This window comes from Streptomyces sp. NPDC012935 (genome assembly GCF_042900345.1).
In the GTDB taxonomy this organism is placed as follows: Bacteria; Actinomycetota; Actinomycetes; order Streptomycetales; family Streptomycetaceae; genus Streptomyces.
In genome coordinates, this window is the sequence record NZ_JBIBBC010000006.1 from 54592 (window position 1) to 166916 (window position 112325).

A 112325-nucleotide genomic window follows, 5' to 3' on the forward strand; every position below is an offset into this window, starting at 1 on the left:
TCCGAGGGCTGACCCCCCAAAAAAGCGAGTGCACGCGTTCGAGCCGGTGGGATACGTTCCTGCCTGTTCGAAGGGGGAACTCGTGGCGAAGCTGAATCAGATCATCGCTGTCGAAAAGGGTGTCAAGAGCAAGGCGCTCCAGGACATCACCGCGGCGCATCACAAGGTACAGAAGCCCGCGCTGCTGGCCGGTATCTCGCGTACGTACCAGCCGAAGGACGAGGAGGGCGAGCAGCTGCCGCCGGAGTCCGCGCGGGTGCAGGTGCAGGCGGAGGACGTGCTGCGGGAGATGTCCGCGTCGCTGACCCGGCTGTTCGACGTGACCGCCACGAAGGACTGGGCCAACTGCTCGGCACGCGCCGACGTCACGGTCGACGGGCGGACGGTCGTCGCCGACGTTCCGGTCAGCTACCTCCTCTTCCTGGAGAAGCAGCTCACCGACCTGCACACCTTCGTGAAGAAGCTTCCCACGCTCGACGCCGCCGAGTCCTGGTCCCCCGACCCGTCCACGGACTGGTGGAAGACGGACCCGGTCCGCACGATCCGTACGAAGAAGGTTCCGCGCAACCACGTGAAGGCGGAGGCGACGGAGAAGCACCCGGCGCAGGTCGAGGTGTACTACGAGGACGTGCCCATCGGGTACTGGACGACCGTGAAGTTCTCCGGGGCCCTTCCGGCGCGGCGGGTCAACGAACTGGTGGAGCGGGTCGAGAAGCTCCAGCAGGCCGTGAAGTTCGCCCGCGAGGAGGCCAACGGTGCCGAGGTCACCGATCAGCGGGTCGGCGACGCGGTGTTCGGCTACCTGTTCGGCTGACGCCGGTCACGGGTAGCCTCCATGATCGCCCCCGCGTGCGAGCGCGGGGGTGCGCAACAGGCGCGGGTCGGGATTGAGGCCCGGTTCGCGTGATGAGCGCAAGCTGACACTGAAGTTCAGCCTGAAAGACGCGGTGACAGTGAAGGTTCGAGTCCTTCCCCCGGCACTACGACACCCATCCGGGCCGGGGTAGCCCAACATGGCAGAGGCAGCCGCGATCAATCTCAGACTCTCGCTCCAGTCTCAGTATTGCCGCCGATCGCCGGATCGACCGGGGCCGGACGAACGCCGTCGGATGCGAGTTCGAATCTCGCCTGCACCTCTTGCGTGGTGCGGTAGTTCAAAGGAAGAACACGACGGCATGATGACTGATCCGACCTCTTAAACGCCGCCGGCGTGCGCAATTGGGTGGCATCCCCAGGGGCCCGGGAGCTGGATACGACTCCCGGGCTCCGCCACGTTCCGGCCTGCCGAATTCCCGTTGGGATGGTCGAGCAATGACTCTAGCGTTCGCGTCTACTCAATGAGGAGTAAGCGCCGAAATCGGGAACCGGCTCCCAGTTGGAGGAAACATCGACTCCATGACGGTTTTCCGCGGATTCGCCACCCTCGTCCTCGATCGAGCGCTGGATGACGCCGCCAGTGGTGAATTCGTACGTCTCAGTGCGGTCCGCGTCTGCGTACCCGCCTCGCTCCTGAGAATCGTCATAACTGTACGAGGTCGCTGTCTCCAGAAAGAAGGAGCCGTCGATGAGCGTGAATGTGTAGTCCAGTGTGTCGCGGCCGTATTCGTCCATGAAGATGACCGAGGCGTATCCGGTCTCCAGTCGCATTTCCACCCGCAGGGCCGGTGCGGACTGTCCGGCGGAGGCGGCGACTGCGGTGTACAACTCGCCCTTTTCGTGCCGGGCTTGAGCCTGCTCGGGCGTCAAGGGATTCATGGGCATTTCGGCGAGGTTGTTCCACTGCTCGCAGTAGGTCCAGATCATGACTGGTTCAACCCGTCCCCTTCGGTAGCCGGTAGACGAAACCCTGTACGTCTCGGATTATCACGCCGTGGTTCGCTGCTTCCCTCAGTGCCCATTCTGGCACAGGCTGCGACTGGACGGGGACTTCCAGATAGTACTTACCCTTCAGGGGTTTCCCGATCAACTGCGGATATTCTGCACGCGCTTTTGGCGTGTCCGGTATTTTCGTTCCTGCCTTGTACTTCTGGTTGATCTCTCGCAGATAGTCCTTGAACGAATCTGGCTTGATTTTCGCTATCTGCGTCTGTTTGCGGGAAACGATCTCTTTCCCGGGGCGATACGAGTCGAGGTATTTTCCGTTTTCTAGGTAGACCTCGTTGGCCGGGTAACGTGGCCAGTTCTGCCTGTTGAATTCCCGCCCCGCTTTCCACTTGTCACGCAGCCACTGCGGGACGCCGTCGCTCTTGCCGCCGCCCGGATCACTCGCACCCGTTCCCCCGGCACCGACCGCCATCAGGACGACGCCGGCCGTACCAAGCACCCCAGCACTGAGCGCCGCCTCCGCCGTAAGCGCGCCGGCCACCCCGCCTCCGGCCAGCGCGAGGCCTCCCGGTGGGAACAGGGCCAGCAGCGAGAGCAGGAGGAGGGCGAAGCCGAGGTAGACCAGGAAGGTGTTCAGGGCGTCGAGGAGGTGGAGCGTGCGGATGGTTCTGCCGTCGGGGCCCGCGTCGCCGAGGCCGCGCGACAGGAGGAGGACGCCGGTCGTGGCCGCCCCGAGTGCCGTTCCGAGGCGGAAGCGGTGGGCCGCCAGCACTTCCCCCACGGGCTGTGCCGACGCCAGTCGCCAGGTGCGTAGGAGGGTGACCAGCTGGTAGGCGATCCAGGCCAGGGCGGCAATGCCGAAGCCCATGAGGATCTTCGGCCCCGCACCGGTACTGAAGTACTCCTGGAGGCCGGCGGTGGAGGTGAACGAGCCGACGCCCAGGAACAGCAGCGCCGGGAGCATGAGCACGCACGGAACCAGCAGCAGCCACCGCTTCCGGGTACGCCGGGCGGCTCGGGTCGCCTTCAGCCAGGCGCGGATGTTCAGTGACTGCCAGGCACGCGCGTTGTCGGACCCGTCCATCCGGGCCGTGATCCCGGCGACCACCCGACGTAGGTCCCTCGTTTCGCCGGGCGGCGTCGACTCGGCGGCTGCGTACAGCAAGGAGCGCCGCAGCCTGACGTAACGAAGAACGATCAGCAGGCTCCACGGCAGACGCCAGGCCGCATACCGCAGCAGAGCCCCCAGGCTGTCGCCGTCGGCACATTCGGACGCGAGGAGTACGTCGGGCATGGTGCCCTTGGCGCGGTGGAGCAGGCGCAGGTCCGCGGCCATGGCGACGGCCAGGCACCCGAGTGGCGCGGCCCATGCCAGCCCGTTCAGGGACTCCAGCCATTCCCTGGTCCCGGCGGAGTGTTCCTGCACCGCGTAGTTGTTCACCGTGTGGTGAGCGGCGGCAGCGGCGATCGGGACGATCGAGAGCAGGCGTATCCAGCCGTGCGCACGCCACAGCAGCCCGACCCCGAAGCCGGCCATGGCCGTGAACACCAGGTGCGTGAACGTTTCCGTGACCGGAGGGCCGCCCAGGTCCAGTTGGCTGAACGGGGCCGGGAGCCACGACGTGAGCACCTGTCCCAAGCCTGGCACATACGGCGGGGACAGGCTGTCGGGGACGATCCAGCCCTCACCGCGGGTGATCGCCCGGTCGGCGTCCAAGCCGAACCGGAGAACCGCCTCCAGCAGTCCGAAACCCGCCCCCAGAGCCGCGCCCAGCACGGTGAAGTCGGTCAGCCCCCACTGGCGGCGGACCCGCATGCTCAGCCCCGCCAGCAGCAGCGGGGAAACCTTGAGTAACTCCTCCACCCAGGGAGCGACCGTGTAGCTGGTGGTGTTCACCACCGTCACCAGCGACCGGCCCGACTGCTCCGCGTAGACACGGGTGTAGGCGAACTCCACCAACGCCGTCGCCACGCCGCACCCGTACACGGCAACCGCCAGCACCAGCAGCACGGTCGACAGGCGCACCGAACGCGTCGGTGACGAAATCGCGAAAAGTTGCAGTACGCCCCAGACGGCCGCCACCGCCATCACCAACGTCACGCCAGGCCCCCGATGCACCGGAACAACATTCGATTCGCGATAGTGAACGCGATGCTAGGCAGTTGACTGCCGGTGCGGCAAGGGAGTTGTGAGACGGCAGTCGCGTGAGTCGGCCGGGACGGTCGGCACGCGCGGCCGGGTGGCGCGGCCGGGCGGCGCGCGCACTTCCCATGAGCGGTACCTTCATCATCACGCCGATGAGGAGAGTCAACGTGAGCAAGTTCGTGCGGCCCGCGGCCGAGGGCGCCGACCCGTTCGGTACGGCCCGTCTGCGTCGCGGCGTGCTGGATGCCTGGGCGACCAGTCCGGCCCGTTTCCGGGAGGACGCCAACGCCGAGGAGGACCTCGTCCTCGGCGGGTACCGGGACCGGCTCGTCGTCGAGCTCGCTCAGAACGCCGCCGACGCAGCCGCGAGGGCGGGTGTGCCCGGAAAGCTACGGCTCACCCTCCGCGAGGGTGTTCTCGTCGCCGCCAACACCGGTGCTCCGCTGGACGCGGGCGGCGTCGAGTCGCTGGCCACCCTGCGCGCCTCCGCCAAGCGGGACTCGGCCTCCGTCGGCCGGTTCGGTGTCGGCTTCGCGTCCGTGATCGCCGTCACCGACGAACCCGCCGTCGTCGGGCGGCACGGCGGTGTCCGGTGGTCCCTCGTCGAGGCCCGCGAACTGGCCCGGGAGACCGCGGCACACAGCCCGGGACTGGGTGACGAGATCCGACGGCGGGACGGACATGTGCCGCTGCTGAGGCTGCCGTTCGCCGCCGAGGGCACCGCCCCGGACCCCTATGACACGGTCGTCATCCTCCCCCTGCGCGACACCGCGGCCGCCGACCTCGCCGAGCGGCTGCTGCACTCCGTCGACGACGCCCTGCTCCTCGCCCTGCCCGGGCTGGAGGAAGTGGTGATCGAGGCGGGCGACGCCGCGCCGCGCACCCTGCGTCGCAGCACCGACGGCCCCTTCACCGTCGTGGAGGACTCCGCCAACGGCGTCACCCACTGGCGTACGGCCGCCGCCCACGGCCCGCTCACGCCCGAACTGCTGGCCGACCGCCCGGTCGAGGAGCGGCTGCGCCCCCACTGGTCGCTCACCTGGGCCGTCCCGGTCAACGCCGCCGACAGCACGCCCGCCCGGCCCCGCACCGCCCCCGTCGTCCACGCGCCCACGCCCAGCGACGAGGCCCTCGGCGTTCCGGCCCTGCTCATCGCCTCCTTCCCCCTCGACACCACCCGCCGGCACGCCGCCCCCGGCCCGCTCACCGACTTCCTCGTGCAGCGGGCGGCGGACGCGTACGCCGAACTGCTCGCCGACTGGCGCCCGGTGAGCGACGGCATCATCGGCCTCGTGCCCGGCCCGCTCGGCAAGGGCGAACTCGACGGCGCCCTGCGCCAGGCCGTCCTGGAGCGCCTGCCCCGCACGTCCTTCCTGCCGCCCGCCGTCCAGCCGCAGGAGCAGGACTCCGAGCTGCCCGAGTCCCTGCGGCCCCGGGACGCCGAGGTGGTCGAAGGCGCCGGCGCCGACACCGTGCAAGTCCTCGCCGAGGTACTGCCCACCCTCCTCCCCGCCGGGCTCGAACGACGCGTGGAGCTGCGGACGTTGGGTGTCGCCCGGGTCCCGCTGACCGACGCGATCGACCGCCTCGCCGGGCTGGAGAAGGCGCCGGGCTGGTGGCGGCGGCTGTACGACAGCCTCGCCGGGGTGGACCCGGACCGGCTGTCCGGCCTCCCCGTGCCGCTGGCCGACGGGCGCACCACCATCGGGCCCCGGCAGATCCTGCTCCCCACCTCCGAGGGCGCCCCCGTCGCCCCGGAGATCCTGGCCCGCCTCGGCCTCAAGGTCGCCCACCCGGACGCCGCCCACCCGCTCCTGGAGAAGCTCGGCGCCCTGCCTGCCACGCCCCGCGCGGTCCTCACCACGCCCCAGGTGCGCGCCGCGGTCGCCGCCTCCCTGGACGAGGACGGCGCGCTGAGCTGGGAGGAGGACACTCCCGACGCGGAGGAGCTGGCCGACACCGTCCTCGCTCTCGTGCGGGAAGCGGGCCTGGAGCCCGGTGACGAGCCGTGGCTCGGTGCTCTCGCGCTGCCGGACGAGGACGGCGAGCCCGCGCCCGCCGGTGAACTCGTCCTCCCCGGCAGCCCCTTCCACCAGGTCATGCGGGACGGTGAACTCGCCACCGTGGACGCCGAACTGGCCGAGAAGTGGGGCGAGCAGCCGCTCGCGGCATGTGGTGTCCTCGCGAACTTCGCGCTCGTGCGCGCCACGGACGTCGTCCTCGACCCGGACGAACTGGAGCCGCGCGAGGGCGACTTCGCCGAGCCCGACGACGCGGGTCTGCTGGACGCCGTGGACGTCTGGAGCGAGGACATCCTCGACCGCTTCCCGGACACACCGGTACCGCCGGTCGCCACCGAGCTGATCGCCGTACGCGACCTGGACCTGGTGGACGACGGCAAGTGGCCCCAGGCCCTCGCCCTGCTCGCCCAGCCGCCCCTGCGGGACGCGCTGACCCAGCAGGTGCGGATCCTGCTGCCCGACGGCACGCACGAGGTCGTACGGCCGTACACCGCCTGGTGGCTGCGCGGTCACCCGGTGCTGGACGGCCGCCGCCCGGCCGGGCTCCTCGCCTCCGGCGGTGACCCGCTGCTGCGCGGCCTGTACGACGAGGCCGACGCGACCGGCTTCGCGGACGAACAGGTGCTTCGGGCGCTCGGGGTGCGCACCTCCGTCGCCGCGCTGCTCGACGAGCCGGGCGGCGCCGCCGAGCTGCTCGACCGCCTCGCCGACCCGGACCGCCGCGTCACTTCCTCCCAACTGCACGCCCTGTACAGCGCCCTGGCCGACCTCGACCCCGACCAGGTGACCCTGCCGGACGAACTGCGGGCCGTGATCGACGGGCGGGTCGAGGTGGTGGACGCGGCGGACGCGGTGGTCGTGGACTCGCCCGACCTGCTGCCGTTCACGGAGGGCGTGCCGCTGCTTCCGGTACGCCCTTCGCGGGCCGCGGAGCTCGCCGAGCTGTTCCAGGTGCGGCGGCTGAGCGAGTCCGTCACCGGCGACGTGGACTCCGAGGGCACCGAGCACGACGTACCGGAGTCGGTACGGGTGCTGCTGGGGGCGCGGACGCCGCGGTCGTACGTCGAGCACGAGGAACTCGTCGTCGACGGCGTGGAGATCGACTGGCGCCACACGAACGACGGCACCCTGCACGCCTCGACCCTGGAGGGCGTCGCCGCGGGCCTGGCATGGGCGGCGGGCCAGTGGCCGCGCCGGTTCGAGGTGGCGGCGCTGCTGGAGGATCCGTCCCGGACGGAGGAGCTGGCCCGGGACCGGTGGTTCGACTGACCCGCAGGGACGAAGAGGCCGCCCCACCGGTGAGATTCCGGTGGGGCGGCCCTTTCCGTCTATCCCCAGATGTGCGCGTACATCGCTTCGTACCGCTTGTACATCAGTCCCAGTTCTCGCGGCTTGTTCCGCACGTCCAGGAATTCGAGGACGAGTGAGAACAGGTGGTCCACGGCCGCTCGGTGCTGCTCCGGCGTCAGATGGTCCTCGTTCTTCCAGCCCTCGAAGCCGATGTCGGGGAACAGATCGAGGAGGACGAGCTTGTGCCAGTAGAAGCTGCTGCACTCGCCCCTGCGGACGACCAGCCACTCGGTGAAGCCGCGCAGCACTCCACCTGACCTGCCGAAGTCGATCCCCACAAATCTCTCACGAGTCGTACAACCTTTCGTAAGCCTCGCGAATCTGATCACCGGGGTCAACAGACTCCTAGATCACTTGGGCCCCGTACCCACCCGCGAGCCGCTGGGTGTGACCGGGCGGGGCCCCTTTGCAACGTGGGGAAACAACACATGCGCATGCGTGCCACCCTCGGCGTCGTCACCGGCGCCCTGGCCCTTTCCGCTCTTGCCGTGCCGGCCGCCCAGGCCGACGAGGTCGAGGGCGACACGGCGATCTCGAACGTCGTGGTGAACGGTGGCAAGGCGGCGGTCGTCGGGGCGACCGCGAAGAAGACCATCACCGTGTCCTTCACCGTCAAGGACAACTCGGGCGTCGACTGGGCCCAGGCGATCCTGTACCACGGCGCGAACATCGACAGCTCCGACTCCGGTGCCGTGGCCAACAGCAGCGACGGCCGTGCCACCTGCACGGTGGTCAACTCCACGACGTCGAACTGCAAGTCGACCTTCGACCTCGAGCCGGGCTACAACCTGATCAACAAGGTGGTCGGCGGCTGGAAGGTCTGGGCGATCGCGGCGGGCAACGACGCCGACTACGTCCAGAAGGACAACGCCAAGAGCTTCCAGGTCCAGCGCGCCTCCAAGCTGACGGTCAACGCCTCGCCCGAGCCGGTGACGAAGGGCAAGACCATCACGGTCACCGGCAAGCTGACCCGCGCCAACTGGGAATCCGGCACCTACTCGGGCTACGCCACGCAGTCCGTGAAGCTGCAGTTCCGCAAGAAGAGCAGCAGCACCTACAGCACCGTCAAGACCATCAAGACCAACTCGAGGGGCGACCTGAAGACCACGGTCACCGCGTCGCAGGACGGCTACTTCCGTTACAGCTTCGCGGGCACGAGCACGACCCCGGCGGTCAACGCCACGGGCGACTTCGTCGACGTGCGGTGAGTGCGGGCAACTGCCCCTCGTTCACTCAGCGTCAGTAACGCTTACGCAACATCCGCATCAGCGACACAACCCTCCACTTGTGCCGCATATCTGATCTTGTGAGCCAACAGGCTCCAACGATCACTCGGCCCCGGTGTGATCGCGAGACACGGTCTCGGCGATCCACCGGGGCCCTTCTCCACGTGGAGAAACGCATGCGCATACGAGCCACTGTGGCCGCCGTCTCCGGCGCCCTGGCCCTCTCCGCCCTCGCCGTGCCGGCCGCGCAGGCCGATGACACCGTGAGCCGCGCGGACGTCGCGAAGATCCGTGAGGCCGCGCACGCCGCGTCCGGCAAGAGCGCGTTCGGCACCCGCGCCCCCGGGGAGGACCAGCCGTACGCCCTGAACGTCACCTTCTCCGACTTCAAGATCGCCAAGGCGGTCAAGGTGGGGACGACCAACCACGTCTCCACCAAGGTGACGTACAAGATGACCCACGGTGCGGACCTCGACATCAGCGCCGTGGACTTCTCCACCGACCCCTACATCTACAAGGGCGCCTTCGACGCGCCGGACAACATGCTGTTCGGCAACAACTACGGCAAGTGCACGCCGACTTCGTCGACCACGGCCAGCTGCTCCGGCACGATCGACGTGTACCCGGCCGACGGCGAGCTGTGGAACGCGGACGCGGGCAGCTGGAAGGCCGGCGCGATGGCCATCGCGCTCAACGGTCAGGACCCCTCGGCCGAGACCTTCGACATCACCAAGGTCGGGTACGCAGACAAGGGCGGCCTCGCCACCACGCTGATCCAGCGCAACTCCCAGCTGACCGTCAACGCCTCGCCGGAGCCCGTGACGAAGGGCAAGACCATCACGGTCACCGGCAAGCTCTCCCGGGCGAACTGGGAGGACAACAAGTACCACGGCTACACGAACCAGTCGGTGAAGCTGCAGTTCCGCAAGAAGGGCAGCAACACCTACAGCACGGTGAAGACGATCAAGTCGAACTCGACGGGCAACCTGAAGACCACGGTCACCGCGGCGCAGGACGGCTACTTCCGCTACAGCTTCGCGGGCACGAGCACGACCCCGGCGGTCAACGCCACGGGTGACTTCGTCGACGTCCGGTAGTACGACCCCCGAGGGGCGCGGGGAACCGCGCGACCAGCCACAACGGTCGCGCGGTGCCCGACGGTGCCATCCCCCCCGCTGTCGCCAAGCGCAACGGCTATGCCGGGAAACGGCGGTCGACCCACTTCCACGCGACCTCCAGGGCGACCGCCGCCACCGCCGAGACACCCACCGCGATCCACGGCATCGTCATGCCCACCAGCCGCAGCGCGAAGAACTCCTGCAGCCACGGCACCACCAGCACCACCAGGAATCCGAGCCCCATCGCCGCCACCAGGGCGACCCGCCACCACGTGTACGGCCTGGCGATGATGATCAGCACCCACATCGCGATCAGGAACAGCGTCAGCGTGGCCACGCTGGTCTCCGCGTCCAGCGCGCCCTCACCGGTGTAGTAGTGACGGGAAATCAGATACGTCACGAACGTCGCCACCGCGGCCACCACACCGCCCGGGATCGAGTACCGCATGACCCGCCGTACGAAGTGGGGTTTCGCGCGCTCCTTGTTGGGCGCGAGGGCCAGGAAGAAGGCCGGGACGCCGATGGTGAGGGTGGACAGCAGCGTCAGATGGCGCGGCAGGAACGGGTACTCCACCTGCCAGCACACCACCATCAGCGCCAGCAGCACCGAGTAGACGGTCTTGACCAGGAACAGCGTCGCCACGCGCGTGATGTTGCCGATGACCCGACGCCCCTCGGCGACCACCGACGGCAGCGTCGCGAAGCTGTTGTTGAGCAGCACGATCTGCGCGACCGCGCGCGTGGCCTCCGACCCCGAGCCCATGGCCACACCGATGTCGGCGTCCTTCAGGGCGAGGACGTCGTTCACGCCGTCGCCGGTCATGGCGACGGTGTGCCCGTGGGACTGCAGCGCGCCCACCATGTCCCGCTTCTGCTGCGGGGTGACCCGCCCGAACACCGTGCCCTCGTCGAGGGCCGTCGCCATCCCGTCCCGGTCCTGCGGGAGCCGGCGCGCGTCGACCGTCGTACCGGTCAGCCCGAGCTTGGTCGCCACCGCGCCCACCGACACCGCGTTGTCCCCGGAGATCACCTTGGCGCGGACGTTCTGCTCGGCGAAGTAGTGCAGGGTGTCGGCGGCGTCGGGCCGCAGCCGCTGCTCCAGTACGACCAGGGCGGCGGGCTTGGCCTCCTCGGCGACCTCGGGATCGTCGAGGTCACGGCCGACCCGGGCGAGCAGCAGGACCCGTAGTCCCTGTTCGTTCAGCCGATCGGTTTCGGCCAGGGCGGGATCGTCGCCGTCGAGCAGGACATCGGGCGCGCCCAGCAGCCACGAACTGGCCTCGCCGTTGCCCTCGCTGAAGGTGGCGCCGCTGTACTTGCGGGCGGAGGAGAAGGGGAGGGACTCGGTGCAGCGCCAGTCATCTGCGTCGGGGTAGGCGTCGATGATGGCCTGGAGGGAGGCGTTCGGGCGGGGGTCGGACTCGCCGAGGGCGCCCAGCACCTTGCGTACGTACTCCTCGTCGTTGCCGCCGAGGGGCCGCAGCTCGGTGACGTCCATGCCGCCCTCGGTGAGCGTGCCGGTCTTGTCGAGGCAGACGGTGTCGACGCGGGCGAGGCCCTCGATGGCGGGCAGTTCCTGCACGAGGCACTGTTTGCGGCCGAGCCGGATGACGCCGATGGCGAAGGCGACGGAGGTGAGGAGGACCAGCCCCTCGGGGACCATGGGCACGATGCCGCCGACGGTCCGGGCGATCGAGTCGTCGAGCTCGTTGTCCTTGGCTACGAGCTGGGTGATGATCAGGCCGGTCGCGGCCGGGATCATCATCCAGGTCACGTACTTGAGGATGGTGGAGATGCCGGAGCGCAGCTCGGACTGGACCAGCGTGAAGCGGGACGCCTCCTCGGCGAGCTGCGCGGCGTAGGCCTCGCGGCCGACCTTGGTGGCCTGGAAGGCGCCGCCTCCGGCGACGACGAAGCTGCCGGACAGCACCTGGTCCCCGGGCTGCTTGACGACCGGGTCGGCCTCGCCGGTGAGCAGCGACTCGTCGATCTCCAGCCCGTCGGCCTCGACGCACACCCCGTCCACGACGGCCTTGTCGCCCGGCCCGATCTCTATCAGGTCGTCGAGCACGATCTCCGAGGTGCTGACTTCGCCGGCGACCCCGTCGCGCCGCACGGTGGGCCGGGCCTCGCCGATCACGGCGAGCGAGTCGAGGGTCTTCTTCGCCCGCCACTCCTGGACGATCCCGATGCCGGTGTTGGCGAGGATCACGAAGCCGAACAGGCTGTCCTGGATGGGCGCGACGAACAGCATGATCACCCAGAGCACGCCGATGATCGCGTTGAACCGGGTGAAGACGTTGGCGCGGACGATGTCGGTCATCGACCGGCTGCTGCGCACCGGAACGTCGTTGATCTCCCCCCGGGCGACCCGCTCGGCCACCTCGGCGGCGGTCAGCCCACCCGTCGCCACCGGGGCGCGCACGGGGTGCACAGGGTTGTCCACATCGGCGCCCATGTCGGTATGCGTCATGCCTTCGACGGTACGTGCGGATCTACGCCTTCACCCGCTGAGTGCACGGAAGTTCCGACCTGGGTAGGACCGGCGTCGTGCCGTGGTCGTACGGCGCGGCACCTCAGGACGAGTGGGGTTCGCCCGTGGTTTCCCGGCGCTCTCCCGAGGCCGCCCCACGCTTGAGGGCGGCGTCGCGCCTGCGGACGTACCAGATGCCGATGAGCCCCAGGCCGCCGCCGGCCAGACAGGTCCACACCCACCAGGCCTGTCCGCGGTCGTCGAACCAGCCGTAGAAGGGGAGCTGGACGACGAAGAGGACGAACCAGAGGATTGTGCCGCCGGTGATGGTGGCGACCACGGGGCCCTCAAGGGGCTCCGGCGCCTCGTGCTTCGGGGATCCCGAGAAAAGACCGGCCATGGGGGACAGCTTACGAGGCGATCGGATCCCGGCACGAAGCGATCGCTCCACGCGGAGCCACGCGCACATCTACGCGCGGAGATAGCAGATCCAGCCTTTATATGTTCATACTGAAACGGTTTGTGTCTGACCACTTCTCTTCGTAGGAACAACCAAAAGCATGCCCACCTCGGCTCCTGCCAAGGCCCCCACCCCTGAACAGCCGGGAGCCGGGCCCACTTACGGCGCACTCGACCGCTACTTCAAGATCTCCGAACGTGGCAGCACGCTGCCCCGTGAAATCCGCGGCGGCCTCGCCACCTTCTTCGCGATGGCCTACATCATCGTGCTGAACCCGATCATCCTCGGCAGCGCGAAGGACATGTACGGGCATCAGCTCGACAACGGACAGCTCGTCACCGCGACGGCCCTGACGGCGGCCTTCACCACCCTCCTCATGGGCGTCATCGGCAACGTGCCGATCGCGCTCGCCGCCGGTCTCGGCGTGAACTCGGTGGTCGCGCTGCAGCTGGCGCCCCGGATGTCCTGGCCGGACGCCATGGGCATGGTGGTCCTGGCCGGCTTCGTGGTCATGCTGCTCGTCGCAACCGGCCTGCGCGAGCGCGTCATGAACGCCGTGCCCTACGGCCTGCGCAAGGCCATCTCCATCGGCATCGGCCTGTTCATCATGCTGATCGGCCTCGTCGACGCCGGCTTCGTCTCCCGCATCCCGGACGCCGCCCAGACCACGGTCCCGCTCCAGCTCGGCGGCGACGGTCACCTGAACGGCTGGCCGGTCCTCGTCTTCGTCCTCGGCGCGCTGCTCACGCTCGCGCTGATCGTGCGCAAGGTCTCCGGCGCGATCCTCATCTCGATCGTCACCATGACCGTGCTCGCCGTCGTCATCGAGGCGGTCGCGAACGTGCCGTCGTGGGGACTTACGACCCCGAAGTGGCCCGGAAATCCTGTCGCCAGCCCCGACTTCGGCCTGATCGGCGAGGTCAGCCTCTTCGGCGGCTTCGACAAGGTGGGCGCGCTGACCGGCATCCTCTTCGTCTTCACCGTCCTGCTGTCCTGCTTCTTCGACGCCATGGGCACGATCATGGGCGTCAGCGACGAGGCGAAGCTGACCGACGCCCAGGGGCAGATGCCCGGCATCAACAAGGTCCTGTTCGTCGACGGCCTCGCCGTCGCCGCGGGCGGTGCCAGCTCCTCCTCGGCCACCACCGCCTTCGTGGAGTCCACGGCCGGCGTCGGCGAGGGCGCCCGCACCGGATTCGCGAACGTCGTCACCGGCGCCCTGTTCGGTGTGGCGCTGTTCCTGACGCCCGTCGCCACCATGGTCCCGTCCCAGGCGGCCACCCCGGCCCTGCTCGCGGTCGGTTTCCTGATCCTCGCGAACTCCGTCAAGGAGATCGACTGGGCCGACTACACGATCGCGATCCCGGCCTTCGTGACGATGGTGATGATGCCCTTCACCTACTCGATCACCAACGGCATCGGCATGGGCTTCATCACCTTCGCGGTGCTGCGCCTGGCCGCCGGGCGGGGCCGGGAGGTGCCGGTCGCGATGTACGTCGTGGCAGCGGTGTTCGGCTTCTACTACCTGATGCCGGCGCTGGGCCTCACGTAAGCCCGTCTCACACGAGGGCCCGTCGCTCACGTGCGCCCGTAGAACTTCTCTGTCTCTTCCACGGCGGCCTGGAACCGTTCGTCGAAGTCATCGCGGATGAGCGTTCGGACGACATAGTCCTGGACGCTCATTCCTCGTTTCGCGGCATGCTGTCGGAGCCGTTCGAGCAGCTCATGGTCTATTCGCAGGCTGAGCACGCTGGTCCCCATGACCACGAGGGTCGCGGCACTCTTCGGTGCGGTGTGTCACGTTCCGCTGCCGGATCACCCATATGAGTGATGTCACGCTTCAGTGGCCGGGCTCACGGGCATCCATGCGTGTCCCTGTTGGTCTTTAGGGAGGGTAATGAGTTACGCTAAAGAACATGTCGGACCTTACCCATGGCGACAACGCTGCCGCCGTGAACTCCCTGCGCTCCGCCGTCATGCGACTGTCGCGCCGGCTCAAGCACCAGCGGGTCGACGAGTCGCTGAGCCCCACCGAGATGTCGGTGCTGGGCACCCTCTCCCTCTGCGGCAAGGCCACCCCCGGTGAGCTCGCCCGCAAGGAGCACGTCCAGCCGCCGTCGATGACCCGTATCGTCGCCCTGCTGGAGGCCAAGGGACTGGTCCGGCTGGAGCCGCACCCGGAGGACCGGCGCCAGAAGGTCGTCACGAAGACCGAGCAGGCCGAGGCGATGCTCGAGGAGAGCCGCCGAAAGCGCAACGCCTTCCTGGCCACCCTGGTCGAGGGTCTCGACGAGGACGAGTGGGCGAAACTGCGCGCCGCCGCCCCCGTGCTGGAGAAGCTCGCACACCTGTAAGCAGCCAAGAGGAGGCGAACCCTTTTGAGTACGGGATCCGGAGCAGACTCCGCCCCCGCACCGACCACCCACGACTCCCCGCCGGACCCCAAGCCCCGCAAGTCCTCGATGTTCAGTTCGCTGAAGGTCAGGAACTACCGCCTCTTCTTCCTCGGCCAGGTCGTCTCCAACACCGGCACCTGGATGCAGCGCATCGCGCAGGACTGGCTGGTGCTCAGCCTCACCGGCTCCGCCACCGCCGTCGGCATCACGACGGCCCTGCAGTTCCTGCCGATGCTGCTGTTCGGCCTCTACGGCGGCGTCCTCGTCGACCGCCTGCCCAAGCGCCGCACGCTGCTCGTCACCCAGACGTCGATGGCCGTCACCGGCATCGCACTCGCCGTCCTCACCCTCTCCGGGCACGTCCAGGTCTGGCACGTCTACCTGGCCGCCTTCGTCGTCGGTCTGGCGACCGTCATCGACAACCCGGCCCGGCAGTCGTTCGTCTCCGAGATGGTCGGCCCGGACCAGCTGCAGAACGCGGTCAGCCTGAACTCGGCGAACTTCCAGTCGGCCCGCCTCATCGGCCCCGCCGTGGCCGGCCTGATGATCACCGGCGTGGGCACCGGGTGGGCGTTCCTCGCCAACGGCCTGTCCTTCGTCGCGCCGCTCGCGGGCCTGCTGCTGATGCGGGACCGCGAGCTGTACGCCGTCGAGCGGGCGCCGCGCGGCAAGGGGCAGATGCGGGAGGGGCTGCGGTATGTCGCCGGGCGGCCGGAGCTGATCTGGACCATCGTCCTCGCCGGGTTCGTCAGCACCTTCGGCTTCAACTTCCCCGTCTATCTGTCGGCCTTCGCCGACGACGTCTTCCACGCGGGCGCCGGCTCCTACAGCCTCTTCAACACCCTGATGGCGGTCGGCTCCCTGGCCGGCGCGCTGCTCGCGGCCCGGCGCGGCACGGCCCGGATGCGGGTGCTGGTCGCGGGGGCGGTGGCCTTCGGCACCATGGAGATCGTGGCCGCCTTCGCCCCGTCCCTGTGGCTGTTCGCCCTGCTCATGGCCCCGATAGGAATGTTCGGCATGACGGTCAACGTCACCGCCAACAGCAGCATCCAGATGGCCACCGACCCGAGCATGCGGGGCCGGGTCATGGCCCTCTACATGATGGTCTTCATGGGCGGCGCACCCCTCGGCGCACCGATCGCCGGCTGGGTCACGGACGCGTACGGCGTCCGGGCGGGCCTGGCGGTGGGCGGCGCGATCACGACCGTCGCCGCCGTGACGATCGCCCTGGTCCTGGCACGGGTCGGCGGCCTGCGGCTGTCGGTGGGCTGGAACCGCGGGCATCCGCACGTGCGGTTCGTGCCGCGGGAGCGGGAGCAGTTGGCGACGGCTGCCTGAGGGCGGCCTGACGGCGACCTGCGGGCCGGGTGCCTGCGGGCGCCGGCAACGGGCGGGGCCCGCAGGTGACCCCGGGCCCAGCCCCCGTAGGGGTCAGACCCGGCGGGCCAGCACCTGCCCCGGCCAGTCGTCCGTCCCCCGGTAGGTCTCGGTGCGGACGAAGCCGTGGCTCTCGTAGTAGCGGACGAGCCTGCCGTCGTCGCCCGCGTAGCAGTCCACCCGCAGCAGCGAGACACCCGCCTGTCGGGTCACCTCGGCGGCGTGGGCGAGCAGGGCGCCGCCGGCGCCGTGTCCCTTGAAGCGGCGGTCGGAGGCGAGCCAGTGGATGTACCGCTCGGGCTCGCCGGGCGGCGGGAGATGGGCCAGGGAGGGCCCGGGCGAGTCGGCCAGGGTGAGGGTGGCGGCCGGCGCGCCGCCGACCTCGGCGATGAAGACCTGGCCACCTGCCGTGCTTCGCGTGACCGACTCCACGGTCCTCGCGCTCTTCGACAGCGGCTTCGTCCCCCACTGCCCCGGGCGCCCCTGTGAGACCAGCCACTCCACACAGCTGTCGAGCATGCCGAGTATCACGGGGATGTCCTCGGGTCCGCCTTCTCTGATGGTGATCGTCATCCGGTCATGGTGCCAGGCTGGACCCATGAGACTTTTCGCCGCCGTGCTGCCACCCGAGGACGTGGCCCGCGAACTGGCCACCGAGGTGGCCGAGTTGAAGAAGCTGCCCGGCGCGGACGCGCTGCGCTGGACCGGCCGCCCCGGCCGGCCCCGCGGCGGAGCCGCTGATTGGCATTTCACCCTGGCCTTCTACGGCGAGGTCGACGACGACCTCGTACCGGACCTGTCGGCCCGCCTGGAGCGCGTCGCGCACCGCACGGCCCCCTTCCGGCTGGCGCTGCGCGGCGGCGGCCAGTTCGGGCACGGGCGGGCACTGTGGGCGGGCGCGGAGGGGGACCTGGCGACCCTGCGGCTGCTGGCGGACCGGAGCGAGGCGGCGGCCCGGAAGGCCGGGGTGCCCATGGGGGAGCACCGGCGCTACAAGCCTCACCTGACGGTCGCCAGGAGCCGGTCGGCGGTGGACGTACGGCCGTACGTCGCCGCCCTCGACGAATTCACGAGCCGCACGTGGACGGTGGACGAGCTGGTGCTGATGCGCAGCCACCTGCCCACGTCCGGGGTGGCGGGCGAGCAGCCCCGCTACGAGGCGGTCGCCCGCCGGCCGCTCGCAGGCGCCGGTTAGGCTCGGACACGTGGACCCGAAAACCCGAAACCGGATCATGGCCGGTGTGCTTGTGCTGATGTTCGTCGTGGTGGCCCTGGCGGCGGCGCTCGGTAGGTAGACGACATGCGTGTACGGCCGAGCGCCGCCGGGCCCCGGTGACGGCTACCAGGCGAAGGCCTCCGGAGACGGCCCCGGACCCGGGAAGATCTCGTCCAGCCCCGCCAGCAGCTCCTCGCTCAGCTCCAGCTCGGACGCCCGCAGCGCGGACTCCAGCTGCTCGGCGGTACGCGGGCCGACGATCGGGCCGGTCACGCCCGGCCGGGTGAGCAGCCAGGCGAGGGCGGCCTCGCCGGGCTCCAGGCCGTGCTTGTCGAGCAGGTCCTCGTACGCCTGGATCTTCGCGCGCACCGCCGGGTCGTTGAGGACTTCGGCGGCCCGGCCGGAGCTGCGCCGCCCGCCCGCGACCTCCTTCTTGATGACGCCGCCGAGCAGGCCGCCGTGCAGCGGCGACCACGGGATGACGCCGAGACCGTAGTCCTGCGCTGCCGGGATGACCTCCATCTCGGCGCGGCGCTCGAAGAGGTTGTAGATGCACTGCTCGCTGACGAGGCCGATGGTGCCGTTGCGCCTCGCCGCGATCTCGTTGGCCTGGGCGATCTTGTAGCCCGGGAAGTTGCTGGAGCCGACGTACAGGATCTTGCCCTGCTGGACGAGGACGTCGATCGCCTGCCAGATCTCCTCGAAGCCAGTGGCGCGGTCGATGTGGTGGAACTGGTAGACGTCGATGTAGTCGGTCTGCAGCCGCTTGAGCGAGGCGTCCACTGCGCGCCGGATGTTGAGGGCGGACAGCTTGTCGTGGTTGGGCCACGGCTCGCCTTCCGTGCCCATGTTGCCGTACATCTTGGTGGCGAGGACGACCTTGTCGCGCCGCTCGCCCTTCGCGAACCAGGTGCCGATGATGCTTTCGGTACGGCCCTTGTTCTCGCCCCAGCCGTACACGTTCGCCGTGTCGAAGAAGTTGATGCCGGCGTCCAGCGCCGCGTCCATGATCGCGTGGCTGTCCGCCTCGTCCGTCTGCGGACCGAAGTTCATGGTGCCGAGGACGAGCCGGCTGACCTTGAGTCCCGTGCGTCCGAGCTGCGTGTACTCCATGAAGTTCACGCTAGCCGCGTGGAGTGCGCTCTAGGCAAGGTCCCGAGGGGTCGTGCGCAGGGCGGCGAACACGGCCCGGCCCCGGGTGCCGTCCGGCAGCTGCCAGGCGCCGGTGATGTGGCCGTCCGCGTCCTGAGGTGCCTCCGCGGCGGGGCGCAGGACCCGGTGGAGGCGGAGCACGCCCGTGCCGTCGGAGGTGCGCAGCTCGGTGCCGTCCTGGTCGTCCGTCGCCGTGGCGGTGCGGGCGGCTGGGGACAAGGAGCCCTCACCCGTGTGGACGCTGGTGACCTCGCGGTCGGGCGCGTCACTGACGCTCTGGGCCTGCGCCTGGGCCCGGCCCTCGATCAGGGCCAGCAACTGGTCGACCAGCACGGGGTCGTGGCAGCCGTCGTAGGCCCAGCGCTGCCCCAGCACACCGTGCTCCATGGTGCCGACGAGGGCGTGGTCGGCGCCGTCGAGGGGGGCGCCGCGGTAGCTGAGCGGCACGAGGTAGTGGACCGGTTGGGCGCCGGAGGCATCCGTGACGACCATGAACTCGATTCCGACCTCGCCCGCGGGGTCGTCCAGCCGGAAACCGCCGGCCTTGGTCAACTCCGGTGCGCCGGCACCGGCGTACCAGGGGCGGGTGGGCAGCCAGGAGGCGAGCAGTTCGAGCTTGGTCGGCTTGAGGGTGGTGTGGTGGATGACGGCCATGGCCCAAAGCTTTTCATCGGTCGCGGGGGAAGTCCTCGGTCTTGAGGACGAGGTCGACCACCGTGCCGGTCAGGTCGATGTCGGTGCCGAAGTCGACCCGGGTCTCGGTGGCGTAGGTGCCGTCCTTGGGGACGGTGTAGACGTGGCAGCGTCCCTGGTACGGGTCGGCGATCACGTAGACAGGGACCTCGGCCTCCGCGTACGCGAGTTTCTTTCGGCCGTAGTCGTTTGCGGCCGTCGCCTCGGAAATCACCTCGGCGACGAATTCGACGTCCTCGTATCGCCAGCGGCCGTCGTCGTCCTTCTTTGCCGAGTCGCTGAGCTTCGCGACGTCCGGGCAGAAGCCGTTTTCGTGCCCGGGAAAGTCGATGCGGACGTCCGAGAGCACTCTGTCCATCCCGAATTTGGCCGCGATGGCCCCCGCGATCCGGAAAATAATCGCCCAGTGTGTGTCCCGCTGCGGCGTCATGTGAACGTTGCCCCCGACGATCTCGACCCTGAATCCTTCGGGGACGGGCATCCGCTCAAGGCGCTCGAACCACTGGTCCAGGCGCTCGGTGTTCGCGTCGGCCATCTTGATCCTGTCTTCAAGGACGGTCATCGTGGCGCTCTCCCCGGCTGCCCCACGGACAGATGCAGCCGCGCAGTACAACGATACGCACAGTGACCGTGACACGGAGATGAAGCTCACATGCAGGCCCCAGAGGCCCCCCTCCTTCCCTTGCTCCACCACACCCTCGGCAGCAGCCTCATCGGCATCTACCTCCACGGCTCCGCCACCCTCGGCGGCCTGCGCCCGCACAGTGACATCGACGTCCTGGTCGTCGTGAGCGAACCGACCACCCACGCACAACGCCGTGTCCTCGTCGAGGAGTTGCTGAACGTGTCCGGCGGAGCCGCCCGCCCCGTCGAGCTCATCCTCGTGGTACAGGACGACGTACGGCCGTGGCGGTATCCGCCCACCTGCGAGTTCCTGTACGGGGAGTGGCTGCGGGACGAGTACGAGCGGGGGTTCGTCCCCGGGCCCGAACCCATGCCGGACCTCGCGCCCCTGCTCACCATGGTCCTGCTGGCGGACGCCCCACTCCACGGCCCCTCGCCCGCCGACCTCCTCGCCCCCGTCCCACCCGCAGACCTCAGACGGGCGATCACCGCCGGAGTACCCGACCTGCTCGCGGAGTTGGACACCGACACCCGCAACGTCCTGCTGACCCTCGCCCGGATCTGGACCACCCTCGCCACCGGGGCGATCAGCTCGAAGGACGCCGCCGCCGACTGGGCCCTCGCCCGGCTCCCCGCCGAACACCGACCCGCACTCGCACACGCCCGCGCCGTCTACCTGGGCGACGAGGAGGAGCGCTGGGGTGACGACGTCCTCCCCTGCGTGCGCCCCTGCGCCGACCACCTCGTCCGGGCGATCGAGCGTCAGACCTCGTAGGGCTCGCCCAGGTCCCACGCCTGGTACATCGCCTCCGCGAACGCCTCCGCGATCTTGTGCTCGCCGCTCGCGTTCGGGTGGGTGCCGTCGTACGTGTCGAGATTGATGTCGTACGACGGGGGAGGGGACGCCAGGAGCAGCGGCGAGCGCGGCTCGTCCAGGTCGGCGACCGCCTTCGCCAGCAGCTCGTTGAAGCGGCTGACCTCGGCGGCGAAGACCTCCTCCGACTCGGCGCGGACGTTCGGGATCACCGGCAGCACGACGATCCGTACCCGCGGGTTCGCGGACCGCGCCTCGGCCACGAAGTTCCGGGCGTTCTCCGCCGTCTGCTCGGCGTTCGTGTAGAAGCCGAGGTCGATCAGGCCCAGCGACACCAGCAGCACATCAGCCCGGCAGGACCGCACCGCCTCGCCGATCAGCGGCGCCATGTGCAGCCAGCCCTCGCCCCAGCCGGCGAGGTGCCCACGGGGGAAGTCGGGGTCGGCGTACTCGTACGAGGTGGGGGAGTCCGTCGCCTTGTCGTGCAGCGTCTCGCGCGGGCCGACGAGGGCGAAGGGGCCGCCGTACGTCTCACGCAGGTGCTGCCACATGCGGTAGCGCCACGTGTGTTCGCCGGCGCTGCCGATGGTCTGGGAGTCGCCGACGGGCATGAACCTGAGCATCCGCTCATGATGGACGATCGCTACCCGTCGGCATGGCCGGGCGGGGTGTGAAGCCCGACACGCCCCGCACCCTCGCGGCCGCCCCCGCCGACCCGACCACCGAACCGCCCGGCCGAATGGCAGGCTTGGGGCATGCGTCGACCGCTCGCCATCCTCGCCGGGGTCCTCCTCACCGGTGCGCTCACCCTGCCCGCCTCAGCCGCCGACGGCGACGAGGACTTCACGATCAAGGACCCGCGCATCACGGAGTCCAGCGGCCTCGCCGCCTCGCGTCAGCACCCCGGCATCTACTGGACGCACAACGACCAGGACACGGGCGCCTACCTCTACGCGGTGGACAGCAGGACCGGCGAGACGGTCGCGACGATCACCATGACCGGGGTGGGCACCCCGCGGGACGTGGAGGCGATCTCCATGGGCCCGGACAACCAGCTCTACGTCGGCGACATCGGCGACAACGACGGTGTGCAGTGGCCCTATGTGTGGGTCTACCGCCTCCCCGAGCCCAAGACGCTGAAGGACCGGACGATCCGTGCCACGCAGTACGTGGTGAAGTACTCCGACGGCACCCGTGACGCCGAGTCGCTCGTCGTGCACCCCAAGACCGGCCGCGTCTACATCATCGACAAGCAGGAGGACGGCGGGCACCTGTACCAGGGCCCGGCCGAGCTCTCCGCCTCCGGCACGAACGTCTTCAAGCCCACCGTCCCCGTCGACATGTGGGCCACCGACGCGGCCTTCTCCCCGGACGGCAGGACCCTCGCCGTACGTGGCTACTTCGGCGGCGTCGCCTACGACTGGAACGGTGGCAAGCTCAAGCGGCTGGAACGCATCAGCGTGCCCCTCGGGCAGGGCGAGTCCGCCAGCTACTCGACCGACGGCAGCAAACTCATGCTCGGCAGCGAGGGCGCCGGAAGTTCCGTCGTCGCCAACGACGCCCCCGGGGGTGCCGGACCCTCCGACTCCTCCTCCGGCGGCGGCAGTTCGGCCTCGTCGGACGACGGCGGGGACAGCGGCAGAACCGGCGACCTCAAGGTCGGCGCCATCGCCGTGGTCGTCGCGTGTGTGGTCGTGTTCGGGCTGCGGCGGCTCCTGCGGAGGGGTTGAGGGGAGAGCGCGCACGACCGGTGAACGGGCAGACGGGCCCTGATAGCGTCACCCGGTCCCAGCCGCCGATCTTGCTCCAAGGACCCTCTCGCTCCGCATGGACAGTCCACCCGTGGCCCCCGACATCGCCCAGGTGCTCAAGCACAACCGCACGCTGCTCCGCCGGCACATAGCCGCGCGCCTCGCGCTCGCTGCCGGGCTGTTCGCGGTGCCGTTCGTGGCGCACTGGGCCGGGTACGACGCCGCCCTGCCCGCGTTCGGCATCCCGGCCGGGATGTTCGTGCTGATCTTCCTGTCGCTCCGGCTGGGCCGTGGGTCGCGGCTCAAGGTGTGCGAGAAGGTGCTGCGCACCTACCCCCTGGAGTACCGCACGCGGGTGGCCAAGAAGGGCTCCGAGTGGAAGTACATGGGCGATGTGCACACCGTCCGGCTCACGGTGCGCGGGCAGCACGGTGCCCCGTCGCTGCGTGCGGTCAATGCCTCCACGGTGCGCCGCTGGCCGAAGGGGGCCGAGGAGGGCGGCGCCTGGTTCGGCGGTGATGCGGCCTTCGGCGGCGTCATGATCGTGCCGGCGGGCAACGCCATGCTCTTCGTGCAGCCCGCGCCCTGGGCGAAGTACGAGCAGGAGCGCGCACAGGCTGATCCGCAGCGCACGGCTCTTGCCGAACAGGCGGGAATCTCGCGGCTGCTGGAGCTCAAGGAGCCGCGCGGGATGGTGCTCGGATGAAACGCGTCCTCGGCTGGGTGTGCGGCGTCCTCGTCGCCCTCGTCACCGGCTTCTGGTTCGTGACCGCGACCGCCGACATGGCTCTGTCCGCCGGTATCTACGGCACCTCGGGCACGTACAAGGTGGAGCGCTGCTACGACACCGACTACAGCCGTAAGCGCTCCGAATACGACTGCCTCGGGGACTTCACGCCCGGTGGCGGCACCGCCGACGACGCCGACTACGTGCGGCTGGAGGACACCGGGCACGACTACCCGGACGGCACCGAGTTCGACGCCCGCCAGGGCTTCGAGCCGGACACGGTCCAGCGGGTCGGGTTCTGGGGTGTCGTGGGTGAGCTCTGGCAGGTCTCGATCTGTGTGGTCGTCCTCGCGGTCCTCGCATACCAGGCGATCAAGCCGCGGGGGGCGGACCGGCGCGGCGAGGAGCACCGCCGGGAGCCCTCGCGGCGGCAGAGGGTGGCCGACCGGGTGGGGTACGCCGTCCTGGTCGCGGTCCCCGTGGGCCTCCTGAGCTTCATCGCCATGCTCGCGGAGCCGTCGCCCTAGCCCCGCCCTGGGGGCTGCCGGCGGGACGCGCGTGGGTGAGCTCGTGCGAAACGGGCCTTGAGCAACGGACCGGAGCAGATGGCGAGCTGCGTCGTGATTCGGGATCTCTGCAACGCGCACCGCCTCACCGCCCACCGGGGGCATCAGGTCTTCGTAGAGGCGGAAGACCACACTCGCGTCAGGCTCGGCCTCGCCGGACACGAAGCCCTGCCGGCCCTGCCGGAGTCGTCGGGGGCGCGTCCCTAGGGCTGTTGCTTCACCGCGCCGTCGGCACCGCCGGCCGTTCCCGCGCGCCGGGCGACAAAGACCTCGAGTCCGTCCAGGATGCGTTGGAGGCCGAACTCGAAGTGGTCGAACTCGTTGCCCCAGGTGTTCTCGTCGAGTGAGGCGAGCAGGGGGTAGCGGCCGGAGGCCATGATCTTCTCCAGCATCGGGGTCTGGGCCTGCCAGAACTCCGCGTCGGTCAGGCCCGTGCGGCGCTCCGCCTCCTGCGCGTACAGCTGGGTGCGCGCGGCGCCGACGACGTAGCCGTCGATCATGATGATCGCGGAGATCAGTTCGGGGTCGGTCAGGCCCATCGGCTTGATGCGGTCGAGGACTTTCTCCATGCCGTCGAGGGCGCTCGGGCCGAGGATCGGGCGGGACTGGTTGACCTGGAGCAGCCAGGGGTGGCGGCGGTAGAGGTCGAGGGTCGCTCGGCCCACGGCCTCCAGGGCCGAGCGCCAGCCGCCGTCGCCGAGGTCGGCCGGGTTCTCCGAGGGGCGCTGGACGCGGTCCAGCATCAGGTCGAGCAGCTCGGCCTTGCCGGGGACGTAGCGGTACAGCGACATCGTGCCCGTGCCCAGCTCGGCGGCGACCCGGCGCATGGACATCGACTCCAGGCCCTCGGCGTCCGCGACCCGGACGCCCGCTTCCACGATCTGGTCCAGTGTGAGGGTCGGCTTGGGGCCTCGACTCGGGCGTCGGCCGGTGTCCCACAGCAGCTCCATCGTGCGGGCGATGTCGCCGCTGCCGCTGGTCTCCGTACCGCTGGTGCCGCCCTTGCCGCTCGTCATGCACTTCAGCTTAAGTCCTCCGAAAAAAACTGGGTACTGTGTACGCGTAATCGGGTACGGTGTACTCAGTTATTGGTGCTCGGCTATCGAGAGGGGGACCCATGGGTGACGACGGACACGGCGGCGACGGATACGCGGTGCGAGCCGAGGGGCTGGAGAAGCGGTACGGCGAGAAACGCGCCCTCGACGGCTTCGACCTGGCCGTCCGCGAGGGGACGGTGCACGGCCTGCTCGGCCCGAACGGCGCCGGCAAGACCACGGCCGTACGCATTCTGTCCACGCTGATCAGGCTGGACGCCGGCCGGGCCAGGGTGGCCGGACTGGACGTGGCCCGGCAGCCGCGCGAGGTGCGCGCACGGATCGGGCTCACCGGGCAGTACGCGGCCGTGGACGAGGTGCTCACCGGCCGGCAGAACCTGGAGATGTTCGGCCGGCTCTTCCACCTCGGCGGCAAGCGGGCCAAGCTGCGGGCCGTCGAGCTGCTGGAGCAGTTCGACCTGACCGACGCCGCCGACAAGGGCGTCGGCAAGTACAGCGGCGGCATGCGGCGCCGCCTCGACCTCGCCGCCTCGATGATCCTCGCCCCGTCCGTGCTCTTCCTCGACGAGCCGACGACGGGACTGGACCCGCGCAGCCGCGGTGAAGTCTGGGACTCCGTCAGGGCGTTGGTGGCGAGCGGCACGACAGTGCTGCTGACCACCCAGTACCTGGAGGAGGCCGACAAGCTCGCCTCGCACATCACCGTCATCGACCAGGGCCGGGCCATCGCCGACGACACCCCCGACGGACTGAAGAACCTCGTCGGCGGCGACCGTATCGAGGTCGTCGTCGCCGAGCGGTCCGACATCCCGCGCGCGGTGAAAGTGGTCGCCCGTGTGTCGGACGGCGAACCCGAGGCGGTGGAGGAGGAGTCGCGGGTGCACGCCCCGGTCACCGACCGGGTGTCCGCCCTGACGGAGGTCGCGCGCACGCTCCAGGACGAGGGCGTCCAGGTCGAGGACATCGGGCTGCGCAGGCCGAGCCTGGACGACGTCTTCCTGCGCCTGACCGGACACCGCACCGACAAGACCGAGAAGGAGGCCGTCGCATGACCGCCGTAGACCTTGCCGTCCCGGCCACGCGCGGCCGGCTGTACTGGACCCTCGCCGACGTCTGGAACATCGTCCGCCGCGGTCTGACCCACTATCAGCGCCAACCGGTCAACATCGCCTGGCAGCTGGGCTTCCCGATCCTGTCCGTCCTGCTCTACGGCTATGTCTTCGGCAGTGCCATGAAGGTGCCCGGCGGCGGGGACTACAAGGACTTCCTGATGCCGGGCATGTTCGTGATGACGATGGCGTTCGGCTTCATCAACACCGCGACGCTCGTCGTCTACGACTCGACGAAGGGCGTCATCGACCGTTTCCGCTCGATGCCCATGGCCTCGTCGGCTGTCGTCGCCGGGCGCGGGATCACCGATCTGCTGGCCGCCTGCGCGGAGTTGGCGATCATGATGCTGACCGCGTTCGCGATGGGCTGGCGCCCGGACGGCGGATTCGGCTTCCTCGGTGCGTTCGGGCTGCTGCTATGGCTGCGGTTCGCGCTGATCTGGATCGGGGTGTGGCTGGGCCTGCTCGTGCCCAACCCGGAGGCCGCGGGCGGTCTGTTCGCCGTCGCCTTCCCGCTCACGATGATCTCCAGCATCTTCGTCGCGCCCCAGCTGATGCCGGACTGGCTGGGCTGGGTGGCGGCCTGGAACCCGATCTCCTCCACCGCCGCGGCCAGCCGTGACCTGTTCGGCACGCCGGCCGGGAGCGGGGACTCCTGGGTCGAGCAGCACGCGCTATTGATGGCGGGGGTGTGGCCGGTGATCCTGACGGCGATCTTCCTGCCGCTGGCGGTGCGGAGGTTCCAGAAGCTGAGCCGCTGAGTCGCACGGACGGATGCCGCGCACCTCCTTGACGTGCCCATGGCGCGTTAGTTTCCTGGGAGGTGCGCGGTGCATGGGAGCGCTCCCATCCGTTCCGGGGCCGCGCCTTCCCGAGAGGAACGAGAAACATGTTCCGCAGCTTGCGAAGAGCGCTGTGCGCTGCCGCGGTGGCTCTGCTGTTACCGCTGGGGGCCGGTGTGCAGTCGGCCGGTGCGGTGGGTGCTTCGGTGGGTGCTTCGGTGGGTGCTTCGGCGGGTCCGTCCGCGGGTGCGCCCGTAGTGGCGTCCGTGGGTGCGTCCGTGGGTGCTTCGGCGACCGCAGAGGCCGGCGCCGGCTACTGGCACACGAGTGGCCGGCAGATCCTGGACGCGGCCGGGCAGCCGGTCCGTATCGCCGGGATCAACTGGTTCGGCTTCGAGACCGGCAACCACGTCGTCCACGGCCTGTGGGCGCGTGACTACAAGAGCATGCTCGACCAGATGAGGTCGCTGGGCTACAACACCCTCCGCCTGCCCTTCAGCGACGACATCCTCAAGCCCGGCACCATGCCGGACAGCATCAACTTCGCCGACGGCAAGAACGCCGACCTGCAGGGCCTGACGTCCCTGCAGGTCATGGACCGGATCGTGGCGTACGCAGGTCAGGCCGGCCTCAAGATCGTCCTCGACCGGCATCGGCCGGACGCGGGCGGCCAGTCGGCGCTCTGGTACACGGCGTCCGTCCCCGAGTCGACGTGGATCGCCAACCTGAAGGCGCTCGCGTCGCGTTACGCCGGCAACCCGACCGTCGTCGGCATCGACCTGCACAACGAGCCGCACGACCCCGCCTGCTGGGGCTGCGGCGACACGACCAGGGACTGGCGCCTCGCGGCCCAGCGGGCCGGGAACGCCGTCCTGTCCGCCAACCCGCAGCTGCTGATCATGGTCGAGGGCGTCCAGTCGTACGACGGTGTCAGCGGCTGGTGGGGCGGCAACCTGATGGGCGTGGCCCAGTACCCGGTCCAACTGGACGTCCCGAACCGGCTCGTGTACTCGGCCCACGACTACGCCACCAGCGTGGCCCGGCAGCCCTGGTTCGACGACCCGTCGTTCCCCGACAACATGCCGGGCGTCTGGGACAGGTACTGGGGCTACATCTTCAAGCAGAACATCGCCCCGGTGTGGCTCGGCGAGTTCGGTACGACCCTCCAGCCGGCGGTGGACCAGAAGTGGCTGGCCGCGCTGGTGACGTACCTGCGGTCGACGTCGGCGTACGGCGCGGACTCGTTCCACTGGACGTTCTGGTCCTGGAACCCCAACTCCGGTGACACCGGCGGGATTCTGAAGGACGACTGGCAGACCGTGGACACCGTGAAGAACGGCTATCTGGCGAGCATCAAGGCGCCGGGATTCCCGGGCGGTGGTGGCGGCGACCCGGACCCGGATCCCGACCCGGGCGAAGGCACGGCCGCGTGCAGCGCCTCCTACACCGTCAGCAGTGACTGGGGCGGCGGCTTCAACGCCGAGGTGAAGGTCACCAACACGGGCACGACGCCGCTCAGCTCCTGGAAGGCGACCTGGACCTGGGGCGCGTCCCAGCGGGTGACGTCCATGTGGAACGCGACGTACACCCAGACCGGGGCGACCGTGACCGCGTCCAACGCCGTCCACAACGGGGCGGTCCCGGCGGGCGGTTCGGCGAGCTTCGGCTTCGGGGGCGCGCCCGGGGGTGGTGGGGTGCCGACGGTGACCTGCTCGGCGACATGAGGGAAGGGCGCCCGGTGTTCCCGCCGGGCGCTTTCAAATGGCATAGGTCACAGGCATCTTCACTCGTCCGGCCGAACTCACCCCGAACGTCCGGGCATGACGTACTCGTGCGATTACGTTCCGTCGCACCAGGACCTCGGCGTCGCTGCCTTCTCCGCGCTCGCATACACCAAGGACCCGGGTCTGACTGCGATACTGGACGCGCTGGCGTCAGGGATGGCAGACAAGGCCGAGAGGTCCAAGGGCAACGCCGAGACTGACGAGGGCGGGGACGTGGACCGTGTGGACTGGGCGGAAATCGTCGAGATCGGTCTGGGTGAGGGCCCGGGCCGCGACTATTGGAGGCATCTGATGGCCACTTACACCCCGAACTTTCCCGGCAGCCACACGATCGTCGAAGAGTCGTGGCTCGAAGGCCGCGCCAAGGGCCAAGCCGAGGGCAAGGTCGAGGGCAAAGTCGAAGGCAAGGCCGAGGACATTCTGCACATCCTCGGTGTGCGGGGCGTCGAGGTCTCCGACTCCGTCCGGGAGCGGGTCACCGCCTGCACCGACCTCGACGTGCTGGGGACCTGGCTCGACCGCTCCCTGAGCGTGGCGGACGCCGAGGAGCTGTTCCGCGAGAAGTAGGACACGTGAAGGGCGCCCCGCGGTGATCCGCCGGGCGCCCTTCGTGCGTTGTAGCAGAAGCGGCTACAGCTTCTCGATGACGTAGTCGACGCACTTCGTCAGGGCCTCGACGTCCGCCGGGTCGATCGCCGGGAACATCGCGACGCGGAGCTGGTTGCGGCCGAGCTTGCGGTAGGGGTCGGTGTCGACGATGCCGTTGGCGCGCAGGGCCTTGGCGACGGCGGCGGCGTCGATGTCCTCCGTGAAGTCGATCGTGCCGATGACCTGGGAGCGCTTGGCCGGGTCGGTGACGAACGGGTTGGCGTACTTGATGTCCTCGGCCCAGCCGTAGAGGGTGCGCGCGGAGGTGGCGGTGCGGCGGACGGCCCAGTCGAGGCCGCCCTGGCCGTTGATCCACTCCAGCTGCTGGTTGAGCAGGAAGAGGGTGGCCAGGGCCGGGGTGTTGTACGTCTGGTTCTTGCGGGAGTTGTCGATCGCGGTGGGCAGCGAGAAGAACTCCGGGATGTGACGGCCGGAGGCGTGGACGCGCTCGGCGCGCTCGATCGCGGCCGGGGAGAACACGCCGATCCACAGGCCGCCGTCGGAGGCGAAGGACTTCTGCGGGGCGAAGTAGTAGACGTCCGTCTCGGAGACGTCGACCGGGAGGCCGCCGGCGCCGGAGGTGGCGTCGACCAGGACCAGGGCGCCGTCGTCGGCACCGGCCACGCGCTTGATCGGCATGGCGACGCCGGTGGAGGTCTCGTTGTGGGTGTAGGCGTAGACGTCGACGCCCGACTGGGCGACCGGCTCCGGGTGCGTGCCCGGCTCGCTGGTGATGACGTCCGGCTCCGCGAGCCACGGCGCGAGCTTCGCGGCCTTGGCGAACTTGGAGCTGAACTCGCCGAAGGTGAGGTGCTGCGACCTGTTCTCGATCAGGCCGTGCGTGGCGATGTCCCAGAAGGCGGTGGAGCCGCCGTTGCCGAGGATCACCTCGTAGCCGTCGGGCAGCTGGAACAGCTCGCGGATGCCCTCGCGCACCTGACCGACCAGGTTCTTGACCGGGGCCTGGCGGTGGGAGGTGCCCATGAGGGAGGCGCCGGTCGCGGCCAGCGCGTCCAGCGCCTGAGTCCGCACCTTGGAGGGGCCCGCGCCGAAACGTCCGTCGGCGGGCTTGATGTCAGCGGGAATCTGGATCTCAGCCACGGTGGGAGCGTAGCTGTTTCGGGAAACCTTGGTGAAACCTCGTCCGTCGGGTGAGACGGCGTTTCGGTGGGCGTCCGACCTGGGGGCTGCCGCCCCCAGACCCCCGCTCCGGCCCTGAACGGGCCTTGTCCTCAAACGCCGGACGGGCTGGAATGCCGGACGTCGGCTGGTTTGCTGGAGGGATGACGGATCTCGAAGCTGCGCTGCGTACCGTCGTCCGGGGTGAGGTGGGGTTCGACATCACCTCTCGGGCGTTGACCACCATGGACGCGTCCAACTACCGCCGCGTCCCCTTGGGTGTGGTGGCGCCACATGACGCCGACGACGTCGCCGCCGTGCTGGAGGTGTGCCGGGACCATACGGTGCCGGTCGTGGCACGCGGCGGAGGTACCTCGATCGCGGGACAGGCCACCGGTACCGGCGTCGTGCTGGACTTCACCCGCCACATGAACCGGCTCGTGTCCCTGGACGCGGGCACGCGCACCGCCGTCGTCCAGCCCGGCCTCGTCCTCGACCGGCTCCAGGACGCCGCCGCCCCGCACGGTCTCCGCTTCGGCCCCGACCCCTCCACCCACAGCCGCTGCACGCTCGGCGGAATGATCGGCAACAACTCCTGCGGCTCGCACTCGGTGGCGTGGGGGACGACCGCGGACAGCGTGCGGGAGCTGGACGTGATCAGCGGGCGCGGGCAACGGTTGCGGCTCGGGCAGGGGTGGTCCGGTGCGCCGCAGGGGCTGCGGGAGCTGGTGGAGGGGGACCTGACCCGGCTGCGGACCGGCTTCCCCGAACTGCCGCGCCGCATCTCGGGATACGCGCTCGACGCCCTGCTTCCCGAGAAGGGCGCCGACGTCGCCCGTTCCTTCTGCGGGAGCGAGGGCACCCTCGGGATCCTCACCGAGGCGGTCGTACGGCTGGTGGAGGCGCCACGCGCGCGGGCGCTCGCCGTGCTGGCGTACCCCGACGAGAGCGCCGCCGCGGAAGCGGCCGCCGGGTTGTTGCCGCACGGGCCGCTGACCGTGGAGGGCATGGCCGAGGACCTGGTGCCGGAGTCGGCCTCCGCGGTGCTGCCGCGGGGCGGGGCCTGGCTGTTCGTCGAGACCGGCGGGGAGTCGGAGAGCGAGGCACGCGCGCGGGCGGCGGCGATCGTGCGGGCCGCCGATGTCGTCGACGCGGTCGTCGTCACCGATCCGGCCGGGCAGCGGGCCCTGTGGCGCATCCGGGAGGACGCGAGCGGTACGGCGACCCGGATGCCGGACGGCAGCGAGGCCTGGCCCGGCTGGGAGGACTGTGCGGTGCCGCCCGCGCGCCTCGGGGCGTATCTGCGGGACTTCCGCGCGCTGCTGACCGCGCACGGGCTGCGCGGGACGCCGTACGGGCACTTCGGTGACGGCTGCATCCACGTCCGTATCGACTTCGACCTGCTGACGGAGGCGGGTGTCGCTCGCTTCCGGCGCTTCTCGGAGGAGCTCGCCGAGGTCGTCGTGGCGCACGGGGGATCGCTGTCGGGGGAGCACGGGGACGGCCAGGCGCGTGCCGAGCTGCTGCCGAAGATGTACGGGGAGGACATGGTCGCCCTCTTCGAGCGGGCGAAGGGGGTCTGGGACCCGGACGATCTGCTCAACCCGGGGATGCTGGTGCGCCCCGCCCCCCTCGACTCCAACCTGCGCTTCTCCGTACTGCCGAGCAAGCCCGTGGACGTCGCCTTCGGTTACCCGGCCGACGGCGGGGACTTCTCGGCGGCCGTACGGCGCTGCGTCGGGGTCGCCAAGTGCCGTACGACGTCGGCGACCGGCCCCGCCGTCATGTGCCCGTCCTTCCGGGCCACCGGCGCCGAGGAGCACTCCACGCGCGGGCGTGCCCGGCTGCTGCACGAGATGCTCGCCGGGGAACTGGTGACCGACGGGTGGCGGTCGACGGAGGTGCGGGACGCGCTCGATCTGTGCCTGGCCTGCAAGGGGTGCCGGTCCGACTGTCCCGTCGAGGTGGACATGGCCACGTACAAGGCGGAGTTTCTGCACCACCACTACGAGGGACGGCGCCGCCCGGCCGCGCACCACAGCATGGGGCGCCTGCCCCAGTGGCTGCGCGTCGTGGCACGCACGCGTACCGCGGCGCTGGTCAACGCCCTGGCCGCCGTACGGCCGTTGGCGTGGGTGGCGAAACGGCTCGGCGGGATCGCTCCCGAGCGGGGGATCCCGCGGCTGGCGGCGCGGACGTTCAGCCGGTGGTGGGAGCGGCGGGAGAAGCCTCGCGCCGGCGCGGACGGTGACCTGGTCATCCTGTGGCCGGACACCTTCACCGAGCACCTCACCCCGTCCGTGGGGCAGTCGGCCGTACGTGTGCTGGAGGCGGCCGGGCTGCGGGTGGCGCTGCCGCCGACGGTGCGGCTGAAGACGCCGGCGGGGAGCGGCGGTGCGGAGGTGACCGTGGCGCTGGATCCGGTGTCCCTCCTACGGGGTCGCGAGCGGGTCTGCTGCGGGTTGACGTACATCTCGACCGGGCAGCTCGACCACGCCCGCGCGGTGCTGCGGCGCACGCTCGACCTCATGGAGCCGGTGCTGGCGACAAACGCCCCGGTCGTGGTCCTGGAACCGAGCTGTGCCGCTGCCCTCCGCGCGGACCTCCCTGAGCTCCTGCACGACGACCCACGGGCCCGTCTCCTGGCCGACCGCGTCCTGACCTTCGCGGAGACGTTGGAGCGCCACGCGCCCGACTGGACGCCGCCCCGCGTGGACCGGCCGGCGGTCGGACAGACGCACTGCCATCAGCACGCGGTCCTGGGTGACGCGGCCGACCGCCGGCTGCGCGCGGCGGCGGGGCTCGCCGGGGACCTGAGCGGCGGCTGCTGCGGACTCGCGGGCAACTTCGGGTTCGAGAAGGGGCACTTCGAGGTGTCGGTGGCGTGTGCGGAGGAGCGGTTGCTGCCGGCGGTGCGGGGAGCGGCGGAGGACGCCGTGGTGCTGGCGGACGGGTTCTCCTGCCGGACACAGCTGGAGCAGCTGGCGGGCGTGCCGGGGCGGCATCTGGCGGAGGTGCTGGCGGAGCGGTTGGAGGGGGACGGGTGACCGGGGGTGGTGAGTGCTCTCCGGCCGGGGCGGCGGCCGCTCGACGGCCGGGGATCGGGTGTTCCCGATGGGTCGGCTGTCTGGGCTGGACGTGGGAGTGGGGCGGCTCGTGCGCGTCCGGGCCGTGGTGGGGGTGCGGGGTCCGGGACGTGTGACTTGGGGAGAGTGAGTGCGTTCCGGGTTGGTGGTGGCGGGTGCTCGCTGGTCGTGCGGGGGTGGATCGGTGGGTTGGCTCTTTGGGCTGGACGTGGGAGTGGGGCGGCTCGTGCGCGCTCGGGCCGTGGTGGGGGTGCGGGGTCCGGGACGCGTGAAACGGGGAGAGTGAGTGCGTTCCGGGCTGGTGGCGGCGGGTGCTCTCCGGTCGTGCCGGGGTGGCCCGTGGGTTGGTCCTTTGGGCTGGACGTGGGAGTGCGGCGGCTCGTGCGCGCCGGTGCCCGCGCTCCGCGCGCGGTGCCGGTGGCGGCTGCATACGCTGGCCGGACAGCGACCCCGCCGCCCACAGGGAGCCCCGCACATGGCCCTCCGCGTCCAGTCCATCTCCCGCGACGAACACCTCGCGTTCGTCGCGGCCCGTCCGTCCGCCAGCCATATGCAGGTCCCGTCCTGGGGAGAGGTGAAGCCGGACTGGCGGGCGGAGAGCCTGGGGTGGTTCGACGAGGAGGGGCGGCCGGTGGGGGCCGGGCTCGTGCTCTACCGCCCGCTGCCGAAGCTGAAGAAGTACCTCGCCTACCTCCCCGAGGGACCGCTCGTCGACTGGCACGCCCCCGACCTGTGCGAGCGCTGGCTCGAACCGCTGCTCGCCCACCTCAGGCGGCAGGGCGCCTTCTCGGTCAAGATGGGCCCGCCCGTCGTCGTCCGCCGCTGGAGCACCGAGGCGGTGAAGGCGGCCATCGCCGACCCGGCCGCCCGGCGGCTGCGGGACGCGGAGCCGACGTCGTACGAACAGGGCGCCCTCGACATCGCCGAACGGCTGCGGCGGGCCGGCTGGCGGCAGACGGAGCCGGGCGGCGAGGAGGGCTTCGCGGCCGGGCAGCCGCGGTACGTGTGCCAGGTGCCGTTCGCCGGACGGTCGTTGGACGACATCCAGCGCGGCCTCAACCAGCAGTGGCGGCGCAACATCAAGAAGGCCGAGAAGGCCGGAGTGAAGGTCGTGCGCGGCGGCTACGAGGACCTGCCCGCCTTCTACGAGCTCTACGCCGAGACCGCCGAGCGCGACCGTTTCATCCCGCGCCCCCTGCCCTACTTCCAGCGCATGTGGACCGCGCTCACCGCCGAGCACCCCGACCGGATGCGGCTCTACCTCGCCCACCACGACGGCGACACCCTCGCCGCCGCCACCATGCTGACCGTCGGCGACCACATCTGGTACTCCTACGGCGCCTCCACCAGCCACAAGCGCGAGGTCCAGCCCAACAACGCCATGCAGTGGCGCATGATGTCCGACGCCCACGAGCTCGGCGCCGCCGTCTACGACTTCCGCGGCATCACGGACACCCTGGAGGAGTCCAACCATCTGCTGGGCCTGCTGCGGTTCAAGGTGGGGGCCGGCGGCGAGGCCGTCGAGTACCTGGGGGAGTGGGACTTCCCGCTCAACAAGCTGCTGCACAAGGCGCTGGATCTGTACATGGCACGGCGGTAGCTCGCGCGGGGTCGGCGGAGCCTGCCCGTCCACACTCTGGGACAGTGGCATAACGGGTTCACACACCTGACGATGTCCATTACCTTGGACTGGGCAGTACAGCCCGCTGAACAGACCGAGCCCTCCGAGCCGAGCACTGGAACGCCCGTGAGTACCCCTGATGCCGCAGCCGTCGCCGCCGTAGCCGCCACGTCCTCGCCGACCAGCGGCCGGGCCGTTCCCGAGCCGACGGCCGGCGGCCCGCGCCGCTGGGGCTCCTTCGGCCCCGTCGGGCTAGTGCTCGCCGGGGGGATCTCCGTGCAGTTCGGCGGAGCCCTGGCGGTGAGCCTGATGCCGCGGGCCGGCGCGCTCGGTGTGGTGGCGCTGCGGCTGCTGGTCGCGGCGGTCGTCCTGCTGCTGATCTGCCGGCCCCGGCTGCGCGGCCACTCCCGCACGGACTGGGGCACGGTCGTCGTCTTCGGCATCACGATGGCCGCGATGAACGGCCTCTTCTACCAGTCGGTCGCCCGTATCCCGCTGGGCCCCGCGGTCACCCTCGAGGTGCTGGGCCCGCTCGCCCTCTCCGTGCTGTCCTCACGCCGGGCGGTCAACGTCGTCTGGGCCGCACTCGCCCTCGCCGGGGTCTTCCTCCTCGGCGGCGGAGGCTTCGGCAGCCTCGACCCCGTAGGTGTCGCCTTTGCCCTGGCGGCGGGCGCCATGTGGGCGGCCTACATCATCTTCAGCGCCCGCACGGGCCGACGCTTCCCTCAGGCCGACGGCCTGGCGCTGGCGATGGCGGTGGGAGCCGTACTGTTCCTCCCCCTGGGGCTCGCCGAGTCGGGCACGAAGCTCCTCGACCCCGTGACCATCGGCCTGGGCGCAGCCGTGGCCATCCTCTCCTCGGTCCTCCCCTACACCCTCGAACTCCTGGCTCTGCGCCGCCTCCCCGCGGCGACCTTCGCCATCCTGATGAGCCTGGAACCGGCCGTCGCCGCCACCGCCGGCTTCCTCATCCTCAACCAGTCCCTCTCCGCCCTGCAGGCCCTGGCAATCGCCCTGGTCATCGCGGCGAGCATGGGCGCGGTGCGGACACAGGTACGGCGGGGGCGGGCTCCGGCGGAGAAGGCTTAGGCGGGCTCCCGGCGGGGGCGGGCTCCGACGGACAGGGCTTGGGCGGGCAGGGCTCGGGCGGACTCGCGCCCGGGCGGCACTTCGTCTTCCGCGGCCGAGTCGAGGCCCCGCCGTCCGATGCCGCGTCGGGCGCGCGTCGGTGCAGTTCCCGCAGGCCTACGGCTGTCGCGGTGACGGCTCGTTCGTGCATGGGTACGGTGCGGCGGAAACCGCAGAGGCGGGGGAAGGTGCCCGCGGGGAACGGTCAGGCGGGGCGGCGGCCCGGTGGTCCTGCCTCGCCCGGGGCGGTTCGCGGGCCCGCGGTCATGTCTGGCCCTGGCCTTGGCGCATGAGCAGTCCTTGCAGGCCGATGCCGTGTCGGGCGCGCAGTCGGTGCAGTTCCCACAGGCCCACCGCCGTCACCGAGACGGGGGCGCCGAGCATGAACACGATCCGAACCGGTACGGGCACGCCCGTGTAGGCGCCGGTGAAGACGTCGATCAGGGCCATCTCCCAGACCAGCGTCATGGCCAGCAGCGGCGGCATCGTCTCGTGGATGTCGGCGGTGCGGAACACGTGGAGGAGGGCCAGTCCGATACCCGCGATGACGAAGGGCAGCACCCACACGAACGTGAGCAGGATGCCGGTGTAGGTGACGACGGTCATCACCAGGTTGGTCGCGAAACGACCCTCGACGAAGCCCGTGAGCACGGAGGCCGGGAACACGAAGACCGCGGCCACCAGGGCGACCATCGCGCCGAAGCACTTCGCCGCCCGGCGCAGCAGCTCCCGCCGCGCCGAGGCGGAGGCCAGGGCGAGCAGGACGCCCACGACGACCGGGAAGGTCACGCAGAGCACCAGGACGTTGATCCAGGACTGGTTCAGACGGTCGCTCGCGACGTCGCCCACCGAGTCGGCGACCCTGACGGAGTCGGCGATCTTGTACGTGACCGACATCCACACCACCGCCGCCAGTCCCACCAGGGTGCGGATCCCCTGCATGCGGGCCACGACCGGGTCCCGGACGATGCCGGGCCTGGACGGCTTGAACACCCTGCGCGCGACGGGGACGGGACCGATCTGCTGCCACAGCCGCATGAGGGGCCCGGGCGGGGCGGGCGCCGGCGGTCCCGGATACGGCGGGTACGGGTACGGCGCGTTGGGGTGCGGAGCGTAAGGGTGCGGGACGTGGGGCGGATACGGATACCCGCCGGCCGGCGGCGGAGGCGGCTGCCGGCCCTGTGGATCGAAGGGTGGCTGCCCGCCCGGATTCCAGTTGCTCATCCCTGTGCTTCCCCCGAGCTGTGACCGATGCGTTGCTGACGCAACACGCGCGACGGACGAGTGTATTGACGGCACGCCGCACAGGCACCCTTCCCCCGGTGAACACCTCTCAATTAATGCAAGCATGCTTGCTTGTTTTCTCGCGCGCTGCCATGCTCCTCACCACGCCGCACCACGCCGCACCACGCCGCACCACTTCGCACCACGCCGCACCGCCCACGCACATCGCCGTGCCCCGAGGGAGCGCCCCGTGTCCGATCCGACGCCCGTGTTCGACGATCTGCGCGAGGAGAGCGAGGAACTCGACCGGCTGGTAGCCGCGTTGAGCCCCGAGCACTGGGCACTCGCGACTCCGGCGCCCGGCTGGAGCGTCGCCCACCAGATCGCGCACCTCGCCTGGACGGACCACTCGGCGCTGCTGGCGGTGACCGACGTGGAGGGGTTCCACACGCTGGTGGAGAAGGCGCTGGTGACGCCGGGGTCGTTCGTCGACGAGGGCGCGGAGGAGGGGGCCGCGCTGCCGCCCGCCGAGCTGCTGGCGCGCTGGCGGGAAGGGCGGGCCGCCCTCGACACGGCGTTGCGCGAGGCACCGCACGGCACCAAGTTCCCCTGGTACGGCCCTCCTATGTCGGCCGCCTCCATGGCCACGGCCCGACTCATGGAGACCTGGGCCCATGGTCTGGACGTCGCCGAAGCAGCCGGTGTGGTGCGCGCACCCACCGACCGGCTCAGGCATGTGGTGTGGATCGGGGTACGGACCCGCGACTTCGCCTTCGGCGTGCACGGGCTCCCGGCGCCGCCCGACCCCTTCCGCGTCGAACTCGTCGCCCCTTCCGGTGCGGTCTGGGCATACGGCCCCGAGAACGCGTCGCAGCGCGTCACCGGCCCCGCCCTCGACTTCTGCCTCCTGGTCACCCAGCGCGCCCACCGCCACGACCTCGCCCTGCGCGCCGAAGGCCCCGACGCCGACCGCTGGTTCGACATCGCCCAGGTCTTCGCGGGCCCGCCCGGCGCGGGCCGCGCACCCAAGGGGCCGGCCCGGTGACCTCGCCCACGCCCCCGGCCGGGCCGGTCCTGCGCATCGGCAACGCCTCCGGCTTCTACGGCGACCGCTTCGACGCCATGCGCGAGATGCTCACCGGCGGCGAACTGGACGTCCTCACCGGCGACTACCTCGCCGAACTGACCATGCTGATCCTCGGCCGGGACCGGCTGAAGGACCCCGGAGCCGGATACGCCCGCACCTTCCTGCGCCAGCTGGAGGAGTGCCTGGGTCTCGCGCACGAGCGGGGCGTCCGGATCGTCGCCAACGCGGGTGGCCTCAACCCGGCCGGACTCGCCGACGCAGTGACGAGGCTGGCGGACCGGCTCGGCCTCCCCGTACGCGTCGCCCATGTCGAGGGCGACGACCTCAAGGACCGGTATCCGGACAGCCTCGCCGCGCACGCCTACCTCGGCGGCTTCGGCATCGCGGCCTGTCTGAGCGAGGGCGCGGACGTCGTCGTCACCGGGCGGGTGACGGACGCGGCCCTGGTCACCGGGCCCGCGACGGCCCACTTCGGGTGGGGCCCCGGCGACCACGACCGGCTCGCGGGCGCCGTGATCGCCGGACATGTGCTGGAGTGCGGGGCACAGGCCACCGGCGGCAACTACGCGTTCTTCGACGAGCGCGGCACCACCCGCCCCGGCTTCCCGCTCGCCGAGCTCCACGAGGACGGCACCTGCGTCATCACCAAGCATCCCGGCACCGGCGGCCTCGTGGACGTCGGCACGGTGACCGCCCAGCTGCTGTACGAGACGGGCGGCGCACGGTACGCGGGACCGGACGTCACCGCCCGGCTGGACACCGTACGGCTGACCCAGGACGGCCCCGACCGGGTCCGTATCGAGGGCGTACGGGGCGAGGCCCCGCCCCCGACCCTCAAGGTCGGCCTCAATCGCCTAGGCGGCTTCCGCAACGAGGTCGTCTTCGTGCTGACCGGGCTGGAGATCGAGGCGAAGGCCGCTCTGGTGCGGCGGCAGATGAGCGAGGCGTTCGCCAAGTCACGTCCCGCCGAAGTCCGTTGGGACCTCGTCCGCACCGACCGGCCCGACGCCCCGACCGAGGAGACCGCGAGCGCGCTGCTCCGGCTGGTCGTCCGGGACCCGGACCAGGAGAAGGTCGGCCGGGTGCTGAGCGGAGCCGCCGTGGAGCTCGCGCTCGCCAGCTACCCCGGCTTCCATGTGCTGTCGCCACCGGGAAAGGGCACGCCCTATGGGGTCTTCGAGGATGTGTACGTCCCCCATGGCGCCGTCGACCATGTGGCAGTCCTCCACGACGGCCGCCGTATCCCTGTGCCGCCGGCCCACGACACCCTCGTACTGGAGGATGCGCCGCAACCACCGCTGCCCGGGCCCCCGCTCGCCGCGGAGCCGACCCGTCGCGCGCCGCTCGGTCTCGTCGCCGGGGCCCGCAGCGGCGACAAGGGCGGGAACGCCAACGTCGGTGTGTGGGTGCGGTCGGAAGAGGCCTGGCGCTGGCTCGCGCACGAACTCACGGTCGAGCGGTTCCAGGAGCTGATTCCGGAGAGCCGTCAGCTGAAGGTCACCCGGCACCCCCTCCCCGGCCTCCGCGCCCTCAACTTCGTCGTCGAGGGCATCCTCGGCGAGGGCGTCGCCGCCCAGCACCGTTTCGACCCGCAGGCCAAGGCCCTCGGCGAATGGCTGCGCTCCCGTCACCTGGACATCCCGGAGAGTCTGCTGTGACCGTCCTGCCCTCCACCCTGGACCCCAACGGCCCCGACCACCGCGCCAACCGCGAGACCATGCTCGCCAAGCTCGCCGACCTCGACACCGAGCACGCCAAGGCACTCGCGGGCGGCGGCCCCAAGTACGTCGAACGGCACCGCAAGCGCGGCAAGCTGCTCGCCCGCGAGCGCATCGAGCTGCTCCTCGACCCCGACACGCCCTTCCTGGAGCTGTCGCCGCTGGCCGCCTGGGGCAGCGACTACGCCGTCGGCGCGTCCCTCGTCACCGGCATCGGTGTCGTCGAGGGCGTGGAGTGCCTGATCACCGCCAACGACCCGACCGTGCGCGGCGGAGCGAGCAACCCCTGGTCGCTGAAGAAGGCCCTGCGGGCGAACGACATCGCGCTCGCCAACCGGCTGCCCGTCGTCAACCTCGTCGAGTCGGGCGGCGCCGACCTGCCGTCCCAAAAGGAGATCTTCATCCCCGGCGGCGGCATCTTCCGGGACCTGACGAGGCTGTCGGCGGCCGGGATCCCCACCGTCGCGGTCGTCTTCGGCAACTCGACGGCCGGCGGCGCGTACGTCCCCGGCATGTCCGACCACGTGATCATGGTCAAGGAACGCGCCAAGGTGTTCCTGGGCGGCCCGCCCCTGGTGAAGATGGCGACCGGCGAGGAGAGCGACGACGAGTCGCTGGGCGGCGCGGAGATGCACGCGCGCGTGTCGGGCCTCGCGGACTACTTCGCCGTGGACGAACCGGACGCGCTGCGGCAGGCGCGAAGGGTCGTCGCCCGGCTCAATCACCGCAAGGCGTACGGCGATCCGGGCCCCGCCGAACCCCCCAAGTACTCCGCCGACGAACTCCTCGGCATCGTCCCCGGCGACCTCAAGACCCCCTTCGACCCGCGCGAGGTCATCGCCAGGATCGTCGACGCCTCCGACTTCGACGAGTTCAAGCCGATGTACGGCACGAGCCTGACCACCGGCTGGGCGGCCCTGCACGGCTATCCGATCGGCGTGCTGGCGAACGCCCAGGGGGTCCTGTTCAGCGAGGAGTCCCAGAAGGCGGCCCAGTTCATCCAGCTGGCCAACCAGCGGGACATCCCTCTTCTCTTCCTGCACAACACCACCGGCTACATGGTGGGCAGCCAGTACGAGCAGGGCGGCATCATCAAACACGGCGCGATGATGATCAACGCGGTCAGCAACAGCCGCGTGCCCCATCTCTCCGTCCTCATGGGCGCGTCCTACGGCGCCGGCCACTACGGCATGTGCGGTCGCGCCTACGACCCCCGCTTCCTGTTCGCCTGGCCCAGCGCCAAGTCGGCCGTCATGGGCCCTCAGCAGCTCGCCGGCGTGCTCTCGATCGTCGCCCGGCAGTCCGCGGCCGCCAAGGGGCAGCCGTACGACGAGGAGGGGGACGCCGCGCTGCGCGCCATGGTGGAGCAGCAGATCGAGTCGGAGTCGCTGCCGATGTTCCTTTCGGGGCGGCTGTACGACGACGGCGTCATCGATCCACGCGACACCCGCACGGTCCTCGGTATGTGCCTGTCCGCCATCCACACGGCCCCCTACGAGGGCGCTCGCGGTGGCTTCGGCGTCTTCCGGATGTGAGGCCCCCTTCTGCGGCTGAACCGCCGCCGCTCTCGCGGACCTGGTTGCTCGCCGCGGTGGTTCCTCAATTGATGGTTGCGGTGATCTAGTGGAAAGGGAGCACTCCTCATGATCAGAAGCCTTCTGGTCGCCAACCGGGGCGAGATCGCCTGCCGCGTCTTCCGCACCTGCCGTGAGTCGGGAATCCGGACGGTGGCCGTGTATTCGGACGCCGACGCGAACGCCCTCCACACGCGCGTGGCCGACACGGCCGTACGGCTGCCGGGAGCGGCGCCGGCCGACACGTATCTGGACGCCGGACTGATCGTGAAGGCGGCCGTGGCGTCCGGCGCGGACGCCGTGCACCCCGGCTACGGCTTCCTCTCCGAGAACGCCGACTTCGCGCGCGCCGTCCTCGACGCGGGACTCGTCTGGATCGGCCCGCCGCCGGACGCCATCGAGGCGATGGCGTCCAAGACACGGGCGAAGGAGCTGATGGGGCTGGCCCCCCTGGGGGAGGTCACCGAGGCCGACCTCCCCGTCCTGGTGAAGGCGGCCGCGGGCGGCGGAGGGCGCGGCATGCGAATCGTGCGCCGCCTGGAGGACCTGAGCGCCGCCCTGGTCAGCGCCCGCTCCGAGGCCGCGAGCGCCTTCGGCGACGGTGAGGTCTTCGTCGAGCCGTACGTCGAGAACGGCCGCCATGTCGAGGTCCAGATCCTCGCCGACACCCACGGCACGGTCTGGGCGCTGGGCACCCGGGACTGCTCCCTGCAGCGCCGCCACCAGAAGGTGATCGAGGAGTCCCCGGCGCCCGGACTCTCCGAGCAGCTCACCCAGGAACTGCACGCGCTGGCCGTGCGAGCCGCCCGCGCGGTCGACTACGTCGGCGCCGGCACGGTCGAGTTCCTGGTGGCGGGCGACAAGGCCCACTTCCTGGAGATGAACACCCGCCTCCAGGTCGAACACCCCGTGACGGAGGCCGTCTTCGGCATCGACCTGGTCGCCGAACAGATCCGCGTCGCCGAAGGCCACGCCCTCGCCGACCACCCGCCACGCGCGCGTGGTCACGCCGTCGAGGCCCGCCTCTACGCCGAGGACCCGGCCCGCGACTGGGCTCCGCAGACCGGCACACTGCACCGGTTCGCCGTACCCGAGGGCGTCCGGCTGGACACCGGCTTCACCGACGGCGACGACATCGGCGTCCACTACGACCCCATGCTCGCCAAGCTCGTCGCCCACGCGCCCACGCGCGCGGAGGCGGTCCGCAAGCTCGCCGGCGCCCTGGAACGGGCGACGCTGCACGGCCCGGTCACCAACCGGGACCTCCTCGTACGCTCCCTGCGCCACGAGGAGTTCACGTCCGCCCGCATGGACACCGGCTTCTACGACCGCCATCTCCGCGACCTCACCGAGCCGGCCTCCGACCCGCACGCCCCCCTGGCCGCCGCCCTCGCCGACGCCCACGGCCGCTCCCGCTTCGGCGGCTGGCGCAACGTGCCCTCCCGGCCGCAGACCAAGCGCTACGAGGCGGCCGGCGAGGAGATCGAGGTCCACTACCGCCACACCCGCGCGGGCCTGGAGGCCGACGGGGTACGGGTCGTACACGCCGATTCCGCCCTGGTCGTACTCGAAGTGGACGGCGTACGAAGGAACTTCGAGGTGACGAGGTACGGCGACGACATCCACGTCAACGCCACCCGCCTCACCGCCCTGCCCCGCTTCCCCGACCCGACCGCCCAGCACGCACCGGGCTCCCTCCTGGCCCCCATGCCGGGCACGGTCGTCCGTGTCGCCGACGGCCTGAGCGAGGGGACGGCCGTGGAGGCCGGACAGCCCCTGCTGTGGCTGGAGGCGATGAAGATGGAACACAAGATCACAGCCCCGGCCACAGGCATGCTGAGTGCCTTGCGTGTAGTACCCGGCCAGCAGGTAACGGTCGGCTCACTGCTGGCGGTAGTGCAGGAAACCTAGGGGCGCGGGGAACTGCGCGAGCAACCACACACAACCCGCAGCCGGAAGGAGCCCCCATGCCCGCCTCTCTCGAATCCGAGGAACACAAGGCCCTACGAGCCGCGGTAGCCGCCCTCGGCAAACGCCACGGCCGCGCCTACGACCGGGAAGCACTCTGGTCCGAAGCAGCCAAACTCGGCTACCTCGGCGTCAACCTGCCGGAGACCCACGGCGGCGGAGGCGGCGGCATCGCCGAACTCTCCATCGTCCTCGAGGAACTGGGCGCCGCAGGCTGCCCCTTGCTGATGATGGTCGTGTCGCCCGCCATCTGCGGCACAGTGATCGCCCGCTTCGGCACAAAAGCCCAAAAACGGGAGTGGCTCCCCGCCCTCGCCGACGGCACCCGCACCATGGCCTTCGGCATCACAGAACCCGACGCCGGGTCGAACAGCCACCGCATCACCACCACGGCCCGCCGCGACCCGGACAGCGGAGACTGGCTCCTCACCGGCCGCAAGGTCTTCATCTCCGGTGTCGACATCGCGGACGCGACCCTCATCGTCGGCCGCACCGAGGACGCCCGCACCGGCAACCTCAAGCCCTGCCTGTTCATCGTCCCGCGCGACGCCGAAGGCTTCACGCGCCGCCAGATCGACATGGAACTGAGCGCCGCCGAAAAGCAGTTCGAGCTGACCCTCGACGATGTACGGCTCCCCGCCGACGCCCTGGTCGGCGACGAGGACGCCGGCCTGCTCCAGCTCTTCGCCGGCCTCAACCCCGAACGCATCATGACGGCCGCCTTCGCGATCGGCATGGGCCGCTACGCCCTCGCGCGCGCCGTCGAGTACGCGCGCGACCGCACCGTCTGGAAGGCCCCCATCGGCGCCCACCAGGCCATCGCGCACCCCCTGGCGCAGGCACACATCGACCTCGAACTGGCCCGCCTGATGATGCAGAAGGCGGCCTACCTGTACGACGCCGGTGACGACGTGGGCGCGGGCGAGGCCGCCAACATGGCCAAGTACGCGGCCGGGGAGGCCTGCGTGAAGGCCGTCGACCAGGCCGTGCACACCCTCGGCGGAAACGGGCTCACCCGCGAATTCGGCCTCGCGTCGTTGATAACCGCGGCGCGCGTGTCTCGTATTGCTCCGGTGAGCCGGGAGATGATTCTCAACTACGTCTCCCACCAGACCCTGGGCCTGCCCAAGTCTTACTGACGGGCACCCTGTCGGCACCGTGTCGCGAGGAGGAACCGTGTTCCGCAGCGAGTACGCAGACGTCCCGGCCGTAGAACTGCCCATCCACGATCACGTGCTGGGCCGGGCGGCCGAGTTCGGTGACGCGCCCGCGCTCATCGACGGCACGGACGGCACCACCCTCACGTACGGGCAACTCGACCGCTTCCACCGGCGCGTGGCCGCCGGCCTGGCCGAGGCGGGCGTCCGCAAGGGCGACGTCCTCGCCCTGCACAGCCCCAACACGGTCGCCTTCCCGACCGCGTTCTACGCCGCCACGCGCGCGGGTGCCTCGGTCACGACCGTGCACCCGCTCGCCACGCCCGAGGAGTTCGCCAAGCAGCTGAAGGACTCGGCGGCCCGCTGGATCGTCACCGTCTCACCGCTGCTGGAGGCCGCACGCCGGGCCGCCGAACTCGCGGGCGGCGTGCGCGAGATCTTCGTGTGCGACAGCGCGCCCGGACACCGGTCGCTCATCGACATGCTGGCGTCCGCCGCACCCGAACCGCAGGTCGACATCGACCCGGCGGCGGACGTCGCGGCCCTGCCGTACTCCTCCGGCACCACCGGCATCCCCAAGGGCGTGATGCTCACGCACCGCCAGATCGCGACGAACCTCGCCCAGCTCGAACCCGCCATATCCGCCGGCCCCGGCGATCGCATCCTCGCCGTCCTGCCCTTCTTCCACATCTACGGCCTGACCGCCCTGATGAACGCGCCCCTGAGGCTGGGCGCGACGGTCGTCGTGCTGCCCCGCTTCGAGCTGGAGACCTTCCTCGCCGCCATCCAGAACCACCGCATCACCGGCCTGTACGTGGCCCCGCCGATCGTGCTGGCCCTCGCCAAGCACCCCTTGGTCGCGCATTACGACCTGTCGTCGCTCAAGTACATCGTCAGCGCCGCCGCGCCCCTGGACGCGAGGCTCGCGGCCGCCTGCTCGCAGCGCCTCGGCCTGCCGCCGGTCGGCCAGGCGTACGGCATGACCGAACTGTCCCCCGGCACCCACGTCGTCCCCCTGGCCGCGATGCACGACGCACCCGCCGGGACCGTCGGCAAGCTCATCGCCGGCACCGAGATGCGCATCGTCTCCCTCGACGACCCCGACAAGGACCTCGGCGCCGGCGAGCCCGGCGAGATCCTCATCCGCGGCCCCCAGGTCATGAAGGGCTACCTCGGCCGCCCCGACGCCACCGCCGCGATGATCGACACCGACGGCTGGCTGCACACCGGCGACGTGGGCCATGTGGACGAGAACGGCTGGCTGTTCGTCGTGGACCGGGTGAAGGAACTCATCAAGTACAAGGGCTTCCAGGTGGCCCCCGCCGAACTGGAGGCCCTCCTGCTCACCCACCCCGGCATCGCCGACGCGGCGGTCATCGGCGTCTACAACGAGGACGGCAACGAGGTCCCGCACGCGTACGTGGTCCGCCAGCCGACCGCCACCGACCTCTCCGAAGGAGAAGTCATGATGTACGTCGCCGAACAGGTCGCCCCCTACAAGCGCGTCCGCGGGGTCACTTTCATGGACGGCGTCCCGAGGGCCGCCTCCGGCAAGATCCTGCGCCGCGAACTGCGGGCACTCAGGGAGGACATGTGACGCTGATCGGCCGTACACGCGCGCGGGGAGTCGAGACCCTCACCCTCGACTCCCCGCACAACCGCAACGCGCTCTCGGCGGCCCTCGTGGGCGAGCTGACGGACGCGCTGACGGACTGCGCCAAGGACGCCGACGTACGCGCGATCGTCCTCACCCACACCGGCAACACCTTCAGCGCGGGAGCGGACCTGCGCGACCCACCGCCGCCGGACGCGCTGGTGGCGCTGCTGAGGCAGATCGTCGAACTGCCCAGACCGGTCGTCGCCCGCGTCACCGGCCACGTGCGCGCGGGCGGCCTGGGCCTGCTCGCGGCCTGTGACATCTCGGCCGCCTCCCCGCAGGCCACCTTCGCCTTCACGGAGGTCCACATCGGCGTCGCCCCCGCGGTGATCTCGCTGCCCCTCCTGCCCCGCACGGACCCCCGCGCCCTGGCCCGCTACTACCTCACCGGCGAACGCTTCAGCGCGCCGGAGGCGGCCCGCATCGGCCTGCTCACCACGGCGGGCGAGGACGTCGACGAGGCACTGACCCCCATCCTGGACGGGCTGCGCCGGGCCTCCCCCCAAGCCCTGGCCGAGACGAAAGCGCTGCTCACGGCTAAGGTGCTGGAAGCCTTCGACCGGGACGCGGCGGACCTGACCGTGCTCTCGGCCCGGCTGTTCTCCTCCGACCAGGCCCGTGAGGGGATGACGGCCTTCCTCGAAAGACGGGATCCCGCATGGGTGGTGTGACCACAGTCGGCGACCGCGCGGACCGCGCCGACCGCGTTCCGAAGCAGGACCGCAGCCGCGCCACCCGGCAACGCCTCCTGGAGGCCGCCGTGGCCTGCCTCGCCGAACACGGCTGGGCGGGCTCCACGGTCTCCGTCGTCGCCGAACGCGCCGGCGTCTCCCGCGGCGCCGCCCAGCACCACTTCCCGACCCGCGAGGACCTCTTCACGGCGGCGGTCGAGTACGTCGCCGAGGAACGCTCGACGGCCCTGCGCGCCCTGTTCCCGCAGGGCGCGGCGGGCGACCGGCGCGCGGTCGTCTCCGCCCTCGTGGACCTCTACACGGGCCCGCTGTTCCGCGCGGCGCTGCACCTGTGGGTGGCCGCCTCCAACGAGGACCAGCTACGGCCACAGGTCACGGAACTGGAGGCCCGGGTCGGCCGCGAGACCCACCGGATAGCCGTGGACCTGCTGGGCGCGGACGAATCCCGCCCCGGCGTGCGGGAGACCGTCCAGGGCCTGCTCGACATGGCCCGCGGCCTGGGCCTCGCCAACCTTCTCACCGACGACGCGCCCCGCCGCGACCGCGTGGTGACGCAGTGGGCGGTGCTGCTGGAGGAGGCGCTGGGCTGAGGCGCCCCGCCGCCCGTCAGTCGTCGCCGTTCCCGTCGTCGCCGTAGTCGTCCTGGGGCACTTCGCTCTGCTGCTGTTCCAGCTCCTGCTGCTCGCGCTCGGCCTGCTCCTGCCGTTCCTGCTCCTGCCCGGCCTGCTCCCGCTGCTCCTGCTCCAGCCTCTCTTCGTCCCGTCTCGCCTCGTCCGGCTCGTCCTGCTCCTCGGCACGGGCCCTGCCCGTCTCCGCCGCCGGGACCGGGGAGGCGGTCGGGGACGGGATCGAGACTGGAAGGGACGTGGCCGCGGAGGCGGGCGGGCTCGGCGTGGCCTCAGAGTTCGTCCCCTCCGTCGCGGTGTTGTCGGGGGAGAACCACAGCATGCCCAGGAGCATCGCGGCCGCGAAAAGCACCGCGGCGGCGGCCGTGGCCGCCACCCGAGGCCGGCGCACGAGGAGCCCGAGGGGGCCGGGCCGCGCCGGGCTCGGTGCCCTGGAGGCGGACCGGGACCGGGATTGCGACCGGGACCGGGACCGGGATTGCGACCGGGACCGGGACCGGGATTGCGACCGGGATCCCGATCTTGCGGTGGACGCCGGCCCTTGGGCGGAGGGGAGCATGTACGTGGTCGGATTGCTGGTGTCGCCCACCTGCGACCCGGTGGCCGACGCCGACGCGACCGCAGACCGGGACGGCGACGTCGCGGCGGGCAGTGGCTCGGGGCGTCCCTGCCAGGCGCCGTCGGCGAACCAGTCGGCGGCCTGCTGGGCGGCGGGCCGGTACTCGGGGTCCTTGGCGAGCAGGCCGAGAAGGTAGCTCTCGAAGGCGGGCGGAAGCCCCGGGACGCCCAGTTCGCGGGGCGGTACGGGCACGGCGTCCAGATGCTGGTGAAGGATCGCGACGGCCGTGTCGGCGTGGAACGGCGGGCGTCCGGTGAGCAGTTGGTAGAGCACACAGCCCAGCGCGTAGACATCGGAGGCCGGGCCCGCCGGTTTCCCCAGCGCCCGCTCGGGGGCGAGATAGAGGCTCGTGCCCACGATCTGCCCGGTCGCGGTCAGCGCGGCGCCGGGGTCGTCGAGGAAGCGGGCGATCCCGAAGTCGCCGATCTTGAGGGTGCCGTCGGCGGCCAGGAGCAGATTGCCGGGCTTGATGTCCCGGTGGACGATGCCCTGGCGGTGCGCGGCGGCCAGCCCCGCGGCGGCCTGGGCGGCGATGCGGGCGACACGTTCGGTGGGCAGCGCGCCGAACTGCGACGCCACGCGCGCGAGGCTGTCGCCCTCGACGAGCTCCATCACCAGGAAGAGCCGGTTGTCGTGCTCCCCGAAGTCCCGGACGCCGACCACGTTCGGATGGGCGATCCGCGCCGCCGTCTGTGCCTCGAGACGGAACCGGGACGTGGCGGTGGGGTCGGAGTCCTGGGGCAGCAGGAGCTTGACGGCCACGGGCCGGCCGAGCGTCTCGTCGTAGGCCCGCCAGACCTCCCCCATCCCACCGCGCCCGATCGACTCGCTCAGCCGGTAACGGCCCGCTATCAGCACCTGTTCTCATCCTCATGCCGTGGGACGCCTCGATGGCCGCAGGCATGAACTCACCACGTAGGAACGGGTGATGGTGGAAGGTGCGCCGCAGCCGCCCCAGCATACTGGCGGAGTGGATCAGTCACGGTCCGTATGCCGAACGCCGGCAGCACCGACGGCCGAGCGGCATCGCGCGGAGCTGATCGGCTCCGCGCGATGCCGCTCGGGATCAGTGGACCGGGGCAGGGATCAGTGCGCGATGTCGGCGTAGCCCTCGACCGCGCGCGGGTCGCGCGGGCCCGGGCCGATGTAGCGGGCGGACGGGCGCACGAGGCGGCCGGTGCGCTTCTGCTCCAGGATGTGCGCGGACCAGCCCGCCGTGCGGGCGCAGGTGAACATGGACGTGAACATGTGCGCCGGGACCTCCGCGAAGTCCAGCATGATGGCGGCCCAGAACTCCACGTTCGTGGCCAGGACCCGGTCCGGGCGCCGATTGTGCAGCTCCTCCAGCGCTGCCTTCTCCAGCGCCTCGGCGACCTCGAAGCGCGGCGCGCCCAGCTCCCGTGCGGTGCGGCGCAGCACCCGCGCGCGGGGGTCCTCGGCGCGGTAGACGCGGTGGCCGAAGCCCATCAGGCGTTCGCCCTTGTCGAGGGTCTGCTTCACATACGCCTCGGCGTCGCCGGTGCGCTCGATCTCCTCGATCATGTGCAGCACCCGGGAGGGGGCACCGCCGTGCAGCGGACCGGACATGGCTCCCACGGCACCGGAGAGCGCCGCGGCCACGTCGGCGCCGGTCGACGCGATGACGCGGGCCGTGAAGGTGGACGCGTTCATGCCGTGCTCGGCGGCGGACGTCCAGTAAGCGTCGACGGCGGCCACATGCTTGGGGTCGGGCTCGCCGCGCCAGCGGATCATGAAGCGCTCGACGACGGACTGGGCCTTGTCGATCTCACGCTGCGGCACCATGGGCAGGCCCTGGCCGCGCGCGGACTGGGCGACATAGGACAGGGCCATCACGGCGGCTCGGGCCAGGTCCGCCCGGGCCTGCTCCTCGCCGATGTCCAGGAGGGGCTTCAGCCCCCACACCGGGGCCAGCATGGCGAGCGCGGACTGGACGTCGACGCGGATGTCGCCGGAGTGCACGGGAATCGGGAAGGGCTCGGCGGGCGGCAGACCGGGCCTGAAGGCACCGTCGACGAGCAGCCCCCAGACGTTGCCGAACGAGACATGGCCGACCAGGTCCTCGATGTCGACGCCCCGGTACCGCAGAGCGCCGCCCTCCTTATCCGGTTCGGCGATCTCCGTCTCGAACGCGACGACTCCCTCGAGTCCGGGTACGAAGTCGGACATCAGGCGGCTCCTCGTGATGTGTGCGACGGATGGGGTTGTGGGTGGAACGACCACGTGTCACTCGACAGAGATGGACATACGCCCCGTTGGATCCACGGTCACGGGGACTCGCGGTCCGGGGTGTACCCCTGTGATGCCCCGTGCGGTCGGCCGTCATCCAACCACGACAACACCAGCACGATAGTCCCTGAGTGTCATCCTCGGGAGGGGTTTGCGGCACTCAGTGCCATGCGCACCGAAGGGAGCCACCGCGCCGTACGGCGTCCGTCCCATACGGCAGGATGACCGCGTGACCGACCGAGACGCCGTGCCCCTCGACCCCGCCGCCATGCGCAAGCAGTACCGGGCCGAGGGCCTCGCCGAGAACGACCTGGCCACCACGCCGGTCGAACAGTTCGCGCGCTGGTTCAAGCAGGCCGCGTCCGAGGCCCACCTCTTCGAGCCGAACGCGATGATCGTCTCCACGGCGGATGCCGCCGGGCGGCCCAGCTCCCGCACGGTGCTGCTGAAGCACTTCGACGAGCAGGGCTTCGTCTTCTACACCAACTACGACTCGCGCAAGGCCCGCGACCTCGGCGAGAACCCGTACCTCTCGCTGCTCTTCCCCTGGCATCCGATGGCCCGCCAGGTCATCGTCACGGGCGTGGCGCGGCGCACCGGGCGCGACGAGACGGCCGCGTACTTCCGCAGCCGCCCGCACGGCTCCCAGCTCGGCGCCTGGGCCAGCGCCCAGTCCTCCGTCATCGCCACCCGCGCCGACCTGGACGCCTCGTACGCCGAACTGTCCGCGCGCTATCGCGAGGGCGATCAGGTGCCGGTGCCGCCGAACTGGGGCGGCTTCCGGGTGGCACCCCAGGCGGTGGAGTTCTGGCAGGGGCGCGAGAACCGTCTGCACGACCGGTTGCGGTACGTGGCGGAGCAGGACGGGAGCTGGCGGGTCGAGCGGCTGAGTCCGTGAGGCCGGCACGCGCAGGGTGCCCCTGAACGCAGACGACCCGCGAGCTCGGGTCCCTCCGCCGTGGCGGAGGAGCCGGCCGGACGTACCGGCGAGCTCGCGGGTCGGGTGACTGCCTGGGATTGGGCCGGCTGCGTGTATCTCGCACACGCTGGTCCGGCGCCGCACTTGTGGGGCGACGGGCCGCTAGCCCGCAGCCACCTCGCGCGTCCGGGTTTCACTCATTTACCCGATCACCTCCTTTCCACGTAAGCCACACCCTAGGAACGGGTCGGACCCCGATCAACCCATTTTCCGGGATGTTGACGGAACCGATTCTGGCCGGGCGCTGTAGCCGTATCCGTCGCCCCGTTGCAGGAGCTCCAGATTCCAGTGGGAGACGTTGACCCTGCCCATCGGCGTCGTGAGGCTGTGCTGCCCCCTGGCTCGGACCGAGATGCGGCCGGTCCACGTGCCCGCCCACTTCCCTGTCGGGACAGTGGCCCGTACGAGATCTCCGGTGATGTATCCGAAGTGCTGCTTCGCCCGGGCCCGCCTCAGGCGCGGGAATCCGTAGCGGTCCGGTGTGGTGCGGGCGTAGGAGCCGCGCCCGGTGGCCTTGGCGACGAGTACCTGCCCGGGGTACCGCACGATTGCGTCACCGGCCCCGTGATCCAGGTGTCCGACGGACAGCGCGTCCAGGGTGTGTGTCTTGGCCAGGCCCATGGCGCTCCGGTTGTCCTTGGTGCACTCGCCCGTCGAGGTGTGCACCGGTTTGCCGAGTGTGGCCAGCGCCTCGGTGAGCTGCCATCGGGTCGCGTTCATGGCGGCGGCGTCGTGGAGCGGTGTCTTGACCTGCTGGAGAATGCGTGCGAGGCGGTCGGATCGATGGGCGAGGAAAACCTCGACAGGCTTGGTGCCCTTGGCCTCGTTACAGGGGACGCAGGCGAGGACGAGGTTGGAGATGCGGTTCGAGCCTCCTCGGCTGCGGGGTCTGAGGTGCTCGATGTTCAGGGGGACGCCGGTGGCGTCGCAGTAGGCGCAGGCGTTGTTCCACTTGGCGCGCAGGTAGGCGCGGGCGTTGGTTGCGGCGAGTGTTCCTTGTGCGTATTCGGCTCCGTACAAGGGGCTGCCCGCGCTCATGGAATGGGTGTCGAAGCTGACGCTCTCCACATGGATCTCGGTGATGGGGGTGTAACGGATCAGGCGGTTCGCCAGGGAGAAGGTGGTGTCGATGCGGTGACGCAGGGACGGCGGAAGCCATCCCGCCGGGTGCGTGCGGTTGTTCGAGCGGGGTGCTCGGTAGCGGCAGTTGGCGGATCGCCGTCTGCGTCGGTATCCGGCGCGCTGTTGCACGCATGTGCGGATCTGGTCGGCGCGATGCTGGAGCTCGATCGAGATGAGGCCGCGCCGTACGGTGACGGTGGTGCCGCGTTCGTCGCATTCCTTCTTCTCGTCGGTGAGGACGAGACCGGTGCCTTTGGAGCCGGGGTCGATGCGCAGCTGCACTCCGTCGACTGCCGATTCGGCTCGTGTGCGGTCCTTCAGAAGGATGGTGAAGGGGACTTGCCGGGCGACCACGGCTCGTCCCTTGCTGAGGAGCTCGCGGGCACGGGCGGGGTGGCAGGGCATGAGCGGGTGTCCGTTCCTGGACAGGACAAAGACTCTGCTCGCGCCGACCCCGCCTTGGTACGGCTGGATGTGTGTGGGAGCGTCACCGCTCCCGCTCTCTGCCGCCTGCGCCGCCGCGGCTGCGCTCTTGGCGTGATGCCGACGGGGCCTGGTGCCGCGCCCGCCGGTCTCCCCTCGCCCATGTTCCCTGCCGGTGCCCCGCGCGGTGGCGGGGTGTCCGTGAGCCGTTTCGTCCCTGCTCCCAGGGGTGTCTGCTCCCACGGATTCCAGAGCAGGCTGCTGAGGAAGCACAGCCTGGTGGGTCTGCTCGCCTGCAGGAGACGTAGTCATCGGGGCACCTCCCTGATCTCTCGATCGTGATGACTGGGGCTGGTCACTCGGCGACCTGGTGGCCGGGGAGCGAGTGACCTCCCTTCTTCGTGTGCAGCTGACGCTAGCGGGCAAGATCCGCACGTCGGCGTGTAACTGGCAAGTGCCGCCTATTTGTGCGAACTGGTGAAGTTTCCCGAACAATCGGTCGATCCAGCTGCTACGCGGCTGTGCGTGACGTGATCGGTTTCGTCATGGACGGATCGGCGCTGGCCACCTACCGTTCCGATCATGACGGGGCGCTATGTGGGGCGGCAGGCGATCCTCAGCGGATCGACCTTCGAGGAGCAGATCGGGTACGCGCGTGCCGTGGTCGACGGGGACTGGGTGCATGTGTCGGGGACGACCGGGTTCGACTACGCGACGATGACGATCTCCGAGGACGTGGTGGAGCAGGCCGAGCAGTGTCTGCGGAACGTGGGGGCCGCGCTGGAGGAGGCGGGGTGTTCGTTCGCCGATGTGGTGCGGGTGCGGTATCTGCTGCCCGAGCGGGCCGATTTCGAGCCGTGCTGGCCTGTGCTGCGGCGGTACTTCGGGGACGTGCGGCCGGCGGCCACGATGATGGTGTGTGGGCTGGCCGACCCTCGTATGAGGTTCGAGGTCGAGGTGGACGCCCGACGGGGGAGTGGCGCGCGTGTCTGACCTTCGGATAGTGCCGGTCGACGGCGAGGTCATGCTTGAGGAGTGGCGGCACGTCCACAATGTGATCGTTCCGCCGGCGGCCATGGATCTCGACGGGGTACGGGAGCGCAGCGGACGGTACCGGCTGCGGAACGCGTACGTCGGTGATGTCCTGGTCGGCTGTTCGACCGTGCGGCCCCCGGAGGGCGAGGAGGCCGTGGCCACGGTCATCGCGCGTGTGCTGCCCGAGTACCGGCAGCGCGGGTACGGCACGCAGTTGTACGAGGAAGGGCTCGCGCACGCGCTCGTGCTGGGTGCTGGGGTGATCGAGACCTGTGTGCTGGCCGCCAACGGGGACGGGGTGCGGTTCGCCGTGGCGCGCGGGTTCGTGGAGGTCGATCGCTATGTGCTGGACGGCGAGAGCGATCTGTGGCTGGACCTGCGGTTGGAGTAGCCACGTGTAGGCACACGGCGGCGCGTGCAACGATTCTCTCAATCTTGGGGAACACGGTGTGTGCTGCGTCACGTTCCAGTTAGATGATTGCGAGTGAGCGAACCGACGCGTCGTACGTGCGGACGCAGCTTGGCAGGGGGTCCAGGTGAGTGCTTCCCGGCGTAGTGGGACCACCGACGAGCTGGGACCGGACGAACCCGAGCGGGACGGTCCGGAGGGTTCGTCGGCTGGTTCCGAGGGTTCGGCAGGCGGTTCCGATCTGCTGGCCGCGCTGCTGGACGGGATGGACGCGGCCCTGTGCGCCTTCGACGCGGACGGGGTCGTCACCCACTGGAACCGTGAGGCGGAGCGGATCCTCGGGTGGAGCGCGGCTGAGGCCGTGGGGCGGCACGGTTTCGCCGGGTGGGCGGTGCGCGAGGCCGACGCCGAGGAGGTCGAGGGGCGGCTGATGTCCGCCATGCACGCTCCGGGGCGGCAGGTGCACGAGTTCGCCCTGCTGACCAAGGACGGCGGGCGGGTTCTCGTACGGACGCAGTCGGCGGCCGTCCGCGGGCCCGACGGGAAGCCCGCCGGGGTGTACTGCGCCTTCAGTGAGGTGCATACGCAGATCGATCTGGAGCGGTCGATCGCGCTGAGCGAGGCGTTGTTCGAGGACGCGTCGTGGGGTGTCGTTCTCGTCGACGCCGATCTGCGGCCCGCGGTGGTGAACGCTCACGCGGCTCGGGCCCTGGGGATCGGCCGTACGTCCGTGCTCGGGCGGCCCCTCGGGGAGTTGCTCGCCCAGGGCGTCGAGGAGCTGGAGAGCGCGCTCACCCATGTGCTGGCGGAGGGTGCTCCGCCCGCGCCCGCCGAGATCTGGGTGAGCGTTCGGACGCCGGAGGGGGAGCGGCGGCGGTGCTGGCGGTGCGGCTTCGTACGGCTGGCCTCCCCGCTCGCGGAGGAGCCGGTGCCGTTGGGGGTGGGCTGGCTCTTCCAGGACATGACCGAGGCCAAGCAGGCGGAGCAGGAGGCCGCGCTGCTGCGGTTCCGGACCAACCAGCTGCATCGGGCCGCGCGAGCCGCCGCGGAGTGCGAGGACCCTGCGGACGCGGCGACCGTGCACCTGGACTTCGCGCTGGCCGGCTTCGCCGATCACGCGCTGATCGACCGGGTCGCGGGCGGGGCGGTGCCGGATGGGGAGGCCGCGGAGCCGGTACGACTCGTGCGGGTCGCCGTGACGCCCTCGGGCGCGCCGGGGCCGAGTCTGCTGGGCGGGGAGGCCGGGCTGCCGGTGCGGTACGCCGAGGGGCACCCGGCGTTGCAGTGTGTGGCGCGGACGGGGTCGGTGCGGGCCGACGCGGGCCGGATGCCGACCGAGCGGGCGCGTGAGTGGGCTGTGGGTCGGCAGTGGCCCGCGGACGCGGTGCACGCGCTGTGTGCGGTGCTGCGGAGCCGGGGGCGGACGGTTGGGGTCGTGACGTTTCTGCGGGGTGCGGGGCGCAGTGCGTTCGAGCGCGGCGACGCGGTGTATGCCGAGGATGTGGCGGTGCGGATCGCTTCCGCTCTGGATCTTGCGGGGGTTGTGGGGCGGGGCTAGGTGGTGCGGGGTCGCGACCGCCGCTGGTAACTGCTGGCTGCTATTGCCGGTAGAAGATCCGGTCGCCGTACTTCTCGAACACCTTGGCGTTCCAGTCGTGACCGCCGTCGACGTTGCCGGAGCGCAGGAGCGGCGGCTCGATGCCGCGGTCGGCCAGGGAGGCGGCTGCCGTGGCCATGACGGCCTGGAGGAGGGCCGCGGTGACGACCGTGGAGGCGGGGGCGAAGGGCGCCGGGATGGTGTCGAGCGTGAGTTCCGCGTCGCCGATCGCGATCTTCGAGTCGAGGACGATGTCGCAGTGGTCCTTGAGGTAGGTGCCTGAGACATGGCGGGAACTCGTCTCCGAGGCGTACGCCACCGAGGTCACGCCGATGACCCGGGCGCCCAGGGCGCGGGCCTTCATGGCCATCTCCACGGGCAGGGCGTTGCGGCCGGAGAGGGAGATGATGACGAGCGCGTCACCCTCCCGCAGGGGCGAGCTGTCCAGGACCGCGCCTGCCAGGCCGTCGACGCGTTCGAGGGCTGAGCCGAGGGTGGCGGGCATGACGTCCACGCCCACTACGCCGGGAACCGCGAGCAGGTTCATCAGGGCGAGGCCGCCCGCGCGGTAGACGACGTCCTGGGCGGCGAGGGAGGAGTGACCGGCGCCGAAGGCGAAGAGGCGGCCGCCGGCGGCGACGGTGTCGGCGAGCAGGGTGCCGGCTGCCCCGATGTTCTCCGCCTCCTCGTCGCGGGCCCGCTGGAGCAGGGCGATGGCGGCGTCGAAGAACTGGTCGGCCGGCTTGCTGTCGCTCATGCGGGGCCCTCCGGGGTGTGGGGGTGTGTTGCGGATCACCGTGCGGTCTGGACCAGTGCGGTGTCAATACGGTGCGCTGCCGGTGGCCGGGCCGGGCGCATACGCTCGTGGAACCCGCTGGTTTCAACGGCGCGGCACGGTTGTCAGTGGTATCCGGCAGAATTGAGTGCAGGGCCAGCGCACGCGCCGTGGAGCTGTCTCGCTTCCGGCTGAGCTAATCGCAGAGCTAATCGAGGGGCACGTATGTCCGGACTGATCGACACCACGGAGATGTATCTCCGCACCATCCTCGAGCTGGAGGAGGAAGGTGTGGTCCCCATGCGCGCCCGTATCGCCGAGCGGCTGGACCAGAGCGGGCCGACCGTGAGTCAGACGGTGGCGCGGATGGAGCGTGACGGGCTGGTGTCCGTGGCGACCGACCGGCATCTGGAGCTGACGGACGAGGGGCGGCGGCTGGCCACCCGCGTCATGCGCAAGCACCGACTCGCCGAGTGCCTGCTCGTCGACGTGATCGGGCTGGAGTGGGAGCAGGTGCACGCCGAGGCGTGTCGCTGGGAGCACGTGATGAGTGAGGCCGTGGAGCGGCGCGTGCTGGAGTTGCTGCGGCACCCGACCGAGTCGCCGTACGGCAATCCCATCCCCGGTCTGGAGGAGCTCGGCGAGAAGGACGGCGCCGACCCGTTCCTCGACGAGGGCATGGTCTCGCTGGCCGACCTCGACCCGGGCGTCGAGGGCAAGACGGTCGTCGTTCGGCGGATCGGTGAGCCGATCCAGACGGACGCGCAGCTGATGTACACGCTGCGTCGGGCCGGCGTGCAGCCCGGCTCGGTGGTGAGCGTGACCGAGTCGGCGGGTGGCGTGCTGGTGGGCAGCGGTGGCGAGGCGGCCGAGCTGGAGGCGGACGTCGCCTCCCATGTGTTCGTCGCCAAGCGCTGACGAGAGGTCGTCGTCGCTTGTCATGTGCGTAACTCCCGGTGAACGAGCGGGAGTTGTGGCGATTCTGGATCTCGCCCATTTCAAGATCCAGTAGGTCGAATCGCAGCGCTCCGGCGATTCGCGTGCCAGGCTGTCGCGTGAGGCATAAGGCCTGAGGCTCTGGGCCGTGATCGACAGTGATGCGTCCGGCCGGGGAGGGGGCGCGAGGATGTGCCGTGAGTGTGGAGAGGGCCCCGGCGCCACACGGCGCCGGGGCCTGTCCTCCCCTGTGCTGACCCGGAGCCCCGAGCTCCCAGGGTCATTCCCCTCGGACCGTTTTCCCCGAGCGGTCCGCCTCCCGCTGAAGATCTCCCCTCGGCGCCGGCGATCAATCCTGGAGGGGGGTCACTCGAATGAGGGGTGTTGGCCGCGACAGCCGCATTTTCGAATAAGAGTTCGATAGTCTGCGGTGACAGGTCAGGCGGAACGTGCGCTTCAGGAGTGTGCGCATAAGATCACGTCAGACACACAGGACATGCACATCGCGTCCGGGGGCATTCACGACGCGTGCGACGCAGGTGGCACGCGGTGCTCGCGTGAGCGGCGGCAGATACGGCAGGCACGACAGGTACGGCAAGCAGGACACGGTTCACAGGACCGGTCGGCTCGAGCGGTCCGAGCGGAGCTAGGGGGGTGCCACGACCAATGGTGCGGCGCATCGACGTGACCGGCGCGGGTGGCGTACGTCTCGCGGCCTGGGAGTTCGGCGACCCTCCCAAGACCGACCCCGCCAGGGACCATGAGCGCACGCCCGGTGTGCTGTTACTGCACGGCCTGATGGGCCGCGCCTCCCACTGGACGTCCACCGCCCGCTGGCTCTCCGAGCGGCACCGTGCCGTGGCGCTGGACCAGCGCGGCCACGGCCGTAGCGAAAAGCCCCCGCAGGCCTCCTTCACGCGCGAGGCGTACGTCGACGACGCCGAGGCCGCCCTCGAGCAGCTCGGCCTCGCCCCCGTCGTCCTCATCGGCCATGCCATGGGCGCGCTCACCGCCTGGCAGCTCGCCGCCAGGCGCCCCGATCTGGTGCGGGGCGTGATCATCTGCGACATGCGGGCGTCCGCGCTCGGCTCGGCCTCCCAGCGGGAGTGGGCGGACTGGTTCAGGGCCTGGCCCGTGCCCTTCGCCACGCTGGCCGACGTGCGCAGGTGGTTCGGGGAGGACGACCCCTGGGTCGAGCGGCCGAATCCCGCGCGGGGCGAGTTCTACGCCGAGGTGATGCACGAGTGCGAGGACGGGTGGCGGCCCGTTTTCGATCCGGACCAGATGCTCAGGTCCCGGGAGACGTGGGTGTTCGACGCGCACTGGGAGGAGCTTGCCCAGGTTCAGTGCCCCGCGCTGGTTGTGCGTGGGCTGGACGGTGAGTTGGGGCGGGCAGAGGCTCAGGAGATGGTGCGGGTGCTGCCTCGGGGGGAGTACGCGGAGGTGGCCGACGCGGGTCACCTCGTGCACTACGACCAGCCTGAGGGGTGGCGCGCGGCGATCGAGCCGTTCTTGGATGGGGTGCGCTCCGCGGGGGACGCCGGGCGCCTGTGAGCTCGGGGGTCTGTTCGGCTGCGGCTGCGGGTTGATGGCGATTGATCGCGCCCACTCGGCGGAGCCACATCTCGAAACAGCCCCGGGCCCCTCAGGTGCGTCGCAGCCTCGCTGCGTCATCAAGCGCCCCCGTCACCCCTTGCTCACCGCCGTAAGGATCTCCGGCAGGCGTCCTGCCGTCCTCGGGGCCGCCAGGCGTAGGCCGAGCAGGGTGATCGCCGCCCCGTACGCCGCTCCGCCCGGCAGCAGCAGCCAGGTCCAGTCGTCCCCGCCGTCGCTCACGTTGAGCCAGATCGTCACCGCGATCACGGGGGCGCACAGGAGGGCCGCCGCGATCATGCCGCCGAAGATCGAGATCCATGCGAGGCCCGTCTGGCCGGGGGCGACGTTCTTGTAGCCGTCCTGGGGGATGGAGTACGGGAAGCGGGCCGAGGTCCAGGCGCCGGTTGCCAGCATGGCGCCGAGGAGGGCGAAGGACAGTCCGAGGACCTCGGGGAGCTTGGCCCAGTCCCCGAGGAGCGCCGTCGTCAGGACGGTGACGAGGGCGGCGTAGGGGAGAGTGATCAGCAGCAGGCCCAGGGCTCGGCCGCGCAGCTCGACATAGGCGTCCCGGGTGGACGAGATCGTCATCGCGACCATCCAGAACGCGGACGTGTCCTGCCCGAACTGGTTGTACATCTGGATGCCGAGCATCCCGGCCGCGAAGCAGGCGAAGTAGATCGAGCCGGTGCCCTGCAGGGCGTTGAACAGCGGCACGATCAGGCCGATGGCGAGCGAGGTCACCCAGGCCGCCTTGGTCTTCGGGTCGCGCCAGACGTAGCGCAGGCTGCGTTCCATGACGGTGCCGGTGCGGTCGGCCGGGAGGAGGCGGGCGAGGCCCGTCGAGTTCCGTTCGCGCACGGCCAACTCCGTGACCGCCTGCAGCGTGGAGCCGTCGGGGGACGTCATCAGCCGGGTCAGGTGGCGGGACCATACGGCGATCAGCGCCACCAACGCACCTGCACTCAGGGAGAGTTGGAGGAGCCCGGTCCCGTACTCCCCCTCGCTCACCGACTGCACCGCCCCGATCGCGGACGCCGGCGGCACCCATCGCAGCACATCCGCCGCCGGATCGAGCTGGGCCAGCCCCGACGAACCCAGGCGCTGCGCCCCGAAGTTCACGACCTGCGCCCCGATCGCGATGACCAGCCCGCTCAGCACCGCCAGATCTCGTCCCTTACGACTGGTCAGCAGCCGGACGTTGGCCGTGGCGACGGCACGCGCGAGCGCCACGCACACCAACAGGGCCAATGCGACAGCGACGACAGCAACGACGTACGCCCATCCGCCCCGCGCGAGCGCGATCACCGAACCGGTGAACAGGCACAGGGTGAAAAGGGGGCCGATGCCCACGAGCGAGGCCGCGAGCAGTGCCCGCACCAGGGGCCTCGGGCGCAGCGGCAGCATCACCAGCCGGGTCGGATCGAGGGTCTCGTCGCCGCCGGGGAAGAACAGCGGCATCACGGCCCAGCCGAGCGCCAGGACGGCCACCAGGAGTACGACCACGGAGTCGGCGTGTGCGGTGCCGCGCAGCATGATCAGACCGAGGAGTTGCAGCGCCGCGAAGAGGAGGACCACGACGGCCGAGGCGATGTAGGCGGCCCGGCGGCCACCGGACTGGCGCAGGCCGTTGCGCAGCAGCGACAGCTTCAGCCGTACGACGACCGCGGTCACCTCGGCGCTCATCGGGCCCCGCCGAGCCAGTCGAGGTCGGACCCGGTGTCGCGGGCGTTCGCACCGACGAGTTCGAGGAACGCCTGCTGCAGTGAGGCCGCGTCGCCGCGGACCTCGGCGAGGGGGCCATGGGCCCGGATGCGCCCGGCGGCCATCACGGCGACCCAGTCGCACAGTGACTCGACGAGCTCCATGACGTGGGAGGAGAAGACGACGGTCGCACCGGAGGCGGTGTAGCGCTCCAGGACGCCCCGGATGGTCTGGGCGGAGACCGGGTCGACGCCTTCGAACGGCTCGTCCAGGAAAAGCACTTCGGGATTGTGCAGCAGCGCCGCCGCGAGTCCGGTCTTCTTGCGCATACCGGTCGAGTAGTCGACGACCAGCTTGTGCTGGGCCCCCGCCAGATCGAGCACGTCCAGCAGTTGGGTGGCCCGCCTGTCGACCTCGGCACCGGGGAGGCCGCGCAGCCGCCCCATGTACGCGAGCAACTCCCGCCCGGAGAGCCGCTCGAAGAGCCGAAGCCCTTCGGGCAGCACCCCGATCCGCGCCTTCACCTCGACGGGATCCCGCCAGACGTCATGCCCGACGACCTCGACGGACCCCTGATCGGGCCGGAGCAGCCCGGTCACCATGGAGAGGGTCGTGGTCTTCCCGGCCCCGTTGGGCCCGACAAGCCCGATGAACTTCCCAGCGGGCAAGTCCAGATCGATACCGGCGACAGCGACCTGCTGCCCGAACCGCTTCCAGAGCCCACGTACTCGAACAGCCGACGTCATGGACGCCAACCCTAAGGGGCGCGGGCAACTGCGCGAGCAACCACGAAGAGCCCGCAGCCGCCGGACAGCCGAACCCGGCGGATGAGAAGACGTCCGGCTACCGATCCCGCCCACACGCATACGCGAGCGGCGAGATCAACTCCTCCGCGTCCGGCAGCCACCGGTTCGCCGGCGTGGGCCGGCAGGCCCACTGCACAGCCCCCCGGGACCCGAACCGAGTCGGCGGCCCGGCGACCCACGCGCCCTCTCCGAGCGCGACCAGATCCAGCGAGCCGACTGACCAGCCCAGCTTGCGCACCAGTTCGGGCACCTTCACCGACGCCCCCGGCAGCACGAAGAAGTGCATCCGACGGTCCGGCGACAACGTCACGGGCCCCAGCGTCAACTCCATCCGCTCCATACGGGCAAGGGCGAGGAACCCGGCCGTCTCCGGGACGGAGATCGCGTCGAACGTGCGCCCCGTCGGCAGCAGGATCGAAGCGTTCGGCTGCTTCTGCCACATCCGGCGGGCGACCGTCGCGCTCCCGGTCGCCTGCGTCGCCCAGTCCGGGCGTGCGGGGTGCGCGCCGGGCGCGGGGCATGCGGTGTCGCCGCAGGAGCAGAGCTGCACGCCGTCCGTGGCTTCCAGCCAGGTCCCGGGGAACACGTCCCAGTGACGCTCCTCGGCGTAGCGAACGGCGGTCTCCAGCAGCGTTTCGCCGCGCTGCTTCGGAATCTGTGCGGCTTCGGTGGCCGGGATCGTCTCTTCCACGCCCAACACAACTCCCGCACCCACCTGTAGTTACGGGGGTCCAGACCCTGCCGCCAATCTCCCGCCGTCTCTGAGGCGTCTGGCACGCGCTCCCCAACTGCCTCAAGGGCGTGGGGGGACCTCCAGCCGCGTTGTCGTCGGTCTCCGACGCTGCGTGCCGACTCCCTCCTCCGCCTTGCAGTTGCACGCACCAGACGCCGCAGGGCCCGCCCTTCGGGCGGACGACGGGAGATTGGCGGCAGGGTCTGCGCGCGGGGGAGGAGCATTGATTCCTCATCTGGGGCGCATGGGTGCACGTGTGGGGGCGCGCGGGAGGATCCGTGGCCGGAGCTGGGTAGCCCACTGTGGGGTCGGCTTCCGCCTTTACCCCGGCAATCCTCACAAGCCTCGCATTTTCGCTATGCCGACGGGGCATTGATCTTCACGGCCGGAATTTTGCGGTGCACAGCCAGTGCCCCGGGCCGGATTCGGTGGTGGAAGACACATCAACTCGGTGCGTGGGCAGGCACCGCAGCCACAGGGGGTACGCCATGGCCGCAAGGCCTCTCGTCGCGCGACAGCCGAACGAACGGCTGCAGGCGCTCATCCAGGAAGCGGGCTGCTCGAACGCCGGGCTGGCCCGCCGGGTCAACATGTGCGGTGCAGAGCACGGCCTCGATCTGCGCTACGACAAGACGTCCGTGGCCCGTTGGCTGCGCGGACAGCAGCCGCGGGGACGGGCGCCGGCGATCATCGCGGAGGCGCTCGGCCGCAAGCTGGGCCGCACGGTCACGATCGACGAGATCGGCATGGCCAACGGCAAGAATCTCGCGTCCGGCGTCGGTCTCCAGTTCTCGCCGACGGTACTGGGAGCCATCGAGCAGGTCTGCGAGCTGTGGCGCAGCGACGTCGGGCGCCGGGACTTCCTGTCCGGCTCGTCCGTCGCCGCGTCCGCTCTGGTCGAGCCCAGCCGGGACTGGCTGATCTCGTCGCCCGACTCGCAGGTGGCGCGCTCGGCGGGGCCGCGGGTGGGTCAGTCCGACGTGCAGGCCGTGCGCGCGATGACGCAGGCGCTCGTGGACCTTGATCACCAGTACGGCAGCGGGCATGTGCGCCCGGTCGTCGTGCACTACCTGAACAGTGTCGTCTCCGGGCTGCTGGCCGGGTCGTACCGGGAGGCGGTCGGGCGGGAACTCTTCGCCGCCGTCGCGCGGTTGACCGAGCTCGCCGGGTACATGGCGATCGACACCGGGCAGCCGGGGCTAGCCCAGCGGTACTACATCCAGGCGCTGCGGCTGGCGCAGGCGGCGGGCGACCGGGGGTACGGCGGGTATGTGCTGGCCGCCTCCATGAGCCACCTCGCCGCGCAGCTGGGGAACCCGCGTGAGATCTCGCAGCTGGCGAGGGCGGCGCAGGAGGGGGCGCGGGGGCGCGTGACGCCACGCGCGGAGTCGATGTTCTACGCGGCCGAGGCGCGAGGGCATGCGCTGATGGGCGATCCACGGGCCGCCCAGGTGGCGTCGGGACGTGCCGTGACCGCGCTGGAGACGGCGGATCCGGAGTCCGGGGACGACCCGGCGTGGATCGCGCACTTCGACGAGGCCTATCTCGCCGACGAGTTGGCGCACTGCCACCGCGACCTCGGCCAGGCCGAGGCGGCGGCGCGGCGTGCCGAGGAGTCGCTGGCCGGCCTCCCGGAGACGAAGGCGCGGCGCAGGGCGATCGGCTATGTGCTGCTCGCCACAGCGCAGGTGCAGCAGCGCGAGGTCGAGCAGGCCTGTCACACCGGTCTGAAGGCCGTGGAGCTGCTGGGGACCCTGCGCTCCAACCGGGGCGCCGAGTATCTGGAGGACTTCCAGCAGCGCCTGGAGCCGTACCGGGACGAGCCGGTGGTCAGGGAGTTCGGGGCGCGGCTGGACCTTCCGGCGGCGGCGTGAAACCACGGGGCACCAGGGCATGAACGGCAGGGAAACGAAGGCGTCGGTGACGAAAGGGGGACGTATATAGCGGATGGGGGCCCGGAATTGTTACCGCGGTCACAGGGACCCAGGTCACGTCCTGGGCGGCGTGGCACCCGGCTCGGCGGAGCCGGTAGCGTGACCCGACGATTCACAAGGTCCCCCATTAGTAGGAGTCCCGGTGACGCAGAGTGGACGGGGCGAGGAGCCCTCGGCGCGGCCCGCGCGCGAAGGCATCGTGCTGCCCTCAGACGGTGGTGAGCCGCTGTTGCCGGGTATGACGGGCGCGCAGGCCGGCCGGCCGACGTCGGTACCGGCCACGCCGCCGACCGCACCCCCGCCCTCGGCGCCGCCCGGCGGCCAGGCCTGGGGCACGCCCTGGGGGCCCGACCAGAACCAGCACCCGGCCCCGCCGCCGGCCGCGCCGGGCCAGGCCTGGGGCACCCCGCCCGACCAGTCCTGGGGCGGGCAGGAACAGCAGTACCAGTCGCCGCAGGAGTGGGGCGCTGCGCCGGATGCCTCGGGGAGCGTGCAGGGCGCGCCGTCGTACGGCCATGGCGACCCGGCCGGATCGCAGCCGCCCGCGCCGCAGCAGCCGTACGGGCACGGCGATCCGTCGTCGATGCCGCTGCCGCCCGCGGGTGGTCAGGGGTACGCGAGCGCGCCGCTGCCGCCAGAGGGACAGCACGGCACGCACGGGGCGCTGCCGCCCGCCGGCGGGCAGGCGTACGGCGCTCCCGGCCAGGGCGGTGCTCTGCCGTCAGCCGGGCACGGTGACCCGGGCGCGCAGTACGGAGCCCAGGGCTCCGGCGCGCCCTACCCGCAGGCCGGTTCGGGCGGCTACGGGGCGCCGATGCCTCCGGCCGACGAGGGCGCCACTCAGTACATACCGCCGGTCGCCGCCGCCCCTGGGGGCGCGGACGACCAGGCCACCCGTTACATACCGCCCGCCGCCGACGAAGGGGCGACGCAGTACATCCCGCCGGTGGGGCCCGGGGCGTTGCCGCCCGAGGCGCCCAGCGAGCACACGCAGGTCCTGGGGCGGGTCCGGCAGGGCGGCGGTCCTCAGGGCGGCGCCGGGCCGATGCCGGCCGCTGCCGGGAGCGATGCCGACGCCACGCAGTTCATCCCGCCGGTGACGGGTCAGCCGGGCGGGGCGCCGCAGGCGGGGCAGGGCCGGCAGCCGCTGTCCGACTTCGACAACCTCTTCCGCAGCGAGCCGGGCGGTGCGGCCCCGGCCGGTGCCACCCAGCAGATGCCGCGCATCCAGCAGCACCAGGGGCAGCCGCAGGGCCGGCACGAGTCGGGGTACTTCCCGCCCGGCCCGTCCGGCCCGGGCACCGACGACGTCGGCCGCGGAGGCCGCGGAAGCGGCCGATCCAAGGTGCCGCTCATCGCGGCCGTCGGTATCGGGATCGCCGTCCTCGGCATCGGCGCGGGCGCGATGCTCGCCGGTGGGGGCGGGGACGACCCGAAGGGCGACGACAACAAGCCCGTCTCCGCCACGGCCCCGGCGACCGAGGGCTCGGCGTCGCCGTCCGCCGATCCGGCCGAGCAGCAGGCGATCGCCCTGGACAAGCTGCTGGCCGACAGCGGCGACAGCCGCACCACCGTGATCAACGCGGTGGCCGCCGTGAAGTCCTGCGGCGACCTCACCCAGGCCGCCACCGACCTGCGGGGCGCGGCCAAGCAGCGCAACCAGCTGGTCACCGACCTGTCCAAGCTCGCCGTCGACCAGCTCCCGAGCCACACCGAGCTGACCACCGCGCTGAACAAGGCGTGGCAGGCGTCGGCGTCCGCCGACAACCACTACGCGGCGTGGGCGGACCAGGTGGCGGCCAAGAAGGGGCAGCTCTGCAAGAAGGGCCAGGCACGTTCCACCGGGCAGACCCAGGCCGGCAACCGCGCGAGCGGCACCGCCAGCACGGAGAAGAAGACGGCCGCGCAGCTGTGGAACACCATCGCCAAGAAGTACGGCCTGACCGAGCGCCAGCCCACCCAGCTGTAGTACGGGGCGGGGCCGACGACCGCCCGGAAGGGCCGGGCGGTCAGTTCACGTCGGCGTTCTGCAGCGTGCTCGTCACGTCGATGAAGCCCTTGCGGGCCGCCACCAGCTGACCGTCCCGCACGACCTGGAGGGTCACCTTGCGGTTGACCAGACGGGGATAGCCGACGGTGGCGAGGACGTCCTGGAACTTCCACTGCAGGGCCGGTGTGAGCCCGCCCGTGGAGACCTTCAGGCCCTTGTTCAGCGCCCCTCGTACGGAGTTGGCGGTGACCTCGCCGTCGCCCAGCGACTCGACGACCTTCTTGAACACGGTGTAGGCGATCCAGGTGGTCTGCACTCCGGCGTCCGCGGGGTCGATGCGGTTGTCGCCGAAGGCCTGCTCGCTGATCACCTTCTTCATCGCGTCCCACCGCGGGTCGCTCGTGACCGGGTACCAGCCGGAGATGTACGAACCGTCGTACACCGACGCCCCGCCGGTCGTGTTGATCACGGTCTGGTCGACGCTGCCGAGGACGGTCGCGGTGCGCACGTCGCGGTAGTCCTCGCGCGAGCGCCGGAAGGAGTCCATGAAGGTGCTGGTGCGGTCGCCGAGTGCGGGCACCACGCAGCCCTTCTCCGTAAGGTCGGTGGTGGTGTACTCCAGCGCCCGCTCCGACTGGGTGCCGTACTCGGTGGCGTCCTCCGCGGCCAGCTGGTCGGCAGAGGACGAGTGCCTGCCCGCCCTGAGGCCGGAGTCGAGCAGCGGCGGCAGCTCGTCGCCCGCGATGCTGTCGGGGCGGACCAGGGCCACGGGGCCGCACGAGCGGGCCAGTTCCCTGCCGAGGCCCGCCAGGAGGGTGGGCTGGCCGCCGTTGACGGGGTAGGACAGCGGGCTGGTGAACTCGGCGTTGGTGACGCCGTAGCCGCCTATGTACGGAATTCCGGCGCTCTCCAGCGAGGGGAGGAAGGTCTCGCCGAACTGGCTGTAGGAGCCGATGACCGCGACGGCGTTCTCCTCGACCGCACGGTCCGCGCACCGGGCCGCGGCCACGCTGTCATTGCGGTCGTTGCAGGTGAGGACCTCGAGCTTGCGACCGCCGAGACCGCCGTGGGCGTTGACCCAGCGGGCGTACGCCTGCGCGAAGGCGGGCATGCCGGGCTTGTTGGTCGCCTTGGTGTCTTCCGGTGCCCAGGTCATGACGGTGATCGTGTCGTCCCCGGAGCCCCCCGTGGCACCGGGGATGACCCCGCATCCGACGGCCAGCGACGCACACGCCACCACGGCTGCCGCCGAGCGAGCGGCTGCTCTGACGGGCCGGTCGGTGATCGTGGGGAGGAGCGTGCTGCGGGTGCGTCGCCTGCCGGTCATGGTCACGCACGATTCCGCCACACAACGAACCCAGGCATCACCCTCGGTTATGCAAGGGTGACCGGGAGGTGAATTACGGGGGTCGGTGAGGACGCCGTGGAGGAGAACGTACGATCGATGACCGTGCAAGGTTCGGATAGCTCTTCCCGTCGCGCCCGTCGCTCCTCCACCATGGGCGGCATGCCACTCAACGACATGCCGTGGTGGCGCTGGCGCAGCAATGTGCGCTCCGCGCTGCACATGCTCTCCGACCAGACGTTCCAGCGGGACGTCTGGCTGGCCGGTGTCGAGGGGTACGGCGACGTCACCGACGCCGTGTACCGCCTTGTCGAGGACACCTGGCTGGACAACTGGTCCGCCGAGAAGTACGTCGGCACGATCTTCCGGGACTCGCAGGAGGCGGCGCTCGTCGACACCGCCGTGCTGCGCGTGCTGCGGATCATGCACCAGGTCGGCCCGGACGCGGCGGTCTCCGCTTACGTCGAGAACCAGGGGTGGCCGGAGGCGGTGCGGGCGGCGCGGGACGCGCATGTCCGGATGGCCATGGCCGACGGCGAGGACCCGGACGCCCCGCCGCGCACCCTCGAGGTGCTGCGGATCATGACGCGCTCCGCGTGAGCGGTCCGCGCAGGTCCGCTGAACGGGACGACTGCCCGCCGAGGGCGGCGGATATGGGACCCTGTGCTGCATGAACCAGCAGTCCACCCGAGCCGCGGTCCCCGCCGACCAGTACGTCCTCATCCTGTCCTGCCCCGACAAGCAGGGCATCGTGCACGCCGTGTCGAGCTACCTCTTCATGACCGGCTGCAACATCGAGGACAGCCAGCAGTTCGGTGACCACGACACGGGACTGTTCTTCATGCGCGTCCACTTCTCGGCGGATGCGCCGGTGACGGTGGACAAGCTGCGGGCGAGCTTCGCGGCGATCGGGGACTCCTTCCAGATGGACTGGCAGATCCATCGGGCCGAGGAGCAGATGCGGGTCGTGCTGATGGTCAGCAAGTTCGGGCACTGCCTGAACGACCTGCTGTTCCGGGCGCGGATCGGCGCACTGCCGGTGGAGATCGCCGCCGTGGTGTCCAACCACACCGACTTCGCGGAGCTGGTGGGTTCGTACGACATCCCCTTCCACCACATCCCGGTGACGAAGGACAACAAGTCCGAGGCCGAGGCGCAGCTGCTGGAGATCGTGCGCGAGGAGGGCGTGGAGCTGGTCGTGCTGGCCCGCTACATGCAGGTCCTCTCGGACGACCTGTGCAAGCAGCTGAGCGGGCGGATCATCAACATCCACCACTCCTTCCTGCCGAGCTTCAAGGGCGCGAAGCCGTATCACCAGGCTCACGCCAGGGGTGTCAAGCTGATCGGCGCCACGGCTCACTACGTCACCGCCGATCTCGACGAGGGGCCGATCATCGAGCAGGAGGTCGAGCGGGTGGGGCATGACGTCACGCCGGACCAGCTCGTGGCGATCGGGCGCGATGTGGAGTGCCAGGCGCTTGCTCGGGCCGTGAAGTGGCATGCCGAGCGGAGGATTCTGCTGAACGGGCGGCGGACGGTCGTGTTCGCCTAATAGCTCGGGGGTAGCTGTTTCGTCGGCGGCTGCGGGTGGTTCGTGGTTGGTCGCGCAGTTCCCCGCGCCCCTGGGGCACGTGCACTGGACGCGCCTTCAGGGGCGCGGGGAACTGCGCGACCAGCCCCCACTCACCCGCAGCCGCCGACGAAACCGCAACCGCCCTTTACATCCGGCTCAAGCTCGCCGCAGCGAACAGCACATCCCTGATCGCCTCCCGGTCACCGACCTGCCCAGCCGCCGCTTCCGCCGGAGGCACATGTCCCGCGGCCAGCCGGCAGAACTCCGCGCCGTCCAGGGCCACATGCGCCACCTCGTGCTCGGCGGAGCCCACCGCCGCCGGGGAGTCCAGCGGAATCAGCCACTCCCCACCGCCGGAGCCCTCGATCTCCAGGCGCAGGCTCCGGCCGGGCTCTCCCGCGGGGACGAGATGGCGGTGCCGGTCGGCAGGCGGCGCCGCAAACCCCGCCCGCCGCCGCGCGGCCAGCACCGTGGGCAGCATCCGGGCCGCCAGGTCGACCATGTGGTGCAGATCGCGGCCGACCGGAGTCTCGTACGGATAGTCCACCGCGTCGGCGATGTCCTCCGCGTGCACCCAGCACTCGAAGGCGCGGTCCAGCATCGCGTCGCGCAGCGGGAGCTCGAAGTCGCCGTAGGCCACGGACAGTTTGCCCGTGCCGCCGCCCGCGAAGGACACCGTGCGGACCAGGGCGTGGGTCTGTTCGCGCCAAGGTGCCCGCACGGCGCGGGTCGGCGGGAAGTGCGAGGCCCGCCAGTACGCCTCCGTGCGCCCGGACGGGGTCGGCCGGTCCGCGGCGACGTCACCCATCGGGTCCTGCAGGCCCAGCGCGAGCGCCACCAGCCCGTCGACCGTCAGCAGATGCGCGATGACGCCGGCGACGGTCGTACGGCGGCTCGTCGGCTCGTCCTTCTCGAACCACCGCAGCCGCACCGGCGCGTGCCACTCGGCGTCCCCGAAGTCCTGCAGCAGGGCGTCGAGGCGGGCCGTCTCGGCGTCGTACGGCGATGCCCACTCGGGCACCGGGATGCGCGGCGGGCGGCGCTCCAGGCAGCCCTGCAGGACGCGGTTGCGCAGGGCCGGGTCCAGGTCGAGGCTCTCGGCGGGGTGCAGCAGGCCCACGGCCTCGCGCAGCCGCCGGGCCTCGTCCGCGCAGGACCCGCAGTCGCCGAGGTGTTCCTCCACGGCCGCCGTCTCCTCCGGCGAGCAGGCGGCCAGCGCCCACGCGCCGAGGAGCGCCTTCAGGACGCGGTGCTCGAGGGCGAGCGGGGCCGGGCGGGGCGTGGGGTCGCCGAGGTCCTCTAGGGCGGGCAGGGGGCGTCCCGTGTCCTCGACGGAGGCGCGGGGGAGCGGTATGCGGGGCGGCTGGTCGGGGGCCGGCTGCGGGGCGGGGTGCCGGTCGTCGCCGTTGCCGCTGTTCATGCCGCCGGCTCCGCCGGTGACCTCTCGGGAGCCGTTCTCCTCCTGGTGCTTTTCATGATCCTTGTCCGGGGTGGGGTCGGGGGAGGAGCTGTCGTGCGCCTCGTTCACACCGCACCCCCGTATCCCGGCGGCGCCCCGGGGGCGCCTCCCGCGTCGTGGGCGGTGGACAGCAGTTGCAGGCCCAGGCGCAGGCGGCGGCGGGCCTCGTCCTCGGTGACGCCGAGGTCGGCGGCGGTCTGGCGGTAGTCGCGGCGCTGGAAGTAGGCCAGCTCCAGGGCGGCGCGCAGCGGGACGGGCATGGCCTGGACGATGTAGTCGGCGCGGGCGGCGACCGAGGCGTGCCGCACCTTGCGCTCCAGCTCGTCGGTGGAGCCCCGGCCGGCCTGGACGAGTGCGGCGGTCTCGGTGGCGCGCAGCCGCTGCACGGCCAGGCGGTGGGTCAGCGCGGCGACCCAGGAACGCAGCGGGCCCTGCTTGGGGTCATAGCTGTCCGGGTGCTCCCAGACGTGGACGAAGACATCCCTGGTGATGTGGTCGGCGGCGCGCTCGTCGCCCAGCACGGTGTGGGCGAGGCCGTGCACCAGTGAGGCGAACCGGTCGTAGAGCTCGCCGAGGGCGGCCGCCTCGCCGCGCGACAGGCGCTGCTGCATCTTTCGGTCCCAGCGGGGCGGTGCGTCCTTCTTCGCCATCAGGCCCCCCTCAGCGGTCCGCCCCGTCCAGCGTGCGTCCTTCGTCTCCCCGAATGTAGTCGGCACGTCTGACAGCGCACGCCCCTTTGTCGCAATGTGCGCCCCTTGAACAGTCATGGCTGGTGACGTACCTCGCACTCGTGATAGAGGAACTCGCGCCCGGGCCTCGCACTCGCTCGGCTACCCGACCATCGTGCGATCAGACTCGATCGAACAGGATCGAATGCGATTGAAACAAGCCTTTTCTGATCGGTGACCGTTTTCTGGACGGTGTTTCAGGGAACAGCCGCTGGGCAGCCGCGCTGCAAGGAAGCGTAGGTATCGCTTCCGGTTCGGCGAGCGAGGGGCGTGGTGGTGACGTTGAAAGTGACCGGCGGCGAGCGAGGCGACTGGGCTGTGCTCCAGGTGTCGGGCGAGCTGGATCTGGTGACCTCGCCGGTGATGCGTCAGCACATCCATGACGTGGTGGCCGAGGGGCGCCACAGTCTCGTCCTGGACCTCTCCGAGGTCCTGTTCTGCGACTCCAGCGGCGTCGGCGTGCTCATCGCCTCCCGTCGGCTGATCCGCTCCTGCCAGGGCAGCCTGCGGCTGATACTCCCGGCGCAGGGCGCGGTGGACGGCTCGCACGTGAACCGCGTGCTGGGCGCGCTGGGTGTACGAAGGCTCTTCGAGGTGTACCCGGACGTTGCGGCGGCGGTCGCGGACGACGCCCGGCCGCTGTCGGCCTGAACAGCCCCGGTTCCCCCGGGCCGGTCTCCCGGAAGCCCCGGAAGTGCCACACCGTTGTCCCAAAATTCCCCCGGTCTTGGCACAACCGCCGCTTTCCGGCGCCCGGACCGCCCCCGGCGTCGTACGCTCCGTGGCAGATGCACCCCACATGACGTAAGGCGGCCCGATAAGACATGGTCAGCAGCGAGTACGAGCGCAGGATCGCGGCCCGCTTCGCCGGCTTCGACCAGGACGGCAACGGCTACATCGACCGCGAGGACTTCAACGCGGCAGCCAAGGCCGTGCTCGCCGAGTTCGACACCGCCGCCCGCTCCGACAAGGGGCAGGCGCTGTACATCGGTGCCGAGGCGTTCTGGCAGGGCATGGCAGGTATCGCGGACCGGGACGGTGACCAGCGCATCACCCGCGAGGAGTTCGTGAACGGCGCGGTCAAGCGGCTGCGCGACAACCCGGACCGGTTCGCCGAGATCGCCCGCCCCTTCCTGCACGCCGCCCTCGCCGTGGCCGACCCCGACGGCGACGGATCCGCCACCGTCACCGACACCGCGCGGGTGCTCGGCTGCCTCGGTGTGGCGCAGGACGTCGCCCGGGCGGCCGCCGCCACGCTCGACACGGACGGCGACGGCAAGGTGACCGAGGACGAGACCGTCACCGCGTTCGCCCGCTACTTCACCGTTCCCGAGTGACCTCTAGACGGGCTGCGAGAAGCGCTCCCTGAGCTTGTACTTGAGCACCTTGCGCAGGGTCTCGTTGCGCGGAAGGGCGTCCACCACCTCCAGCTGCTCCGGCAGCTTGTGCGTCGACAGCCCTTCCCCGCGCAGATACGACGTCAGCGCCTCCAGGGTCAGCTCGTCCGCGCCGGGCGGCTGTTCCACGACCGCGCACACCCGCTCCCCGCGCGCGGCGTCCGGGAGCCCGATGACCGCCACGTCCCCGACCGCGGGATGCCGGTGCAGCAGGTCCTCGATCTCCTTCGCCGAGATGTTCTCGCCCTTGCGGATGATCACGTCCTTGAGGCGGCCGGTCAGCACCAGATGCCCGCTGTCCGTCAGACGTCCGAGGTCACCGGTCCGCAGGAACCCCTCCTCGTCGAAGGCCGCCGCCGTCTGTGCCGGGTCAAGGTAGCCCCGGCACACCGCCTCCCCGCGCAGCCGCACCTCGCCGTCCACGATCCGTATCTCCATCTCCCGCGGCGGGCGCCCCTCCGTCGTCGCCAGCTTCTCCGCCGTGTCGTCCGGCGCGCCCATCGTGATCATCGGCACCTCGGTCATGCCGTACCCGTGGGTGAGCTGCACCCCCATCTCGCGCACCACGGCGTGATACAGCTCCGGCGGCTTCGGCGCCCCGCCGCCCGCCAGCAACCGCAGTGAGGGGACGGCCTTCTCGCCGGCCGGAAGCTTGCGCTGCTCCGCCAGGAACATCGAGTAGAACGCCGTGGACCCGCCCGCGAACGTCACCCCGTGCCGGCGGTACCCCTCCAGCGCGTCCGGCAGCGCGAACTGCTCGAACATCACCGCGGGGAAGCCGTACAGCAGCAGCATCACCATGTAGTCCGGTCCGCCGATATGGGCGTACGGGAAGGCGATCGAGCCGACGTCGGCGGGCGTGGGACGCAGGGCGTGCGCCAGACAGGAGCCACCCGCGATCAGTGAGCGGTCGGTGTGCAGGACGCCCTTGGGGTCGGACGTCGTCCCCGAGGTCCAGTAGATCCAGCGCACCGAGGTGCCCTCGGCGGGCGGCGGGGGCAGGACCGACGGATCGCCGTCGGGGAGGGTGTCGTAGGCCTCGAAGATCCCCTTCGCGCCCAGCCGCCGTGCCATCTCCGTGTGGTCGAAGCCCCGCCACTCGCCCGGCACCGCGAAGAACTCCGCCTTCGACTCCCGCAGCGCGAAGCCCACTTCGCGGTCCCGGTAGAACGGAATGACCGGCGACTGCACGGCACCGAGGCGCGCCAGCGCGAAGGACAGCAGGGCCGTCTCGATACGGGTGGGCAGCTGCCAGGCGACGACCGTGCCGGGGCGTACGCCCATGTCGTACAGGCCGGCCGCCACGCGTTCGGCACGCGCGCGCAGGGCGCCGAAGGACAGCGAGCGGTCCTCCTGAAGGAGGACGGGGCGGTCGGGGGTGCGGTCGGCGCGGCCGGTGGCCAGGTCCCAGAGGGTGCGCGAGGAACTCAGGACGTGCGCGGTGTCGTTCATGACAACCCCCTGCGTCAGCTGACGGTCAGTCAGATCGTGGGCAGAGCGTAGGGCTCACCGCCTTGTCGGTCCAGAGGTGCGGGTCTAGCCTTCGGGTGGCAACCAAATCTGACGCAACGTCAGGTGCGTGCTCTTCCGGCGGAGGGGGACCGGCCCGTGGATCTGGCGTACACGCCCGAGGAGGAGGAGTTCCGTGCCCGGTTGCGGGAGTGGCTGCGCGAGGCGCTGCCCACGCTGCCGCCGAAGCCGTCCCCCGGCGACTGGCCGGGGCGTCGCGCCTACGACCTCGGCTGGCAGCGCAGGCTCCATGACGCCGGGTACGGCGACGTGCACTGGGGCGCTTCGCCGACCGTACGGCTGATCTTCCTGGAGGAGACCGAGAAGGCGGGCGCGCCCTATGTGGGGGCGGGTTTCGTCGGGCTGCTGCACGCGGGGCCGACCGTCGCCGCCGAGGGGACGGCCGAGCAGCGGGCCCGCTGGCTGCCGCCGATCCTGCGCGGGGCCGAGGTCTGGTGCCAGGGTTTCAGCGAACCGGACGCCGGTTCCGACCTCGCGGCATTGCGCACGCGCGCGCGGAGGGACGGCGACGACTATGTGGTGAGCGGCTCGAAGATCTGGACCTCGCATGCCGAAGTGGCCGACTGGTGCGAACTGTTGGTGCGCACCGACCCAGAGGCGCCCAAGCACCGCGGGATCAGCTGGCTGGCCATGCCCATGGACGCGCCGGGCATCACCGTACGGCCGCTGCAGACCCTCGCAGGGTCGGCCGAGTTCGCCGAGATGTTCCTCGACGAGGTGCGGGTGCCGGTGGCCAACCGGGTCGGGGCCGAGAACGACGGCTGGCGCGTGACGATGGTGACCCTCTCCTTCGAGCGCGGCACGGCCTTCGTCGGCGAGGTCGTCGCCTGCCGGCGCGTGCTGCGCGAACTCGCCGCCGAGGCACGCAAGAACGGGAGCTGGGACGATCCGGCGCTCCGACGACGCCTGGGGCGGCTGAACGCCGAGTTCCGGGCGCTGTGGCGGCTGACGCAGTGGAACGTGAGCGAGGCGGAGCTGACCGGTGGGGTGCCCGGGGTCGGGGGTTCGGTTTTCAAACTCAGGTATTCGCACGCCCGTCAGGAGCTCTACGACGCGGCGGCCGACGTGCTGGGCCCGCAGTCGCTGGACCTGGACCGGCCGTGGGTGCTCGACCGGCTGTCCTCGCTGTCGTACACCATCGCCGCCGGCACCTCGCAGATCCAGCGGAACATCGTGGCCGAGCGGATCCTCGGACTGCCGAAGGGGCGGTGACGGATGCGTTTCCAACTGACCGAGGACCAGAAGGCGTTGCGCAACGGCGTGCGCGAGCTGCTGGCGCGCCGCTTCGGCCCGCAGCAGCTCAGGGCGGCCGTCGACGAGCCCGGCCGCCTGGACCGGGCGCTGTGGCGGGACCTGGGAGCGGCCGGGTTCTTCGCGCTACGGCTGCCGGAGGCGCAAGGCGGCGTCGGACTCGGTCTGCCCGAAGCGGTGTTGGCCTTCGAGGAGGCAGGGCGGACGCTGCTGCCCGGGCCCCTCGTGGCGACGCACCTCGCGGCCGGGACCGTGCCAGGAGCGGCCACCGGGGAGGCGGTGGTGGCGGCGGTCGGCAACGGGCTGGTGGAGTGGCTGGAGCAGGCGGACGCCGTGCGGGGCGATGCGGCGGGGGCCGTACCCCTGCGGTCGGTGGACCCGCTGACGCCCCTGCACCGGGTCTCCGGGGCCGCCGCCGTGGACCCCGTCGCCGTCCTCCTCACCGCGGCCGAGCAACTGGGCGGCGCCACACGCGCGTGCGAGCTGGCGGTGCAACACGCCCGGACGCGTGAGCAGTTCGGGCAGCCGATCGGAGCCTTCCAGGCGATCAAGCACCTGTGTGCGGAGATGCTCGTGCGCACCGAGACGGCCCGTGCCGCTGTCTACGCGGCGGCCGTCACGGCCGACCCGGCCGACGTCCACAGCGCACGGCTGCTCGCCGACGAGGCCGCGGTGCGCGGCGCCCGCGACTGTCTCCAGGTGCACGGCGGCATGGGGTTCACCTGGGAGTTCGAGCTCCACCTGTATCTCAAGCGCGCGTGGGTCCGGACTCACCGTGCGGGAGCCGCTACGGAGAGTGAGGAAACTCTGGCGGCCGAACTTCTCGCACAGCCGATCTAAGAGCCCCTGGACTGCGGCATCGCCGGCGGCGCCCGCGGGGATGTCGCGGATTGTGGCATACCGGAATTACGGAGCGTTGATATCGGGTTGTGTCCTACGTGTGACTCGTCACGGCCTGGAGTCAGCCGTCCGCTCCGGTACCTTGTGTGAGATGCGAGTGGTTCCGAGCACGAGCCATCCCGGAGTTGCCCTTGAGGCGGCCCCGGATCCGGCGGTGCTCGCCGCTGCTTGCGGGGCGGGAGGGCGCTCTGTCCCCGCCTGTTCGACTCCCCACGACAAGCGTCGCACAGTATGCCGCAGGGGTACTCCTTCGCGCTGGAATATGCCCGAAGCGCTTGTTGGGGTGACTGTACGTCAACCATGCTGTCAGCTAAGGGATTCACGTTCTGTGACCCTGGCTTTGGCCATTGTTCTGGCCATGAAAAGAATGGCTAGGATCGTGGCCCTCGTGAGGCGCGGGGCTATGTGTCCGCCGGTTCGGATGGTGTGAGCGGTGCAGGTGCTTCAAGTGCAGCTGGAGATCCGGCCCGATCCCGCTGAGGTGGGACGAGCCCGGCGCTGGGCCCGCTCGCGGCTCGCGGGGTCCGGGATAGAGGCCGACGAGCCGCTCGCCGAGACGCTGATCCTGCTCGTCTCCGAACTGGTCACCAACGCCGTGGTGCACACCGGCTGTCCGGCCGTGCTGCGGCTGTCGCTGCCGGGAGCGGCTCAGGACTGCGCGACCGTACGGCTCGAGGTGGCCGACCGCAGTGACCGTGCCCCCGTCCCCCGATGTGTCGACGGCGACGCGACGGGCGGCCGCGGCCTCGCGCTCGTCGACGGTCTCGCCGACCGGTGGGGCTGGAGCTCCGAGGGTGCCGGCAAGCGGATCTGGTGCGAACTGGACCGCGGTGCGCAGGCGCAGGGGGCGGCGTCCGCCTACGGGAGCGGGGCGTCGGCCTACGAAGGGCTCGCGTACGAAGCGGTGTGACGGCGCACATGGCTGCAATTGCGCCGGATCCGGTGCACGGTTGCAGAAGGTGCGATACCTCCAGCTCGGGGGAGCATTGATGCGCCCGGGCATGCTTCCATGCGCGTCTCCTGCAAATAGGGCGTAAGTAACAAATCGCCGACTGGGTGTTGACGCCGCGTGTTCGGTTGATCACGCTGGTGGTCAGCGATTCGCCGCGAGGGGACGACGAGGGCTTCGGTGACGGAGGCCCTTGCCGAGTGTGGGTCGTGATTCGGCGTCGGTTCTCCCGGGGGCCAGGAGGGCAGGGGCGGGCACGCCGGAGTCGGATGGCGGCGCGCGGTGCCGTGCTCGGGGCGGATGGGGGCACCTCCCGCTCGGGTGGAGCCGATTGGGGAAGCCGCGCCGCCAGCCGGCCTCGTCAGAGCATGGCCACGGGTGCGACCGGAGTCCCCGTGCCGCCGACGAAGGGCTCGGGCATCGCCGACAGCAGGAACGCGTGGCGGCCTTCTTGTCCACAGGCTGTGGACAACTCTTCGAGATTCCAGTTCTGACCCTGGAGCATCCCCATTTCCACCAGGTCCAGCGCATGCACAGGCAGCCACAAATCATCTTTCTCGGGCGGAAATATCTCAAACGTAAGGGTGTCGTTCGCGACGGCCGCCACATCGCGTGCGTGGAACCACTCCGGCGTACGGATCGACAGGCCGGGTGAGGGATAGCCGTACGCGTGCTTGTCGCCGGCGAGATAGACCTGGATCTGGCCCGTCCGTACGAGCACGATGTCGCCGGCGCGCACGCGCGTGCCCGCGAGTTCCTCGGCCGCGTCCAGGTCCTCCGGCGTGACCGCGTGCCCGCCGTCGAGTCGCGTGACGCCACGGGCGCGTGCCACGTCCAGCAGTACCCCGCGCGAGACGATGTGCCGCGCCTTGTCGATGCCGCTGAACTCGGCTCCGCCGTGCGGGGTGATGGTGCCGGCCGGACGGCCGTTGTAGAGGCGTCCCGAGTGCGAGACATGGGTGAGCGCGTCCCAGTGGGTGGCAGCCTGCAGGCCCATGGTCACGGCGTCGTCGCTGCAGGCGACGGTTCCCGGGCCGAAGATCTCCTGGTTGATCTGCACCATGGCGTGCAGCGGGTTGACGCGTCCGGGGATCATCCCGGTCTGCACGCCGTCCTGCTGAAGGGGTAGCGCGAGGGGGATGCGACGGCCCGTGCGGACGCAGGCGGCGGCCTCGCGGACCACCTCGTCGGTGATCAGGTTGAGGGTGCCGATCTCGTCTTCGGCCCCCCAACGGCCCCAGTTGTTCACGCGCTTGGCGATCTCGTGGAACGCGTCCGGCAGTGACATGAGTCCTCCCCGGGGGCTTGTCTCCGCGTATCTGACGGGTCGTAGAATCAAGTTGAATCTAACGGACCGTCAGAAACTGCGGGAAGGGGCCGGGGCATGGGGAACTTCTTGGCAGGCAAGGTCGTCGCCGTCACGGGCGCCGGGCGTGGCATCGGCCGGGCGGTCGCGATCGCGGCCGCCGCCCATGGCGCGCGGGTCGTCGTCAACGACTACGGGGTGTCGGTCGAGGGTGGCTCGCCCACGAGCGAGATCGCCGAGGCCGTCGTCAAGGAGATCGAGTCGGCCGGCGGGGAGGCGGTCGCCGTCGCCGACGACATCTCCACGATGGCGGGCGGGCAGCGGCTCGTCGACGTCGCGCTGTCGTCGTACGGACGCCTCGACGGTGTCGTCTGTGTCGCCGGGATTCTGCGTGAACGGATGCTGTTCAACATGACCGAGCAGGAGTGGGATCCGGTGATCGCCACTCATCTGAAGGGCACGTTCACGGTGTTCCGGGCCGCTTCGGCGGTGATGCGCGAGCAGCGGGCCGGGACGCTGATCGGGTTCACCAGCGGGAATCATCAGGGGTCGGTGTCGCAGGCCAACTACAGCGCGGCGAAGGGCGGGATCATCTCGCTGGTGCGCAGCGCCGCACTGGGCCTGCACCGGTACGGCGTGACCGCGAACGCGGTGGCGCCGGTGGCTCGTACGCGGATGTCGGCCGGGGTTCCCACGGAGCTGGCGGAGATCGGGGAGCCGGAGGACGTGGCGGCCCTGGTGGTCTACCTGCTCTCGGACGGGGCGCGGGAGCAGGGGGTCACCGGGCAGGTCTACACGGTCGCCGGGCCGAAGATCGCGGTGTGGGCGCAGCCGCGGGAGCTGCGCTCGGCGTATGCGGTGGAGGGCTGGACGCCGGAGCGGATCGCGGAGGTGCTGCCGGGGTCGGTGGGCGTGGACCCGATGCCGATGCTGGAGCGGGTGCAGGAGATGCGGCGGGCCGCGGCTCAGGGATCGCGGCCCAACGCCTGAGAGCTCGGGGCCGAGAGCCGCATGGCGGCCGCGCGTGGTGTGTGGCTTGTCGTGCCCGCGCGGCAAAGCCGCACGTCGATACAGCCCCGCGCCCCCAGAGGAAGGGCGTGGTTCCTGGCCGGAAACTACAAGGAGACCCCTATGGACTTCGGGTTCGCGGCGGAGGACCAAGCGTTTCGTGCGGAAGCGCGGGCGTGGCTCGACGAGTACGCCAAGGACGCTCAGGATCGCCGTAGCTGGGAAAGGGTGCTGGGCAAAGCAGGTTGGATCGGGCTCGGTTGGAACGAGGGCGGATACGGCAACCGGAGCGCCACCCTCACCCAGCAGGTCGTCTGGGCCGAGGAGTACGCGCGGTCGGGGGCGCCGGCGCGGTCCGGGCACATCGGGGAGAAGCTTCTGGCGCCCACGCTGCTCGCGCATGGGACCGAGGAGCACAAGGGGCGCTTTCTGCCGGCCATCGCGGCCGGGGACGAGCTGTGGTGTCAGGGGTACAGCGAACCGGGCGCCGGGTCGGATCTCGCGGGGATCCGGACCAAGGCCGAGCTCGGGTCGGACGGGGCGTACCGCGTCACCGGGCAGAAGATCTGGACGTCTCTGGCTCACGAGGCCGACTGGTGTTTCGTGCTAGCCCGTACGGATCCCGAGTCGACTCGTCATCACGGGCTGACGTTTCTTCTCGTGCCCATGGACCAGCCGGGGCGTATCGAGGTGCGGCCCATTCGGCAGATGACGGGGACCAGCGATTTCAATGAGGTGTTCTTCGACGGGGCACACGCGCGCGTGGAGCACGTCGTCGGGGGAGAGGGCGGTGGCTGGCGGGTCGCGATGAGCCTGCTCGGGTTCGAGCGGGGTGTGTCGATGCTGGCCCAGCAGGTCGGGTTCGCCGCGGAGTTGCGGCGGGTGGTGCGGGCGGCCGTGGACTCGGGGGCGGTCGAGGATCCCGTGGTGCGTGAGCGGCTCGTGCGGCAGTGGGCCGAGCTGCGCGTGATGCGGTGGAACGCCTTGCGCACCCTGGGGCGGTCCGGGGACGCGGGGGCGCCCAGCGTGGCCAAGTTGTTGTGGGGTGGCTGGCATCAGCGGCTCGGGGAGCTGGCGGTGCTGGTGCGGGGCGCGGCCGCCGGGGTCGGGCCCGGGGACTGGTCGTCCTCGGCGCCGTACGAACTCGACGAGGCGCAGCAGCTGTTCCTCTTCTCCCGGGCCGACACCATCTACGGCGGATCGGATCAGGTTCAGCGCACGATCATCGCCGAGCGCGTGCTCGGTCTGCCCAGGGAGCCCAAGGGGGTCGTTTGATGCGCGGTGTGCTGTTCGACGGCAAGCAGGTGCAGGTCGTGGACGATCTGGAGGTGCGGGAACCGGGGCCCGGCGAGGTGCTGGTCGCGATCTCGGCGGCGGGGCTGTGCCACAGCGATCTGTCCGTGGTGGACGGGACCATACCTTTCCCGGTTCCTGTGGTGCTGGGCCATGAGGGCGCGGGAGTCGTGGAAGCGGTGGGTGTGGGCGTCTCCCATGTCGAGCCCGGGGATCATGTGGCTCTGTCCACCCTCGCCAACTGCGGTACGTGCGCGGAGTGCGACCGGGGGCGGCCGACGATGTGCCGGCAGGCGATCGGGCGCCCGGGGCGGCCGTTCCGGCGGGGTGAGCAGGCGGTGTTCCAGTTCGCGTCCAACTCCGCCTTCGCCGAACGGACCGTGGTGAAGGCCGTACAGGTCGTTCGTATCCCGAAGGACATTCCCATGCCCTCGGCCGCGCTCATCGGGTGCGGGGTGCTGACGGGCGTGGGTGCCGTGCTCAACCGGGCGAAGGTGGACCGCGGGGACAGCGTGCTCGTGATCGGTACCGGCGGTATCGGCCTCAATGTCCTTCAGGGCGCGCGGATCGCGGGCGCGCTGCGGATCGTCGCCGTGGATGCCAATCCGGCGAAGGAGGCGGTGGCGCGGCAGTTCGGGGCGACCGACTTCCTGACCTCGACGGAGGGCGTGCGGGAACTGCTGCCGACGGGGGCGGACCATGCCTTCGAGTGCGTGGGGCGGGTGGAGCTCGTCCGGCAGGCCGTCGACCTGCTCGACCGGCACGGGCAGGCCGTGCTGCTGGGGGTTCCGCCGGCCGGTGCCGAGGCCTCCTTCGTCGTGTCCTCCATGTACCTCGACAAGTCCATCCTGGGCTGCCGGTACGGGTCGTCCAGGCCACAGCGGGACATCGCGCTGTACGCCGAGCTGTACCGGGACGGCCGGCTGCTCCTTGACGAGCTGGTGACGCAGACGTATCCGGTCGAGGAGTTCGAGAGGGCGGCGGCGGATGCGGAGGCGGGGAAGGTCGCGCGGGGGGTGCTCACGTTTTGAATCCCGGTCCGTGCGGTGCGGTTTGCGTGCGCGGGGCCCGATGCCGGCGGGCATGGCGGGCATGGCGGTCGGAGCGGGCATGGCGGTCGGAGCGGGGGCCGGGGCGTTCCTGTACGGACTCAGATCGTGGCCGGGGCGGCTGCGTACGCGCAGTGTGGTGCTGATGTGTGTCATGTCGGTCTTCGTGACCCTCGCGGCGCTGGTACCGGGCGCCGCCGGGATCGCGATGGCCCTCGTCCTCGCGGGCACGGTCCAGGCGGGTGCGCTGATCACCCGCCATCTGTCCCTGCGCGACGCCCTGCTGCCGGGCGCACTGGCCGCGGGCTACTCCGTGATGTACGCGGCCGCCGGCGCGGGATACGCGGCGACGGATTCCCTCGCCGGCGGCCTGCTCCAGGTGGCGACGCCGCCCATGGCGATCGTGGCCGGCGTGGCGCTGACCCTACTCCTGACGGCGCTCGGCTGGTGGGGGGTTGGGGGGGGAGAGACGCGGCGGGACGGCTCAAGTGCCGCTGATGGCATGCACGTCGGTCTGGCTCCCGGCCCGGAAGGTGCGGCGATAGCTGGTGGGTGTGACGCCGAGCGCCGTCTGTAGGTGCTGGCGCATCGACTGGGCTGTTCCGAAGCCGGCCTCGGCGGCCACCTGGTCGACGGAGAGGTCGGTGGACTCCAGGAGGTACCGGGCGCGTTCGACGCGCTGCTGGGTGAGCCACTGGCCGGGGCTGACGCCTACCTCCTCGCGGAAGCGGCGCGTGAACGTCCGTACGGACATGGACTCCTGCTCGGCCATGTCGCGCAGTTGGAGCGGTTCGTGGAGGCGGCCCAGCGCCCATGCCCGGGCGTTGGTCGTCGACGCCTGCTGCGGGTCGGGGACCGGGCGGTGGATGTACTGGGCCTGGCCGCCGTCCCGATGGGGCGGAACGACCGTGCGGCGGGCCACGTCGTTGGCGATCGCCGCGCCGTGGTCGCGGCGGACCATGTGCAGGCACAGGTCGATCCCGGCCGCGACGCCGGCCGAGGTCAACACGTCGCCCTCGTCGATGAACAGGACGTCCGCGTCGACCTTGATCTTCGGGAACAGCCGCTGGAAACGGGCGGCGTCGGCCCAGTGCGTGGTGGCAGGGCGGCCGTCGAGCAGGCCCGCTGCGGCAAGGACGTAGACGCCGGTGCAGATGGAGGCGAGCCGGGTGCCGGGGCGGATGTGGGCGAGCGCGGCGGCCAGCTCGTCGGTGAGGACGCCCTCTTCGAAGACCGGGCCGAGCTCGTACGACGCCGGGATGATCACGGTGTCGGCGGTGGCCAGCGCCTCCGGGCCGCTGCCCACCTGGATGTCGAAGTCGGCGTCCGTCCTGACGGGGCCGGGCGGCCGGATCGAGCAGGTGACGACCTCGTACAGGAGCCGTCCCTCGGCGTCCTTGGGGCGGCCGAAGATGCGGTGCGGAATGCCCAGCTCGAAGGGGAGCAGCCCGTCCAGCGCGAGGACGGCCACGCGATGCGGTCGGAACTCCGGCTCACTGCTCATGGCCCGATCCTAACGAATGCTGTCCTTCGGGCCAATGGATCCGCGGCGGCGCAGGCCCGAAGCTGGCTGTCGTGACGCAGACAACCGAAGCCGCCACCGTCGACCAGTCCCTGCCGAGGCCCCGCCGTAACCGTATTCACCGTGCCTGGTTCGTCGCCGCCGTCGCCTTCGTGACGATCATCGGGGCCGCCGCCTTCCGCTCCGTACCGGGGCTGCTCATCGACCCGCTGCACGAGGACTTCGGCTGGTCGCGCGGCACGATCGGGGCCGCCGTCTCCATCAACCTGGCCCTGTACGGCCTGACCGCCCCCTTCGCCGCCGCCCTGATGGACCGCTTCGGCATGCGTCGTGTGGTCGCGGTCGCGCTCACCATGATCGCTATCGGCTCGGGCCTGACGGTATGGATGACGGCCGCCTGGCAACTGATGCTGTGCTGGGGCCTGCTGGTGGGTCTCGGTACCGGTTCGATGGCGCTGGCCTTCGCCGCGACGGTCACCAACCGCTGGTTCACCGAGCGGCGAGGTCTGGTCACCGGCATCCTCACCGCCGCCTCGGCCTCCGGCCAGCTGATCTTCCTGCCCGTGCTGGCCGTGATGGTCGATGCGGGCAACTGGCGCCCGGCCGCCGTCACGGTCGCCCTCGCGGCCCTCGTGGTGGTCCCGTTCGTCTGGCTGCTGCTGCGCGACCACCCGGCCGACGTGGGCGTGGCGCCGTACGGCGCGAAGGAGTTCGTGCCCAAGCCGCCCCCCGCCCTGGGCGCCGCGCGCCGGGCGGTGACGGTGCTCTTCTCGGCGGCCCGCACCGGCCCCTTCTGGCTGCTCGCCGGCACCTTCGCGATCTGCGGTGCCTCCACCAACGGCCTCATCCAGACCCACTTCGTGCCCGCCGCCCACGACCACGGCATGCCCGTCCCGGCCGCCGCCTCGCTGCTCGCGGTCATCGGCGTGTTCGACGTGGTCGGTACGATCGCCTCCGGCTGGCTCACCGACCGCTTCGAGTCGCGCCGACTGCTCGCGGTCTACTACGCCCTGCGCGGCATCTCACTGCTGTTCCTGCCGATGCTGCTTTCCGCTACGGTCCACCCGTCGATGCTCTTCTTCATCGTCTTCTACGGCCTCGACTGGGTCGCCACCGTCCCGCCCACCGTCGCCCTGTGCCGGGAGCACTACGGCGAGGACAGCGCCATCGTCTTCGGCTGGGTCCTCGCCTCCCACCAGATCGGTGCCGCGCTGGTGGCCTTCCTCGGCGGGGTCGCGCGGGACGTCTTCGGGAGGTACGACATGGTCTGGTACGCCTCGGGCGCGCTGTGCGCGGCGGCGGCGCTGATGGCACTGGTGATCCGGCGACGGCCGGTGACGCCGGTGGTGGCGGGGGCGTGACGGCTTCGCCGGGGGTGGCGGTGGCCTGACAGCTGGGTCGGTGGCGGTACGACGGCCGCCGGGTGCGGCGGTCTGGCTGTGCGGCGGTGCGGCTGTGCGGCCTAGAGGAACCGCCCCTTGTGGAACAGCAGCGGTGCCTCGTCGCCGTCGCTCGCCCCCAGTGCGTCCACCCGTCCTACGACGATGAGGTGGTCGCCGCCCGTGTGGACCGCGTGGATCGTGCAGTCGATCCACGCGAGCGTGCCTGCGAGGCGGGGTGAGCCGGACACGGGGGCCGCGTCGTACGTGACCCCGGCGAACTTGTCCGTGCCGCTCATCGCGAAGGCGCGGCACAACTCGCCCTGGCCGGCGCTCAGGACGTTCACGCAGAAGACGCCCGCGCGGGCGATGCGCGGCCACGTCGTAGACGTACGGCCGACCATGAAGGCGACCAGGGGCGGGTCGAGGGAGAGGGAGGAGAAGGACTGGCAGGCGAAACCGGCGGGGGCGGCGCTGCGAGGGGTGTCGGCGCTGACTTGTGGATCGGTGGCGGTGGCGGTGGCGGGTGCCGTGACAACGGCCACCCCCGACGCGAAGTTCCCGAGCACCCGCCGGAACTCCGCCTGCGGGACCGGTGCCCGCTCGTCCTCGCCGACACAGCGCAGCGCCGGGCGCGGCAGCGCCTCTACGGGCGGAGCGTCGGCCGACCTGAGGTAGCGGACGGCTGCGGCGGCCATTCCTGCGTGTCCCATCACGACGCCCATTGAAACTGACGGAGCGTCAGATTGGAAGGGGTGTGCGAGGGGGAACGGCCGCACCTTTCGCGCCTTATCGACCCCTGAACTCGGCGCTCCTGCGCTCCGCGAAACTCGCCACCCCTTCCCGGGCATCCTCCGTCGTCATGTTGATCTCCTGCGCGGCTGCCTCCGCCGCGAAGGCGGTGGTGCGGTCGGCGTCCAGGGAGGCGTTGACGAGCTGCTTGGTGAGGGCGAGGGCGCGGGTCGGACCGGTGGCCAGGCGGGCCGCCCAGTCCCTTGCCGTCTTGTCCAACTCCGCGTCGGGCACGACCCGGTTGACGAGGCCGAGCCGTTCCGCGTCGGCGGCGGTGAGCGCGTCTCCGAAGAACATCAGCTCCTTCGCCCGCTGCGGGCCGACGAGACGGGGGAGGAGATAGGCGCCGCCGCCGTCGGGGACGAGTCCGCGTCGCACGAACACCTCGATGAACTTGGCGGACTCGGCGGCCAGTACGAGATCGCAGGCGAACGCGAGGTGCGCGCCGAGCCCCGCCGCCGTGCCGTTCACCGCTGCGATCACCGGCTTCTCGCAGTCGAGCACCGCCGAGATCAGCCGCTGGGCGCCGAGGCGGATCGTGCGGGCGACATCGCCGGGGACCCGTTCCCCGGCCGTCGACCCGCCCCGCAGATCCGCGCCGGCGCAGAAGCCACGGCCCGTTCCGGTCAGTACGACGGCCCGTATGTCGGGGTCCGCGGAGGCTTCGGTGAGCAGTGCGATGATGCGTTCTCGCTGGTCAGGGGTGATGGCGTTGAGGGCTTCGGGGCGATTGAGGGTGATGCGGCAGACCTGGTTGTCAGTGGCGTGCTGTACCAATGAATCGACGGGATTTCCGGGCACACGGGGGGAATCGGACATGTTCATCTCATTGTCGGCGGTGATGCGGTCGGCGGTGATGCGGTCGGCCGTGATGCGGTCGGTATTCATGCGCTCCGAATTCCTGCGGTCCGAATTCATGCGCTCCGAATTCCTGCGGTCCGAATTCATGTCAGCGGCACACCACCAGCGCGTCCAGGGCCACCGCGCCCTGCCCCCTGGGCAGCACCATCAGCGGATTGATGTCGAGCTCCGCGAGGTCGTCCCCGAGTTCCAGCGCCATGCGCTGCACCCGCAGGACGACTTCCACGAGCGCGTCGAGGTCCGCCGGGGGCCGCCCCCTGACCCCGTCGAGGAGGGCCCGCCCGCGCAGTTCGGCGCACATGTCCCGGGCATGCTCCTCCCCGAAGGGCGGCACACGTACGGCGGTGTCGCCCAGTACCTCCACGAGCACCCCGCCCAGCCCGACCGTCACGGTCGGTCCGAACAGCTCGTCGTGCGTGGCGCCCACGACCATCTCGACGCCCCGCTCGACCATCTGGCAGACCAGGACACCGTCCAGGGAGACGTCCTCGTAGCGGGCGATGTCGGTCAACTCGCGGTAGGCGTCCCGGACCTGGCTGGCGGAGGTCAGCCCGATCTTGACGAGGCCGAGCTCGGTCTTGTGGGCGATCCGCGCGCCGGACGCCTTCATCACCACCGGGTAGCCCACCAGTCCCGCGGCCCGTACGGCCGCCGCCGCGCTGGTCACCAACTGCTCGCGCGGGACACGGATCCCGTACGCCCGCAGCAGCTGCTTCGCCGCGTGCTCGCTCAGCTGCTCGCCCGGGCGTATCAGTGCCTGCGCCTTGCGGAAGGACGGCGAGGGCATGCGCGGGGCCTCGTCGAAGGGGGAGCGGTAGCCGGTGACGAAGCGGTGGTGGTCGAGGTAGGCGCGGACGGCGGTGATGCAGTTCGCCACCGTCCGGAAGGTGGCCACGCGCGAGGAGCCGAGCAGGACCTCGCGGTAGGCCGGCTCGGTGCCGACCGGCGACCCCCACACCACGCACACCAGCTTGTCCGTCCGCTCGGCGGCGTCCACCAGGTCCTGGACGAGCCGGTCGCTGAGCGGCGGGAAGGGCCCGGTGACCGGGCAGATCAGGACACCGACCTGCGGGTCGTCGAGGATCGCGTCGATGATCTTCCGGCCGCGCCAGTCCCCGACCGGATGCCCGCCGTTGTCGACCGGGTTGGCCACGTTCAGGTACTCGGGTATCCACTGGTGCAGCTCGGCCTGCCTGGCCTCCGACAGCACGGGCAGGGGCAGTCCCGCCTCGGTCGCCAGGTCGGCGAAGTGCGCGCCCGTGCCGCCCGAGATCGAATAGACGACGACGCCGTCGGCGCGGGGCGGCCGTGCGCGGGCCAACAGGGTCGCGGTGTCCTGGAGTTCGTCCAGACCGTCGACCCGGATCACCCCGTACTGCCGCATCGCCGCGTCCACCACCGCGTCCGCGCCGGTCAGCTTGCCGGTGTGTGAGGCGGCCGTGCGGGCGCCGGTCTCGGTGCGGCCCACCTTGACGGCGACGACCGGCACCTTGCGGCGGGCGGCGCGATCGGCGGCGAGGAGGAAGGAGCGCCCGTCCTTGAGGCCCTCGACGTAGCAGGCGATGGCACCCACGTCGGGCTGCTCGGCGAAGTAGGAGATGAAGTCGGCCGTCTCCAGGTCGGCCTCGTTGCCGGTGGGCGCCCAGTGGGTCAGACGGATGCCGAGTTCCTGGAGGGCGAAGACGGGACGGCCCTGGTGGCCGGACTGGGTGATCAGGGCGATCGCGGGACCCTCCAGGTCGTCCCGGAACCGCTCGAATGCGTTGAGGTTGGTGTTGGGGCCCAGCAGCCGCATGCCGGACCGTTCGACGGCGGCGGTGAGCCGGTCCTGAGCGGCGGCGCCCTCCTCACCGGTCTCCGCGAACCCGGAGGCGAAGACGACCGCGAACTTCACCTTGGCCTCGGCCAGTTCCTCGACCACCGGCAGGGGGTCGGCGACCAGCAGCACGGCGAGATCGATCTGCTCGGGCAGGTCGGCGACGGAAGGGAAGCAGGGGATGCCGAAGACGGAAGCGCGGCTCGGATGCACCGGGTGGAGCCGGGCGCCGACCCGCTCGGACCAGGCGATCAGCTGGCGGGTGACACCGGTGTTCGGTCGGCCCTCGGCGTCCGAGGCACCGATCACGGCGACCGACTCCGGACGGAAGAAGCGACCCATATCGGGCACGTCGGAGTACAGCGGACGGCCGCTGACGTCGAGATCGTCGACCTCGGCCGGCCGGCCGTGGACGGCGGGCCCGGGCTGCTCGCCACAGGCGATGACCCGGGCCCGGCGGGAGTCGGTGGTGAGGGTGCCGTGGGTTGATCCAAGCATCGGTCCACCCGCTTCTGTGTGACAGCGATTAACTGACGCTGTGTCAGATTAAAGGAACTGACACCCTGTCAGGAACGGCTGTGCACACAAAGTTGGACGGCGATACCGCAGGCGTCGGCGTTCGGACCGGCTCACAGCACCGCCAGCACCTCCTTCGCCACCCGCTCTCCCGACCGCACCGCCCCGTCCATGAAGCCCATCCAGTGTGTGGAGGTCTCCGTCCCGGCCCAGTGGATGCCGCCGACGGGCTCGCGCAGGGCGGGGCCGTACTGGGTCAGGACTCCGGGGGCGGCGATGGAGACGGGACCGCCGCGGGTGTAGGCCTCGTTGTTCCAGCGTTGCAGCACGAAGGAGGTGGGGGAGGCCGCTTTCTCGCCGAAGTACGTCGTGTAGTCCTTCAGCACGGCCGCCCGGACCTCCGCCTCGCTCGCCGCGTCCAGCTTGCGCGCCTCGTCGGCCTCGATGAAGCCCATCAGGGCGCCGTAGGAGGCGTCGGGCGGGGAGTTGTCGAAGGTGGAGCTGATGACGCCGGCGTCGCTGACCACCTGGCCGTTGAAGCCGTCGGCACGCCAGAACGGGGTGTCGTAGATCGCGATCGCCTTGCCGACCGAGGCCATCGGCAGGCGCTGGGTGAGCTTGTCGCGGGCGGCGGGGAGGAGGGGTGCGTAGGTGATGCGGGCGGCGAGCGGCGGGGGTACGGCGACGACGACCTTCCTGGCCGTGACGGTGAGGCCGTCGGCCGTGACGACGTAACTACCGCCGGACCGGGCGATCGTGCGCACCGGGGCGCTCAGTACCACCCGGTCGCCGAGGGCGGCGGCGAGCTTGGCCGGTATCAGTTGTGAGCCGCCGACGAAGCGCAGTTCCTGGGCGCCGTTCGCGGTCTCGGTGAGGCGTTCCAGGGTGCCGGGGGCGGACGCGTTTCCGGCGGCGGCGATGTAGAAGAGGACGAACAGGAAGGAGAGTTCACGGGGCTCGGCCGAGAAGATCGACGTACAGGCCACGTCGAAGAGGAACTTGGCCGACGGAATGACCGCGTTGGCGCGCAGCCAGGTCTCGAAGGTCTGCCGGTCCCATTCGTCGGCCTTCGGCGCCGTCCAGGGCGCGTCGACCGGGATCTTTTTGGCCAGGTCGTTGAGCGTGGCCTGCACGATGGCGGCGTTCGCGAGGCCGGCCGCGTCGATGGGCGGGACCGCGCCGAGGATGCCGTCGGTGGCGTAGGGGGTCTTCCTGCCGTCCTTGTGGAGGAGGTTGTTGCCGGTGTTGTAGGTGGTGAAGGTGTCCACGCCGAGGGAGTCGGCGAGGGCCTTGATGCGGTCCTGGGTGGGGCCGATGAACTCACCGCCGCCCTCGGTCACGCCCCCGCCCGCCAGATCGAGGCCCATCACCCGGCCGCCCACGCGGTCGCGGGCCTCCAGGACGGCGATCGACTTGCCGGCCGCCACCAGATCGCGGGCCGCGGTGAGACCGGCCAGGCCGGCGCCGACGATCGCGACATCCACGTCGCGGGTGGCCGCCCAGGCCGTACCGGCGCCGGTCGCGGTGAGAGTCACGGCACCGGCTGCGGCTGCCGCGCCGCCGAGGACGGAACGCCGGGAGAGCTTGCGGGCCTTGACGGTCTTGGGGGACTTAGGGCCTTGGGCCTTGGGGGACTTGAGGGCGGGGGAAGTCCCGGAAACCCGGGGGAGTTGTCTTTCGCTTGCCACGTGCGTCCTCCGTCGTAGCGAGAGGGAGTGGAGCCGAAAAGGTGAACAGGGCTCACATTCTGGCTCCGTGCGGTGGCGCGGTACAGCCCCGTGCGTCACTTATGACTCTCGAGTAACGCGGGACTTGGTAAGGGAGTTGAGACGCCCGACGGGACAGGACGCAGGGCGCAGGGTCAGACCGGCAGCCGGGAGACCCGTCGGCCGCCATCCCCGTCACCGTCGGCGCCGCGGGCGACGGCCTTCGCGATCTTCTGCGCGTCGATCGCCATCTCGCGGAGGTTGCCGCTGATGGGGTTGGTGTAGCCGGTGAAGTACAGGCCGGGGGCGCCCGCGGGGGTCCGGGCGCCCTGGACGACGGGCTTGCCGCGTGCGTCGAGGACGTCGAGGTGGCCCACGATGCCCTCCAGGGCACGGACGTAGCCGGTAGCCGCGATGACGGCGTCCGGCGAGACGCGGGTGCCGTCGGCGAGGAGGACCTTCCCGTCCTCGAAGCCGTCGACGGCGGCCACGATCTCGATGCGGCCCTTGCGTACGGCGTCGATGAGGCCGACGTCGAGGACCGGGATCGCGCCTTCCTTGGCCCGGCTGTAGAGCCCGGTCTCGGGGCGCGGCAGCCCCTGGGCCGACAGGTCCGGCACGCTCAGCTTCGCCACGGGCTTGGCGAGCCGGTCGACGAGCCCGACCGGCAGCCGCCGTACGAGGATGCTGGTGCGCTGGGCGGGCCACCCGGCGGTGGAGCGGCGCACGATGTGCGGCACCGTACGCACGGCCAGCCGCACCCGCGAGGCGCCGCCCTCCACCAGGTCCACGGCGATCTCGGCACCGGTGTTGCCGATGCCGACGACCAGGACGTCGCGGTCGGCGTAGGGCGCCGGGTTGCGGTACTCGCCGGCGTGCAGGAACTCACCGCCGTAGGTGTCCAGGCCGGGCCAGTCCGGGATGCGCGGGGTGTGGTTGTGGCCGGTGGCCACGACGACGGCGGCGCCGGTCAGTTCACGGCCGCCGGTGGCGTGCAGGAGCCAGCCGGAGCCGTCGGGGGCGGGCTCGACGCGGGAGACCTCGACGCCGGTGACGATCTCCAGGTCGTGGAACTCCGCGTACTTCTCCAGGTAGAGCGACACGTCGTCCCGGGCCACCCAACGCCCGAACCGACGCGGCATCGGCAGCCCGGGCAAGCCCGACAGCCGTCGGGTGGTGTGCAGATGGAGCCGGTCGTAGTGGCGTCGCCAGGAGGCGCCGACCCGGTCCGACTTCTCCAGCACCACCGCACGCAGTCCCCGGGCACGCAGCGCATGCGCGACGGAGAGTCCGCCGGGGCCGCCGCCGATGACGTAGACGGGGCGGTCCGTGGGGGTCGGGGACGCTATGGAGTCGGCCATGTTCGGGAGCGTAATCACGCAGCCCGTTGATGGGTCTCGGTCAAGACCGGAATTGGTTGCGGATCGATCACGGCTGTAGGAGGGGTGGGTGGGATCTGTGGCGTAGGTCTCCCGGTTGTGGGGGTGGGGTGGGGGCGCATGGCGGGACGCCGAGCCCTCGCGGCAGGCGGGGGCTCGGCGTCCTGGGGCGGTGGCCGGAGTCATGACGGGAGACCGGTACCGCGCGAGGGGCCGGCTGTCCGGCCTCGAAAAGGCTGCTCGAAGGGTTACCCGAAAGGGTTGGCTGAGAGGGCTGCCCGAGGGGGCTCTGCTTCAGCGGCTATCCGGCGGACCGCTTGCCCTTGTAGCCGCTGATCCTGGCGATCCACTCGATGAAGTCGCCCGGGTCCGAGTTGGCGCCGTGGCCCTCGTCCCAGTAGTAGAGGTGGCTGACGTCGTCGCCGAGGGTGTGTGCGGCGGCGGCGAGGTTGGCGGAGACCGTGTGGGAGGTGTCGGAGTCCTTGGTGCCGAGGCGGATCCACCAGTGCTTGGAGCGGTGCGGGTTGGGCTTCGCGACCAGGAAGGGCATCGGGTTCATCAGCCGCAGCGTGTCGGGGATGTCGCTCGGCACCCGCTTGCTGCTCAGGCCCGTGCTGTCGTTCTTGGCGCCGTAGGCCGTGAAGTGGCGGGCCTGGGTGGTGCCGAGGCCGAAGAGGTTGTTCTCGCCCGTCGACAGGTCGAACGCGTCGAAGGACGGCGCGGTCTTCTTGCGGGCGCCGACGTGGGTGAGGAAGTCGGCCCAGGAGAAGGCCGCCCTGCCGCCGGACCAGGTGATGAAGGTGTTGGAGGAGAGGTACGACTCGCGGTCCGCGGTCGACAGGGCCGCCAGGTACTTGGTCGCCGACGGCTCCAAGTACTGCTTGACCAGGTACTCGTCGTAGTTGCGGGCCGTGAGCGTGCCGAAGCCGCCGAGGCCCCTCAGCTTCAGGGCCGCCTGGTACTCGGCGAACTGCGAACGCAGCTCCTTCGACACCGTCTGGTCGACCTTGGATCCGGAACTCGTGGCGTTGGAGCCCCAGTTCCACTCGTAGGCGCCGTCGGCGTGCTCCAGGTCGGTGATCGGGCACCAGGCGCCGGTCGCGAAGATGGCGTCGCTCGCGTCGGCCGCGCCGATCTCCTCGAGGTGCTTGTCGTAGAGCGGGCTGTCGCCGGACGCGCCGAGCAGGGAGGACAGGGCGCCGCCCGCGCTGGTGCCGGAGGAGACGATGCGGTCGACGTTGCCGGGGATGCGGCCCTTGTTGAACCGCACGTACCGGACGGCGGCCTTGACGTCGACGATCGCCGCGGGGGCGACGCCGTAGTACTCGCCGGCGGTGTTCTTGAGCGTACGGCCGCGGGCGCCGGGCTCGACGACGACGTAGCCGGCCGCGAGCGCCAGCTTCGGGAGGCTGACCATCGCGCCCTGCGCGTTCACCATGCCGTTGCCGCCCGAGGCGACCTCACCGGAGGCCGACGCCGAGGAGCTCGGCGACGCGGAGGCGCTCGGCGACGCGGAGGCACCTGGCGCGCCGCCGCCGGGCATGCCGGTCATGCCGCCCCCGCCCACGCCCGTCGCGTCCGCGACCGACGACGGCATGTAGCCGCCGACCGAGTTCGCGAACAGGATCGGGACGCGTGTGGCGTCGACGGCCGTACCGTCGATCTTCACGGGGACGCTCACGTTCAGGCTCTGGTACTTCTCGTCGACCGGCTTCGCGACGTAGGTGATCGCCTTGTAGAAGCGGTACTCCACGTCGTGCTCGGCCCCGTCGGCGTCCGTGATGGTCGTCGTCAGGGTCGAGTAGGCGTCCTTGTCGAAGACCAGGGCGTCGGACGAGGACGACCCCGCGGACCCCGACGCGTTCGTACCGTTCGTGCTGCTCGATCCACTCGACCCGCTCGCCCCGCTTGACGCCTGCGCGGTCAGTGCGATGCCCCCGACCGCCGCGACCCCGGCGGTCGCGCCGATCCCCACGACCACGCTCCTGCGCTTGACTGCCCTGTGCCTCACGTCCGGCTCCCTCGGCTCACTCGGTGTCCTCGGCTTGCGTCTGTGAACCTAGCCGGACTGTGGACAAGATTGCCAACAATCTGTGGGACTCATCCGGGATGCACAGGCGATTGTCAGGCTCCTCTTATCTGACGTACCGTCAGATCCATGGACGCGATCTGGCTCACAGGTGCGGAATGGCTGGCCGTGCTCCGAATAGGCCTCGGGCTGTGGTGGCTGGAGAGCTGGCGGCACAAGGACAAGAAGAGCTGGTTCGAGGGGGCGGGGATCTCCTGGGCGGCGGACGTGGCGGCCAAGCACCGCTGGAACGCCGTGCGGTCCGGCTTCACGGCCGTCGTGTCACCCCGGCCGCGGACGATGGCGTACGTGGTGCTGTACGCGGAGCTCGCCCTCGGGCTCGGGCTCATCCTCGGGTTCCTGACCCCGATCGCCCTCGTCGGCGGGCTGCTGCTCAACGTCCTCTACTTCACCCTCATGATCCACGACTGGGGCGAGCAGGGGCAGAACTCGATGATGGCGCTGATCTCGGTGGTCGCGCTGTTCGGGGTGTCGTGGCAGTCGTGGTCGGTGGACAGCGCGCTGGGGCTGTTCTGATGAGGGAGCTCCGATGAGCGGGCAGCGATACGACATCCCCGAGGCCGATGCCTTCACCCGCACCTACTGGGATGCCGCAGCGCAGGGGCAGTTGCTCATCCGCAGGTGCCGCGCCTGCGCACGCGCCCACCACTACCCCCGCGAGTTCTGCCCCCACTGCTGGAGCGAGGACGTGACGTGGGAGCCCGCGAGCGGCCGGGCCACCCTCTACACCTGGTCCGTCGTGCACCGCAACGACCTGCCGCCCTTCGGGGAGCGGACGCCGTACGTCGCCGCCGTCGTCGATCTCGCCGAGGGGCCGCGGATGATGACCGAGATCGTGGAGTGCGCGGACCCCGGCCGGCTGCGGGCCGGGACGGGGCTGTCGGTCCTCTTCCGGGACGGGGTGGCGGTGTTCCGCGCTGCGGGCTGACCGATGCGGGTTCAATGGCCGCATGCCTCACGCCGACATACGCCCCGCCGGCCACCCGCACCCCCACCCCGACCTGCACGGCCACGGGCTGCGCCTGCGCCCCTGGGATCCGGACTCCGAGGACGACGCCGCGACCTGGTTCCGGGGCCGCAGCGACCCTGAGTTCCGGCGCTGGAACACCCCGTTGAGCATCGCGACGGACCCCGACGGCGCCCTGGAGTCCCTTCGTGACACGGCACGGAACATGCTGGACGGCACGTCCGTGTCGTACTGCGTCACCGACGCGGCGACCGGCACCCCCTTCGGGCATATCGGCGTCAACGTCATCGACTGGGTCATGCGCTCCGCCCGCGTCGGCTACTGGGTCCTCCCCGAGGCCCGCGGCCGCCGTGTCGCCACGCACGCGCTCACCCTCGTCGCCCGGTGGGCCCTCACCGATCCGGGCCTGGGCCTGCACCGTCTCGAACTCGGCCACGCCATCGGGCACGACTCCTCCTGCCGAATCGCCGAGCGGTGCGGGTTCCGGTACGAGGGGACCCTGCGGGGCGCGATGTGGGAGGAGGGGAGGCAGGACGCGTACCGGGACGTACATCTGCACGCACGTCTGGCGACGGACCCCGACCCCGCCCCCGATCCCGCACCGGACGTCAACCTGTAGGCAAGTGGAGCCGTGAACCCCGGGCCTCTCAACCCCCGCCTGGGAGTGGGGTCTTGTGTCGGGTTCGTGTCCACAGCGGGAAAGGGTGCACAGACGGCGCCGGGGCGCGGGATCATGAGGTATGCGCCCGGACGACTGGTACTGCACCCAGGATCTCACCGGCTTCCTCTCCCACGCCGGTGGCTTCCTGCGCTCACGCCCCGATCTGCACACCGTCGTCCTGACGGTGACCGAGACGCTGCGCACCAGTGGGCTGCGTGCGTACGGCGACGAGGCGCCGGTCTTCGGGGTGCTGGAGGTGGGCGGGCAGGTACGGGCCGCCTACTTCCGCACCCCGCCCTACCGGCTGAACGTCACCCCGCTCACCCCCGACGAGGCCGACTCCCTCGCCGCCCACCTGGTCGCCCTCGGGCACTCGGTCCCCGGCGTCATCGCGGCCCGTGAGACCGCCGAGGCCTTCGCCACCGCCTGGCGCCGGCACGCGGGCGGCCGGGCCACGGTGAGCCAGAGCCAACGCCTGTACCGGCTCGGCAACCTGACCCTGCCGCAGCCTCTCCCGGCGGGCCGGGCGCGGATCGCGGGCGAGGAGGACCGGGAGCAACTGACGCGCTGGTACGGCGAGTTCATCGAGGCCATCGGCGACCACGCCGCCCGTGACGCCGCCGCGTGGGCCGACTCACGGATCTCCTACGGAGGCATCACCTTCTGGGAGGACGCGGACGGCACCCCCCTCGCCATGGCCGGCGTGACCCCGGTGGTCGCAGGCCAGGTCCGCGTGGCCCCCGTGTACACCCCGGCCCACCTGCGCGGACGCGGCTACGCGGGCGCGGTCACGGCCCAGCTCAGCCGGACCGTGCTCGCCTCCGGGGTGCGCGAGGTACTGCTCTTCACGGACCTCGCCCACCAGACGAGCAACAGCCTCTACCAGCGCATCGGGTACCGGGCGGTGGCCGACTTCGCGGCGTACGACTTCCGGGGGGCCCGGGGCTTCTAGGCGTCCCTGGCCGTCGCATCCACGCGCGCTATGGTGCATCTGCAATCTGTTCGAAAAGCGCTCAGGTGTACGGGGAGAAGTAGGTCTCACGGTGTCCGATCTGGGGAGGGTGTCCGATCTGGGGAGGCTCATAGCCAACCGCTACCGGTTGGTGGAGCGCGTCGGACGCGGCGGCATGGGCACCGTGTGGCGGGCCGAGGACGAAATACTGAACCGGCACGTCGCCCTCAAGAAGCTGCATGTCCCGCCCCATCTCCACGAGGACGAGGTCCAGCGGCTTTACGAACGCACCCGCCGCGAGGCCCGTAGCGCGGCCAGGATCACCCACCCCCATGTGATCGTCGTGCACGACGTCGTCGACGACGAGGGCCTGCCCTGCATCGTCATGGAGTACGTCCCCTCGGTCACGCTCAGTGACGTACTGAAGGAGAAGGGCGCGCTGTCGCCGGGCGAGGCCGCGCGGATCGGCCGCAGCATGGCCGCCGCGTTGCGCGCCGCACACGACGCCGGTGTGCTGCACCGGGACGTCAAGCCCGCCAACGTACTGCTCGGGCATGACGGCCGTATCGTCCTCACCGACTTCGGGATAGCGGTCGAGTCCGGCACCCCGTCGCTGACGAAAACCGGGGAACTCGTCGGCTCCATCCAGTACCTCGCCCCGGAACGCCTCCGCAGCGGGATCGCCGAGCCCGGCCCCGCCTGCGACCTGTGGTCGCTCGGCGCGACGCTGTACGAGGCGGTCGAGGGACGACCGCCGTTCCGCCGGGACACGGCGTTCGAGACGGCGTACGCCATCGCCTCCGACCCGCACGAGCCCCCGCACCGCGCCGAGGACCTCGCCCCGGTGATCGAGGGACTGCTGGTGAAGGAGCCCGGCCTGCGCATGGACGCTCAGGAGGCCGAGCACCTCCTGAGCAGGGTGACGGGCGGGGCGACCGCCCCCCTCGAACCGCCCACGCGGCCGGAGCGGGTGCGTACCACCGCCACCCCCGCCGCCAACCCGGCCGCCCCTCACGTCGCCTCCGCCGTGCCGGGGCGCAGGCGGGGCCGCCGCACGGCCCTGTGGGTCGCCTCCGCAGTGGTGATCGCCGCCACCGTGACGGGCGCTGTGCTGCTGCGGCCCTGGGACGATTCCGCCTCGCAGGGCGCCGCCCCGTCTCCCTCCCGGACCTCGTCCGGCACCCCTGACACCTCCGGCGCCTCCCCGAAGCCGAGCGCCACCCCGTCGCCGGTTCCCACCGGATACCACCTCGTGAAGGCCGGGCAGGGCTTCTCCGTGCCCGTGCCGGACGGCTGGAAGGCCACGAAGGTGCCCACCACCGGTGAAGTCGCCTATATCGATCCGTCCGGGCTGGTGGGCCTGCGGGTCGAGGTGGTCGAGTTCGCGGGGTCCGATCCGCTCCAGCACTGGCGTGACACCGAGGAGCCCCAGACGCGCCGCGACAACGCGGGCTATGAGCGGGTCAGGATGAGCCGCACGACGTTCCGGGGGCGGACCGCCGGCTACTGGGAGTTCACCTTCGAGGGCAGGGTGCGGGGGTACCGGGGCGTCGAACTGGCCGTCAACGGTGCCGACAACACCCAGTACGCCATCTACCTCTCCGCGCCGAGAGCGCAGTGGGACGAGTACCGCCCGGTGTTCGACACCGCCGTCAACGGGATCCGCCTCCCCGACTGACGCCGACCGCCGGCGCTAGGGCCAGAGCAGCTCCCTCACCCAGCCACCCTCCCCGCGCCGGTAGTCGAGCCGCACATGCCGACGCCGCGCGTCCCCCTGGAAGAACTCCACCTCCTCGGGGCGCAGCCGGTACAGCGTCCACGTCGGCACGGGCGCGTCGGGCTCGCGTCCGGCCCGTTCCCAGGCCGACTCGGAGGCTAGCGCCAACTCCTCCAGCGAGCCCAGGACCTGGCTCTGGCGGCCGGTCAGTGCCGCCGCCAGGGCGCCGGTCGAGCGGGCGTGCAGGTCGGCCTGGCCGTCCTGGGCGGGAGCGGCACTCACGGGGCCCCGCACCCGCACCTGGCGGCCCTGGGCCGGCCAGTAGAAGCCGAGGGCCGCATACGGGCGGGCCGTCAGCTGGCGGCCCTTGCGGCTGTCGACGTGGGTCGCGAAGGACCAGCCGGAGGCGTCCGCGCCGTGCAGCATCACCGTCCGTACGTCCGGCAGGCCGTCCTCGCCGGCCGTGGCGAGGGACATGGTGTGCGGTTCCGCCTGCCCCGCGGCCACCGCCTCGGCGAACCAGGCCGTGAACAGGGCGAGCGGGTCGGCGGGTGCGGTGGCCGGGTCGAAGGCGGGCAGCTCGGTGACCGCCGGGTCCCACACCCGCAGCGACCTCAGCAACTCATGAAGAAGGTCATCTCCCATGCCTCGATTGTCGCGTGCCGCGGTGGCCTCACCGGCTCACAGCTGACCGAGGTCGGACGACACCCAGCGTTCGGGCCGCATGTGGATGACGATCTGCTCTCCGTGGTTCTTCCAGGCGAAGTCGACATAGCCGTCGACCTTGTCGGCCGGGAGATAGCGGGCCGAGACCTCCCGGAGCTGCTCCAGGGTGGCGGGGGTCGTGTCGATGACCGGGCCCTCGACCGACGCGTACCGGACGGTGGGTTCGACGCGGTCGACCATCAGGGTGAACCGTCCGGACGCCTGGATCAGCTGGTGCTTGCGGGAGTCCAGCCCGGTCAGGACCCATACGTTGCCGCCGGGCTCGTACTGGTACCAGACCGGCACGGTCAGCGGAGCGCGCCCCGCGCCCGCGTCGACGGACAGTGCGGCGACATGGGGTTCGGCAAGGAACTGTTCGCGTTCTTCTCGGGTCAGGGCCATGCCTGCGGTCCTCTCGATCGGCTCAATCCCTCCCCAGCACCAACGTCCCCGACGAGCAGAACCATCCCCCGGTCGCCGAAGCGACACCCAGACGGGGCAACGCCCCGCCCCGCCCCCGCACCTGACGCTGCCCGGCCTCGCCCCGTAGCTGCCGCACGGCCTCCACCAGCAGAAAAAGCCCTCGCATCCCGGGATGCTGGGCGGAGAGGCCGCCCCCGTCCGTGTTGACCGGCAGGTCCCCGCCCCGCACCAGCAGCCGCCCCTTCTCCACGAACGCCCCGCCCTCACCCTTCCCGCAGAAGCCGAGGTCCTCCAGCGTCACGAGGGTCATGTAGGTGAACGCGTCGTAGATCTCGGCGAAGTCGATCTCCTCCGGGCGCACCCCGGCCCGTTCGAAGGCGAGCCGTCCGCTCACCGCCGCGGGCCCGACCGTGAAGTCGGGCCACTGCGACATCGCCGCGTGCGAGACGTGCTCCCCGGTGCCGAGCACCCACACCGGAGCCGTACGGCAGTCCCGTACGAACTCCTCGGCCGCCAGCAGCACCGCCGCCCCGCCGTCGGAGCGGATGCAGCAGTGCAGCTTGGTGAAGGGGTCCGCGATCATCGGCCCGTCCAGCACGTCGTCGACGGTGATCGGGTCGCGGAACATCGCGTCCGGGTTCAGGGCCGCGTTGGCCCTCGCCTGGACCGCAACCTGCGCCAACTGCTCGATGGTCGTGCCGTGTTCGATCATGTGGCGGCGGGCGGCCATGGCGTACTTGGCGATGAGCGTGTGACCGTACGGCACCTCGAACTGCAGGGGCCCCCGTGAGCCGAAGGACAGGTTCCCCGTCCGCCGGCCCGCCCTTATGTCGGCGCGGGCCGTGGAGCCGTAGACGAGGAGGACGGCGTTCGCGTGCCCCCTCGCTATCGCGTCCGCCGCGTGGGCGGCCATGACCTCCCACGTGGAGCCGCCGACTGAGGTGGAGTCGATCCAGGTGGGGCGCAGGCCCAGGTACTCGGCCACCTCGACGGGCGCGAGGGTGCCGAGCCCGGCGGACGCGAAGCCGTCCACCACCTCCCGGCCGAGCCCCGCGTCGGCCAGGGCGCGGCGGGCCGCCTGGGCGTGCAGGGCGTACGGGGTCGCGTCGTCCACCCGGCCGCAGTCGGACAGGGACACCCCGACCACGGCGACTTTCCGGCTTCCGGGAGTCATGCGAGGCCTCCAACCTCTCTGCGGCCAACCTCTGTGCATATCGTTGTGGCCCTCCTAATATGACGGCCCGTCAGATACGGAGGGAAGAGCCATGGACGCCACCTTCACCCCCGAGCAGGACGAGATCCGCCGCACCCTCCGCGAGCTGCTCCACAGCCGCTGCGGCCCCCGCGAACTGCGTGCCGCCGTCGACACCCCCGCAGGACACGACCCGGCCCTGTGGACCGCCCTCGCCGAACAGCTCGGCCTGCCCGGGCTCGCGCTCCCCGAGGCGTACGGCGGTGTGGGCTGTACGGCGACCGAACTCGCCCTCGCCTGCGAGGAGACGGGCCGTGCGCTGGCCCCCTCCCCGCTGCTCGCCACCGCCGTCCTCGCCGCACCCCTGATCGCCGCCCTCGGCACCGAGCCCCAGCGCGCCGCCCTGCTGCCCCGCCTCACCTCCGGCACGCTCACCGCCACCCTCGCGGTCCCGGGCACCGCGCTGGCCGCCGCGCTCACCCTGACCGGCGACAACGGGGGTGACTGGGCCGGCGGCGGACGTGCCGGCGGCGTGCAGGCGCGGCGGACGGAGGGCGGCTGGCGGCTGTACGGGCAGGTCGACCAGGTGCTGGACGGGCACAGCGCGGGGCTCCTGGTGGTCGCCGCGCACGCCGGGGGGTTCGCCCGGTCGCGGACGTTGCTGTTCCTGGTGCCGGGGGACGCGGCGGGGGTCGTACGGGTGCGGCAGACCGCCCTGGACGCCACCCGGCCGCAGGGGCGGGTGCAACTGCGGGACGTGGAGGCAGAGTTGCTGGGTGAGGAAGAGGGTGCCGGCGTGCTGGGCGCCCTCGCGGGCGCGGGAGATGCGGTCGCCGCCGTCCTCGCCTGTGAGGCCGTGGGCGCCGCCGACCGGGCGCTGGAGCGGACCGTGGAATACGTCGGACAGCGGGAGCAGTTCGGGCGGGCCATCGGGTCGTTCCAGGCGGTGAAGCACCGGCTGGCGGATGTGTACGTGCAGGTGCAGGCGGCACGCTCGGCGGCCTATTACGCAGCGTGGGCCGTAACGTGCCCAAAGGGCGCCGGCCGTGTCGATCAGCGTCTCCACCGCGTGGGCGCGGCAAGCCACGACGGACCCGCGGGCAACGAACAACCCGGCGCGGTCCCACCCGCGGAGCGCCTCGCCCTCGCGCAGGCCCTGGAAGCGCTGCGGATCGCGTCCGCCGAGGGGATCCAGCTGCACGGCGGCATCGGTTTCACCTGGGAGCACGAGGCGCACCTGTATTTCAAGCGGGCCGCCGGTGACGAGCTGCTCTTCGGGCCGGTGCACCGGCTGCGGGCGCACGCCGCCGCCGAGGCCCGGCTCTTCGGGACGTCCGCGGCGCGGGAGGTGGCGGTGTGATCGGCGTGCGGCTCGTGCAGAAGGTGTCGTCGACCCGGGGCTTCGCCAGGGTCGCCCCCCATCTGATCCCTGCGCTCGACCGTGCCGTGCACCGGCTCACTCGCGGGAAGGTGCTGCTCAGCGCCCAGATGCTGCCCGGCGTGATCCTGACCTCGACCGGCGCCCGCAGCGGGCTGGCCCGCCGCACGCCGCTCGCGTGCATGCCCGAGGACGGCGGCCGCACCTGGATCCTCATCGGCTCCAACTTCGGCCGGCCCGGCCACCCGGCCTGGACCGCCAACCTGCTGGCCCACCCGGACGCCGAGGTCAGCTGGAAGGGCACCGACATCCCCGTCACGGCCCGCCTGCTGGAGGGCGAGGAGCGGGCAGCCACCTGGAAGACGGTGCTCCGGTTCTGGCCGCCGTACGCCACGTATCAGGCCCGGGTGGAGAGGGAGATCCGGCTCTTCAGGATCGTCCGTCGCGACGAGGATCCCGTACGGCCGTGACGGCTACAGCGTCGCCAGGCGCTGCACGAGCAGGAAGGCCCCGATTCCGAGCATCGCCGCCCCGGACGTGCGCGTGACCGCCCGTGCCGCGGCCGGGCGGGCGCCGAGGACGGCGCGGGCGGCCAGGCCCACGGTCAGGTAGACGGCGGCGCAGCACGCCATGTGGAGCAGGCCGAGGACGGCGGTCTGGGCGGGGACCGGCAGGTGGTCGCCCCTGGTCACCAGGAACTGGGGCAGGACCGAGAGGTAGAGCAGCAGGCCCTTGGGGTTGAGGCCGCTGATCGTGGCGCCGCGCAGGAAGACGCGGGCCGGGCTGCTCGGGGCCACGGCCTCCTCGGAGGTCCCCGGCGTGCCCGGGCGGCGCAGGACGCTCCAGCCCAGCCAGACCAGGTATGCGGCGCCGGCGGCCGTCAGCGCGGTCAGCAGGCCCGGCTCGCTCGCCACCAGCACCGCGAGGCCCGCCACCGCGAGGACCGTGTGCAGCGCGTACCCGGTGACCAGACCCGTCACCGCCATCACCGGCGAGCGCTCACGCAGCCCGGCGGAGATCGCGTACGCCCAGTCCGCGCCCGGTACGCAGACGAGCAGCAGGTCGATGGCGAGGAAGGAAAGGAGCAGTCCGGAGTCCATAGTGGGGACATTAGGCGGGAATGGCCCAAAAGTGTTGTCGAAGTTTGCTCATGATCGCGCGTTGTGAGCAAATATCTTCTTCATGGACGACGTGGACCGGAAGATTCTTGCCGAGCTGCAGCAGGACGGGCGGCTGACCGTGACCGAGCTGGCCGGGCGGGTGCGGCTGAGCGTCTCGCCGTGCCACCGGCGGCTGCGGGAACTGGAGCGCTCGGGGGCGATCAGCGGCTACCGGGCCGTGGTGGAGCCGGCGGCGGTGGGGCTGACCTTCGAGGCGCTGGTCTTCGTGTCCATGCGGCAGGAGGACCGGGACACGGTCGCCGAATTCGAGCGGGCGATCGCGGACATCCCCCATGTCCTGGACGCACAACGGCTGTTCGGCGAACCCGACTACCTGCTGCGGGTGGCCACCGCCGACCTCGCCGCCTTCCAGCGGCTGTACGACGAGCGGCTGGCGACCCTGCCGGGAGTGCAGCGGCTCACCTCGACGCTGGTGATGAAGCACGTCGTACGGGATCGTCCGCTGCCCGAATAGGACGGCAGGCGGCGGCCCACGTCGGGTGAGCCACCGCCTGCCAGACAGGACTTGCTCAAAATCAGGGAGCTACTTCGTCGGCTTCTTGCCGGTCACACCCAGATGCACCAACAGGGCGAGGTTCGGCTTGAGTTCGGCCTGCTTGACGCCCCAGGTCTGGAAACCCTTCTGGTGCGAGGCCACCGCCGCGAGCATCGCGACGATCGAACCCGCCACCGCGGCCGGGTTGACGTCCTTGTCGACCTTGCCCTTGGCCTGCAACTGAGTGACCGACTCTGCCAGGGAGTTGTTGACCGAGTTCAGGATCTTCATACGGATCTTGTAGAAGCGTTTGTCCCCCTCGGAGGCACCGAGGTCGACGACCCGCAGGATCGCGTCGTTGCGCCGCCAGAACTCCAGGAATCCGTCGACGAGTTCCTGTGCCGTCTGCCAGCCGGCCTTGCCGACCCAGCTGCGGCCCTCCACGAGCTCGGTCAACCCGGCGCCCTCGGTGGCCATTTGGTCGGCGATCTCCAGGACGGCACCCTCGACGTCCGGGAAGTACTGGTAGAAGGTGGCGGGCGAAGTGCCCGCCTTCCGGGCGACATCTATGACTTTGACGTCCCGGTACGGGGAGGAGCTGAGCATCTCGCTGAGGCAGTCGAGCAGCTTCTGCCGGGTCGCCTGCCCACGCCGGCCGGCCACGCGGCCGTCGACGGTACGCACTTGTCCTGTCATGTCGTCAGCTTACCGAGGCGTGATCGGGGCGCGATTCGGCCGACTGCAAATGGGGTGCTCGGGGATCGCGGGACTGGTGTGCCTGGTCTGCGAGCCGCGCAGGACGCCGTTACTTTTGCCGCATGGCCGAAAACAGGGCATCCGCGAACGGAACGGGATACACGGAGGGCGTTCCGTGCTGGGTCGAGGCGCAGCTCGCCGACGTCCAGGCGGGAAAACGCTTCTACGGTGAGCTTTTCGGGTGGGACTTCGAGGAGGCCTACGACTCCACCGTGTGGGCCCGGCTGGACGGTGACCGTGTGGCCGCCCTCTCCCGCAAGACGGACGGCCGGATGCCCACCGTGTGGACCGTGTACTTCGCCACCCCGGACGCGCGGGCGCTGACCGGGCGGGTCCGAAGCGCCGGGGGGCAGGTGGTCACCGCGCCCGTGGAGGTCGGTGCTGGTGCGGGGACGGCGGCGCTGGTCACCGACCCCGAGGGTGCCGTCTTCGGGCTGTGGCAGGAGGGCGAACACAGAGGCTTCGGGCGCCGCCACGAGGCCGGCACCTTCGGCTGGGTGGAGCTGTACGCGCGGGACATCGAGGTCGCCAACGACTTCTACGGCGGGCTCTTCGCCGACGCCCTGTTCGGGCCGGACGCCAAGCCGGACTTCGGGCGGGCGGCCGTCGCGGAGCGCTTCTCGGCGATGATGCCGCCCCACTTCCTGGTCCACTTCCAGGTCACGGACTGTGAGGAGATCCTCGGCACGGTGAACCGGCTCGGCGGGCGGATCCAGGTGCCGCCCTTCGAAACGTCGTACGGGAGGGCCGCCGTGGTCACCGACGATCAGGGGGCGTCCTTCGCGGTTCTGGAGCGGGTCGCCAGAGGGTGACGGCACTCCTGTCCCCGGTGGCTCAGGCGTCCCACTATGCGAAACCGCGCTTCCGCGGGGCGGCGGGCTGTGGTTTTGTCCCAAGACACCCCGTTCCGCCCGCGGGTTCGCCACCACGCCTCCGGACAGGAAGAATCGGGGTGCGTGCCGCCAAGGCGGTGCTGTGGTGAGACGCTGCACGGGGTCGCGTACATAAGCGGGTGACGGGGCCCGTACGGGGAGGTGGCAGGCAGAGTGGTGGATCAGCTGACGCAGCACGATCCGCGCAGGATCGGGCCGTTCGAGGTGCTCGGACGGCTGGGTGCCGGCGGCATGGGGCTGGTCTATCTTGCGCGCTCGGCGTCCGGGCGGCGCGTGGCGATCAAGACGGTCCGTACGGAACTCGCCGAGGACCAGCTGTTCCGTGTCCGCTTCACGCGTGAGGTGGAGGCGGCCCGGGCGGTCTCCGGCTTCTACACGGCCGCGGTCGTCGACGCCGACCCGCGGGCGGCCGTGCCGTGGCTGGCCACCGCGTACGTCCCCGCGCCCTCCCTCGAGGAGATAGTGAACGAGTGCGGGCCGCTCCCGGCCCAGGCGGTGCGCTGGCTGGCGGCGGGCGTGGCGGAGGCCCTGCAGTCCATCCACGGCGCCGGTCTCGTCCACCGTGACCTCAAGCCGTCCAACGTGCTCGTGGTCGAGGACGGCCCCAGGGTCATCGACTTCGGCATCGCGTCCGGCGTGTCGAACACGCGTTTGACCATGACCAACGTCGCCGTCGGTACCCCCGCCTACATGTCGCCCGAGCAGGCGAAGGACTCCCGCAGCGTGACCGGCGCGAGCGACGTCTTCTCGCTGGGCTCGATGCTGGTGTTCGCCGCCACCGGGCACCCGCCCTTCCACGGCGCCAACCCCGTCGAGACGGTCTTTATGCTGCTGCGCGAGGGCCCCGACCTCGAAGGCCTCCCGGACGAGCTGCGCCCGCTGATCGAGTCCCTGATGCAGATGGAGGCCACGGGCCGCCCCAACCCGGCCGACCTCCAGGCCCAGCTGGCACCCCACCTCTTCGGCTCCGGCTCCGACGACAGCGGTACGGCGTCCGCGTGGCTGCCCGAGCGGGCGGTGAGCCTGATCGAGGCGCGGCGCGGCGGCCGTCCGGCCGTGAAGCCGTCGCCGTCCTCCGGCCGCAGCGGCGGCCGCATCGCCCCCGCGCCGGTTCCGCCCCCGCCCGCGCACGACCCGGCGGTCCCGGGCCCGCAGCCGGCGCCCGTCCCGGTCGGCGCCCCCGACACCGGCCCGGTGCGGCTGGCCGGCGCGGCGGTCCCCATCGGACCCGGCCCGCGCGTCGCCGACGCCCGCGCCGCGGCCATGCAGGCGCCGCCGCCGGAAGCCGGCCTCGTCGCCTCCTGGTCCAAACCCCGCCCCGGCGTCAACGGCACGGGCCCTGCCGTGGGCCCTGCCGTACCGGCACCGCCGCCGGTGGCCCCCGAGCCGGCGGCCGGCTGGCGGCCCTGGCGTTTCCGCATGTCGAACGACGTCTGGGGTACCCCTTCCGTCGCCGACGACCTCGTCTACGTCACCTCCTTCGAGGTGCACGCCCTCGACGTGGCCACCGGCCGCCGCCGCTTCAAGACGCGGGACGTCGCATGGTCGATGGCGGTCGCCGACGGCCGTATCCACGCCTCCGACGGCCCGACGCTGTTCGCCCTGGACTGCCGTGAGGGCGCCGACCTCTGGCGCCTGCAGACGGACGCCTGGGTGTACTCCCTCAAGGCCGAGCGCGGCACGGTCGTCACCGGCACGCGCGGCGGCGGCGTCCAGGCCTGGGAGGCCTCCAACGGCCAGAAACTCTGGGAGATCACCGGGGCGCAGAGCGACTTCGAGTCCCCGGAGGCCGGACCGGCGCTGTACGACGGCACGGTGTACGTCTGGCAGGACGCCCGGCTGAAGGCCCTGGACGCCCGGACGGGCGAAGAGCGGTGGTCGTACCCCATCGGTGACGCCGCCTCCTGCGGCGGGGTGCCGGTGCGGGTGGCGCAGGCGCACGACGGCTACGTGTACGTGTCCGCCGGGACGCGGGTGCTCGCGCTCGACGTGGTGAGCGGCCTGGTCCGCTGGCACTTCGAGGCTCCGGCGGTCTTCCTGTGCCCGCCGGCCTTCGTGCCGGGCCCGGCGGTGACCGGCGGCGGTGTGTACCTCGCCGACTACCTCGGCACGGTCTACGCCCTGGACGCCACCGACGGCCGCGACCGCTGGCGCATCGCCACCGAGGCCCGCGCCTCGATCGATCCGGTGCTGGTGGCCGGGGGCCACGTCCACGTCGGCAGCGGCAAGGGGCTCTACACCCTGGACGCGGTCACCGGGACGCCCAAGTGGCGCTTCCAGGCGGGCGGCGACATCGTGGGCGCCCCTTCGGTGGCGGAGGGCCGCATCCACTTCGGCTCCACCGACCATCTGCTGTACACGCTGAAGGCCGACGACGGCCGCCTGCGCTGGAAGCTCGCGACCGGCGGTGAGATCACCGGCTCGCCCGTGGTGCAGGACGGTGTCGTGTACGCGTGCAGCAAGGACCGCTGCGTGTACGCCCTGGACGCCGAGAAGGGCACGGGCACGGCCCGCACCGCGTAGGCGTAGCGGATCTGATCCGGACGACGGCCGTTCTCAAGGGGCGGCCATCTTCACGGCTCTTGCACGCGACGTTACGCCGGGTAAGCGGTTCCTGCCGTGCGGCCGCTGCTAACGTGACGTGCTCACGATCGCGACAACGGGGGTTGAACACGTGAAGCTTCGCCATGTCCGTGCTGTGGCCGTGTGCGTGGGGGTCGTCGTGGCCCTGACGGGCGCACGGCACTCCAGCGGCGGAGGCTGCGACGGCAACTCGAACTCCAGCAGCTCGTCGAGCAGTTCGGGTGGCACGAGCGGCGGCAGCACGCATTACGACGATGACGACGACTACTCGTCCACGGGCGGCGGCTCGGGCGCCGACGCGACGGCGACCGCCGAGGCCACCCAGGACGTGAAGATCCAGAGCTGTGTGTTCGACGAGAGCCGGGGCATCGTCGCCCGGGTCGAGGCCACCAACTCCAGCAGCATCACGACCTATACCTACAAGTTCGGGGTCACCTTCAAGGACCCGTCCGGCGGCACCGTGCGCACCAGCGTGTCCACCATCCCGTACGTCTCGCCGGGCTCCACGGACACGCAGGACGTGGCCGCCGCTTACGTCCCGGACGCCGGCGCCGGGACCAGTGGCGTCACCTGCGAACTGGATGACGTGACGCGCACGGCGCAGTAGCTCACCGGACCTGATGGCCGCGGCGCCGCGCCCGGAACAGCTCCGCCTGCCGTTCGCCCGGCAGGTTTCCGAGGGCGATCAGGTGCGGCGCCTGCGCGAAGGCGTGGGCCAGGGCTGCCTCCTTGGCCGCCCACAGCGCGCGTACGGTCCCCTGCACGCCCTCCGCCGGATACCCGGCGATGACGGCGGCGCAGTCGACCGCGGCGGCCAACGCGCCTCCGGGCTCGGTGACTTCCGACACGAACCCGATCTCGTGCGCCCGCCGCGCCGACATCCGCTCCGCGCTCCCCATGAGCGCCGTCCGAGCCGCCTCTGCGTACGGCATGCGCAGCGCCATCAGCATCGACTCGTAGGCGCTGACCATGCCGTAGGTGGTGTGCGGGTCGAAGAAGGTGGCGCTCGGGTCGGCGACGAGGAAGTCCGCCTCGCCCAGGAGGTAGAACGCGCCCCCGCAGGCCATGCCCCGCACCGCGGCGACGACGGGTTTCCACAGGTCGTTCGCCTTCGGCCCGACCCGCAGCAGCGGATCGTCGGTCATGTAGGGCGAGGTGGGCTGCGCGACGACGGCCTCCCGGTCCAGCCCGGTGCAGAAGGCCCGCTCACCGGCCCCGGTGAGCACGACGGCCCGTACGGTGTCGTCGAACCGCAACTCCACCCACGTCGCCACCAGTTCGTCCCGCATGGCGAGGTCGATGGCGTTGAGACGCTCCGGCCGGTCGAGGGTGACGACGGCGACGCCGGTGTCCTTGCTGGTCTCGGTCCTGACGGAGGGGCTCACGGCCGCTCCAGGACCCACTGCACATGGCCGGCGCCGCTGAAGACGGCCTGGACCTTGGCGCCGATGCGGATCCGGTCCGGGGGAAGCGAGTTGAGCGGGGCGCCGGGTTCCGTGACGAGGTTGCCGACCAGGCGGATGCGGGGCGCGTCGGCGAGTTCGACGACCACGACGTTGTACGGCGCCTGCTCCGCGTAGTCCGGCAGGAGCGGCGGATGGGGGACGACGTACGACCAGATCCGGCCGTGCCCGCCGACCTGCCGCCACTCGCTCGCGAAGGACTGGCAGTGCGGGCAGCAGGGCCGGGGCGGGAAGCGGAGTTCGCCGCAGTCGGCACAGGCCTGGACGCGCAGCTCGCCCTGGGCGGCGTACTGCCAGAACGGGGCGCCGTCGGGGTCGGTGACGGGGGAGAGCATCTTCGGTCAACTCCTCAGGAGCAGCGCGGAGGTGGGGACGCCTTCGCCCGCGGTGACGAGACAGGTGGCGGCGTCGGGGACCTGCGCGGTGCTGGTGCCGCGCAGCTGCTTGACGCCTTCGTTGATGAGGTTGAAGCCGTGGACGTAGGCCTCGCTGAGCCCGCCGCCCCCGGTGTTGAGCGGCAGCAGCCCCCCGATCTCGAGGGCGCCCCCTTCGGTGAACGCCCCGCCCTCGCCCCGCCCGCAGAAGCCGTACCCCTCCAGCGAGAGCGGTATGAGCGCGGTGAACGCGTCGTAGATCTGGGCGACGTCCACATCCTGTGGAGTGAAGTCGGCGTGCTTCCACAGGTGCCGGGCCGCGGTCCACGCGGGCCCCGTGAGCGGGTCGTCGTTCCAGTAGTTGACCATGCCGTGGTGCTGGGCGGGCAGCCCCTGGGCGGCGGAGTGGACGTAGACGGGGGTGTGCCGGCAGTCCCGGGCGCGCTCCCGGCTGACGATCACGCATGCCAGGGCCCCGTCGGTCTCCAGGCAGTTGTCGAAGAGGCACAGGGGCTCGCTGATCCACCGGGAGGTCATGTACATCTCGCGGGTCAGTGGCCGTTCGTACATCACCGCGGCGGGGTTCTGGTTGGCCCGGTTCCGGCAGGCGAGGGCGACGTTGAAGAGGTGATCACGTGTCGCGCCGTACTCGTGCATGTAGCGGCGGGCGAGCATGGCGATCTCGTCGACCGGGCGAAGGAGGCCGTACGGCCGGGTCCACTGGGCGGGCGTGGGCAGTTGGGCGGTGGTGTTGCGCCAGGGCCGGGGACCGCTGCCCCGCTTCCTGGACCGCCAGGCGACCCCGACCGTCGCCTGCCCGGCGGCGATGGCGGCGGCGAGATGCGCGACGGTGGCACACGAACCGCCGCCCCCGTACCCCACCTTGCTGAAGAAGGTGAGGTCCCCGAAGCCGACGGCCTTGGCCAGCTCGACCTCGTCGGTCTCCTCCATGGTGTAGCTGGCGAGCGCGTCGACCTCGCCGGGTGCTATTCCGGCGTCGTCCAGGGCGGCCACGACGGCACGGCATGCGAGGGTTCTCTCGTCCTCGGCGAGCCGTTTGGCGAAGGGCGTCTGTCCGATGCCGACGATCGCGGTGGCGTCCTTGAGCCCGTTGACTCCGGTCATGCTGCGCGCACCTCCGCATGCTGAAGCGGCTGCTGACAGGGCGTCAGGCTACAGCTAATCTGACGGACAGTCAGCTACTGGGTCTGGAGGCTGTGGTGCGCGGTGACTTGGAGTGGGACAGCATCCCGGAACTCGTCCGGTCCGCGGCCGAGCGGTACGCGGACGTCGAGGCCGTGGTCGAGGGCCGTACACGGATCTCGTACGCCGAACTGGGCGCCCGCGTCGAGCGTTCGGCGGCGGCCTGCCTGGCGAACGGCGTCGCGCCGGGCGACCGGGTCGCCATCTGGGCCCCCAACACGCTCGACTGGATCGTGTCGGCGCTGGGCGCGGTGTCGGCCGGGGCGGTGCTGGTGCCGCTGAACACCCGCTTCAAGGGCACCGAGGCGGCCGATGTGCTGCGGCGCAGCGGGGCGCGGCTGCTGTTCGTGACGGGCACGTTCCTGGGGACGTCGTATGTGGCGTCGCTGCGCAGGGCGGTCGCACAGGGGCCGGGGCTGCCGGGGCTGGAGCAGGTGGTCGTGCTGTCGGACGACGCCCCGGCGGACTTCCGTACCTGGAAGGACTTCCTGGCGAGCGGGGATGGGGTGAGCGCCGCGGACGTACGCGCGCGGGCCGGGGCCCTGGACGGCTCCTGCCCCTCGGACATCGTCTTCACGTCCGGCACGACGGGCCGCCCGAAGGGCGCGGTGATCACCCACGCGCAGACCCTGCGTGCCTACGAGGTGTGGAGCGACCTGGCGGGACTGCGGCAGGGCGACCGC

Annotated in this window: 101 protein-coding genes (2 of these 101 only partly in view); 60 read left to right on the forward strand and 41 right to left on the reverse strand. The window is 71.0% G+C overall.

The annotated features are described in order from the left end of the window. Positions 1 to 12, forward strand: the final stretch of a protein-coding gene (locus tag ACFY5C_RS16685) for a DUF397 domain-containing protein (protein WP_389444927.1). Its footprint begins 201 nt before the window's first position; 12 of the gene's 213 nt are visible here — the last part of the coding sequence; its start codon lies off the left edge, out of view; its stop codon occupies positions 10 to 12. 70 nt (positions 13 to 82) lie between these two features. Continuing rightward, positions 83 to 814, forward strand: coding sequence for a hypothetical protein (locus tag ACFY5C_RS16690; RefSeq protein ID WP_389444929.1), 732 nt, complete (start codon positions 83 to 85; stop codon positions 812 to 814). Between the two features lie 503 nt (positions 815 to 1317). Here ACFY5C_RS16690 and ACFY5C_RS16695 read toward each other — a convergent pair. Both ACFY5C_RS16695 and ACFY5C_RS16700 read right to left on the reverse strand, forming a co-directional pair. Then, a complete protein-coding gene (locus ACFY5C_RS16695; protein ID WP_389444930.1) occupies positions 1318 to 1803 on the reverse strand; it encodes a hypothetical protein in 486 nt (161 codons plus the stop codon). A gap of 7 nt (positions 1804 to 1810) precedes the next feature. Then, the gene (locus ACFY5C_RS16700) at positions 1811 to 3925 is read right to left on the reverse strand and encodes a PrsW family glutamic-type intramembrane protease (RefSeq protein WP_389444932.1); all 2115 of its coding nucleotides are present in this window, start codon (positions 3923 to 3925) and stop codon (positions 1811 to 1813) included. A 212-nt stretch (positions 3926 to 4137) separates the two neighbouring features. On the opposite strand from ACFY5C_RS16700, the gene ACFY5C_RS16705 reads away from it, so the two are divergent. Then, the gene (locus ACFY5C_RS16705; protein WP_389444933.1) at positions 4138 to 7260 is read left to right on the forward strand and encodes a sacsin N-terminal ATP-binding-like domain-containing protein; all 3123 of its coding nucleotides are present in this window, start codon (positions 4138 to 4140) and stop codon (positions 7258 to 7260) included. 59 nt (positions 7261 to 7319) lie between these two features. Here ACFY5C_RS16705 and ACFY5C_RS16710 read toward each other — a convergent pair whose 3' ends face one another. Next, entirely contained in the window at positions 7320 to 7619 is a 300-nt protein-coding gene (locus ACFY5C_RS16710) for a hypothetical protein (RefSeq protein WP_389444935.1), read from the reverse strand. A 150-nt stretch (positions 7620 to 7769) separates the two neighbouring features. Here ACFY5C_RS16710 and ACFY5C_RS16715 point away from each other — a divergent pair, with 150 nt between their 5' ends. Both ACFY5C_RS16715 and ACFY5C_RS16720 read left to right on the forward strand, forming a co-directional pair. Next, positions 7770 to 8549 (forward strand): calcium-binding protein, encoded by a 780-nt coding sequence (locus ACFY5C_RS16715; RefSeq protein WP_389444937.1) that lies wholly within the window; start codon positions 7770 to 7772, stop codon positions 8547 to 8549. Between the two features lie 194 nt (positions 8550 to 8743). Further along, entirely contained in the window at positions 8744 to 9664 is a 921-nt protein-coding gene (locus tag ACFY5C_RS16720) for a hypothetical protein (protein ID WP_389444939.1), read from the forward strand. Between the two features lie 97 nt (positions 9665 to 9761). Here the strand turns inward: ACFY5C_RS16720 and ACFY5C_RS16725 are convergent, their stop codons facing one another. Beyond that, positions 9762 to 12158, reverse strand: a complete 2397-nt coding sequence (locus ACFY5C_RS16725) for an HAD-IC family P-type ATPase (RefSeq protein WP_389444941.1) — start codon at positions 12156 to 12158, stop codon at positions 9762 to 9764. A 103-nt stretch (positions 12159 to 12261) separates the two neighbouring features. Then, positions 12262 to 12558, reverse strand: a complete 297-nt coding sequence (locus ACFY5C_RS16730) for a DUF2530 domain-containing protein (protein ID WP_389444942.1) — start codon at positions 12556 to 12558, stop codon at positions 12262 to 12264. Positions 12559 to 12718: 160 nt separating this feature from the next. On the opposite strand from ACFY5C_RS16730, the gene ACFY5C_RS16735 reads away from it, so the two are divergent. After that, complete coding sequence (locus tag ACFY5C_RS16735) at positions 12719 to 14170, forward strand: NCS2 family permease (protein ID WP_389444944.1); 1452 nt, start codon at positions 12719 to 12721, stop codon at positions 14168 to 14170. A gap of 26 nt (positions 14171 to 14196) precedes the next feature. On the opposite strand, the gene ACFY5C_RS16740 is transcribed toward ACFY5C_RS16735, so the two are convergent. Further along, positions 14197 to 14379, reverse strand: a complete 183-nt coding sequence (locus ACFY5C_RS16740; RefSeq protein ID WP_328426929.1) for a ribbon-helix-helix protein, CopG family — start codon at positions 14377 to 14379, stop codon at positions 14197 to 14199. Positions 14380 to 14534: 155 nt separating this feature from the next. Here ACFY5C_RS16740 and ACFY5C_RS16745 point away from each other — a divergent pair, with 155 nt between their 5' ends. Together ACFY5C_RS16745 and ACFY5C_RS16750 are read left to right on the forward strand one after the other, a co-directional pair. Beyond that, positions 14535 to 14972 carry a MarR family transcriptional regulator gene (locus tag ACFY5C_RS16745; RefSeq protein WP_328426930.1) on the forward strand — a complete coding sequence of 146 codons (438 nt, stop codon included), beginning with the start codon at positions 14535 to 14537 and terminating at the stop codon, positions 14970 to 14972. A gap of 24 nt (positions 14973 to 14996) precedes the next feature. Beyond that, positions 14997 to 16352 (forward strand): MFS transporter, encoded by a 1356-nt coding sequence (locus ACFY5C_RS16750; RefSeq protein WP_389444946.1) that lies wholly within the window; start codon positions 14997 to 14999, stop codon positions 16350 to 16352. A gap of 93 nt (positions 16353 to 16445) precedes the next feature. Here the strand turns inward: ACFY5C_RS16750 and ACFY5C_RS16755 are convergent, their stop codons facing one another. After that, positions 16446 to 16964, reverse strand: a complete 519-nt coding sequence (locus ACFY5C_RS16755) for a GNAT family N-acetyltransferase (protein WP_389444947.1) — start codon at positions 16962 to 16964, stop codon at positions 16446 to 16448. Positions 16965 to 16989: 25 nt separating this feature from the next. Here ACFY5C_RS16755 and thpR point away from each other — a divergent pair, with 25 nt between their 5' ends. Beyond that, complete coding sequence (gene thpR / locus ACFY5C_RS16760) at positions 16990 to 17586, forward strand: RNA 2',3'-cyclic phosphodiesterase (RefSeq protein ID WP_389444949.1); 597 nt, start codon at positions 16990 to 16992, stop codon at positions 17584 to 17586. A 144-nt stretch (positions 17587 to 17730) separates the two neighbouring features. Here the strand turns inward: thpR and ACFY5C_RS16765 are convergent, their stop codons facing one another. Genes ACFY5C_RS16765 through ACFY5C_RS16775 form a run of 3 tightly spaced genes read right to left on the reverse strand, consistent with a single transcriptional unit; the run spans position 17731 to position 20014 of the window. Further along, a complete protein-coding gene (locus ACFY5C_RS16765; RefSeq protein WP_389444951.1) occupies positions 17731 to 18720 on the reverse strand; it encodes an aldo/keto reductase in 990 nt (329 codons plus the stop codon). Positions 18721 to 18750: 30 nt separating this feature from the next. Then, positions 18751 to 19413: a 1,4-alpha-glucan branching protein gene (locus ACFY5C_RS16770; protein ID WP_389444952.1), complete on the reverse strand. Its 663-nt coding sequence runs from the start codon at positions 19411 to 19413 to the stop codon at positions 18751 to 18753. Positions 19414 to 19426: 13 nt separating this feature from the next. After that, positions 19427 to 20014: a Uma2 family endonuclease gene (locus ACFY5C_RS16775; RefSeq protein ID WP_328426936.1), complete on the reverse strand. Its 588-nt coding sequence runs from the start codon at positions 20012 to 20014 to the stop codon at positions 19427 to 19429. Between the two features lie 90 nt (positions 20015 to 20104). Between ACFY5C_RS16775 and ACFY5C_RS16780 the strand changes: the two genes are divergently transcribed. Continuing rightward, positions 20105 to 20851: an aminoglycoside adenylyltransferase family protein gene (locus ACFY5C_RS16780; protein ID WP_389444954.1), complete on the forward strand. Its 747-nt coding sequence runs from the start codon at positions 20105 to 20107 to the stop codon at positions 20849 to 20851. Here ACFY5C_RS16780 and ACFY5C_RS16785 read toward each other — a convergent pair. Next, complete coding sequence (locus ACFY5C_RS16785; protein ID WP_389444955.1) at positions 20839 to 21513, reverse strand: SGNH/GDSL hydrolase family protein; 675 nt, start codon at positions 21511 to 21513, stop codon at positions 20839 to 20841. The two genes, ACFY5C_RS16780 and ACFY5C_RS16785, sit on opposite strands and share 13 nt — an antisense overlap. Positions 21514 to 21645: 132 nt before the next feature. On the opposite strand from ACFY5C_RS16785, the gene ACFY5C_RS16790 reads away from it, so the two are divergent. The 3 genes from ACFY5C_RS16790 to ACFY5C_RS16800 all read left to right on the forward strand — a co-directional run bounded on the left by ACFY5C_RS16790 (position 21646) and on the right by ACFY5C_RS16800 (position 23895). Then, on the forward strand, positions 21646 to 22620 hold the full coding sequence (locus ACFY5C_RS16790; RefSeq protein WP_389444956.1) for a WD40 repeat domain-containing protein: 975 nt from the start codon (positions 21646 to 21648) through the stop codon (positions 22618 to 22620). A gap of 97 nt (positions 22621 to 22717) precedes the next feature. Next, complete coding sequence (locus tag ACFY5C_RS16795; RefSeq protein WP_389444958.1) at positions 22718 to 23347, forward strand: hypothetical protein; 630 nt, start codon at positions 22718 to 22720, stop codon at positions 23345 to 23347. Beyond that, positions 23344 to 23895, forward strand: coding sequence for a hypothetical protein (locus ACFY5C_RS16800; RefSeq protein WP_389444959.1), 552 nt, complete (start codon positions 23344 to 23346; stop codon positions 23893 to 23895). The genes ACFY5C_RS16795 and ACFY5C_RS16800 overlap by 4 nt, the downstream gene beginning before the upstream one ends. A gap of 242 nt (positions 23896 to 24137) precedes the next feature. Here ACFY5C_RS16800 and ACFY5C_RS16805 read toward each other — a convergent pair whose 3' ends face one another. Further along, entirely contained in the window at positions 24138 to 24950 is an 813-nt protein-coding gene (locus ACFY5C_RS16805; protein WP_389444961.1) for a TetR/AcrR family transcriptional regulator, read from the reverse strand. Positions 24951 to 25051: 101 nt separating this feature from the next. On the opposite strand from ACFY5C_RS16805, the gene ACFY5C_RS16810 reads away from it, so the two are divergent. From ACFY5C_RS16810 to ACFY5C_RS16825, 4 genes are all read left to right on the forward strand, one after another. Further along, complete coding sequence (locus tag ACFY5C_RS16810; protein WP_389444963.1) at positions 25052 to 26041, forward strand: ATP-binding cassette domain-containing protein; 990 nt, start codon at positions 25052 to 25054, stop codon at positions 26039 to 26041. Next, positions 26038 to 26859 carry an ABC transporter permease gene (locus ACFY5C_RS16815; protein ID WP_389444965.1) on the forward strand — a complete coding sequence of 274 codons (822 nt, stop codon included), beginning with the start codon at positions 26038 to 26040 and terminating at the stop codon, positions 26857 to 26859. Before ACFY5C_RS16810 ends, ACFY5C_RS16815 begins: the two co-directional genes overlap by 4 nt. A gap of 128 nt (positions 26860 to 26987) precedes the next feature. Beyond that, on the forward strand, positions 26988 to 28604 hold the full coding sequence (locus ACFY5C_RS16820) for a cellulase family glycosylhydrolase (RefSeq protein ID WP_389444967.1): 1617 nt from the start codon (positions 26988 to 26990) through the stop codon (positions 28602 to 28604). A 96-nt stretch (positions 28605 to 28700) separates the two neighbouring features. Next, on the forward strand, positions 28701 to 29231 hold the full coding sequence (locus ACFY5C_RS16825; protein WP_389444969.1) for a hypothetical protein: 531 nt from the start codon (positions 28701 to 28703) through the stop codon (positions 29229 to 29231). A gap of 63 nt (positions 29232 to 29294) precedes the next feature. Here the strand turns inward: ACFY5C_RS16825 and serC are convergent, their stop codons facing one another. Further along, on the reverse strand, positions 29295 to 30413 hold the full coding sequence (gene serC, locus ACFY5C_RS16830) for a phosphoserine transaminase (RefSeq protein WP_389444970.1): 1119 nt from the start codon (positions 30411 to 30413) through the stop codon (positions 29295 to 29297). A gap of 182 nt (positions 30414 to 30595) precedes the next feature. On the opposite strand from serC, the gene ACFY5C_RS16835 reads away from it, so the two are divergent. The 3 genes from ACFY5C_RS16835 (at position 30596) to ACFY5C_RS16845 (ending at position 36227) form a co-directional block, all read left to right on the forward strand. After that, on the forward strand, positions 30596 to 33478 hold the full coding sequence (locus ACFY5C_RS16835; protein ID WP_389444972.1) for an FAD-binding and (Fe-S)-binding domain-containing protein: 2883 nt from the start codon (positions 30596 to 30598) through the stop codon (positions 33476 to 33478). Between the two features lie 514 nt (positions 33479 to 33992). Beyond that, on the forward strand, positions 33993 to 35117 hold the full coding sequence (locus ACFY5C_RS16840; protein ID WP_389444973.1) for a lipid II:glycine glycyltransferase FemX: 1125 nt from the start codon (positions 33993 to 33995) through the stop codon (positions 35115 to 35117). A gap of 147 nt (positions 35118 to 35264) precedes the next feature. Next, the gene (locus ACFY5C_RS16845) at positions 35265 to 36227 is read left to right on the forward strand and encodes a DMT family transporter (protein WP_389444975.1); all 963 of its coding nucleotides are present in this window, start codon (positions 35265 to 35267) and stop codon (positions 36225 to 36227) included. A gap of 303 nt (positions 36228 to 36530) precedes the next feature. Here ACFY5C_RS16845 and ACFY5C_RS16850 read toward each other — a convergent pair whose 3' ends face one another. After that, positions 36531 to 37490, reverse strand: coding sequence for a hypothetical protein (locus ACFY5C_RS16850; protein ID WP_389444977.1), 960 nt, complete (start codon positions 37488 to 37490; stop codon positions 36531 to 36533). A 250-nt stretch (positions 37491 to 37740) separates the two neighbouring features. Between ACFY5C_RS16850 and ACFY5C_RS16855 the strand changes: the two genes are divergently transcribed. From ACFY5C_RS16855 to ACFY5C_RS16890, 8 genes are all read left to right on the forward strand, one after another. After that, entirely contained in the window at positions 37741 to 38535 is a 795-nt protein-coding gene (locus tag ACFY5C_RS16855) for a TIGR03084 family metal-binding protein (protein WP_389444979.1), read from the forward strand. Further along, complete coding sequence (locus ACFY5C_RS16860; protein ID WP_389444980.1) at positions 38532 to 40235, forward strand: acyclic terpene utilization AtuA family protein; 1704 nt, start codon at positions 38532 to 38534, stop codon at positions 40233 to 40235. Before ACFY5C_RS16855 ends, ACFY5C_RS16860 begins: the two co-directional genes overlap by 4 nt. Beyond that, positions 40232 to 41830 (forward strand): acyl-CoA carboxylase subunit beta, encoded by a 1599-nt coding sequence (locus tag ACFY5C_RS16865; RefSeq protein ID WP_389444982.1) that lies wholly within the window; start codon positions 40232 to 40234, stop codon positions 41828 to 41830. The genes ACFY5C_RS16860 and ACFY5C_RS16865 overlap by 4 nt, the downstream gene beginning before the upstream one ends. Before the next feature lie 108 nt (positions 41831 to 41938). Beyond that, positions 41939 to 43780 carry a biotin carboxylase N-terminal domain-containing protein gene (locus tag ACFY5C_RS16870; RefSeq protein ID WP_389444984.1) on the forward strand — a complete coding sequence of 614 codons (1842 nt, stop codon included), beginning with the start codon at positions 41939 to 41941 and terminating at the stop codon, positions 43778 to 43780. Between the two features lie 56 nt (positions 43781 to 43836). Next, entirely contained in the window at positions 43837 to 44976 is a 1140-nt protein-coding gene (locus ACFY5C_RS16875; RefSeq protein ID WP_389444985.1) for an acyl-CoA dehydrogenase family protein, read from the forward strand. A gap of 37 nt (positions 44977 to 45013) precedes the next feature. Then, a complete protein-coding gene (locus ACFY5C_RS16880) occupies positions 45014 to 46591 on the forward strand; it encodes a 4-coumarate--CoA ligase family protein (RefSeq protein WP_389444987.1) in 1578 nt (525 codons plus the stop codon). Further along, positions 46588 to 47322, forward strand: coding sequence for an enoyl-CoA hydratase family protein (locus ACFY5C_RS16885; protein WP_389444989.1), 735 nt, complete (start codon positions 46588 to 46590; stop codon positions 47320 to 47322). The genes ACFY5C_RS16880 and ACFY5C_RS16885 overlap by 4 nt, the downstream gene beginning before the upstream one ends. Further along, positions 47310 to 47933 (forward strand): TetR/AcrR family transcriptional regulator, encoded by a 624-nt coding sequence (locus tag ACFY5C_RS16890; protein ID WP_389444991.1) that lies wholly within the window; start codon positions 47310 to 47312, stop codon positions 47931 to 47933. The genes ACFY5C_RS16885 and ACFY5C_RS16890 overlap by 13 nt, the downstream gene beginning before the upstream one ends. 16 nt (positions 47934 to 47949) lie before the next feature. Here the strand turns inward: ACFY5C_RS16890 and ACFY5C_RS16895 are convergent, their stop codons facing one another. After that, on the reverse strand, positions 47950 to 49446 hold the full coding sequence (locus tag ACFY5C_RS16895) for a serine/threonine-protein kinase (RefSeq protein ID WP_389444993.1): 1497 nt from the start codon (positions 49444 to 49446) through the stop codon (positions 47950 to 47952). Between the two features lie 228 nt (positions 49447 to 49674). After that, on the reverse strand, positions 49675 to 50775 hold the full coding sequence (locus ACFY5C_RS16900; protein ID WP_328426960.1) for a citrate synthase 2: 1101 nt from the start codon (positions 50773 to 50775) through the stop codon (positions 49675 to 49677). A 289-nt stretch (positions 50776 to 51064) separates the two neighbouring features. Between ACFY5C_RS16900 and pdxH the strand changes: the two genes are divergently transcribed. Further along, positions 51065 to 51733 (forward strand): pyridoxamine 5'-phosphate oxidase, encoded by a 669-nt coding sequence (pdxH, locus tag ACFY5C_RS16905; RefSeq protein WP_389444995.1) that lies wholly within the window; start codon positions 51065 to 51067, stop codon positions 51731 to 51733. 279 nt (positions 51734 to 52012) lie between these two features. Here the strand turns inward: pdxH and iscB are convergent, their stop codons facing one another. Further along, entirely contained in the window at positions 52013 to 53410 is a 1398-nt protein-coding gene (iscB, locus tag ACFY5C_RS16910; RefSeq protein ID WP_389445449.1) for an RNA-guided endonuclease IscB, read from the reverse strand. Between the two features lie 531 nt (positions 53411 to 53941). Here iscB and ACFY5C_RS16915 point away from each other — a divergent pair. From ACFY5C_RS16915 to ACFY5C_RS16925, 3 genes are all read left to right on the forward strand, one after another. Continuing rightward, a complete protein-coding gene (locus tag ACFY5C_RS16915) occupies positions 53942 to 54352 on the forward strand; it encodes a RidA family protein (protein ID WP_389444997.1) in 411 nt (136 codons plus the stop codon). Then, on the forward strand, positions 54345 to 54785 hold the full coding sequence (locus ACFY5C_RS16920; protein WP_389444998.1) for a GNAT family N-acetyltransferase: 441 nt from the start codon (positions 54345 to 54347) through the stop codon (positions 54783 to 54785). Before ACFY5C_RS16915 ends, ACFY5C_RS16920 begins: the two co-directional genes overlap by 8 nt. A 145-nt stretch (positions 54786 to 54930) precedes the next feature. Continuing rightward, a complete protein-coding gene (locus ACFY5C_RS16925; protein WP_389445000.1) occupies positions 54931 to 56361 on the forward strand; it encodes a PAS domain-containing protein in 1431 nt (476 codons plus the stop codon). A gap of 40 nt (positions 56362 to 56401) precedes the next feature. On the opposite strand, the gene ACFY5C_RS16930 is transcribed toward ACFY5C_RS16925, so the two are convergent. After that, positions 56402 to 57157 carry an SIS domain-containing protein gene (locus tag ACFY5C_RS16930; RefSeq protein ID WP_389445002.1) on the reverse strand — a complete coding sequence of 252 codons (756 nt, stop codon included), beginning with the start codon at positions 57155 to 57157 and terminating at the stop codon, positions 56402 to 56404. 243 nt (positions 57158 to 57400) lie between these two features. Here ACFY5C_RS16930 and ACFY5C_RS16935 point away from each other — a divergent pair, with 243 nt between their 5' ends. Further along, positions 57401 to 58093: a metal-dependent transcriptional regulator gene (locus ACFY5C_RS16935; protein ID WP_062703554.1), complete on the forward strand. Its 693-nt coding sequence runs from the start codon at positions 57401 to 57403 to the stop codon at positions 58091 to 58093. Between the two features lie 684 nt (positions 58094 to 58777). After that, positions 58778 to 59665: an alpha/beta fold hydrolase gene (locus tag ACFY5C_RS16940; protein WP_389445450.1), complete on the forward strand. Its 888-nt coding sequence runs from the start codon at positions 58778 to 58780 to the stop codon at positions 59663 to 59665. Positions 59666 to 59797: 132 nt separating this feature from the next. Here ACFY5C_RS16940 and ACFY5C_RS16945 read toward each other — a convergent pair whose 3' ends face one another. The 3 genes from ACFY5C_RS16945 to ACFY5C_RS16955 form a co-directional block, all read right to left on the reverse strand. Continuing rightward, positions 59798 to 61390, reverse strand: a complete 1593-nt coding sequence (locus tag ACFY5C_RS16945; RefSeq protein ID WP_389445004.1) for a transporter — start codon at positions 61388 to 61390, stop codon at positions 59798 to 59800. After that, positions 61387 to 62154: an ABC transporter ATP-binding protein gene (locus ACFY5C_RS16950; protein ID WP_389445006.1), complete on the reverse strand. Its 768-nt coding sequence runs from the start codon at positions 62152 to 62154 to the stop codon at positions 61387 to 61389. Before ACFY5C_RS16950 ends, ACFY5C_RS16945 begins: the two co-directional genes overlap by 4 nt. 97 nt (positions 62155 to 62251) lie before the next feature. Next, positions 62252 to 62914 carry a bifunctional DNA primase/polymerase gene (locus ACFY5C_RS16955; protein ID WP_389445008.1) on the reverse strand — a complete coding sequence of 221 codons (663 nt, stop codon included), beginning with the start codon at positions 62912 to 62914 and terminating at the stop codon, positions 62252 to 62254. Positions 62915 to 63435: 521 nt separating this feature from the next. On the opposite strand from ACFY5C_RS16955, the gene ACFY5C_RS16960 reads away from it, so the two are divergent. Next, a complete protein-coding gene (locus ACFY5C_RS16960) occupies positions 63436 to 64821 on the forward strand; it encodes a transcriptional regulator (protein ID WP_389445010.1) in 1386 nt (461 codons plus the stop codon). A 202-nt stretch (positions 64822 to 65023) separates the two neighbouring features. Continuing rightward, positions 65024 to 66850 carry a hypothetical protein gene (locus ACFY5C_RS16965; protein ID WP_389445012.1) on the forward strand — a complete coding sequence of 609 codons (1827 nt, stop codon included), beginning with the start codon at positions 65024 to 65026 and terminating at the stop codon, positions 66848 to 66850. Positions 66851 to 66890: 40 nt separating this feature from the next. Here the strand turns inward: ACFY5C_RS16965 and ACFY5C_RS16970 are convergent, their stop codons facing one another. Next, on the reverse strand, positions 66891 to 68198 hold the full coding sequence (locus tag ACFY5C_RS16970) for an ABC transporter substrate-binding protein (protein ID WP_389445014.1): 1308 nt from the start codon (positions 68196 to 68198) through the stop codon (positions 66891 to 66893). A 117-nt stretch (positions 68199 to 68315) separates the two neighbouring features. Between ACFY5C_RS16970 and ACFY5C_RS16975 the strand changes: the two genes are divergently transcribed. Then, positions 68316 to 68816, forward strand: a complete 501-nt coding sequence (locus ACFY5C_RS16975) for a hypothetical protein (protein WP_389445015.1) — start codon at positions 68316 to 68318, stop codon at positions 68814 to 68816. A gap of 70 nt (positions 68817 to 68886) precedes the next feature. Further along, entirely contained in the window at positions 68887 to 69768 is an 882-nt protein-coding gene (gene purU, locus ACFY5C_RS16980; protein ID WP_389445016.1) for a formyltetrahydrofolate deformylase, read from the forward strand. A 166-nt stretch (positions 69769 to 69934) separates the two neighbouring features. Here purU and ACFY5C_RS16985 read toward each other — a convergent pair whose 3' ends face one another. Both ACFY5C_RS16985 and ACFY5C_RS16990 read right to left on the reverse strand, forming a co-directional pair. Continuing rightward, entirely contained in the window at positions 69935 to 71209 is a 1275-nt protein-coding gene (locus ACFY5C_RS16985) for a zf-HC2 domain-containing protein (protein WP_389445451.1), read from the reverse strand. 104 nt (positions 71210 to 71313) lie between these two features. Further along, positions 71314 to 71898 carry a sigma-70 family RNA polymerase sigma factor gene (locus ACFY5C_RS16990; protein WP_389445017.1) on the reverse strand — a complete coding sequence of 195 codons (585 nt, stop codon included), beginning with the start codon at positions 71896 to 71898 and terminating at the stop codon, positions 71314 to 71316. 348 nt (positions 71899 to 72246) lie between these two features. Between ACFY5C_RS16990 and ACFY5C_RS16995 the strand changes: the two genes are divergently transcribed. Together ACFY5C_RS16995 and ACFY5C_RS17000 are read left to right on the forward strand one after the other, a co-directional pair. After that, positions 72247 to 72627 carry an STAS domain-containing protein gene (locus ACFY5C_RS16995; RefSeq protein WP_362387936.1) on the forward strand — a complete coding sequence of 127 codons (381 nt, stop codon included), beginning with the start codon at positions 72247 to 72249 and terminating at the stop codon, positions 72625 to 72627. Between the two features lie 173 nt (positions 72628 to 72800). Continuing rightward, the gene (locus ACFY5C_RS17000) at positions 72801 to 73313 is read left to right on the forward strand and encodes an EF-hand domain-containing protein (protein ID WP_389445018.1); all 513 of its coding nucleotides are present in this window, start codon (positions 72801 to 72803) and stop codon (positions 73311 to 73313) included. 3 nt (positions 73314 to 73316) lie between these two features. On the opposite strand, the gene ACFY5C_RS17005 is transcribed toward ACFY5C_RS17000, so the two are convergent. Further along, entirely contained in the window at positions 73317 to 74825 is a 1509-nt protein-coding gene (locus ACFY5C_RS17005; RefSeq protein WP_389445020.1) for a class I adenylate-forming enzyme family protein, read from the reverse strand. A 156-nt stretch (positions 74826 to 74981) separates the two neighbouring features. On the opposite strand from ACFY5C_RS17005, the gene ACFY5C_RS17010 reads away from it, so the two are divergent. The 3 genes from ACFY5C_RS17010 to ACFY5C_RS17020 all read left to right on the forward strand — a co-directional run bounded on the left by ACFY5C_RS17010 (position 74982) and on the right by ACFY5C_RS17020 (position 77964). Then, complete coding sequence (locus tag ACFY5C_RS17010) at positions 74982 to 76115, forward strand: acyl-CoA dehydrogenase family protein (RefSeq protein WP_389445022.1); 1134 nt, start codon at positions 74982 to 74984, stop codon at positions 76113 to 76115. A 3-nt stretch (positions 76116 to 76118) separates the two neighbouring features. Beyond that, positions 76119 to 76994 carry an acyl-CoA dehydrogenase family protein gene (locus ACFY5C_RS17015; protein ID WP_389445023.1) on the forward strand — a complete coding sequence of 292 codons (876 nt, stop codon included), beginning with the start codon at positions 76119 to 76121 and terminating at the stop codon, positions 76992 to 76994. Positions 76995 to 77487: 493 nt separating this feature from the next. Beyond that, entirely contained in the window at positions 77488 to 77964 is a 477-nt protein-coding gene (locus ACFY5C_RS17020) for an ATP-binding protein (protein WP_389445024.1), read from the forward strand. Positions 77965 to 78364: 400 nt separating this feature from the next. On the opposite strand, the gene ACFY5C_RS17025 is transcribed toward ACFY5C_RS17020, so the two are convergent. Then, complete coding sequence (locus ACFY5C_RS17025) at positions 78365 to 79291, reverse strand: cyclase family protein (protein ID WP_389445026.1); 927 nt, start codon at positions 79289 to 79291, stop codon at positions 78365 to 78367. A 96-nt stretch (positions 79292 to 79387) separates the two neighbouring features. On the opposite strand from ACFY5C_RS17025, the gene ACFY5C_RS17030 reads away from it, so the two are divergent. From ACFY5C_RS17030 to ACFY5C_RS17045, 4 genes are all read left to right on the forward strand, one after another. Further along, positions 79388 to 80299, forward strand: coding sequence for an SDR family NAD(P)-dependent oxidoreductase (locus ACFY5C_RS17030; RefSeq protein WP_389445028.1), 912 nt, complete (start codon positions 79388 to 79390; stop codon positions 80297 to 80299). A gap of 141 nt (positions 80300 to 80440) precedes the next feature. After that, positions 80441 to 81592, forward strand: a complete 1152-nt coding sequence (locus tag ACFY5C_RS17035; protein WP_389445029.1) for an acyl-CoA dehydrogenase family protein — start codon at positions 80441 to 80443, stop codon at positions 81590 to 81592. Then, positions 81592 to 82641, forward strand: coding sequence for a Zn-dependent alcohol dehydrogenase (locus ACFY5C_RS17040; protein ID WP_389445031.1), 1050 nt, complete (start codon positions 81592 to 81594; stop codon positions 82639 to 82641). The genes ACFY5C_RS17035 and ACFY5C_RS17040 overlap by 1 nt, the downstream gene beginning before the upstream one ends. A gap of 61 nt (positions 82642 to 82702) precedes the next feature. After that, entirely contained in the window at positions 82703 to 83236 is a 534-nt protein-coding gene (locus ACFY5C_RS17045; protein WP_389445032.1) for a hypothetical protein, read from the forward strand. On the opposite strand, the gene ACFY5C_RS17050 is transcribed toward ACFY5C_RS17045, so the two are convergent. Further along, a complete protein-coding gene (locus tag ACFY5C_RS17050) occupies positions 83144 to 84163 on the reverse strand; it encodes a GlxA family transcriptional regulator (protein WP_389445034.1) in 1020 nt (339 codons plus the stop codon). The genes ACFY5C_RS17045 and ACFY5C_RS17050 overlap by 93 nt on opposite strands. Before the next feature lie 71 nt (positions 84164 to 84234). On the opposite strand from ACFY5C_RS17050, the gene ACFY5C_RS17055 reads away from it, so the two are divergent. Next, entirely contained in the window at positions 84235 to 85542 is a 1308-nt protein-coding gene (locus ACFY5C_RS17055; protein WP_389445035.1) for an MFS transporter, read from the forward strand. 101 nt (positions 85543 to 85643) lie between these two features. Here ACFY5C_RS17055 and ACFY5C_RS17060 read toward each other — a convergent pair whose 3' ends face one another. The 6 genes from ACFY5C_RS17060 to ACFY5C_RS17085 form a co-directional block, all read right to left on the reverse strand. Then, the gene (locus tag ACFY5C_RS17060; protein ID WP_389445453.1) at positions 85644 to 86273 is read right to left on the reverse strand and encodes a flavin reductase family protein; all 630 of its coding nucleotides are present in this window, start codon (positions 86271 to 86273) and stop codon (positions 85644 to 85646) included. 76 nt (positions 86274 to 86349) lie between these two features. Further along, positions 86350 to 87171 (reverse strand): enoyl-CoA hydratase/isomerase family protein, encoded by an 822-nt coding sequence (locus ACFY5C_RS17065; RefSeq protein WP_389445455.1) that lies wholly within the window; start codon positions 87169 to 87171, stop codon positions 86350 to 86352. A gap of 130 nt (positions 87172 to 87301) precedes the next feature. After that, positions 87302 to 89527, reverse strand: a complete 2226-nt coding sequence (locus ACFY5C_RS17070) for an acetate--CoA ligase family protein (RefSeq protein WP_389445037.1) — start codon at positions 89525 to 89527, stop codon at positions 87302 to 87304. Between the two features lie 131 nt (positions 89528 to 89658). Then, positions 89659 to 91080 (reverse strand): flavin monoamine oxidase family protein, encoded by a 1422-nt coding sequence (locus ACFY5C_RS17075; RefSeq protein ID WP_389445456.1) that lies wholly within the window; start codon positions 91078 to 91080, stop codon positions 89659 to 89661. Between the two features lie 326 nt (positions 91081 to 91406). Further along, the gene (locus ACFY5C_RS17080) at positions 91407 to 92612 is read right to left on the reverse strand and encodes a flavin-containing monooxygenase (RefSeq protein WP_389445039.1); all 1206 of its coding nucleotides are present in this window, start codon (positions 92610 to 92612) and stop codon (positions 91407 to 91409) included. Positions 92613 to 92931: 319 nt separating this feature from the next. Next, positions 92932 to 94641, reverse strand: a complete 1710-nt coding sequence (locus ACFY5C_RS17085; protein ID WP_389445041.1) for a subtype B tannase — start codon at positions 94639 to 94641, stop codon at positions 92932 to 92934. Between the two features lie 147 nt (positions 94642 to 94788). Here ACFY5C_RS17085 and ACFY5C_RS17090 point away from each other — a divergent pair, with 147 nt between their 5' ends. The 5 genes from ACFY5C_RS17090 (at position 94789) to ACFY5C_RS17110 (ending at position 98977) form a co-directional block, all read left to right on the forward strand. Next, on the forward strand, positions 94789 to 95235 hold the full coding sequence (locus ACFY5C_RS17090) for a DoxX family protein (RefSeq protein WP_389445042.1): 447 nt from the start codon (positions 94789 to 94791) through the stop codon (positions 95233 to 95235). Positions 95236 to 95248: 13 nt separating this feature from the next. Continuing rightward, complete coding sequence (locus tag ACFY5C_RS17095; RefSeq protein ID WP_389445044.1) at positions 95249 to 95647, forward strand: Zn-ribbon domain-containing OB-fold protein; 399 nt, start codon at positions 95249 to 95251, stop codon at positions 95645 to 95647. 22 nt (positions 95648 to 95669) lie between these two features. Next, the gene (locus ACFY5C_RS17100) at positions 95670 to 96305 is read left to right on the forward strand and encodes a GNAT family N-acetyltransferase (RefSeq protein ID WP_389445045.1); all 636 of its coding nucleotides are present in this window, start codon (positions 95670 to 95672) and stop codon (positions 96303 to 96305) included. A gap of 121 nt (positions 96306 to 96426) precedes the next feature. Beyond that, entirely contained in the window at positions 96427 to 97299 is an 873-nt protein-coding gene (locus ACFY5C_RS17105; RefSeq protein WP_389445046.1) for a GNAT family N-acetyltransferase, read from the forward strand. Between the two features lie 109 nt (positions 97300 to 97408). Beyond that, entirely contained in the window at positions 97409 to 98977 is a 1569-nt protein-coding gene (locus ACFY5C_RS17110; protein WP_389445457.1) for a serine/threonine-protein kinase, read from the forward strand. A 15-nt stretch (positions 98978 to 98992) separates the two neighbouring features. Here ACFY5C_RS17110 and ACFY5C_RS17115 read toward each other — a convergent pair whose 3' ends face one another. The 3 genes from ACFY5C_RS17115 to ACFY5C_RS17125 are packed head-to-tail and all read right to left on the reverse strand — an operon-like array spanning position 98993 to position 101318. Further along, positions 98993 to 99661: a pyridoxal 5'-phosphate synthase gene (locus ACFY5C_RS17115; RefSeq protein WP_389445047.1), complete on the reverse strand. Its 669-nt coding sequence runs from the start codon at positions 99659 to 99661 to the stop codon at positions 98993 to 98995. Between the two features lie 36 nt (positions 99662 to 99697). Further along, entirely contained in the window at positions 99698 to 100123 is a 426-nt protein-coding gene (locus ACFY5C_RS17120) for a pyridoxamine 5'-phosphate oxidase family protein (protein WP_389445049.1), read from the reverse strand. 22 nt (positions 100124 to 100145) lie between these two features. After that, the gene (locus ACFY5C_RS17125; RefSeq protein WP_389445051.1) at positions 100146 to 101318 is read right to left on the reverse strand and encodes an acetyl-CoA acetyltransferase; all 1173 of its coding nucleotides are present in this window, start codon (positions 101316 to 101318) and stop codon (positions 100146 to 100148) included. Between the two features lie 91 nt (positions 101319 to 101409). Here ACFY5C_RS17125 and ACFY5C_RS17130 point away from each other — a divergent pair, with 91 nt between their 5' ends. Together ACFY5C_RS17130 and ACFY5C_RS17135 are read left to right on the forward strand one after the other, a co-directional pair. Beyond that, positions 101410 to 102696 carry an acyl-CoA dehydrogenase family protein gene (locus ACFY5C_RS17130; protein WP_389445053.1) on the forward strand — a complete coding sequence of 429 codons (1287 nt, stop codon included), beginning with the start codon at positions 101410 to 101412 and terminating at the stop codon, positions 102694 to 102696. After that, positions 102693 to 103184, forward strand: a complete 492-nt coding sequence (locus ACFY5C_RS17135) for a nitroreductase/quinone reductase family protein (RefSeq protein WP_389445054.1) — start codon at positions 102693 to 102695, stop codon at positions 103182 to 103184. The genes ACFY5C_RS17130 and ACFY5C_RS17135 overlap by 4 nt, the downstream gene beginning before the upstream one ends. Positions 103185 to 103187: 3 nt before the next feature. Here the strand turns inward: ACFY5C_RS17135 and ACFY5C_RS17140 are convergent, their stop codons facing one another. Beyond that, entirely contained in the window at positions 103188 to 103814 is a 627-nt protein-coding gene (locus tag ACFY5C_RS17140; protein ID WP_389445055.1) for a LysE family translocator, read from the reverse strand. A gap of 82 nt (positions 103815 to 103896) precedes the next feature. On the opposite strand from ACFY5C_RS17140, the gene ACFY5C_RS17145 reads away from it, so the two are divergent. Then, positions 103897 to 104349 carry an Lrp/AsnC family transcriptional regulator gene (locus tag ACFY5C_RS17145; RefSeq protein ID WP_274240023.1) on the forward strand — a complete coding sequence of 151 codons (453 nt, stop codon included), beginning with the start codon at positions 103897 to 103899 and terminating at the stop codon, positions 104347 to 104349. Positions 104350 to 104418: 69 nt separating this feature from the next. Here the strand turns inward: ACFY5C_RS17145 and ACFY5C_RS17150 are convergent, their stop codons facing one another. Continuing rightward, positions 104419 to 105066, reverse strand: a complete 648-nt coding sequence (locus ACFY5C_RS17150; RefSeq protein WP_369271723.1) for a TetR family transcriptional regulator — start codon at positions 105064 to 105066, stop codon at positions 104419 to 104421. Between the two features lie 122 nt (positions 105067 to 105188). Here ACFY5C_RS17150 and ACFY5C_RS17155 point away from each other — a divergent pair, with 122 nt between their 5' ends. From ACFY5C_RS17155 to ACFY5C_RS17165, 3 genes are all read left to right on the forward strand, one after another. Next, positions 105189 to 105938, forward strand: coding sequence for a VOC family protein (locus ACFY5C_RS17155; protein ID WP_389445056.1), 750 nt, complete (start codon positions 105189 to 105191; stop codon positions 105936 to 105938). A 234-nt stretch (positions 105939 to 106172) separates the two neighbouring features. Continuing rightward, on the forward strand, positions 106173 to 108542 hold the full coding sequence (locus ACFY5C_RS17160) for a PQQ-binding-like beta-propeller repeat protein (RefSeq protein ID WP_389445057.1): 2370 nt from the start codon (positions 106173 to 106175) through the stop codon (positions 108540 to 108542). Positions 108543 to 108693: 151 nt separating this feature from the next. Next, complete coding sequence (locus ACFY5C_RS17165) at positions 108694 to 109209, forward strand: hypothetical protein (RefSeq protein WP_389445059.1); 516 nt, start codon at positions 108694 to 108696, stop codon at positions 109207 to 109209. Between the two features lies 1 nt (position 109210). Here ACFY5C_RS17165 and ACFY5C_RS17170 read toward each other — a convergent pair whose 3' ends face one another. From ACFY5C_RS17170 to ACFY5C_RS17180, 3 genes are read right to left on the reverse strand one after another with little or no spacing between them, the layout of a single operon-like run. Then, on the reverse strand, positions 109211 to 109987 hold the full coding sequence (locus ACFY5C_RS17170) for an enoyl-CoA hydratase/isomerase family protein (RefSeq protein WP_389445061.1): 777 nt from the start codon (positions 109985 to 109987) through the stop codon (positions 109211 to 109213). Continuing rightward, positions 109984 to 110400, reverse strand: coding sequence for a Zn-ribbon domain-containing OB-fold protein (locus tag ACFY5C_RS17175; RefSeq protein WP_389445062.1), 417 nt, complete (start codon positions 110398 to 110400; stop codon positions 109984 to 109986). Before ACFY5C_RS17175 ends, ACFY5C_RS17170 begins: the two co-directional genes overlap by 4 nt. A gap of 6 nt (positions 110401 to 110406) precedes the next feature. Beyond that, the gene (locus tag ACFY5C_RS17180; protein WP_389445064.1) at positions 110407 to 111564 is read right to left on the reverse strand and encodes a lipid-transfer protein; all 1158 of its coding nucleotides are present in this window, start codon (positions 111562 to 111564) and stop codon (positions 110407 to 110409) included. A gap of 95 nt (positions 111565 to 111659) precedes the next feature. Here ACFY5C_RS17180 and ACFY5C_RS17185 point away from each other — a divergent pair, with 95 nt between their 5' ends. Next, positions 111660 to 112325, forward strand: the 5' end (the start) of a protein-coding gene (locus tag ACFY5C_RS17185) for a FadD3 family acyl-CoA ligase (RefSeq protein WP_389445065.1). It continues 936 nt past the right edge of the window; 666 of the gene's 1602 nt are visible here — the first part of the coding sequence; it begins with the start codon at positions 111660 to 111662; the stop codon falls past the right edge of the window.

Bases quoted from the DNA above. Each gene is read 5' to 3' on its own strand.
- ACFY5C_RS17060 (WP_389445453.1), bottom strand. From the start codon at position 86,273: ATGGGACACGCAGGAATGGCCGCCGCAGCCGTCCGCTACCTCAGGTCG.
- ACFY5C_RS17150 (WP_369271723.1), bottom strand. From the start codon at position 105,066: ATGACAGGACAAGTGCGTACCGTCGACGGCCGCGTGGCCGGCCGGCGT.
- ACFY5C_RS17030 (WP_389445028.1), top strand. From the start codon at position 79,388: ATGGGGAACTTCTTGGCAGGCAAGGTCGTCGCCGTCACGGGCGCCGGG.
- ACFY5C_RS16765 (WP_389444951.1), bottom strand. From the start codon at position 18,720: ATGGAGTACACGCAGCTCGGACGCACGGGACTCAAGGTCAGCCGGCTC.
- ACFY5C_RS16820 (WP_389444967.1), top strand. From the start codon at position 26,988: ATGTTCCGCAGCTTGCGAAGAGCGCTGTGCGCTGCCGCGGTGGCTCTG.
- ACFY5C_RS16735 (WP_389444944.1), top strand. From the start codon at position 12,719: ATGCCCACCTCGGCTCCTGCCAAGGCCCCCACCCCTGAACAGCCGGGA.
- ACFY5C_RS16935 (WP_062703554.1), top strand. From the start codon at position 57,401: ATGTCCGGACTGATCGACACCACGGAGATGTATCTCCGCACCATCCTC.
- purU (WP_389445016.1), top strand. From the start codon at position 68,887: ATGAACCAGCAGTCCACCCGAGCCGCGGTCCCCGCCGACCAGTACGTC.
- ACFY5C_RS17090 (WP_389445042.1), top strand. From the start codon at position 94,789: ATGGACGCGATCTGGCTCACAGGTGCGGAATGGCTGGCCGTGCTCCGA.
- ACFY5C_RS17080 (WP_389445039.1), bottom strand. From the start codon at position 92,612: ATGGCCGACTCCATAGCGTCCCCGACCCCCACGGACCGCCCCGTCTAC.
- ACFY5C_RS16970 (WP_389445014.1), bottom strand. From the start codon at position 68,198: ATGACCGGCAGGCGACGCACCCGCAGCACGCTCCTCCCCACGATCACC.
- ACFY5C_RS16940 (WP_389445450.1), top strand. From the start codon at position 58,778: ATGGTGCGGCGCATCGACGTGACCGGCGCGGGTGGCGTACGTCTCGCG.
- ACFY5C_RS17045 (WP_389445032.1), top strand. From the start codon at position 82,703: ATGGCGGTCGGAGCGGGCATGGCGGTCGGAGCGGGGGCCGGGGCGTTC.
- ACFY5C_RS17025 (WP_389445026.1), bottom strand. From the start codon at position 79,291: ATGTCACTGCCGGACGCGTTCCACGAGATCGCCAAGCGCGTGAACAAC.
- ACFY5C_RS16900 (WP_328426960.1), bottom strand. From the start codon at position 50,775: ATGTCCGACTTCGTACCCGGACTCGAGGGAGTCGTCGCGTTCGAGACG.
- ACFY5C_RS17180 (WP_389445064.1), bottom strand. From the start codon at position 111,564: ATGACCGGAGTCAACGGGCTCAAGGACGCCACCGCGATCGTCGGCATC.
- ACFY5C_RS16810 (WP_389444963.1), top strand. From the start codon at position 25,052: ATGGGTGACGACGGACACGGCGGCGACGGATACGCGGTGCGAGCCGAG.
- ACFY5C_RS16800 (WP_389444959.1), top strand. From the start codon at position 23,344: ATGAAACGCGTCCTCGGCTGGGTGTGCGGCGTCCTCGTCGCCCTCGTC.
- ACFY5C_RS17100 (WP_389445045.1), top strand. From the start codon at position 95,670: ATGCCTCACGCCGACATACGCCCCGCCGGCCACCCGCACCCCCACCCC.
- ACFY5C_RS16740 (WP_328426929.1), bottom strand. From the start codon at position 14,379: ATGGGGACCAGCGTGCTCAGCCTGCGAATAGACCATGAGCTGCTCGAA.
- ACFY5C_RS16785 (WP_389444955.1), bottom strand. From the start codon at position 21,513: ATGCTCAGGTTCATGCCCGTCGGCGACTCCCAGACCATCGGCAGCGCC.
- ACFY5C_RS16835 (WP_389444972.1), top strand. From the start codon at position 30,596: ATGACGGATCTCGAAGCTGCGCTGCGTACCGTCGTCCGGGGTGAGGTG.
- ACFY5C_RS17125 (WP_389445051.1), bottom strand. From the start codon at position 101,318: ATGACTCCCGGAAGCCGGAAAGTCGCCGTGGTCGGGGTGTCCCTGTCC.
- ACFY5C_RS17065 (WP_389445455.1), bottom strand. From the start codon at position 87,171: ATGTCCGATTCCCCCCGTGTGCCCGGAAATCCCGTCGATTCATTGGTA.
- ACFY5C_RS16960 (WP_389445010.1), top strand. From the start codon at position 63,436: ATGGCCGCAAGGCCTCTCGTCGCGCGACAGCCGAACGAACGGCTGCAG.
- ACFY5C_RS17175 (WP_389445062.1), bottom strand. From the start codon at position 110,400: ATGCTCTCCCCCGTCACCGACCCCGACGGCGCCCCGTTCTGGCAGTAC.
- ACFY5C_RS16815 (WP_389444965.1), top strand. From the start codon at position 26,038: ATGACCGCCGTAGACCTTGCCGTCCCGGCCACGCGCGGCCGGCTGTAC.
- ACFY5C_RS16985 (WP_389445451.1), bottom strand. From the start codon at position 71,209: ATGAACAGCGGCAACGGCGACGACCGGCACCCCGCCCCGCAGCCGGCC.
- thpR (WP_389444949.1), top strand. From the start codon at position 16,990: ATGAGACTTTTCGCCGCCGTGCTGCCACCCGAGGACGTGGCCCGCGAA.
- ACFY5C_RS17155 (WP_389445056.1), top strand. From the start codon at position 105,189: ATGGCCGAAAACAGGGCATCCGCGAACGGAACGGGATACACGGAGGGC.
- ACFY5C_RS17005 (WP_389445020.1), bottom strand. From the start codon at position 74,825: ATGAACGACACCGCGCACGTCCTGAGTTCCTCGCGCACCCTCTGGGAC.
- ACFY5C_RS17050 (WP_389445034.1), bottom strand. From the start codon at position 84,163: ATGAGCAGTGAGCCGGAGTTCCGACCGCATCGCGTGGCCGTCCTCGCG.
- ACFY5C_RS16715 (WP_389444937.1), top strand. From the start codon at position 7,770: ATGCGCATGCGTGCCACCCTCGGCGTCGTCACCGGCGCCCTGGCCCTT.
- ACFY5C_RS17140 (WP_389445055.1), bottom strand. From the start codon at position 103,814: ATGGACTCCGGACTGCTCCTTTCCTTCCTCGCCATCGACCTGCTGCTC.
- ACFY5C_RS16950 (WP_389445006.1), bottom strand. From the start codon at position 62,154: ATGACGTCGGCTGTTCGAGTACGTGGGCTCTGGAAGCGGTTCGGGCAG.
- ACFY5C_RS16720 (WP_389444939.1), top strand. From the start codon at position 8,744: ATGCGCATACGAGCCACTGTGGCCGCCGTCTCCGGCGCCCTGGCCCTC.
- ACFY5C_RS16730 (WP_389444942.1), bottom strand. From the start codon at position 12,558: ATGGCCGGTCTTTTCTCGGGATCCCCGAAGCACGAGGCGCCGGAGCCC.
- ACFY5C_RS16775 (WP_328426936.1), bottom strand. From the start codon at position 20,014: ATGACCGTCCTTGAAGACAGGATCAAGATGGCCGACGCGAACACCGAG.
- ACFY5C_RS17070 (WP_389445037.1), bottom strand. From the start codon at position 89,527: ATGCTTGGATCAACCCACGGCACCCTCACCACCGACTCCCGCCGGGCC.
- ACFY5C_RS17040 (WP_389445031.1), top strand. From the start codon at position 81,592: ATGCGCGGTGTGCTGTTCGACGGCAAGCAGGTGCAGGTCGTGGACGAT.
- ACFY5C_RS16695 (WP_389444930.1), bottom strand. From the start codon at position 1,803: ATGATCTGGACCTACTGCGAGCAGTGGAACAACCTCGCCGAAATGCCC.
- ACFY5C_RS17145 (WP_274240023.1), top strand. From the start codon at position 103,897: ATGGACGACGTGGACCGGAAGATTCTTGCCGAGCTGCAGCAGGACGGG.
- ACFY5C_RS16915 (WP_389444997.1), top strand. From the start codon at position 53,942: ATGACGGGGCGCTATGTGGGGCGGCAGGCGATCCTCAGCGGATCGACC.
- ACFY5C_RS17115 (WP_389445047.1), bottom strand. From the start codon at position 99,661: ATGGGAGATGACCTTCTTCATGAGTTGCTGAGGTCGCTGCGGGTGTGG.
- ACFY5C_RS17095 (WP_389445044.1), top strand. From the start codon at position 95,249: ATGAGCGGGCAGCGATACGACATCCCCGAGGCCGATGCCTTCACCCGC.
- ACFY5C_RS16745 (WP_328426930.1), top strand. From the start codon at position 14,535: ATGTCGGACCTTACCCATGGCGACAACGCTGCCGCCGTGAACTCCCTG.
- ACFY5C_RS16770 (WP_389444952.1), bottom strand. From the start codon at position 19,413: ATGGCCGTCATCCACCACACCACCCTCAAGCCGACCAAGCTCGAACTG.
- ACFY5C_RS16850 (WP_389444977.1), bottom strand. From the start codon at position 37,490: ATGAGCAACTGGAATCCGGGCGGGCAGCCACCCTTCGATCCACAGGGC.
- ACFY5C_RS17015 (WP_389445023.1), top strand. From the start codon at position 76,119: ATGCGTTTCCAACTGACCGAGGACCAGAAGGCGTTGCGCAACGGCGTG.
- ACFY5C_RS17035 (WP_389445029.1), top strand. From the start codon at position 80,441: ATGGACTTCGGGTTCGCGGCGGAGGACCAAGCGTTTCGTGCGGAAGCG.
- ACFY5C_RS16755 (WP_389444947.1), bottom strand. From the start codon at position 16,964: ATGACGATCACCATCAGAGAAGGCGGACCCGAGGACATCCCCGTGATA.
- ACFY5C_RS16875 (WP_389444985.1), top strand. From the start codon at position 43,837: ATGCCCGCCTCTCTCGAATCCGAGGAACACAAGGCCCTACGAGCCGCG.
- ACFY5C_RS17120 (WP_389445049.1), bottom strand. From the start codon at position 100,123: ATGGCCCTGACCCGAGAAGAACGCGAACAGTTCCTTGCCGAACCCCAT.
- ACFY5C_RS17130 (WP_389445053.1), top strand. From the start codon at position 101,410: ATGGACGCCACCTTCACCCCCGAGCAGGACGAGATCCGCCGCACCCTC.
- ACFY5C_RS16825 (WP_389444969.1), top strand. From the start codon at position 28,701: ATGACGTACTCGTGCGATTACGTTCCGTCGCACCAGGACCTCGGCGTC.
- ACFY5C_RS16890 (WP_389444991.1), top strand. From the start codon at position 47,310: ATGGGTGGTGTGACCACAGTCGGCGACCGCGCGGACCGCGCCGACCGC.
- ACFY5C_RS16795 (WP_389444958.1), top strand. From the start codon at position 22,718: ATGGACAGTCCACCCGTGGCCCCCGACATCGCCCAGGTGCTCAAGCAC.
- ACFY5C_RS16780 (WP_389444954.1), top strand. From the start codon at position 20,105: ATGCAGGCCCCAGAGGCCCCCCTCCTTCCCTTGCTCCACCACACCCTC.
- ACFY5C_RS16790 (WP_389444956.1), top strand. From the start codon at position 21,646: ATGCGTCGACCGCTCGCCATCCTCGCCGGGGTCCTCCTCACCGGTGCG.
- ACFY5C_RS16870 (WP_389444984.1), top strand. From the start codon at position 41,939: ATGATCAGAAGCCTTCTGGTCGCCAACCGGGGCGAGATCGCCTGCCGC.
- ACFY5C_RS16975 (WP_389445015.1), top strand. From the start codon at position 68,316: ATGACCGTGCAAGGTTCGGATAGCTCTTCCCGTCGCGCCCGTCGCTCC.
- ACFY5C_RS17105 (WP_389445046.1), top strand. From the start codon at position 96,427: ATGCGCCCGGACGACTGGTACTGCACCCAGGATCTCACCGGCTTCCTC.
- ACFY5C_RS16725 (WP_389444941.1), bottom strand. From the start codon at position 12,158: ATGACGCATACCGACATGGGCGCCGATGTGGACAACCCTGTGCACCCC.
- ACFY5C_RS16805 (WP_389444961.1), bottom strand. From the start codon at position 24,950: ATGACGAGCGGCAAGGGCGGCACCAGCGGTACGGAGACCAGCGGCAGC.
- ACFY5C_RS16930 (WP_389445002.1), bottom strand. From the start codon at position 57,157: ATGAGCGACAGCAAGCCGGCCGACCAGTTCTTCGACGCCGCCATCGCC.
- ACFY5C_RS16945 (WP_389445004.1), bottom strand. From the start codon at position 61,390: ATGAGCGCCGAGGTGACCGCGGTCGTCGTACGGCTGAAGCTGTCGCTG.
- ACFY5C_RS16840 (WP_389444973.1), top strand. From the start codon at position 33,993: ATGGCCCTCCGCGTCCAGTCCATCTCCCGCGACGAACACCTCGCGTTC.
- ACFY5C_RS17000 (WP_389445018.1), top strand. From the start codon at position 72,801: ATGGTCAGCAGCGAGTACGAGCGCAGGATCGCGGCCCGCTTCGCCGGC.
- ACFY5C_RS16990 (WP_389445017.1), bottom strand. From the start codon at position 71,898: ATGGCGAAGAAGGACGCACCGCCCCGCTGGGACCGAAAGATGCAGCAG.